The organism is Enterobacter cloacae complex sp. 677-3DZ2D5B (assembly GCF_004136695.1).
Classification (GTDB): domain Bacteria; phylum Pseudomonadota; class Gammaproteobacteria; order Enterobacterales; family Enterobacteriaceae; genus Enterobacter; species Enterobacter hormaechei_C.
The window spans coordinates 1-91,221 of sequence record NZ_QFLS01000013.1 but is presented as its reverse complement, the minus strand read 5'-3'; the positions used below and the strand labels follow the sequence as shown (position 1 = coordinate 91,221).

The 91,221-nt window shown below is 55.3% G+C and carries 85 protein-coding genes, 1 rRNA gene, 2 pseudogenes and 1 other annotated feature; of the genes and pseudogenes, 28 read left to right on the top strand and 60 right to left on the bottom strand.

The annotated features are described in order from the left end of the window. The 10 genes and pseudogenes from DD597_RS19680 to DD597_RS19635 all read right to left on the bottom strand — a co-directional run. Window positions 1-277, bottom strand: a pseudogene (locus DD597_RS19680) (type VI secretion system tip protein VgrG); the annotation flags it as partial. A 150-nt stretch (window positions 278-427) separates the two neighbouring features. Next, window positions 428-1,819: a hexose-6-phosphate:phosphate antiporter gene (gene uhpT, locus DD597_RS19675; RefSeq protein ID WP_023315092.1), complete on the bottom strand. Its 1,392-nt coding sequence runs from the start codon at window positions 1,817-1,819 to the stop codon at window positions 428-430. Window positions 1,820-1,951: 132 nt separating this feature from the next. After that, window positions 1,952-3,262, bottom strand: a complete 1,311-nt coding sequence (locus DD597_RS19670; protein ID WP_129256524.1) for an MFS transporter — start codon at window positions 3,260-3,262, stop codon at window positions 1,952-1,954. Continuing rightward, entirely contained in the window at window positions 3,255-4,760 is a 1,506-nt protein-coding gene (uhpB, locus tag DD597_RS19665; protein ID WP_045336028.1) for a signal transduction histidine-protein kinase/phosphatase UhpB, read from the bottom strand. Before uhpB ends, DD597_RS19670 begins: the two co-directional genes overlap by 8 nt. Next, window positions 4,757-5,350, bottom strand: a complete 594-nt coding sequence (gene uhpA / locus DD597_RS19660; protein WP_003861054.1) for a transcriptional regulator UhpA — start codon at window positions 5,348-5,350, stop codon at window positions 4,757-4,759. The genes uhpB and uhpA overlap by 4 nt, the downstream gene beginning before the upstream one ends. An 82-nt stretch (window positions 5,351-5,432) precedes the next feature. Next, the gene (gene ilvN, locus DD597_RS19655) at window positions 5,433-5,720 is read right to left on the bottom strand and encodes an acetolactate synthase small subunit (protein ID WP_003861055.1); all 288 of its coding nucleotides are present in this window, start codon (window positions 5,718-5,720) and stop codon (window positions 5,433-5,435) included. Between the two features lie 3 nt (window positions 5,721-5,723). Then, window positions 5,724-7,412, bottom strand: coding sequence for an acetolactate synthase large subunit (gene ilvB / locus DD597_RS19650; RefSeq protein ID WP_058658994.1), 1,689 nt, complete (start codon window positions 7,410-7,412; stop codon window positions 5,724-5,726). Between the two features lie 229 nt (window positions 7,413-7,641). Further along, window positions 7,642-7,740, bottom strand: a complete 99-nt coding sequence (gene ivbL / locus DD597_RS19645; RefSeq protein ID WP_057979964.1) for an ilvB operon leader peptide IvbL — start codon at window positions 7,738-7,740, stop codon at window positions 7,642-7,644. Between the two features lie 100 nt (window positions 7,741-7,840). Further along, window positions 7,841-8,284 (bottom strand): type II toxin-antitoxin system HigA family antitoxin, encoded by a 444-nt coding sequence (locus DD597_RS19640; protein ID WP_127350064.1) that lies wholly within the window; start codon window positions 8,282-8,284, stop codon window positions 7,841-7,843. Then, on the bottom strand, window positions 8,281-8,595 hold the full coding sequence (locus DD597_RS19635) for a type II toxin-antitoxin system HigB family toxin (protein ID WP_023302825.1): 315 nt from the start codon (window positions 8,593-8,595) through the stop codon (window positions 8,281-8,283). The genes DD597_RS19640 and DD597_RS19635 overlap by 4 nt, the downstream gene beginning before the upstream one ends. Window positions 8,596-9,081: 486 nt before the next feature. On the opposite strand from DD597_RS19635, the gene tisB reads away from it, so the two are divergent. The 4 genes from tisB (at window position 9,082) to emrD (ending at window position 11,938) form a co-directional block, all read left to right on the top strand. Then, window positions 9,082-9,171, top strand: coding sequence for a type I toxin-antitoxin system toxin TisB (tisB, locus tag DD597_RS19630; protein WP_022646551.1), 90 nt, complete (start codon window positions 9,082-9,084; stop codon window positions 9,169-9,171). A gap of 64 nt (window positions 9,172-9,235) precedes the next feature. Continuing rightward, window positions 9,236-9,682, top strand: a complete 447-nt coding sequence (locus DD597_RS19625) for a GNAT family N-acetyltransferase (RefSeq protein WP_129256523.1) — start codon at window positions 9,236-9,238, stop codon at window positions 9,680-9,682. Between the two features lie 62 nt (window positions 9,683-9,744). Then, complete coding sequence (locus DD597_RS19620) at window positions 9,745-10,578, top strand: DMT family transporter (RefSeq protein WP_023323922.1); 834 nt, start codon at window positions 9,745-9,747, stop codon at window positions 10,576-10,578. A 175-nt stretch (window positions 10,579-10,753) separates the two neighbouring features. Further along, a complete protein-coding gene (gene emrD, locus DD597_RS19615) occupies window positions 10,754-11,938 on the top strand; it encodes a multidrug efflux MFS transporter EmrD (RefSeq protein ID WP_003861070.1) in 1,185 nt (394 codons plus the stop codon). Here the strand turns inward: emrD and DD597_RS19610 are convergent. Continuing rightward, window positions 11,844-12,929: pseudogene (locus tag DD597_RS19610) on the bottom strand (cellulase family glycosylhydrolase); the annotation flags it as partial. The gene emrD and the pseudogene DD597_RS19610 sit on opposite strands and share 95 nt — an antisense overlap. A gap of 84 nt (window positions 12,930-13,013) precedes the next feature. Next, window positions 13,014-13,940 (bottom strand): DNA-binding transcriptional regulator DsdC, encoded by a 927-nt coding sequence (dsdC, locus tag DD597_RS19605; RefSeq protein ID WP_048241919.1) that lies wholly within the window; start codon window positions 13,938-13,940, stop codon window positions 13,014-13,016. Window positions 13,941-14,144: 204 nt separating this feature from the next. On the opposite strand from dsdC, the gene dsdX reads away from it, so the two are divergent. Then, complete coding sequence (gene dsdX, locus DD597_RS19600; protein WP_129256522.1) at window positions 14,145-15,482, top strand: D-serine transporter DsdX; 1,338 nt, start codon at window positions 14,145-14,147, stop codon at window positions 15,480-15,482. 17 nt (window positions 15,483-15,499) lie between these two features. Further along, a complete protein-coding gene (gene dsdA / locus DD597_RS19595) occupies window positions 15,500-16,786 on the top strand; it encodes a D-serine ammonia-lyase (RefSeq protein WP_022650093.1) in 1,287 nt (428 codons plus the stop codon). Window positions 16,787-16,818: 32 nt separating this feature from the next. On the opposite strand, the gene DD597_RS19590 is transcribed toward dsdA, so the two are convergent. From DD597_RS19590 to DD597_RS19575, 4 genes are all read right to left on the bottom strand, one after another. After that, window positions 16,819-17,166, bottom strand: coding sequence for a DUF202 domain-containing protein (locus DD597_RS19590; RefSeq protein WP_003861078.1), 348 nt, complete (start codon window positions 17,164-17,166; stop codon window positions 16,819-16,821). Beyond that, complete coding sequence (locus DD597_RS19585) at window positions 17,156-17,503, bottom strand: YidH family protein (RefSeq protein WP_003861080.1); 348 nt, start codon at window positions 17,501-17,503, stop codon at window positions 17,156-17,158. Before DD597_RS19585 ends, DD597_RS19590 begins: the two co-directional genes overlap by 11 nt. A gap of 92 nt (window positions 17,504-17,595) precedes the next feature. After that, window positions 17,596-18,918: a 6-phospho-alpha-glucosidase gene (locus DD597_RS19580; RefSeq protein ID WP_003861082.1), complete on the bottom strand. Its 1,323-nt coding sequence runs from the start codon at window positions 18,916-18,918 to the stop codon at window positions 17,596-17,598. Continuing rightward, window positions 18,915-20,537, bottom strand: coding sequence for an alpha-glucoside-specific PTS transporter subunit IIBC (locus tag DD597_RS19575; RefSeq protein WP_061856897.1), 1,623 nt, complete (start codon window positions 20,535-20,537; stop codon window positions 18,915-18,917). The genes DD597_RS19580 and DD597_RS19575 overlap by 4 nt, the downstream gene beginning before the upstream one ends. A gap of 222 nt (window positions 20,538-20,759) precedes the next feature. On the opposite strand from DD597_RS19575, the gene DD597_RS19570 reads away from it, so the two are divergent. Then, window positions 20,760-21,494, top strand: coding sequence for a GntR family transcriptional regulator (locus tag DD597_RS19570; RefSeq protein ID WP_003861087.1), 735 nt, complete (start codon window positions 20,760-20,762; stop codon window positions 21,492-21,494). Here DD597_RS19570 and DD597_RS19565 read toward each other — a convergent pair. From DD597_RS19565 to ibpA, 3 genes are all read right to left on the bottom strand, one after another. Next, a complete protein-coding gene (locus DD597_RS19565; protein ID WP_032608144.1) occupies window positions 21,474-23,135 on the bottom strand; it encodes a putative transporter in 1,662 nt (553 codons plus the stop codon). The genes DD597_RS19570 and DD597_RS19565 overlap by 21 nt on opposite strands. Before the next feature lie 189 nt (window positions 23,136-23,324). Beyond that, window positions 23,325-23,753 (bottom strand): small heat shock chaperone IbpB, encoded by a 429-nt coding sequence (gene ibpB, locus DD597_RS19560; RefSeq protein WP_003861091.1) that lies wholly within the window; start codon window positions 23,751-23,753, stop codon window positions 23,325-23,327. Between the two features lie 136 nt (window positions 23,754-23,889). Continuing rightward, window positions 23,890-24,300, bottom strand: a complete 411-nt coding sequence (gene ibpA, locus DD597_RS19555; RefSeq protein ID WP_003861094.1) for a small heat shock chaperone IbpA — start codon at window positions 24,298-24,300, stop codon at window positions 23,890-23,892. Then, window positions 24,294-24,368: a sequence feature (ROSE (Repression Of Heat Shock gene Expression) occurs in the 5'-region of heat shock genes and acts as an RNA thermometer to modulate expression.), on the bottom strand. (Overlaps the previous gene by 7 nt.) A gap of 247 nt (window positions 24,369-24,615) precedes the next feature. On the opposite strand from ibpA, the gene DD597_RS19550 reads away from it, so the two are divergent. Next, on the top strand, window positions 24,616-24,948 hold the full coding sequence (locus tag DD597_RS19550) for a YceK/YidQ family lipoprotein (protein WP_003861096.1): 333 nt from the start codon (window positions 24,616-24,618) through the stop codon (window positions 24,946-24,948). On the opposite strand, the gene DD597_RS19545 is transcribed toward DD597_RS19550, so the two are convergent. The 8 genes from DD597_RS19545 to DD597_RS19510 all read right to left on the bottom strand — a co-directional run bounded on the left by DD597_RS19545 (window position 24,945) and on the right by DD597_RS19510 (window position 33,232). Beyond that, window positions 24,945-26,174: a DUF3748 domain-containing protein gene (locus DD597_RS19545; RefSeq protein WP_181014328.1), complete on the bottom strand. Its 1,230-nt coding sequence runs from the start codon at window positions 26,172-26,174 to the stop codon at window positions 24,945-24,947. The genes DD597_RS19550 and DD597_RS19545 overlap by 4 nt on opposite strands. A 51-nt stretch (window positions 26,175-26,225) precedes the next feature. Next, entirely contained in the window at window positions 26,226-27,563 is a 1,338-nt protein-coding gene (locus DD597_RS19540) for an MFS transporter (RefSeq protein ID WP_015570129.1), read from the bottom strand. Window positions 27,564-27,743: 180 nt separating this feature from the next. Next, window positions 27,744-28,892: a galactonate dehydratase gene (gene dgoD / locus DD597_RS19535; RefSeq protein ID WP_032608143.1), complete on the bottom strand. Its 1,149-nt coding sequence runs from the start codon at window positions 28,890-28,892 to the stop codon at window positions 27,744-27,746. Next, window positions 28,889-29,506, bottom strand: coding sequence for a 2-dehydro-3-deoxy-6-phosphogalactonate aldolase (locus DD597_RS19530; protein WP_003861105.1), 618 nt, complete (start codon window positions 29,504-29,506; stop codon window positions 28,889-28,891). Before DD597_RS19530 ends, dgoD begins: the two co-directional genes overlap by 4 nt. Beyond that, on the bottom strand, window positions 29,490-30,368 hold the full coding sequence (locus DD597_RS19525) for a 2-dehydro-3-deoxygalactonokinase (RefSeq protein ID WP_022650086.1): 879 nt from the start codon (window positions 30,366-30,368) through the stop codon (window positions 29,490-29,492). Before DD597_RS19525 ends, DD597_RS19530 begins: the two co-directional genes overlap by 17 nt. After that, window positions 30,365-31,054, bottom strand: coding sequence for a D-galactonate utilization transcriptional regulator DgoR (gene dgoR, locus DD597_RS19520; RefSeq protein WP_003861109.1), 690 nt, complete (start codon window positions 31,052-31,054; stop codon window positions 30,365-30,367). Before dgoR ends, DD597_RS19525 begins: the two co-directional genes overlap by 4 nt. A gap of 226 nt (window positions 31,055-31,280) precedes the next feature. Further along, on the bottom strand, window positions 31,281-32,093 hold the full coding sequence (yidA, locus tag DD597_RS19515; protein ID WP_023295661.1) for a sugar-phosphatase: 813 nt from the start codon (window positions 32,091-32,093) through the stop codon (window positions 31,281-31,283). Between the two features lie 113 nt (window positions 32,094-32,206). Further along, window positions 32,207-33,232, bottom strand: coding sequence for an NAD(P)-dependent alcohol dehydrogenase (locus DD597_RS19510; RefSeq protein WP_129256520.1), 1,026 nt, complete (start codon window positions 33,230-33,232; stop codon window positions 32,207-32,209). A gap of 113 nt (window positions 33,233-33,345) precedes the next feature. Between DD597_RS19510 and DD597_RS19505 the strand changes: the two genes are divergently transcribed. Next, entirely contained in the window at window positions 33,346-34,281 is a 936-nt protein-coding gene (locus DD597_RS19505; protein ID WP_129256519.1) for a LysR family transcriptional regulator, read from the top strand. Window positions 34,282-34,314: 33 nt separating this feature from the next. Here DD597_RS19505 and gyrB read toward each other — a convergent pair whose 3' ends face one another. The 4 genes from gyrB to dnaA are packed head-to-tail and all read right to left on the bottom strand — an operon-like array spanning window position 34,315 to window position 40,327. Then, entirely contained in the window at window positions 34,315-36,726 is a 2,412-nt protein-coding gene (gene gyrB, locus DD597_RS19500) for a DNA topoisomerase (ATP-hydrolyzing) subunit B (RefSeq protein WP_045336045.1), read from the bottom strand. A gap of 28 nt (window positions 36,727-36,754) precedes the next feature. Continuing rightward, on the bottom strand, window positions 36,755-37,828 hold the full coding sequence (recF, locus tag DD597_RS19495) for a DNA replication/repair protein RecF (RefSeq protein WP_003861121.1): 1,074 nt from the start codon (window positions 37,826-37,828) through the stop codon (window positions 36,755-36,757). Beyond that, entirely contained in the window at window positions 37,828-38,928 is a 1,101-nt protein-coding gene (gene dnaN / locus DD597_RS19490) for a DNA polymerase III subunit beta (protein WP_129256518.1), read from the bottom strand. Before dnaN ends, recF begins: the two co-directional genes overlap by 1 nt. Before the next feature lie 4 nt (window positions 38,929-38,932). Beyond that, window positions 38,933-40,327 (bottom strand): chromosomal replication initiator protein DnaA, encoded by a 1,395-nt coding sequence (gene dnaA / locus DD597_RS19485; protein WP_129256517.1) that lies wholly within the window; start codon window positions 40,325-40,327, stop codon window positions 38,933-38,935. A 637-nt stretch (window positions 40,328-40,964) separates the two neighbouring features. On the opposite strand from dnaA, the gene rpmH reads away from it, so the two are divergent. From rpmH to DD597_RS19440, 9 genes are all read left to right on the top strand, one after another. After that, window positions 40,965-41,105 (top strand): 50S ribosomal protein L34, encoded by a 141-nt coding sequence (gene rpmH, locus DD597_RS19480; protein ID WP_000831330.1) that lies wholly within the window; start codon window positions 40,965-40,967, stop codon window positions 41,103-41,105. Window positions 41,106-41,121: 16 nt separating this feature from the next. Next, window positions 41,122-41,481: a ribonuclease P protein component gene (gene rnpA, locus DD597_RS19475; protein WP_003861126.1), complete on the top strand. Its 360-nt coding sequence runs from the start codon at window positions 41,122-41,124 to the stop codon at window positions 41,479-41,481. Further along, window positions 41,445-41,702: a membrane protein insertion efficiency factor YidD gene (gene yidD / locus DD597_RS19470; RefSeq protein WP_001307474.1), complete on the top strand. Its 258-nt coding sequence runs from the start codon at window positions 41,445-41,447 to the stop codon at window positions 41,700-41,702. The genes rnpA and yidD overlap by 37 nt, the downstream gene beginning before the upstream one ends. Window positions 41,703-41,704: 2 nt before the next feature. Beyond that, window positions 41,705-43,348 (top strand): membrane protein insertase YidC, encoded by a 1,644-nt coding sequence (yidC, locus tag DD597_RS19465; RefSeq protein ID WP_003861138.1) that lies wholly within the window; start codon window positions 41,705-41,707, stop codon window positions 43,346-43,348. 72 nt (window positions 43,349-43,420) lie between these two features. Continuing rightward, complete coding sequence (mnmE, locus tag DD597_RS19460) at window positions 43,421-44,785, top strand: tRNA uridine-5-carboxymethylaminomethyl(34) synthesis GTPase MnmE (protein WP_015570136.1); 1,365 nt, start codon at window positions 43,421-43,423, stop codon at window positions 44,783-44,785. A 111-nt stretch (window positions 44,786-44,896) separates the two neighbouring features. After that, entirely contained in the window at window positions 44,897-46,072 is a 1,176-nt protein-coding gene (locus tag DD597_RS19455; RefSeq protein ID WP_003861141.1) for an MFS transporter, read from the top strand. Further along, window positions 46,041-47,012, top strand: coding sequence for an HTH-type transcriptional regulator YidZ (yidZ, locus tag DD597_RS19450; RefSeq protein WP_022652106.1), 972 nt, complete (start codon window positions 46,041-46,043; stop codon window positions 47,010-47,012). The genes DD597_RS19455 and yidZ overlap by 32 nt, the downstream gene beginning before the upstream one ends. A gap of 122 nt (window positions 47,013-47,134) precedes the next feature. Continuing rightward, window positions 47,135-47,881 carry a 4'-phosphopantetheinyl transferase superfamily protein gene (locus DD597_RS19445; RefSeq protein WP_003861145.1) on the top strand — a complete coding sequence of 249 codons (747 nt, stop codon included), beginning with the start codon at window positions 47,135-47,137 and terminating at the stop codon, window positions 47,879-47,881. Window positions 47,882-47,917: 36 nt separating this feature from the next. Next, complete coding sequence (locus DD597_RS19440; protein ID WP_003861147.1) at window positions 47,918-48,484, top strand: NADPH-dependent FMN reductase; 567 nt, start codon at window positions 47,918-47,920, stop codon at window positions 48,482-48,484. 86 nt (window positions 48,485-48,570) lie between these two features. Here DD597_RS19440 and adeP read toward each other — a convergent pair whose 3' ends face one another. Further along, window positions 48,571-49,908, bottom strand: coding sequence for an adenine permease AdeP (gene adeP / locus DD597_RS19435; RefSeq protein ID WP_003861149.1), 1,338 nt, complete (start codon window positions 49,906-49,908; stop codon window positions 48,571-48,573). A 165-nt stretch (window positions 49,909-50,073) separates the two neighbouring features. Here adeP and yieH point away from each other — a divergent pair, with 165 nt between their 5' ends. Further along, window positions 50,074-50,739 carry a 6-phosphogluconate phosphatase gene (gene yieH / locus DD597_RS19430; RefSeq protein ID WP_003861151.1) on the top strand — a complete coding sequence of 222 codons (666 nt, stop codon included), beginning with the start codon at window positions 50,074-50,076 and terminating at the stop codon, window positions 50,737-50,739. Between the two features lie 94 nt (window positions 50,740-50,833). Here yieH and phoU read toward each other — a convergent pair whose 3' ends face one another. The 24 genes from phoU to asnC all read right to left on the bottom strand — a co-directional run bounded on the left by phoU (window position 50,834) and on the right by asnC (window position 76,122). Beyond that, the gene (gene phoU / locus DD597_RS19425; RefSeq protein ID WP_003861153.1) at window positions 50,834-51,559 is read right to left on the bottom strand and encodes a phosphate signaling complex protein PhoU; all 726 of its coding nucleotides are present in this window, start codon (window positions 51,557-51,559) and stop codon (window positions 50,834-50,836) included. 26 nt (window positions 51,560-51,585) lie between these two features. After that, window positions 51,586-52,359, bottom strand: coding sequence for a phosphate ABC transporter ATP-binding protein PstB (gene pstB, locus DD597_RS19420; protein WP_003861154.1), 774 nt, complete (start codon window positions 52,357-52,359; stop codon window positions 51,586-51,588). Between the two features lie 47 nt (window positions 52,360-52,406). Beyond that, the gene (gene pstA, locus DD597_RS19415; RefSeq protein WP_003861156.1) at window positions 52,407-53,297 is read right to left on the bottom strand and encodes a phosphate ABC transporter permease PstA; all 891 of its coding nucleotides are present in this window, start codon (window positions 53,295-53,297) and stop codon (window positions 52,407-52,409) included. Then, on the bottom strand, window positions 53,297-54,256 hold the full coding sequence (pstC, locus tag DD597_RS19410) for a phosphate ABC transporter permease PstC (protein ID WP_003861158.1): 960 nt from the start codon (window positions 54,254-54,256) through the stop codon (window positions 53,297-53,299). Before pstC ends, pstA begins: the two co-directional genes overlap by 1 nt. 127 nt (window positions 54,257-54,383) lie before the next feature. Then, the gene (gene pstS / locus DD597_RS19405; protein ID WP_022652104.1) at window positions 54,384-55,424 is read right to left on the bottom strand and encodes a phosphate ABC transporter substrate-binding protein PstS; all 1,041 of its coding nucleotides are present in this window, start codon (window positions 55,422-55,424) and stop codon (window positions 54,384-54,386) included. 246 nt (window positions 55,425-55,670) lie between these two features. Then, entirely contained in the window at window positions 55,671-56,714 is a 1,044-nt protein-coding gene (locus tag DD597_RS19400; protein ID WP_129256516.1) for a fimbrial protein, read from the bottom strand. After that, on the bottom strand, window positions 56,711-59,242 hold the full coding sequence (locus DD597_RS19395) for a fimbria/pilus outer membrane usher protein (protein ID WP_050870966.1): 2,532 nt from the start codon (window positions 59,240-59,242) through the stop codon (window positions 56,711-56,713). The genes DD597_RS19400 and DD597_RS19395 overlap by 4 nt, the downstream gene beginning before the upstream one ends. Window positions 59,243-59,263: 21 nt before the next feature. Continuing rightward, window positions 59,264-59,956: a fimbrial chaperone gene (locus DD597_RS19390; RefSeq protein ID WP_044596304.1), complete on the bottom strand. Its 693-nt coding sequence runs from the start codon at window positions 59,954-59,956 to the stop codon at window positions 59,264-59,266. Window positions 59,957-60,037: 81 nt separating this feature from the next. Beyond that, window positions 60,038-60,601 carry a chaperone-usher fimbrial major subunit gene (locus tag DD597_RS19385; RefSeq protein WP_023315071.1) on the bottom strand — a complete coding sequence of 188 codons (564 nt, stop codon included), beginning with the start codon at window positions 60,599-60,601 and terminating at the stop codon, window positions 60,038-60,040. 448 nt (window positions 60,602-61,049) lie between these two features. Beyond that, a complete protein-coding gene (gene glmS / locus DD597_RS19380) occupies window positions 61,050-62,879 on the bottom strand; it encodes a glutamine--fructose-6-phosphate transaminase (isomerizing) (RefSeq protein ID WP_023315070.1) in 1,830 nt (609 codons plus the stop codon). Between the two features lie 240 nt (window positions 62,880-63,119). After that, complete coding sequence (glmU, locus tag DD597_RS19375) at window positions 63,120-64,490, bottom strand: bifunctional UDP-N-acetylglucosamine diphosphorylase/glucosamine-1-phosphate N-acetyltransferase GlmU (protein ID WP_022652099.1); 1,371 nt, start codon at window positions 64,488-64,490, stop codon at window positions 63,120-63,122. Window positions 64,491-64,628: 138 nt separating this feature from the next. Next, window positions 64,629-65,048: a F0F1 ATP synthase subunit epsilon gene (locus DD597_RS19370; RefSeq protein ID WP_003862360.1), complete on the bottom strand. Its 420-nt coding sequence runs from the start codon at window positions 65,046-65,048 to the stop codon at window positions 64,629-64,631. A 20-nt stretch (window positions 65,049-65,068) separates the two neighbouring features. Further along, window positions 65,069-66,451, bottom strand: a complete 1,383-nt coding sequence (gene atpD / locus DD597_RS19365) for a F0F1 ATP synthase subunit beta (protein WP_003862362.1) — start codon at window positions 66,449-66,451, stop codon at window positions 65,069-65,071. 31 nt (window positions 66,452-66,482) lie between these two features. After that, complete coding sequence (atpG, locus tag DD597_RS19360; RefSeq protein WP_003862364.1) at window positions 66,483-67,346, bottom strand: F0F1 ATP synthase subunit gamma; 864 nt, start codon at window positions 67,344-67,346, stop codon at window positions 66,483-66,485. A 51-nt stretch (window positions 67,347-67,397) separates the two neighbouring features. Continuing rightward, window positions 67,398-68,939 (bottom strand): F0F1 ATP synthase subunit alpha, encoded by a 1,542-nt coding sequence (gene atpA, locus DD597_RS19355; protein WP_003862367.1) that lies wholly within the window; start codon window positions 68,937-68,939, stop codon window positions 67,398-67,400. A 12-nt stretch (window positions 68,940-68,951) separates the two neighbouring features. Continuing rightward, window positions 68,952-69,485: a F0F1 ATP synthase subunit delta gene (gene atpH / locus DD597_RS19350; RefSeq protein WP_003862369.1), complete on the bottom strand. Its 534-nt coding sequence runs from the start codon at window positions 69,483-69,485 to the stop codon at window positions 68,952-68,954. Window positions 69,486-69,499: 14 nt separating this feature from the next. Then, on the bottom strand, window positions 69,500-69,970 hold the full coding sequence (gene atpF, locus DD597_RS19345) for a F0F1 ATP synthase subunit B (protein ID WP_003862370.1): 471 nt from the start codon (window positions 69,968-69,970) through the stop codon (window positions 69,500-69,502). Window positions 69,971-70,018: 48 nt separating this feature from the next. Beyond that, complete coding sequence (gene atpE / locus DD597_RS19340; protein WP_000429386.1) at window positions 70,019-70,258, bottom strand: F0F1 ATP synthase subunit C; 240 nt, start codon at window positions 70,256-70,258, stop codon at window positions 70,019-70,021. Between the two features lie 49 nt (window positions 70,259-70,307). Then, window positions 70,308-71,123: a F0F1 ATP synthase subunit A gene (atpB, locus tag DD597_RS19335; RefSeq protein ID WP_003862373.1), complete on the bottom strand. Its 816-nt coding sequence runs from the start codon at window positions 71,121-71,123 to the stop codon at window positions 70,308-70,310. Between the two features lie 8 nt (window positions 71,124-71,131). Continuing rightward, a complete protein-coding gene (gene atpI / locus DD597_RS19330; protein WP_003862375.1) occupies window positions 71,132-71,512 on the bottom strand; it encodes a F0F1 ATP synthase subunit I in 381 nt (126 codons plus the stop codon). A 616-nt stretch (window positions 71,513-72,128) separates the two neighbouring features. Continuing rightward, window positions 72,129-72,752, bottom strand: a complete 624-nt coding sequence (gene rsmG / locus DD597_RS19325) for a 16S rRNA (guanine(527)-N(7))-methyltransferase RsmG (RefSeq protein WP_003862377.1) — start codon at window positions 72,750-72,752, stop codon at window positions 72,129-72,131. A gap of 107 nt (window positions 72,753-72,859) precedes the next feature. Beyond that, complete coding sequence (gene mnmG, locus DD597_RS19320; protein ID WP_048241620.1) at window positions 72,860-74,749, bottom strand: tRNA uridine-5-carboxymethylaminomethyl(34) synthesis enzyme MnmG; 1,890 nt, start codon at window positions 74,747-74,749, stop codon at window positions 72,860-72,862. Between the two features lie 374 nt (window positions 74,750-75,123). Continuing rightward, window positions 75,124-75,573 carry an FMN-binding protein MioC gene (gene mioC / locus DD597_RS19310; protein WP_003862381.1) on the bottom strand — a complete coding sequence of 150 codons (450 nt, stop codon included), beginning with the start codon at window positions 75,571-75,573 and terminating at the stop codon, window positions 75,124-75,126. Window positions 75,574-75,663: 90 nt separating this feature from the next. Further along, window positions 75,664-76,122, bottom strand: coding sequence for a transcriptional regulator AsnC (gene asnC, locus DD597_RS19305; RefSeq protein ID WP_003862383.1), 459 nt, complete (start codon window positions 76,120-76,122; stop codon window positions 75,664-75,666). Window positions 76,123-76,273: 151 nt separating this feature from the next. On the opposite strand from asnC, the gene asnA reads away from it, so the two are divergent. Next, window positions 76,274-77,266, top strand: coding sequence for an aspartate--ammonia ligase (gene asnA, locus DD597_RS19300; protein WP_003862385.1), 993 nt, complete (start codon window positions 76,274-76,276; stop codon window positions 77,264-77,266). Here the strand turns inward: asnA and viaA are convergent, their stop codons facing one another. Then, window positions 77,267-78,718 (bottom strand): ATPase RavA stimulator ViaA, encoded by a 1,452-nt coding sequence (viaA, locus tag DD597_RS19295; RefSeq protein WP_116291047.1) that lies wholly within the window; start codon window positions 78,716-78,718, stop codon window positions 77,267-77,269. Further along, complete coding sequence (gene ravA, locus DD597_RS19290) at window positions 78,712-80,208, bottom strand: ATPase RavA (protein WP_003862389.1); 1,497 nt, start codon at window positions 80,206-80,208, stop codon at window positions 78,712-78,714. The genes viaA and ravA overlap by 7 nt, the downstream gene beginning before the upstream one ends. 222 nt (window positions 80,209-80,430) lie before the next feature. Between ravA and kup the strand changes: the two genes are divergently transcribed. From kup to rbsR, 7 genes are all read left to right on the top strand, one after another. Beyond that, window positions 80,431-82,299, top strand: a complete 1,869-nt coding sequence (gene kup / locus DD597_RS19285; protein WP_003862390.1) for a low affinity potassium transporter Kup — start codon at window positions 80,431-80,433, stop codon at window positions 82,297-82,299. Window positions 82,300-82,524: 225 nt separating this feature from the next. Next, the gene (rbsD, locus tag DD597_RS19280; protein WP_003862392.1) at window positions 82,525-82,944 is read left to right on the top strand and encodes a D-ribose pyranase; all 420 of its coding nucleotides are present in this window, start codon (window positions 82,525-82,527) and stop codon (window positions 82,942-82,944) included. 7 nt (window positions 82,945-82,951) lie between these two features. Further along, window positions 82,952-84,457 carry a ribose ABC transporter ATP-binding protein RbsA gene (gene rbsA, locus DD597_RS19275; RefSeq protein WP_003862393.1) on the top strand — a complete coding sequence of 502 codons (1,506 nt, stop codon included), beginning with the start codon at window positions 82,952-82,954 and terminating at the stop codon, window positions 84,455-84,457. A gap of 4 nt (window positions 84,458-84,461) precedes the next feature. Next, on the top strand, window positions 84,462-85,427 hold the full coding sequence (rbsC, locus tag DD597_RS19270; protein ID WP_023315066.1) for a ribose ABC transporter permease: 966 nt from the start codon (window positions 84,462-84,464) through the stop codon (window positions 85,425-85,427). Between the two features lie 27 nt (window positions 85,428-85,454). Then, entirely contained in the window at window positions 85,455-86,345 is an 891-nt protein-coding gene (rbsB, locus tag DD597_RS19265) for a ribose ABC transporter substrate-binding protein RbsB (RefSeq protein WP_003862397.1), read from the top strand. A 108-nt stretch (window positions 86,346-86,453) separates the two neighbouring features. Further along, entirely contained in the window at window positions 86,454-87,383 is a 930-nt protein-coding gene (gene rbsK / locus DD597_RS19260) for a ribokinase (protein ID WP_129256515.1), read from the top strand. 3 nt (window positions 87,384-87,386) lie between these two features. Next, entirely contained in the window at window positions 87,387-88,379 is a 993-nt protein-coding gene (gene rbsR / locus DD597_RS19255; protein WP_003862402.1) for a ribose operon transcriptional repressor RbsR, read from the top strand. Here the strand turns inward: rbsR and mdtD are convergent. Beyond that, complete coding sequence (mdtD, locus tag DD597_RS19250; protein ID WP_045346083.1) at window positions 88,345-89,778, bottom strand: multidrug transporter subunit MdtD; 1,434 nt, start codon at window positions 89,776-89,778, stop codon at window positions 88,345-88,347. The two genes, rbsR and mdtD, sit on opposite strands and share 35 nt — an antisense overlap. Continuing rightward, window positions 89,775-90,482, bottom strand: coding sequence for a FadR/GntR family transcriptional regulator (locus tag DD597_RS19245; protein WP_003862405.1), 708 nt, complete (start codon window positions 90,480-90,482; stop codon window positions 89,775-89,777). The genes mdtD and DD597_RS19245 overlap by 4 nt, the downstream gene beginning before the upstream one ends. Before the next feature lie 455 nt (window positions 90,483-90,937). On the opposite strand from DD597_RS19245, the gene DD597_RS19240 reads away from it, so the two are divergent. Continuing rightward, window positions 90,938-91,221 (top strand): 16S ribosomal RNA (locus DD597_RS19240); the annotation flags it as partial.

Below are 91,221 nucleotides of genomic sequence, written 5' to 3'. Positions count from 1 at the left end.
GGTAATGCGACTGGTCGGCAGTGGTGAAAAGCCACTCCAGACGGGTGATGATGCCGTGCACTGCCTTCCCGCTGCGCATGCGCAGGGTGGCGTACTTCATCAGTACCTCTTCGGGGGCGAGATTATTCTGCGGGGTGGTGAAGTCGATGGTCCAGCGGAAGGGCTCGCTGAGCGCCTCGCGGCCCTTAAAACGCAGCACGTCGGGCGTGACGCGGGAGTCCGTAATGTCCAGGGTGTAACGGATCTGTCCGTCGAAGAGCGCCAGCCAGTTATCCATAACAAAGACCTTATTTAAAATGTGGTTAAATCAGAATGTTTGCATGTTGAGATAACGGGGTAAATACAAATCTTTGATTCGAATAAGGATGGTCTTTTTTTAAGAAAAAAGCCCGGCATCACACACCGGGCAAAGAAGTTACCTGCACACTCAGGCTACTTTTAATTTCTGCGCACGATTCTCACGGCGAATTTTACGTTCTTCCAGCACCGCTACCATCGCCATCAGGACGATACAGCCGATCGCTGCCGCATCCAGCGCCGCGAAGGTGCCCGCCCAGCCGGTGAGGCCGAAAATCGGCGTGCCGTCAGCGATCATGCCCAAGCCCAGCTTGGCGAAGCTGTCGCCGATCAGGTAGGCGAAGGTGCCCTTAATCCCATCGGCGGCGCCGATCGCTTTTTTCGGGACAAAGCCAACCGCCGCCACGCCGATCAGCAGCTGCGGACCGAACACCAGGAAGCCGAGCGCGAACAGGGACGCCAGGTAAACGTACTGGTTGCTGGCGTGCTGGTAAACGCCGAGCGTGGCGATAATCAGCGCCAGCGCGATGCAGGCCACCAGCGCGCGACGGCCGTTGGCGAGGTCGGAGAGCCAGCCCCACAGCAGCGTGCCGACCAGCGCGCCCACTTCGAACAGGGTGAAGCCCTGAATCGCCACCTCTTTAGAAAGCTTCAGCTCCTGGAAAGCATACACGGTTGACCACTGGTCAATGCCGATACGCACCACGTAGAGGAAGATGTTTGAGAAGCAGAGCAGCCAAATCACTTTGTTTTTCAGCACGTACTCAACAAAGATCTGCCATTTGGTCATCTCGTTCTCTTCGGTCTCTTTGTCCTCTTCGCTGATCTCCTCGCCGAACAGCTCTTCGGCTTTGCCGAGGCCGTACGATTCCGGGGAGTCGCTGCCGTAGCGAAGGCCGATAAAGCCGACGATCAGGGCGATAATCGACGGGAAGATAAACATGCCGATCACATGGCCGTCGAACAGGTAGTTTGCGCCGAACAGCGCTACGCCAGCCGCGCCCGCCCCGCCGAGGTTGTGGGAGATGTTCCACATGCCGAGGTAGGAACCACGCTTGCGGCGCGGGGTCCATTTGGTAATGGTGGAATAGCTGCACGACCCGCCGGTACTCTGGAAGAAACCGCTCAGGGCGTAGAAGGCGATCATCAGGAACAGGCTAACGGAACCCGCGCCCATGCTGGCGCTGAAGCCGAGCATACAGATGGCGGAGAGGATCAGCATAAACGGCAGGAACTGCTTGGTGTTTTTGCCGTCTGCATAGTACGAGACAACGGTTTTCCCCACGCCGTACGTAATGGAGAAGCCCAGGCCAATCATCCCCAGCTGCGTCATGCTCAGCCCGTAGGTCGAGATCATGTCGTTCTGCGCGATGTTAAAGTTTTTGCGGATCAGATACATGGTCAGGTAGCCGATGAAGACCACCAGATAAGACTGCATGAACGGTTTGAACCACATCTTGCGCCGCACGTCGAGCGGCAGATCCAGGGTCGGCTTGCGCACCTGGTTTAAGAAGGCCAGCATGGTTGGTTTACTCCTGAGCTGATTTTTGCAGCATTGTAAAAACCAGCCAGGAGAGATGCCTGAGACAGCGTCCAGGTGAAACCGGGAAAATTTCTTAGTTTTGCGCGTCTCGGCAGCAAAAGGTGAGGCGCGTCACGCTTCGCGCGGCGCCTGCGCGTGCAAAAACGGCAGTAAAAGCAGGGCGGAGATGCCCGCCGCGATGGCGATCACCGCGAAGAACCCGCTCCAGTGCCAGATGTCGATCACCCGCGCCAGCGGCCAGCCGGAGAGCGATGCGCCAAGATAGGCAAACAGCCCGACAAAGCCCGTCGCCGCGCCGGCCGCCTCTTTGTGGGAACACTCCGCCGCCGCCATGCCGATCAGCATCTGCGGGCCAAAGACGAAAAATCCGATGGTGAAGAAGCACGCCGCCTGCATCACGTAGCTGGCGAACGGCATCAACCATAGTGAGCCGACGGAGAGCAAGATCCCGGCGGCAAAAATCAGGTTCATCGGGCCGCGGTTGCCGTTGAACAGCTTGTCCGAGCCCCAGCCCGCCACCAGCGCGCCGATAAACCCGCCCAGTTCAAACATGGTCACCGCCGAGTTGGCGGTCACCAGATCCACGCCGAGCGTCTCGGACATGTACAGATTGCCCCAGTCGTTGATGGCCGCGCGCACCACGTAGACCAGCACGTAGCAGAGCGACAGCAGCCAGATGTAGGGGTTTTTCAGCACGTATTTGGTGAGGATCTCCTGGCGGGACAGCCCGGCCCCTTCCTGCTGCTGGGCGATCTCCATCTCGTCGTGCCGCCAGTCGCCCACCGGTGGAAGGCCGACGGTTTGCGGCCTGTCGCGCAGGCGCCAGCAGAGGAACAGCCCGGCAATAATCGCCAGGCCACCGGCAATCATCATCCCCGCGCGCCAGCCGTAGTGCAGCGCCGCGGCACCCACCACCATCGGGATCAGCGCCCCGCCGACGTTATGCGCGGTGTTCCATATCGCCCACCAGCCGCCACGCTCGTTGCGTGAGTACCAGGCGGTCAGCAGGCGGGCGCAGACCGGCGCGCCCCAGCCCTGGAAAAAGGCGTTCAGCGCCCACAGCAGGGCGAAGGCCCAGAGCGAGGTGGAGAAGCCAAACAGAATATTCACCACGCCGGTGGCAATCAGCCCGACGCCCATAAAATAACGCGCGTTGGAGCGATCGCTGACGATGCCGGAGAAGAACTTCGACAGGCCGTAGGTGATATAAAACAGCGTCGCCAGCAGGCCGATATCGGTGCGGGTCATCACGCCGCTGGCGAGAATTTCAGGCGCGGCGGCGTTGAAGCTTTTGCGGGTAAAGTAGAACAGCGCGTAGCCGAGCCAGATGGTAATCAGGATATGGCGACGCCAGTAGCGGTAGCGGGAGTCGATTTCCGCTTTGTTGCTTAGCGGGGCGACGCTGGCGGGGGTTTTAAACATGATGCGTCCTTAACGGCAAACTGACGCTGACGCGCGTCCCGTGGGTGCAGGAGAGGCTCAGCGTGCCGCCAAGCGCCTTTACGCGCTCGCGCATGCCCGCCAGGCCAAAGCCCTGCTGCCCGGAGCCCGGCGGCAGGCCGCAGCCGTCGTCTTCAATCACCAGCATCAGGCGCTCGTCCTGCTGCCAGCCCTGGATCGTGACCGCGCTGGCACTGGCATGTTTGACGATATTGTTCAGCCCCTCCTGACAGACGCGGAACAGGGTTACGCGCTGGCCTTCGCTCAGCGCAGGTTCGCTAATGCGCCAGTCGAGATGGCTGACAATGCCGCGGCTTTCCAGCTCCATCTCGCGCATCAGAGAGCGTACCGCCTGCTCCAGGGAGAGATCGTCAAGCTGGCGCGGGCGCAGCCGCCCTAACAGGCGACGAACGGAATCATAGACGCCCAGCGAAAGCTGTTCGATATGCGCCCCGCCCTGCTTCACGCCCGCGTTTTCTGCCGCCAGGCGCTGAACAATGCCCGCCTGGGTACGGATGGCGGTGATGGTCTGGCCGATGTCGTCGTGCAGCTCGCGGGCAACCTCTTGCCGCACGCTCTCTTCCGTCTCCAGCAGACGCTCCGCCAGACGGCGGTTGCGCGCCAGCTCGTTTTGCAAGGACTGGTTCAGCTCGCGCAGGCGCTGTATGCCCGCGCCGAGCAGCAACCCGGTCAGGCTCTGGGCCAGCAGGGAAAGCAGTAAATCTACCGGATGATCGTGCCAGGTCTGGCTGGCAATCAGCGCGATGGCGTTCATCAGCGTGGCGATCAATGCGCCCTGCCAGCCGTAGTGCCAGGCAAGGGCGATGATCGGCAGCGCCAGACAAAACGGCGTGAAGCGTGATAATTCAGCGGGGAGACCAAGCTGGAGCCACAGGCTCACCACAAACAGCAGCAGATACCAGATGAGATGCCGGGCGCGCCAGTTCACCGGCTGGGAGACCAGCGCCGGGCCGAGCGGCTGCCAGACAGTGCTTGTAAGATAATGCCAGATCACAAGGCAGGTCGGGGCCAGCGTCAGGCCGCCGGTAAGGGTCAGCAGCAGGGCGTTAAGCACCTCCTTTTCACCCACCCACGGCAGGGACTGCAACAGCGCGGCGGCAATTAGCGCCGCCCCCTGACGCAGCAGCGTGCGCCAGTCGCGCTGGTGACGGTAGCGGGAAATCAGGGCGACCGGGATAAGCGTGAGCAGGCTTCCGGTCATCAATAACGGCAGATGCGCCAGCGCCACTTCCTGCGCCAGCCAGATCAGCATCAGCCACTCTGCGCCCAGCAGCACCGGCCAGTAGCCGCGCGGGCATTGCAGCATCAGCCCCAGACGCAGGCCAAAGGGGAACAGCAGCACCGCCAGCTCCGGGCGTTCCACCAGATGCAGGCTGATACTCCACAGGCAGAACCACGCGGCGGAGAAAATAAAAAAGCTGGCGACAACGGCGATCAGCCGCGAAAAAAGGGAGTTCATTGCCAGCTGTCAAACATACGGCGCGCCAGCTCGACATCGTTACTGACGTTGAGTTTTTCCATCAGGTTGGCGCGATGAACGTGAACGGTCTTTGGCGACAATCCCAGCTCTACGGCAATCTCTTTCACCGACATGCCCTGGGCAAGTTTCTCTGCCACCTGACGCTCGCGTCTGGTGAGTGGATCCTGCCGTCCCGCCGCCAGCTTGATGGCGATATCCGGCGTCAGGTAGCAGCCGCCGGTGGAGACGGTGCGCACGGCGGCGATCAGCTCATCCGGGCTACAGCGTTTTGAGAGGAACCCGCGCGCCCCCGCGTTGAGCGCCTGCTCGACCAGCGCCGGGCTGTCGTGGACCGAGAGCATAATGGTCGCCATTCCTTTCGGCAGCTGGCTTAACAGCTCAAGCCCGGAGAGATCCGGCATTGAGATATCGCAGATACAGACCTGCACCCCGCGCCCCGGCAGGCCCGCCAGCGCCTCGCGACCGGAGCCAAACTCGGCCACGACCTGGAAATCCGGTTCGAGGTTGAGAAGCTGGGCAAAGCCAGAGCGGACGATAAGGTGGTCGTCGATAAGGGCGATGGTGGTCATGTGTGTTCCTGCGGTCTGAAAAAGCCGGATGGCGCTGCGCTTATCCGGCCTACAAGAGCGAAAGACGCTTACCTTAAGCGATCTATTCGAAGAACACCGCAATTTTGTTAAACATGGTGGGATCGGACTGGTTGCGCGCCACGTTGGTGACGTCTTCCAGCTTGTCGATCTGCGCTATCATCTGCTCCAGACGCTGGTCGTCGTTGACCAGTAGCCAGATGCGGCTGTGCTCGCTGCCCTGAATCGGCAGGCAGAGAATGCCTTCCACGTTAAATGCCCGGCGGGCAAACAGCCCGCAGACGTGGGTCATGACGCCAGGGTGGTTGCGGACGGTGAGTTCCAGAATGACGTTATCATGTTGTTTCTGCATGGCTTATTCTCCCACCATCTCAGTATTTGCCGCACCCGGCGGCACCATCGGATACACTTTTTGTTCAGGGTCGATACGCACGTGGATCAACGCCGGGCCAGGGCGAGAAATCGCATCCTGCAACGCCGCGTGGGCATCTTCTTCGGCGTTCAGATCGCAGGTGTGCAGGCCAAAACCAGCGGCAATCTGCATGAAGTTGATCATCCCCGGATAGGTCGCCGCAAACACGCCCTGCTTATAGAACAGGCTCTGCTGCTGGTGTACCAGACCCAGCGCCTCGTTGTTCATCAGAATGATTTTGACGTCTAACTGGTTTTCGGCCGCCGTCGCCATCTCCTGAATATTCATCATCAGGCTGCCGTCACCGGAGAAGCAGATCACCTTACGGTCCGGGTTGGCGAGCGCCGCGCCAACCGCTGCGGGCAGGCCGAAGCCCATGGTGCCAAGGCCGCCGGAGGTCAGCCACTGGCGCGGGCGGTTCAGCGGATACGCCTGGGCAGTCCACATCTGATGCTGGCCGACGTCGGTGGTGATAATCGCGCTGTCATCCACGCAGGCGGCAACAGCGTTGATAAGACCATAGTGGCTCAGCGGGTCGCCCTCGGTTGGGATAGCGCCCGGGAACTCGCGTTGCAGATCGGCCACCAGCTGGCGCCAGTCGGCGCGGTCGGTTGCCACCGTCTGCGGGATCAGCTGCGCCAGCACCTCGGCCACGTCGCCCTGGATCGCCACGTGCGGCTGCTTGATTTTACCCAGCTCGGCGCGGTCGATATCCACGTGAATGATTTTGGCGTTCGGGCAGAACTGCTCGGTTTTGCCAATCGCCCGGTCATCAAAACGCGCCCCCATAACTATCAGCAAATCCGCCTCTTGCAGGATGTAGTTGGTGCTGCGCGCGCCGTGCATGCCCAGCATCCCTAAAGACAATGGATGCGCTTTGGGCAGCATACCCAGCGCCATCAGGGTCATGGTGGTCGGCAGGTTGGCTTTTTCCGCAAACTGGCGGATTTCATCCGCGGCGTTGATCGCCCCGCCGCCCAGATACAGCACCGGGCGTTTGGCGGCGTTGATCATTGCCGCCGCATCGCGCACGCTCTCAGCGCTGAACTCCGGCGCGGAGGCACGCTCGCCCGGCTCCGGCAGAATGTCGATCTCGATCTCTGCGGTCTGGACATCCTTAGGAATGTCTATCCACACCGGGCCCGGGCGGCCAGACTGCGCAATGCGGAACGCATCGCTGATAACCTGAGGCAGCTCGCTGATATCGCGAACTAAATAGTTATGTTTGGTGATGGGGATAGAGATGCCGTAGGTATCGACTTCCTGGAACGCATCGGTGCCGATCATCGAGGACGGCACCTGGCCGGTAATGCAGATCAGCGGAATGGAGTCGAGACGCGCGTCGGCGATGGCGGTCACCAGGTTAGTGGCGCCCGGCCCGCTACAGGCCATACAGACCGCCGGTTTACCCTGGGTACGCGCCATGCCCTGGGCGATAAAGCCTGCGCCCTGCTCGTGGCGCGCCAGCACGTGGCGGATCTGTGTGCTTTGGCTTAACGCATCATACAGCGGCAGCACCGTGCCGCCAGGGATGCCCGCAACCGTGGTGATGCCCTGTCGCTCCAGCAGATGAACGATCAGCTGCGCGCCGGTAAAACGCGTCTTGGTGGATGTTGTGCCCGAACTTGCCATGCTCCAGTCCTTTTCTTCTGAGCCAGCTTTACGCGTCGTAGTTCAGGTTGCAGATGCGTTGGCTGCGTTCCCTCACCCCAGTCACGTACCTATGTACGCTCCTGGGGATTCGCTCACTTGCCGCCTTCCTGCAACCCGAACTACTTAGCGTATCCGGGAGGGGTCCTAAACGAAAAACCCCGCCCGGTTTGCGCCGGCGGGGTTTTGGATTCGTGTGTTGATCCAGTCCCTACGGCGCATTGCCGACGACCACCACCACACGCACGACGACCACTGCGGCAGGTTGCGCAGTTTTTAGTAGGGTCGAAGTGAAGATGGATGAAGTCATTGGGGACCTGTGTTTGGAATCATTGATTGAATTTATACAAACACAGGTTTTCGGATGTGACAATGGAAATATTTTCATCTGCGCAAAAATGCGTCAGGGATCACGTTTCGTTTGTTGGGTGGTGACACTCAATAAATAGCGCAGGTGATACCCCAAATCTGACCGCCAGCTTTTTAATATGGTTCAGGGTAAGCTGTCTCTGACCATTCAGAACCCGTGAAACCATCGATTTACTACCAATTTCATCCTGAAAATCCGATATCGTCAGATTGTATTGATCCATCAATGTTCTTAAAACTGCAATTCCGACAGGAACAGACTCCATCTCCTTGCGTAATGCGACTATCTCTGGCCGATTAGCTTCGTAACGGCTAATTCTGGCGCACACAATATCCAGCAAGGGGCTATTGGGCTCGTTCATAAGGAGATACTCAACCAGCTCAAGCGCATCCTTATAATCTTTCTCGCTCGGCTGTTCACCCAGTAAAGGAACGGCCGCAACAAGGGCGTGCGTAGCTTTCATTGCATCAGCGACGATCATCATTTCTTCCCCTTAGTGCGATGTTTCTCCGTAAAACGGTCATATTCCTTATGAGTAAAAACATGGCGCACATAAAACTTTTGGCTTTCAAAGAAGATGAGAGCCACTACTCTGAGATTGTTATTTGCAATATCAATAACATAATGCTTATCAAGATACTTGAAGTTATCCAGCGTTGGGAAAAGTTTTCTCAGTGCAGCGGGCGTCGGGCAGTGGCTCTTTTCAATAACTCGTCCTAAAAAGAGAAGCTCTTCTCTGTGTTGCGGGAACTGGCTTACCGCATCCAAAATTGCCTTCATTGAGATTAAATGCATCCTGCTTGCCTGCCGCGTCCATTGCCATTATGGCAACGATAACACCTGTTGCCAATAAGTCAACGAAGGGTACTATTTTCACTTCGTCAGAAAACAAAAAACCCCGCCTAAGCGAGGTTTTTATCAGGGTTTTGCGGTTGGTCGCCGCAGAACACACTGTGTTACGTCAACGCGAAAAGTATACGCGATTGAAGACGAACGCGCAATTCCGGCACGGATTTTGACGTTTTTGAGTATGGATCGCCTTCCAAAATTTGTCCATAAAATACTGTTCATGCATACAGTATTTATCTATACTGAGGGTGTTCGCAGTGAGCGAGGGGGCCGCAGTTTACCGGCGCAACGAAGTCCTGGCTGAAACGGGTGGTGCCGTCAGTGCCTTAACCCCTGAAGTGAGCACACTGTGTTACGTCAATCCAGGTGCTGGCCACAGGCGGCGGAAAGGTACGCCAGCATCGTGCTCCTTTTAACCAAAAGGAGACGCGTATGAGCGTCGTGGATATGGTCATACTTGTCCTCAAACTCATTGTTGCTGTATTGCAACTGCTTGATGCTGTCCTGAAATACGTTAAGTGATTCAGGTTCAAGTCGCACCTGAGAGGGGCGGGCAACCGCCCCTCTTTAATAACGAGGGAATGCTATGTCGCGTCTGTTAATTGAGCCTGTTACGCCTGATGAACCGGGCTATATCGCCCTGAAGGCCGAGAGTATCGCGTTGAATTTCAATATGCTGCGCAGGCTGGAAGAGAACTGGCAGCGCGGTGAGAATCGCTTTAACGCGCCGGGTGAAAAGCTGCTGGGGGCGTTTCTTAACGGCAGGCTGGTGGGCGTGTGCGGCCTCAACCGCGATCCGTTCAGCCAGCAGCCGCGCGCCGGACGTATTCGTCATCTCTACGTCAGCGAAAAGTGCCGTGGACAGGGCATTGGCACACAACTTTTGACCGTGGTGATGGCGGATGCCAGCATCTGGTTTGATTTTCTTAATACCCATGCGCCGGAAACCGCGTACGGATTTTACCATCGGGCGGGCTTCAGGCTGGTGTCAGACGAACCCCGGGTGACGCACCGCCTTTTTTGCGCAGTGTAAGCGGCTGGCAGCATCGACGGGTGAATGTTACAGTTGGATGACATTTCACCAACCGATACGCCATGACCATCACCGTTTTCTGCATTTTACTGTTCGCCGCACTGCTGCATGCCAGCTGGAACGCCATCGTTAAAGCCGGAACGGATAAACTCTACTCGGCGATCGGCGTCAGCGGTTCAGCCGCGCTTATTGCCCTGATTTTACTGCCCTTCTCTCCTCAGCCAACTGCCGCAAGCTGGCCATATTTGTTCGTCTCCTGTGCGTTACAGGTGGTGTACACGGTACTGGTGGCAAAAACTTATCAGGTCTCCGACATGAGCCAGACCTACCCCCTTATGCGCGGGACGGCCCCTCTGCTGGTGGCGCTGATCAGCGTAATGGTGCTCGGGGATCATCTCTCCTGGCTTGCGTGGTCCGGCATCGGGGTCATTTGTCTGTCGATTCTGGCGATGGCGATGAACGGCCGCATGCAGTCACGCAAGGGGATCTGGCTGGCGCTGCTGAACGCCTGTTTTATCGCCGGGTATACCCTGGTGGACGGCACCGGTGTGCGACTCTCGGACACTGCGCTGGGCTACACGCTCTGGACCTTCTTCATGAACGGTTTCTGTCTGCTGAGCTGGGCAATGGTGGCGCGGCGTCGCGAAGCGTCCAGCTATCTGCGCCTGCACTGGAAAAAAGGGCTGCTCGGCGGCGTCGGGACGATGGGATCTTACGGTCTGGCACTCTGGGCGATGACCCAGGCACCGCTGGCTGTGGTCGCCGCACTGCGTGAAACCTCTATTCTCTTCGGCGCATTAATCGCATTTGTGCTTTTAAAAGAGAAGGTTGCCGGCCTGCGCATCGCGGCGGCACTGGGTATTGCTGCCGGTGCGATCCTGCTGCGCCTGGCGTAATTCGCTGGCAACATTAGTTGCCGATCTTGTTTACAAATCCTGCCTTCACGTCTTCTTTCATTCATCACAGTAATGCTTAAATTGTCATCTCTCTGTGGTAGATTCCTCGCGCATTTATGGGAATGCATAGTTACTTATTCTTCATTTATCTCTTTTGGCAAAAGTATTCAGCGACATGAAAAAGCAACGGAACGTGAACTTATTGTTGATGCTGGTGTTACTGGTGGCCGTCGGGCAGATGGCGCAAACCATCTACATTCCGGCGATTGCCGATATGGCAAAAGATCTGAGCGTCCGCGAAGGTGCAGTCCAGAGCGTGATGGCAGCCTATCTGCTAACCTATGGCGTTTCACAGCTGGTTTATGGTCCCCTGTCCGATCGCGTCGGGCGTCGTCCGGTCATTCTGGTGGGCATGAGCATTTTCATGGTAGCGACGATGATCGCCATAACCACTCACAGCCTGACCGTCCTGATTGCCGCCAGCGCCCTTCAGGGTGTGGGCACCGGCGTCGGCGGGGTTATGGCGCGTACCCTGCCGCGTGATATGTACCAGGGCACACAGCTTCGCCACGCCAACAGTCTGTTAAATATGGGTATTCTGGTCAGCCCGCTGCTGGCCCCGCTGATTGGGGGTCTGCTGGACACCGTCTGGTCCTGGCGCGCCTGTTATGCCTTCCTGCTGGTGCTGTGCATTATTGTCACCTTCAGCATGGGGCGCTGGATGCCGGAAACCCGCCCAAAAGACGCGCCGCGCACGAAGCTCATCGCCAGCTACAAAACGCTGTTCGGTAATGGGTCCTTTACCTGTTATCTGTTGATGCTAATCGGCGGCCTGGCGGGCATTGCGGTGTTTGAAGCCTGTTCCGGCGTGCTGCTGGGCGCGGGCCTTGGCCTGAGCAGTATGGTGGTGAGTATTCTGTTTATTCTGCCGATCCCGGCGGCGTTCTTCGGCGCATGGTTCGCCGGACGTCCGAACAAGCGTTTCTCCACCCTGATGTGGCAGTCGGTGATCAGCTGTCTGCTGGCCGGGCTGATGATGTGGATCCCGGGGCTGTTTGACGTGATGTCGGTCTGGACGTTGCTCATCCCGGCAGCGCTGTTCTTCTTCGGCGCGGGCATGCTGTTTCCCCTCGCCACCAGCGGCGCGATGGAGCCGTTCCCGTTCCTCGCAGGCACGGCAGGCGCGCTGGTGGGCGGTTTGCAGAACATCGGTTCCGGCGCGCTGGCCTGGCTTTCGGCTATGATGCCGCAGACCGGGCAGGCGAGTTTAGGCTTGCTGATGACCCTGATGGGGCTGCTGATTTTGCTGTGCTGGCTGCCGCTGGCGTCGCGTGTCTCGCATCACGAACAGCCGGTTTAACCGCATGATGGCCCGGCTTCTCGCCGGGCTTTTCACAGACGGGCGCAATCATCGCCTGCAATAGCCGCTCTGGGGCAGGCCGCCACGCCCCCTCTTCCCCGTCATAAAACTGAACATCGGCGTTTATCGCATACGGGATGTTGGCATGTTGCATCTCGCACGCCATAAACGTGGCAAACGCCATCTGCGAGGCAGTTGGCGTCAGGCTTTTCGATTCGCCCACCCCCCAGCCGCCAACCCAGCTCACATGCCCGGTTTTTTGTTGCCAGTGCAGCGCGGCGTTAATTCGGTTACGGATAGCCGCTTTCTCAGCCGCAGTTCCGGACGTCCACGGGTATTTACCGTTCGTTTTCAGCGGACCCCAGGGGAAAATATGCCACTCCGCCAGCAGGTAATTCTGGCTGTGCGCGGGCAGCTTCAGGGTGGATAAATCCTCCGGCGCGGCGCGCAGACGAGGGGCGATAAAAATCATGCGGCTGGCATCAATGGCGTGAATGTCTTTGATCGCTTTCTCATACACCCGGTTGAGCGAAGCAACGTTGTGGTTGAGCTTGTCCGCCGGTTCGTAGATCAGGTCAAAGCCCAGCAACGGCGAGCGCTGACCAAAATAGTGCGCCACGGCAATCCACCAGTTAATCACCTCTTTTTCGGTATCCGCTTTCGGGTCGTTTTTATATTCATCGGCCTGATAAGCGATGATGGGGATGACGCCGTATTGCTCGCATGCCTCCACCAGCTTACGCAGGTGAATCAGCCGCGCTTCCGTCGGTTCGCCCGCCACCCGAATACGTACATGGTGTATGCCTTTCGCCTGAAAATCACGGACCACCAGCGGGTCGAATTCGCGTATGCCGCGCTCGGTGCGTGCCCAGTCCACATCCATCCCGACGCCCAGCATCTGCGCGTAACGGGCAGCCGTCAGCGGCGGCTCAGCGGCAGTCGCCCAGCCGGAAGAGAGTAAGATCGCAGTGGCAATAAAAGGCTTTAACACGGTTTACCCTGGAAAAATCAAAAGCATTACCTGTATTTAGCACGCTTTTTCACATTTGGTGTAGAGCGAAAGCGTAATAATTCTTCAACCCGCCAGCTCTCTTAGCCAGCCGATAAAGGCGTCAATTTTCGGCCACTGACGGCCGGGAAGCGTTGAGACGTAATAATGCTGATGGCACTTGAGGGTTTCCCCATCAAAGGGTGCGATCAACTCCCCCCGTTCGAGACGTTTTTGCACCAGCCGCTTTCTCCCCATCGCCACCCCGACATTACTCATGGCCGCGATAATGGCTAAATCAGAACGATCGAAGCCAATACCCGATGATAACGGCATATTCACCGCGTAATGCTGCGCCCAGCTCAGCCACTCATCCGTACCGGAATCATTGCTCCAGGCCTGACGGTCGTGCAGTAACGTGCAGTGGCTGAGGTTATGGGGGTTTTTCAGCAGTTCATGCTCCCGGGCATACGCTGGCGAGCAGACGGGCAAAATCTCTTCATCCATCAAAAAGTGATGAGAAAGGTGGTTTGGCGGCGTATCGTCGAAATAGAGCGCCAGATCGATGCCGGTTCGCTGCATGTTGACGTAATCATTACCAGTCAGAATAGTAAGTGAAATCGACGGGTAGCGGCGGGTAAAATCCCCCAGCATCGGCACCAGCCAGCACTGGGCGATCGAGGGCCGGGAGTACACCGTTAGCGTACCTGACAGCGCCTGGTTTTTAATGTCCAGGATCTCCTGATTCAGGGTGTCGAGGGACGATTTCAGCGTCCAGTAAACGCGCTTGCCTTCCTGCGTCAGCTCCACTTTACGGTGTGAGCGGACAAACAGCTGAATGCCCAGCTCCTCTTCCAGCAGGTTAATGCGGTGGCTCACCGCGCTGGGGCTGAGCGACAGCTCCGCCGCCGCCAGGGCGAAGGACTCATGCCGGGCAGCCACTTCAAAGGTGTACATTTTCGACAGCTGCCAGCCGTTTAAAAGCCGGTTTCTGCCTTCATTCGCATCGGTCATCACAATTCCCACACGTAATTTCTGCGTTCAGCATACCGCTCAAGAATGAATTTATGTGAACCAGCGGCAAAATAAGTGCGCCTTTTAGAGTCCAGTCACTCAGTTGATCCAATCTGGCTCATCTGAACGCCAATTTATATCGTTTGTCAGCCCACGCCGTTTTTTCGTCCAATACCCCCAGATGACATAAGGGTGAGGTGAGATATGGGATCTCAGGTCTGGGTTGTGGCAACGCTGCTTGTCAGCATCGTGTTGATTGTTTTAACCATCGTAAAACTGAAGTTTCACCCGTTCCTCGCGCTGCTGCTGGCAAGCTTTTTCGTTGGCGCGATGATGGGAATGAGCCCGCTGGATATGGTTAACGCCATTGAGAGCGGGATTGGCGGTACGCTGGGCTTCCTGGCGGCGGTTATCGGTCTTGGCACTATTCTCGGCAAAATGATGGAAGTCTCCGGCGCGGCAGAGCGCATCGGGATTACGTTGCAGCGCTGCCGCTGGCTGTCGGCGGACGTGATTATGGTCCTGGTCGGCCTGATCTGCGGCATTACGCTGTTTGTTGAAGTGGGCGTGGTACTGCTGATCCCGCTGGCGTTTTCCATCGCCAAAAAGACCAACACGTCGCTACTCAAGCTGGCCATTCCGCTCTGTACCGCACTAATGGCAGTGCACTGCGTGGTGCCTCCGCATCCGGCCGCACTATTTGTCACCAACAAATTAGGGGCGGACGTCGGGACGGTGATTGTCTACGGTCTGATGGTGGGCCTGATGGCGTCTCTGGTTGGTGGCCCGCTGTTCCTGAAGCTGCTCGGCAACCATCTGCCCTATAAGCCGGTTCCGGCGGAATTTTCAGACCTGAAGGTGCGGGAAGAGCACACTCTGCCGTCGCTGGGCGCCACGCTGTTCACCGTGCTGCTGCCGATTGCCCTGATGCTGGTGAAAACCATTGCCGAGCTGAACATGGCAAAAGAAGGCTCGCTGTATACCCTGCTGGAGTTTATCGGCAACCCCATCACCGCGATGTTTATCGCCGTGTTTGTCGCCTACTACCTGCTGGGGATCCGCCAGCACATGGGCATGGGCGCAATGCTGATCCATACGGAGCACGGCTTTGGCTCTATCGCCAACATTTTGCTGATTATCGGTGCGGGCGGGGCGTTCAACGCCATCCTTAAAATCAGTGGTCTGGCGGAGACGCTGGCGCATATTCTCTCGAACCTGCATATGCACCCTATCCTTCTCGCCTGGCTGGTGGCACTGGTGCTGCACGCCGCCGTGGGTTCGGCAACGGTAGCGATGATGGGTGCCACGGCGATAGTGGCGCCGATGCTGCCGCTCTACCCGAACGTAAGCCCGGAGATCATCACCATTGCCATCGGGTCCGGCGCTATTGGCTGCACGATCGTGACCGATTCTCTCTTCTGGCTGGTTAAGCAGTACTGCGGCGCGACCCTGAATGAGACCTTCAAATACTATACGACGGCGACGTTTATCGCCTCGGTGCTTGCACCTGGCGGCACATTCCTGCTTTCTTTCATTATCTGAGCGCGAAGAGACGTATTATGGAAAACGCAACTATCACTACTTTAACCGCACAGTTTCCTCTGGTTGAGGATCTGATTGCCCTGAAAGAAACCACCTGGCTTAACCCGCGCACCACGACGCTGGCGGAAGGATTGCCGTATGTCGGGCTGACGAAAGCCGACGTAGACGACGCGCACGCGCGCCTGAAACGCTTCGCGCCGTATCTGGCGAAAGCGTTCCCGGAAACGGCGGCAACGGGCGGGATTATCGAATCCGACCTGGTCGCGATCCCGGCGATGCAGGCGCGGCTGGAGAAAGAATCTGCGAAGCCTGTTACAGGCACGCTGCTGCTGAAAAAAGACAGCCATCTGCCGATTTCCGGCTCGATCAAAGCGCGCGGCGGCATCTATGAGGTGCTGACCCATGCGGAGAAACTGGCGCTGGAAGCCGGGTTGCTGAGCGTTGAAGACGACTACAGCGTTCTGCTGGAGCCGCGCTTTAAGGACTTCTTCAGCCAGTACAGCATCGCGGTGGGCTCAACCGGCAATCTGGGGATGTCCATCGGCATTATGAGCGCACGCATTGGCTTTAAGGTGACGGTGCATATGTCCGCCGACGCCCGCGAGTGGAAGAAAGCCAAACTGCGCAGCCACGGCGTGATCGTCGTGGAATATGAGCAGGATTACGGCGTGGCGGTAGAGCAGGGACGCAAAGCGGCGGAAAGCGATCCGAACTGCTTCTTTATTGACGATGAGAACTCACGCACGCTGTTCCTGGGCTATGCGGTTGCTGGCGAGCGCCTGAAGGCGCAGTTTATCGAACAGGGCCGCGTGGTGGATGCCGATCATCCTCTGTACGTCTACCTGCCGTGCGGCGTCGGCGGTGGTCCCGGCGGCGTGGCGTTTGGCCTGAAGCTGGCCTTTGGCGATAACGTCCACTGCTTCTTTGCGGAGCCAACGCACTCACCGTGCATGCTGCTGGGCGTTTATACCGGGCTGCACGATGAAATCGCCGTGCAGGATCTGGGTATCGACAACGTGACGGCGGCGGACGGTCTGGCGGTAGGACGTGCCTCCGGCTTCGTGGGCCGCGCGATGGAGCGCCTGCTCGACGGGTTCTATACCCTCTCCGATCAAAGCATGTACGACATGCTCGGCTGGCTGGCGCAGGAGGAAAGGATTCGCCTGGAGCCGTCGGCGCTGGCGGGGATGGCCGGGCCGCTGCGCGTCGATGCCGATGAGAACGTTACCCACCTGGTGTGGGCGACCGGCGGCGGCATGGTGCCGGAAGACGAGATGGCGAAATATTTAGCGAAAGGGAAGTAATTATGCCGGGTGGCGGCTGCGCCTTACCCGGCCTACAGGTGCAAAATTTGTTGAATGTGGGTTACCGCAAACAGCAGTGACAACGACAGCACGGCCAGGGCGATGAGGAACTTATCCCGCACCGCTTTCGGCTGCGCAAAGTCGTTCTGCGCCACGTCCATCAGGTTACGGCTGCGGGTGTAGCGCCATAAAATGATGGCTACCAGCGCCAGCACAACAATGGAGATCCAGAATGGCGCCCCCGTGCGGTGCCAGTTGTGCTTAATGGCAAGAGCGATCAGCGCGCCATACCCCAGCAGCGTGCGCAGCCAGGCCAGCGAGGTTCGCTCTGGCTGAAGGCCGGGGTCCGCTTCCCGCCGCGCTTTGCGGCTATCCGGCATACAGCACCAGTAACATCACTACGCCCGCAACCATCAGCAAAATCGTACTGATAATGAGCAAGCCGCGCGTGTAGGGGAGATCCTGCTTCAGACGCATCGCCTTTTCATTTCTCAGCCAGCGCAGATAGCCATAAATCGCCAGCACGCCGGCAATCAGGCACAGCAGCAGGGCCAGCACTTCGCGAATCAACGGGGTGGCAAAATCGGGGGCGAGCTGATCAAGGCCGACGCCTGCGGCCAGAAAGCCCAGGGCGGTGCGGATCCACGCTAAGAACGTGCGTTCGTTAGCCAGTGAGAAGCGGTAGTCCGGTGCTTCACCGAGGCGGGAAATGTTCATGAAAGTTCCTTGTCGTGCTGCATGCAGGCTTCAGCATAGCGTAATTCAGCCACGACAAGGAGACCGGCATCAGGCGATGCCGGTCAGAAAGATTAGTGCAGCTCTGGCCAGTAATCTTTATTCGCTTCAATCAGATCGTCCAGAATCGCCTTCGCCACCGATGCGCTCGGTACGGTTTTCGACAGGGTAATCGCCTGCCAGAGTTTCTGATACGAGCGCTGCTCCCAGGCGTCCACCACCAGTTTTTCCACCGCCACCTGCTGGCTCATGAGTCCTTTCTGGAAGTGCGGAATATCACCCACGGTCAGCGGCTCCGGTCCGTTGTGGCCGACCAGACAAGGGATTTCTACCATCGCGTCAGCATCAAAGTTATGGATAGCCCCATTGTTAGGCACAATCAGCAGCATGCGTTCCTGGGTGTTAAAGGCAATCGCGGTCGCCAGATCGACGATGTACGACGCATGTTCGTCAATTTCCAGTTCACCGGCAGAAGAATGACCGGCTTCGATAATCGCCCGACATGAACTGAATACATGCTTCTCACGGTGATCCATCACTTCATTGGCGCGGGTACGCTCCGGATTGGAATGGGCGACCACATAGTCCGGGAACAGGTAATACTTCAGGTAGGTGTTCGGCATGGTGTCCGGATCCAGCGCCTGTACGTCTTTGGCCTTGGCGAAGGTATCGTTCCAGCTCGCTTCAGTATGCACATCTTCCGAAGGCGGAACATAACCGTTTTTCGCCACGTATTCGCGCAGCTTCGGCATCAGATCGTTGCCGTTCTGATCTTCAATCGACGTCCACCAGCCGAAGTGGTTCAGACCGTAGTAGCGCACGCGCATCTCTTTGCGGTCTTTCAGGCCGACGATTTGCGCCATACGTCCTTCAATGCCGATCGGCATGTCGCAGATGTTGAGAATTTTCGCGTTCGGACGCAGGCGGCGCGTGGCTTCCGCGACAATCGCCGCCGGGTTGGAGTAGTTCAACATCCACGCGTTCGGGGAGTACTGCTCCATGTAATCCACCAGCTCCAGCACGCCGCCGATGGAGCGCATGCCGTAGGAGATGCCGCCCGGCCCGCACGTTTCCTGGCCCAGCACGCCGTGGCGCAGCGGGATTTTTTCATCTTTTTCACGCATGGGATATTTGCCAACGCGAATATGCGCCATCACGAAATCCACATCGGTAAAGGCCGCTTCAGGATCGGTGGTGTAACTAAATTCAATCTCCGGCGCCTGCTCCTTAAGGATGATTTTACACGCCTCGGCGATGATCTCCTGACGTGCTCCGTCATTGTCATAGAACTTCAGCGCACGCAGCGGGAAACGGTCACGGTTGGCTAACAGCATCAGGACGATACCAGGCGTGAATGTACTGCCGCCGCCTGCAATAACAACTGAGAATTTTTTCATGATATAGCCTCTGTCAGAGTGGTTTGTTCGTTTGTTAAAGGGGTTTTCATCAGCGATTCCAGCTGGTCGCGCACCTGAGGAACGTGCAGACCGACAATCACCTGTATGCCGTTGCCGCGCCGCACCACACCGTGTGCGCCCAGGGCTTTGAATACGTCATCGCTTTGGGTTTTCGTCATATCCACCAGGGCGATACGCAGGCGGGTGGCGCAGTTATTGATACTTTCGATATTCGCTGCGCCGCCGAGCGCCTGTAAGAACCCAGCGGCCTGTCCGACCTGCTGGCTGGCTGCCGCCGGGGCGGTGGTTTGCCCACGAGCGGCCTTATAGTCGGCCTTGCTGTAGAGCTTGATTTCGCTCTCTTCCCGGCCCGGCGTTTTGAGATTCAGACGTTCGATAAGCGTTCTGAAGACCACGAAGTAGATCCCGGTGAAGCAGAGGCCGATGCCAATCTGGGTGAATACCGTCGAGGCGTGGTTATGGAACATCGGGATCCAGTTTTGCGGCAGGAACTGGTCCAGCAGACCGCCGCCCATGTTCCCCACCACCCCGAAGATATACATCACCGTCGCCATCGTTGCGGCCAGCACGGCGTGGATGGCAAACAGCAACGGCGAGACAAACAGGAAGGTGAACTCCAGCGGTTCGGTAATGCCCACCAGCACGGCGGTAAGCGTGGCCGGGATCAGCAGACCTGCCACTTTGACGCGGTTCTCCGGTGACGCGGTATACCAGATAGCCAACGCAATACCGACTGAGCCAAACACCTTAGAGTTGCCGTGCAGCGCGAATCCGCCCTCCGGGAACAGCGTTTTAAGCGGCACAGTGCTCTGGCTGAATTCCTGAAGGTGCTGTGCCCAGTAGACCTGAATGCCGCCTTCTACCGCAGCCGGGCCGAAGATAAACGGGCCGTAGACAAAGTGGTGTAATCCGGTTGGGATCAGAATGCGTTCCAGGAAGGTATAAACCCATACGCCCAGCGCGCCAGCGGTACGTAGAAAGGCCTGCAACGACTCAATGCCCATCTGCACTTTCGGCCAGCCCAGCAGCGTCAGCCAGGCGCAGGGGATCATGACGAAGAACGCGAGGATAACGACAAACGAGGTGCCCTGGAAAATCCCCAGAAAGACCGGCAACGGCTTGTCGAAAAATCGGTTGTGGATGGCGGTGACGAGCCCGGAAATGATAATCGCCCCGATGATGCTGGTATCAAGCGTTTTGATTCCGGCAATCATCGCCAGCCCGCTGCCGGCAGTGGGTTCAGCAGAGAAGTCGACGCCAAAGAAGTGACCCCAGGTCATCCCCATCGCATTGATAAAATAGTTCCAGGTCAGGAAGCTAATCAGCACCGCCAGACAGGCGCGGCCCTGCGCCTGCTTTGCCAGGCCAATCGGTAAGCCGACAGCAAAAATCAGCGGCATATTACGGAACACCGCCCAGCCGCCCTCTTCGATGATGTGAACAATTTGCGCGAACAGATTATCAGGCGCGGTTAAGGCCTCACCGACAAACAGCGGATTGCGAAGCATGATGGCGATCCCAACCACGATCCCGGCAAAGGGAAACAGCAAAACCGGGGTGAACATGGCGCCGCCAAAACGTTGTATTTGACTGAGCATTTTTAAATCCTCATGAAACAACCTGTAGGGGATAGAGGCCTTTATGGTTTTTTACTGGCCTGAGGTGAGCATAAGAAGTTACTGATGCGGGAACATGGCGTGCCGCTGCGATTCGTGATCGCATTCATGGTTTTAATTTGACCAATCAGGTCTACTTTTTAAACCAAACATGGACAAGTTAAGACGTATTCCACGCCATGATGTGCGCAGAGAGGTCTACTGGTGATCTACAAATCAATTGCCGATCGGCTACGGCTGCGGCTGAATTCTTCGGACTACAACATTGGCAGTCCGTTACCCGGAGAAAAAGCGCTGGCAAAGGAGTTTGGCGTAGCCCGGATGACCGTCCGCAAAGCGCTGGATCTGCTGGTAAGCTGGGGGCTGGTTGAACGTCGACACGGCAGCGGGACGTTCGTGGCGCGCAAAGACGTTCATCATGAAACGACTAACCTGACTGGGCTGGTGGAGGTATTGCGCCAGCAGGGGAAAGAAGTGCAAAGCAAGGTGTTGCAGTTTGAAGTGATGCCCGCGCCGCCCGCCATCGCCAGCCAGCTGCGGATTCAGGTTGATGAGCGGATCTATTTTTCAAGGCGGGTGCGTTACGTGGACGGAAAACCGCTGATGCTGGAGGACAGCTTTATGCCGGTGAAGCTGTTCCGCAATCTTTCCCTGGCGCATCTCGAAGGGTCTAAGTTTGATTACATCGAGAAGGAGTGTGGGATCACCATCAGCGGCAACTACGAGAGCCTGACGCCGGTGCTGGCTGATAAACAGCTGGCCGGTTATATGAATGTGCCGGAACAGACGCCGCTGCTGCGCATCACCTCCCTTTCCTACAGCGACAGCGGCGAGTTCCTCAATTATTCCGTGATGTTCCGGAACACCAGCGATTACCAGGTGGACTACCATCTGCGGCGCATCCACCCGGAAGACTTATTAGCCCATCCCCCAGAATAGCACCGCCAGTAGCTGCGGGGTGATGATGCGCAGAAACATCACCAGCGGATAAACCGTGGCGTAGGATAACGCCGCCGCGCCGCTGGTGGCGTGCAGGTTATTGGCGAACGCCAGCGCGGGCGGATCGGTCATGGAACCGGCCAGCATGCCGCACAGCGTGAGATAGTTCATTTTAGCGAACATACGCGCCAATAATCCGACAGTTATCAGTGGGATAGCGGTAATAAATATGCCGTATCCTACCCAGCTCATCCCTTCGCCGTTCACCAGAGTATCGACAAAATCACCGCCGGATTTCAGCCCCACCACCGCCAGAAACAGCACGATGCCCAACTCCCGCAGCGCCAGGTTAGCGCTCGGCGGCATAAACCAGTAGAGCTTACCGATGGAGCCGATACGCCCGAGGATCAGCGCCATAATGAGCGGCCCGCCTGCCAGACCCAGCTTCAGTGCTACCGGGAAGCCGGGCACGTACAGGGGGATGGAGCCAAGCATGACGCCAAGCCCGACGCCGATAAAGACCGGCAGCATCTGCACCTGCTGGAGTTTTTGCTGGGCGTTGCCCACCATGTCCGCTACGGCATCAATAGATGAAGGACGCCCGACGAGGTTGAGAATATCACCGAATTGCAGGCTGGCATCCTGGCTGGCCACCAGCTCGACACCGGCGCGGTTAAGCCGGGAGATCACCACGTCATAACGCTCTTTAACCTGCAAATCGCGTATTTTCTTGCCCAGAACCTTCTCATTGGTCACTACCACGCGCTCCACGCGCATGTCCGTTCCACGGGTTGAGAGTGAGGTATCCACCTCCTGACCGATCACCAGCCGGGCATTGTTTAAATCCGCCGGTTGCCCTACCAGATGCAGGAGATCGCCGTGCTGAATAAGGGTATCCGGTGAAGGCACCATCAGCGTGTCATCACGTTTCAGGCGGGAACAGATAATGGTCGCGCTGTTCAGAATGGGAACATCCTGAATCGCCATATTGTTCAGATTAGGGTTTTCGACGCGAATGTTGATGGTTTTAATGAGCGCATGGCCGTTGGTCAGCGTGCTTTCATGCTCCTTCGCCTCCTGTTCAACGTTAACGCGGAACAGCACGCGCACCAGCCACATCGAGAGCAAAATACCGCAAATGCCAAACGGATAGGCCATGGCGTAGCTCATCCCCATCTGATCGACGACATCAGCAGGGATACCCAGATCGCGCAGAATTTGCTGGCCCGCCCCGAGCGCGGGCGTATTCGTGACGGCACCGGAGAAGATGCCCAGCACGACGGGCAGCGGAATAGCGAAGAGTTTATGCAGGATTGCGGTGACCAGCCCACCCATCACAACAATGCCGAAGGCAAAGAGATTAAGGCGTAAACCGGAGACGCGCAGGGAAGCGAAGAAGCCCGGCCCCACCTGAATACCGATGGTATACACAAAGAGGATCAGGCCGAACTCCTGGATGAAATGCAGCATATCGGCGCTGAGCACCCACCCAAGCTGGTCGGCAAAATGGCCGACAAAAATCCCGCCGAACAGCACCCCGCCAATCCCAAACCCGACGCCGCGGATTTTGATATTCCCCAGCCATAGCCCCACTACCGCGACAAGGGCCAACACGCTGACGGTTAACGCGATATCACTCATGTTCCACATCCTGTGTATAACCTTAGTTATGATAAGGATTCTCTCAGAGCTGGCGGCGGTTGTATGGGCGATGGCGCACAAAAAAGCCGAAGGTAAACGCAAAACGGTCACCCGAAGGTGACCGTTTTTAATGTTTGCACCCTCTCCCACAGGGAGAGGGTCGGGGTGAGGGCACCAGCCCGCACACGATTAGCTATTCAACGCCGGGCGTTCGCTAATGGCGATGCGCTGAGGCGCAATGGCTTCCGGCACGTTACGGGTGAGGTCAATGTTCAGCAGCCCGTTAGTGAACGTCGCGCCAGAAACTTCCATATGGTCTGCCAGGGTAAAGCTCAGGCTAAACGGCTGAGTGACAAGCCCCTGATGCAGCCATTTGGTCTCGGTGTCTGGTTTTTCCGGTGACCCTTTCACGGTCAGGCGCGCACCCTCAAGCTGGATGTCGAGATCTTCCTGGCGGAACCCGGCCAGCGCAAGCGTGATGCGGTAGTGGTTATCATCGCTTTTTTCGATGTTGTACGGCGGAAAGGTCTGCTGTTCGGTTGCGCTTTGCAGCGCGTTAGCCAGTTTGTCAAAACCGATCCACTGACGCAGCAGGGGGGAAAAATCATAGTTACGCATACTAAATCTCCTTCTGAGAAGCGAGTTCGGCACAGTTTAATTTTGTGCACAGTTGTACCTGCAAACCCTTGCGGATTCGCATATGCTCCCTTTACGGCAAGCAATTTCAGGTGGGCCGCAGCCGCGACCCGCTTAATTAATTGATTTCGATACGACGCGGTTTTTTCTCTTCCGGAATCACACGTTCCAGTTCGATAAACAGCAGGCCGTTCACCAGGTTCGCGCCCTTGACGTGGATGTTCTCAGCCAGCTGGAACTTGCGTTCAAAGTTACGCTCTGCGATACCCTGGTAGAGGTAGGTTCGTTCTTTCTGCTCGCCCGCATGGGAGCCTTTCACCACCAGCAGATTGTCCTGCGCGGTGATCTCCAGTTCGCTCTCCGCGAAACCGGCAACAGCAATCGCAATGCGATAGTGGTTTTCGTCAACCAGTTCAACGTTGTAAGGAGGATAGCCGTTGCTCTGGCTCTGGTTGTTTTCTAAGTGGTTGAACAGACGATCAAAACCAATGGCAGAACGGTATAGCGGAGAGAGATCGAAATTACGCATAGATAAATGCTCCTGAAATCAGCGAGAAAATGTAGCCTTCCACCATGGACAGGCTTCTGCTTCCCCGAACACCCATCAGGCGTGTCCGTTATCGGGTTACATTCTTAAAATTGGTATGGATACGGCCTTTTCAAGCCTGTTGATGTGAGATTTTTTTGCACTTTGCTGGTTGTCGCATAGACTCAGGGGCACAGCACAAAGGGTTAAATTGCGATGGCGACCACAGTGCGGGAGTTTGGAGCTATCCATTTTGGACGCGCCTCGCTATAACCCTGAGTTGCAGGTCAATGCCGTGCTACTAATGATGACTGAGTGATGATGAGAAATGTTCTGATTAAGCTGGCGACGTTCAGCGGGGTTGTTTTACTTTGCGGGTGTTCGAGCGTGATGTCGCACACCGGCGGTAAAGAAGGAACATATCCGGGGACGCGCGCCAGTGCCGCAATGATCTCTGATGATGAGACAAACTGGGGTACCAAATCTCTGGCGATTCTTGATATGCCGTTTACGGCAGTTGCCGATACGCTTTTGCTGCCGTGGGATATGTTCCGCACCGACAGCTCAGTGCGTTCGCGCGTTGAGAAAAGCGAGCAGGAGACGCTGGCAACCAACTCCGTCATCCCGCCCGCAGCGATGCCTCCACGCTAATTCTGTGCGGTTTCCGTTAGCCACAGCTGGCGGAAACCGTCCTTCTCTTCCATCCATGCAATAAATCGTCCGTCCGGGGAAAACACCACAGCGTCAGCAGACGGCGGATTGCCATGATCGGAGGTCAAAAACGTCACCTCACCGGTCTGCGCATCGCAGCAGGCAATGCGGCTTTCGAGCACAAACCCAAGTGTGCGGCCAGAAGGATGCCAGTTAAAAGCCGACTGGATATCACTTTCACTGTGGGTCAGCTGGCGCGGCTCGCCGCCCTCAGGGGAGATAAGCCACAGCTGCACAACGCCGTTATCGTCCCGCATTAAAAACGCAACCTGCGTCCCCTGTGGATTGCTGCGCACCCAGTGGCGCGGCACGTTCACCAGCCCCGGATACGCCTTCTGATGGGTGAAGGTAAGGCGGCGTTGTATGACGCCCGCAGGCGGCGCGGGCATTGTATCCGGCGTTCCCTGCAACGGCGCATCGCCCGCTCGTTTCCAGCCCTGCTCGTCTTTGGGAAGATCGACAATAAACAGTTCGGGCACTTTCTCGCCTTTCGCAGACACCGTATCGCCGATAAACGCCAGCCTGTCGTTGCCCACCCAGCCCTCTTCATAGGCGCGGTTGATCTCATCGCTGCCCGGTTTCGGGTTCGGCGTTGTCCGGCTTACCAGTACGCTCCAGAAGGTTCCGGCATATTCCCGCGGATGGTTCCCCTGTGGGTTTACCGGACCACAAGGCGCCGCCACCCCGACGTTACGCAAATCCAGCTGCGGATCGCGCGCGTGCAGCACATGGTCGTTATAGGTAAAGCTGACGAACTGCCCGTTCGGGCTAAAAACGTGAACGTGGGTGCCGCCACGCAGCGCACCTGCCGTGTAAGGCGCAGTGATATCCATCGCATCAAGATTGCTCACCTGACCATTGTGCGCAATCACCCCCTGACGATGGTGAAAATCATACTGCCAGTCTGCATCCGGGTTTTTCGGGCCGTGGATAAAAACATATTTGTCCTGCGCCGGATGAACGGTTACCACGCCAACATGCGCGCCGTCAGTCGCACGGTAGATCGCCTCAACCTCGCCCGTACTAACATTGACCCGCTCAATGGTTTCACCGGTAAACGACGCGCCGGACGGGCGGACATCATAGACAAGCCACTGGCTGTCTGGCGTCCAGGTGTTGATGTTGGTGAGCTGGTGGTTGCGGGAAGCGAAGGTGATTTGTTTCATGAAAATACCCTGATGCGCGGTTATCGCATCAGGGTAAAACATCCGAAGGGATTAGCCTACTCGTTTCACGTCGCCGACCAGCAGGATGTAGGAGAGCGCCCCGATCAGCGCCACGGCAGAGATATACACCAGCGCCGGACCAAAGCCGTAGTCCTGCGCCAGGTAACCGATGACCAGCGGCACGGTGATCCCGCCCAGGCCGCCAACGAAGTTAAACACGCCGCCGGTCAGGCCAATCAGACGCATCGGCGCCAGCGACGACACCAGCGACCAGGTGATGGAGGCAAAACCGTTCCCGAAGAACGCTACCGCCATCAAGGTCATGATCCACACCGGATCGTTGGTGTAGTTCGCTCCCATGATGCAGGTAGAGATCAGTAGGCCGCAGATAATAGGCGTTTTACGCGCAACGCCCAGTGAGAAGCCTTTTTTCACCAGTTTGTCCGCCAGCCAGCCCGAGAGCAGGACGCCGAAAAACGCCGCAAGGAAGGGTACGGTGGTCATAAAGCCCGCCTTCAGCGCGGTAATCCCTTTTTCCTGGGTCAGATAGTTCGGGAACCAGGTGAGGAAGAACCACAGCGTGGAAGTCACCGCGAACTGGCCCAGATATACGCCCACCAGCTTACGGTGGAAGACCAGCTTCCAGTCCGCTCTGGTCAGCGGCTGGCGCGCCTCTTTTTTCACGGGCGCATCGCCGTCCACCAGGCCACCGCCGTCGCGGATGTAGTCCAGTTCGGCTTTGGTGATGCTTTTGGTCAGGCGCGGCGGCTGATAGACCTTAAACCAGATTAACGACCAGATAATGCCGATCCCGCCGGTGACGATGAACACCCAGTGCCAGCTCAGTAGCTCCTGGATCCAGATTAACAGCGGCGTCAGAAATGCCAGGCCAACAAACTGCCCGGAGGTGTAAAAACCAACAGCGGAAGCGCGTTCGTGTTCCGGGAACCAGCTGGTCACCATGCGGTTGTTGGTCGGAAACGCGGGCGCTTCAAACACCCCGGTGATGGCGCGCAGGCCAATCAGTGACATCAGCCCGGTGGCGAAGCCCTGGAACAGGGTCGCCACGGACCAGCCAAAAATAGCGATAAAGTAGGTCAGACGCGACCCCACGCGGTCAAGGAACCAGCCACCCGGGATCTGGCAGAGCGTATACAGCCAGGCAAACGCCGAGAAGACGTAGCCCATTTCCGCTTTGGTGATGCCAAACTCTTCCTGAATATGAGCCGATGCCACGGCAAGGTTGGCGCGGTCGACATAACAGATGACCACGGTAATAAAGATCATGATCAGCGTCAGGTAACGACGACGCCCGGTTTTTGCAGCAGTAACTGGAATATCCATCGCAATCTGTCTCCAGATTTTGGGCATAGCGAAGCCGCTCACCATGCCCTGTAATTTACAGAGGGTGTATTTGGTTTTTTTAATTAAAAACGTAAACGGAATGCGCTAAATAATTCGTGCTGGGGGAAGGCGGCAAGTTTTCGCATCCCCGGGAGCATACAAAAGTATGTGACCGGGGTAAGAAAACGCAGCCAACGCATCACCAGCGCGAAGTATGACGCGCATTTACCACTCGGCTACGGAACCGTCTTCATGACGCCACAGTGGGTTACGCCAGTCCGGCGCACATTTACTCAGCTCAATGACTTTGGCTTCGTCGATCTCCACGCCAAGGCCCGGCTTCGTTAACGGTTTAAAGAAACCGCCTTCCATGCTGAAGTCTTCCTTGTTTTTCACAAAGTCGAGCAGCTCCGCGCCCTTGTTATAGTGAATGCCCATGCTTTGTTCCTGGAACACCGCATTGCGCGAGACGAAGTCGACGTGCAGGCAGGCCGCCAGCGCAATTGGCCCAAGCGGACAGTGCGGGGCCAGCGCCACATCGTAGGCTTCTGCCATTCCGGCAATTTTGTAGCATTCGGTGATGCCACCCGCGTGGGAGAGGTCCGGTTGCAGGATCGCAATGCCGCCCGCTTCCAGCACGCGTTTAAACTCGAAGCGCGAGAACATGCGTTCACCCGCCGCGATGGGAATGTGCGTCTGTTCAGCCAGTTTCGGATAGTATTCCGCCTGCTCGGCCAGCACCGGCTCTTCGATAAACAGCGGGCGATACGGCTCCAGCTCTTTAATCAGCACTTTGGCCATTGGCGCGCTGACGCGGCCGTGGAAATCCAGGCCAAACTCAATCTCGTTGCCGAAAGCCTCGCGGATTTGCGCCACGGTGTTCACCGCCCGGTCTACCGCGCGCGAGTTGTCGATAACGCCCATCTCTTCGCAGCCGTTGAGTTTGAAGGTGTCAAAACCGATGTTGCGCAGTTGCCGGATACCGTCGATCACTTCCGCAGGGCGGTCACCGCCCACCCAGCTGTAGGCTTTGATTTTGTCGCGCACCAGGCCGCCCATTAATTGCCAGACCGGGGCATTCAGCACTTTGCCTTTGATATCCCACAGCGCCTGATCAATACCGGCGATGGCGCTCATCAGGATCGGACCGCCACGGTAAAATCCCGCCCGGTACATGACCTGCCACAGGTCGTTGATGCGCGCCGGATCCTGGCCAATCAGGTATTCGCCCAGCTCGTGAACCGCGGCTTCAACGGTGCGCGCACGGCCTTCAATCACCGGCTCGCCCCAGCCAACCACGCCTTCGTCGGTTTCGATTTTCAGGAACATCCAACGCGGGGGTAAACGGTACGTGGTGAGTTTGGTTATTTTCATTGCACTGCCTCTCGATACGCTTTCACAAATGCTGCCGCCTGCTGTGCGGTACGCTCAACGGGCTGTCCGGCACGATAGAGATCGCTGCCCAGCCCGGCGCCCACACAGCCCGCTTTTATCCACTGCACCAGGTTTTCCGGCGTGACGCCGCCCACGGCAAAGACCGGCACGCTGGCGGGTAAGACCGCTTTCAGCGCTTTGATGTAATCCGGACCAAAGGCCGACGACGGGAAAATTTTGAGAGACTGTGCGCCTGCATCGAGGGCGGCAAAGGCTTCTGTAGCCGTGGCGCAACCCGGGCAAACGGTCATGCCGTACTCCACCGCCCGGCGGATCACCTCGGGGTTGATATTCGGTGTGACGATAAGCTTGCAGCCCATCTTCGCCAGTTCATCCACCTGCTCCGGCTGTAATACGGTGCCAGCGCCAATCAGCGCCTTATCACCAAACGCCTTCACAATTGCCGGAATGCTTTTTTCCCACTCCGGGGAGTTGAGCGGGATTTCCACCGCGTCGAACCCGGCGTCGATCACCGCGCCAACGTGCGCTAAGGCCTCACCGGGCGTGATACCGCGCAAAATCGCGATCAGGGGAAGTTCAGTTTGCCACTGCATGAGCGATGCTCCTTATGCCTGCCTGAAATGCCGTGTCGCCTTCCACCGCAGCAACATCCCGTCCGATAGCGTGGAACGCCTGGCGGTAACGAGACGTCAGCGATGAACCCGCGACGAGCGTGATGGCCTGCTGCCCGGCGAACGCGTCGCTCAGGGTGGCGACCTCTGCGCCAATCAGCAGGCCGGACAGAAATTCGCTGACCTGTTCGCGCGGAAGATTTCCCAGCACGTGCGAGGCGCGAACCTCAAAAAGTTGCGGCAAAACGGCAGGGGATGCGATCCCGCGCTCAAGCCCGGCGGCAAACGCTTCCGGCGAAGGGGTCTGCTCCGGCAAACCGGCCCCCACCAGCGAATGCTTAAGCAGCAAGTGGTGCAATTCGCCGGTCATCACGGTGCGAAAGTCATGAATTTGCTCAGCATCCGCCTGGACCCATTTGCAGTGCGTCCCGGGCATGACGTAGACAGAAGAAGGAGAAAGCGTGCGCGCCCCGAGCAGTTGCGTCTCTTCACCGCGCATCACGTTATGGTTATCGTCGCGAGAGACGCATAAACCGGGGATAATCCAGACATTGTCGCCAACGGACGTTAACTGCTCGCCAACGGCAGTGAAATGCACCGGAACCGACAGATAAGGCGCAACCTTCCAGCCTACGTTACTGCCGACCATTCCGGCCATCACCACTGGCGTAGTACCGTCGCGCCAGTTTTGTGTCACCTCTGCTAACACCGCTGCTGGGGATTTACCGTTCAGGCGCGTCACACCTGCTTCTGATTGCCTGCGTTCCAGGCACTGCTCACCCTGGTAGAGCCAGGCGCGCAGATTGGTCGATCCCCAGTCAATTGCGATGTAGCGTGATGTCATGTGATTTCCTTCAACCTTCGTGTCGAGCTGGCGATCATGGTCAGCGCCGCCTGCTCTGCCGCATCGCCGTCCTGATGCCGTATCGCATCGAACAGCGCTTTATGTTCCTGAAGCGTTTTCGGCATGTTGGCCTCATCACCCATCCAGGTACGTTCAAATACTGCTCGCTGTAGCGAGCTGATCGCCACGCTAAGCTGCTGTAACACCGGGTTATGCACCGACTGCAATACCGCCTCGTGGTAGCGAATGTCCGCCTCGTTGAACGCCTCCCGATTCTGGTTATTGGCGATCATGTCGTTTAAAGCCGACTCAATCTGTGCCAGGTCACCTGACGTTGCGCGCTCAGCCGCCCAGCGGGCAATGGCCGGTTCCACCAGATTTCGGACTTCGCTCATCGCGCCGATAAGCCGTGGGTCGTAGTCGTTTTCCAGTACCCATTGCAGAACATCGGTATCGAGGTAGTTCCACTGGTTACGCGGCGCCACAAACGCGCCGCGATAGCGCTTCATTTCAATCAGCCGCTTCGCCATCAGCGAGCGGAACACTTCCCGGATGATGTTGCGCGAGGTTTCAAACTCCTCGCACAGTTCCGCCTCTGCTGGCAGCGGCGAACCGGGAACGTATTTGCCACCCACAATCTGAGTGCCCAGCGTGATGACAATGCGATCGGTTTTATTGAGTGTCATGGAGAGTCCTTGTGCTCTGTAAGTCCATCACTACTTTACCGCGACCGCTGAATTTCGCCTCACTTTTGCAGTACAAACGTGAGGCCTTTCGTCTTTGCCGTGGTGACAATGTAGTACAATCAGTTAATGTTGTACTACAATCCAGATCACAAAAAGAACAATCCGATAAATTCAGGGCCAAAAAAAGCCCCGGTAGATAACCGAGGCTGATGATTACAGACAGCTGCTAGGAGAGGACAAATTTCTCGATCGCCCAGGCAACGCCGTCTTCCAGGTTAGATTTGGTCACGAAGTTCGCCACTTCTTTTACCGACGGGATCGCGTTATCCATCGCCACGCCCATGCCAGCATATTCGATCATCGCAATATCGTTTTCCTGGTCGCCCAGCGCCATGATCTCCTCAGGCTTGATGCCCAGCGCATCGGCAAGCGATTTGACGCCCGTGCCTTTATTGACGCGTTTATCGAGAATTTCGAGGAAGTACGGCGCACTTTTCAGTACGGTGTATTTCTCTTTTACCTCAGCCGGAATGCGTGAAATGGCTTTGTCGAGAACCGCAGGTTCATCAATCATCATCACTTTCAGGAACTGTGTCGCCGGATCCATTTTCTCCGCTTCACAGAACACCAGTGGAATGGTTGCAACGTAGGACTCGTGCACCGTGTAGTAGCTGATATCGCGGTTGGCGGTGTAAAGCGTATTGCGATCGAGCGCGTGGAAGTGAGAGCCCACGTCGCGGGAGAGTTTTTCCAGGAACCGGTAGTCATCATAGCTCAGTGCCGTTTGCGCCACCGTGCTGCCATCGGCTGCCTTTTGCACCAGCGCGCCGTTATAGGTGATGCAGTAATCGCCAGGCTGGTTCATGTGCAGCTCTTTCAGGTAACTGTGCACCCCGGCATACGGGCGTCCGGTGGTGAGCACCACGTTCACGCCTTTTTCGCGTGCGGCGGCGATCGCATTTTTAACGGCAGGAGAGATAGTGTGGTCTGGCAGCAGCAGCGTGCCGTCCATATCGATTGCAATGAGTTTGATGGCCATGGGGTCCCCGGGATAAATGAGTGCTACCTCATGCTAACGCGATTAAGCACACAAAAATAGAGCTACCTTGCGCAACAAAAAGCCCCTTTTACGTTTATTCCGGGAACGGGAACTCACTCGCGGGTGAGAACGATTTTGCCAAACGCACCGCGATCCAGATGCTCAAGCGCCTGTTCCAGCTCGTCAAAGCGGTAGCGATGCTCAATCACCGGTTTTAACTCCGTGACATCAACAGCACGGACAAAATCTTCCAGCGCCCGGCGGTGTCCAACCCCAATCCCCTGAATGACGGGGGATTTCAGCAACAGCTCGCTTGCAGGGAGAGTAATCTCTGTCCCGGCCAGCACGCCAATGACCGATATCCGCCCATGAACGGCAACGGCGCGCAGGGAATGTCTCAGGTTCTCCCCACCCACGGTTTCGATAATATGGTCGATGCCGCGATCCTGCGTCAGTGCCAGCGTATTTTCAGCCCAGTCGCCTTTCAGTCGGTTGATGCCCTGGCTGGCCCCCAGCTTTTTGGCCCGCGCCAGTTTTTCATCACTTCCCGAGGAGACAAACACCTCTGCGCCGTGCGCTTTTGCTATCTGCAAAGCGAATAGCGCCACACCGCCCGTCCCTTGTACCAGCACCGATTGCCCGGCGCGTAAATGACCGCGCTCCACCAGCGCGAACCATGCGGTAAGCCCCGCGCAAGGAAGCGTGCTGGCCTCAGCGTCATCCAGGCTTTCCGGGGACGCCACCAGCGCGTTTTCACTCACAATCACATATTCGGCCAGCATGCCCTGGAAGTATCCACCGGACGTTTTATAAGGCAAATCGCGCGCGTCTGCCTGCGGCTTGCCGTCGATCCATTCCGGGAAGAAGGTTGAGATGACGCGTGCGCCGGGTTTGAAACGCGTAACGCCTTCACCGATGCTGTCCACCACGCCTGCCATGTCAGATGCTGGGGTAAACGGGAAGGAAAGCGGAATCGGCATCGTGCCTTCAATCACCATTTTATCCCGGTAGTTGAGCGCAACGGCATTTACCCGTACGCGGACCTCTCCCGGGCCTGGCTGTGGAACAGGCTCCTGAATGAGCCTGAGGCTTTCACGACCAAGGGCATCCATTGACCAGCGTTGCATTGTTGCTGTCATTTTTTTCTCCTGTCATCAGATGATTTTCAGTTCTGACAGTCTACCGTTGACTCAGCGTCACCAGTGGCGATAAGTTTTCCCTTCATTGATGACCAAATTGATACAATTCATCCATGACCGATACGCTGAAAGATATTCCCGTTTTCGTTGCCTCCGTTGAGGCAGGAAGTTTTGCCCAGGCCGCCGTCCGTCTGCATTTGTCGCGCTCGGCGGTAGGAAAAAGCATTGCTCGTCTTGAAGAGAGGCTGGGGGTTCGTCTGTTTCATCGGACCACCCGCAGCCAGAGGCTGACCGATAACGGCGCGCTTTTTTATGAACGCTGCCTGCGCGCGCTGGAAGAGATCCGTGGCGCTGAATCGCAGCTTGAAACCGGAAAACATCAGGTCAGCGGTCGGCTGCGTGTTGCCATGCCGGTGCTGTTTGGTCGCCAGTGTATCGCCCCGCTGCTAATAGAGCTGGCGCAGGAGCATCCCGGGCTTGAGCTTGAAATGTCCTTTAGCGACCGCATCGTGGATCTTGTGGAAGAAGGGTTTGATATGGCGGTGCGCAATGGCAACCTGGCTGACAGCGCCGTGCTGGTCGCCAGAAGGCTGGGGGTGCACCGAATGGTTCTGTGTGCCGCGCCGGATTATCTGATTAAGAATGGCCAGCCGCAAAGCGTTGATGATTTACGCCAGTATACGGCCATTAACTACACGCGTGCGGGCAGAGTCTTACCCTGGCAGCTGATGGATTACGATGGCACGTCGCGCACGTTTATTCCCCGCTCATCCCTCAATATGGATGATTTGCAGGCGATCTGCGACGCGGCGCTGGCCGGCCACGGTATTGCATGGTTACCCTGCTGGATGGTCATCAAAGAAATTCATCAGGGAAATCTTGTCCCGCTCTTTAAGCAGGCCCCGGATGTACGCTTCGACGTTCATGCCGTCTGGCAGCAGACGCCACACCTGCCGCTAAGGGTAAGAATTGCCATAGATATGCTGGTCAAACGTTTACCGGCAGTGATGTCGCTGGAGTTTCCTGCGTCCATAAAAAAGCCGCGCTAAAGCGCGGCCAGTTATGTTGTCGTAAAGCGACGATTAAATATCGATATTCGCCGCCTTCAGGGCGTTCTCTTCGATGAAGGCGCGACGTGGTTCAACCGCATCGCCCATCAGGGTCGTGAACAGCTGATCCGCTGCGATTGCGTCTTTAACGGTGACGCGCAGCATGCGACGGCTTTCCGGATCCATGGTAGTTTCCCACAGCTGATCCGGGTTCATTTCGCCCAGGCCTTTATAACGCTGAATAGAGAGGCCGCGACGGGACTCTTTCACCAGCCACTCCAGCGCCTGTTCGAAGCTGGCTACCGGCTGACGACGTTCGCCACGTTCGATAAACGCGTCGTCTTCGATCAGACCGCGCAGCTTCTCGCCGAGGGTGCAGATACGGCGGTATTCCGGACCGGTAACAAACTCGTGCTCCAGCGGGTAGTCGGTATCGACGCCGTGGGTACGCACGCGCACGATCGGCTCGAACTGCTGCTCAGCGTTCTGCTGAACGTCGAACTTCCACTGGCTGCCGTGCTGCTCTTTCTCGTTCAGCTCGCTCACCAGGGTGTTCACCCAGCGGGTGACGTTCTGCTCGTTGCTCAAATCGGCTTCGGTCAGGGTCGGCTGATAAATCAGCTCTTTCAGCAGCGCTTTCGGATAGCGACGCTCCATACGGCCAATCATTTTCTGCGTGGCGTTGAACTCGGAAACCAGACGCTCCAGCGGCTCACCGGCCAGCGCTGGCGCGCTGGAGTTTGCGTGCAGGGTCGCACCATCAAGGGCGATCGCGATTTGGTACTGATCCATCGCGTCGTCATCTTTAATGTACTGTTCCTGCTTGCCTTTTTTCACCTTGTACAGCGGTGGCTGCGCAATGTAGACGTGGCCGCGCTCAACGATTTCCGGCATCTGACGATAGAAGAAGGTCAACAGCAGCGTACGGATGTGCGAGCCGTCGACGTCCGCATCGGTCATGATGATGATGCTGTGATAACGCAGTTTGTCCGGGTTGTACTCGTCGCGACCAATGCCGCAGCCGAGCGCGGTGATGAGCGTCGCCACTTCCTGAGAAGAGAGCATCTTGTCGAAGCGCGCTTTCTCAACGTTGAGGATTTTACCCTTCAGCGGCAGAATCGCCTGGTTCTTGCGGTTACGGCCCTGCTTTGCAGAACCGCCCGCGGAGTCCCCTTCCACAAGGTACAGTTCAGACAGCGCCGGGTCGCGTTCCTGACAGTCAGCCAGTTTGCCCGGCAGGCCTGCCAGGTCCAGCGCGCCTTTACGACGGGTCATTTCACGCGCTTTACGCGCCGCTTCACGGGCACGCGCCGCATCGATAATTTTACCCACCACGATTTTCGCGTCGGACGGGTTTTCCAGCAGGTATTCGCTCAGCAGTTCGTTCATCTGCTGTTCAACCGCCGATTTCACCTCAGAAGAGACCAGCTTGTCTTTGGTCTGTGAGGAGAACTTCGGATCCGGCACCTTCACGGAGACCACGGCAATCAGGCCTTCACGGGCATCGTCACCGGTGGCGCTGACTTTCGCTTTTTTACTGTAGCCTTCTTTGTCCATGTAGGCGTTCAGGGTACGGGTCATCGCCGCGCGGAAGCCCGCAAGGTGCGTACCGCCGTCGCGCTGTGGAATGTTGTTGGTGAAGCAGTAAATGTTTTCCTGGAAACCGTCGTTCCACTGCAAGGCCACTTCCACGCCGATACCGTCTTTTTCAGTAGAGAAGTAGAAGATATTCGGGTGAATTGGCGTTTTGTTCTTGTTCAGATACTCAACGAACGCCTTGATACCACCTTCGTAATGGAAGTGGTCTTCTTTGTTGTCGCGTTTGTCGCGCAGACGAATCGACACGCCGGAGTTCAGGAACGACAGTTCACGCAGGCGTTTCGCCAGAATGTCGTACTCGAATTCGGTGACGTTGGTGAAGGTTTCAAGGCTCGGCCAGAAACGCACCATGGTACCGGTTTTCTCGGTATCGCCCGTGACGGCCAGCGGCGCTTCAGGCACGCCGTGCTGGTAGATCTGACGGTGAATTTTGCCTTCGCGCTGGATAACCAGCTCCAGCTTCTGCGACAGGGCGTTTACTACGGATACGCCTACGCCGTGCAGACCGCCGGAAACTTTATAGGAGTTATCATCGAACTTACCGCCTGCGTGCAGAACGGTCATGATCACTTCCGCAGCAGATACGCCCTCTTCCGGGTGAATACCGGTTGGGATGCCACGGCCGTCATCGGTAACGGACACGGAGTTGTCCGCATGGATCGTGACCACGATGTCTTTACAGTGACCCGCGAGCGCTTCGTCGATAGCGTTATCTACCACCTCGAATACCATGTGGTGCAGACCGGTGCCGTCATCCGTGTCGCCGATATACATACCCGGGCGCTTACGCACCGCATCCAGCCCTTTCAGGACTTTGATACTGGAGGAGTCATAAGAATTCGACATCAACGTTTCTCGCTCATTTCAACTTGGGTTAATCCGTTATTTTACCCTTTTCCACGGTAAACATCTTCGAATTTTCGTCCGACATGTCCATAACGTGTTCAGCGCTAATGGCGCTGACGAAAACCTGCGACTGCGTGGCTTTCAGGCGGCTGGCAAGCAGCCCGCGCCGCGCGTCGTCAAGTTCCGAGGCAAAATCATCTATCAGGTACAGGCAGCGTCGCCCACTTTCGCGGGTGAGGAACTCCCCCTGCGCCAGGCGCAGCGCACACATCAGGAGCTTCAGCTGCCCGCGCGACAGCGTGTCTTCCACCGGCGCACCGTCGGCACGAATGCGGAAATCCGCCTTGTGCGGGCCGTGCGCGGTGTAGGTCAACATGCGATCGCGCTCGAAGCTTCTCTCTAACACCTCGGCATAGTCCGTCTCTTTCTCCCAGCCGCGCTGGAAAGAGAAGGTGAGAGAGAACTCGGGTAAAAACTGTTTGCAGGTGTCGGCCATGTCTTCGGCGATACCTGCGCTGTATTCGGCACGCCAGCGGCTGATTTGTTCCGCTAGAGGGATGAGTTCCATGTCCCACGGACGCAGCTGGGCGTAGCGCGTGACCTGGCGCAATGCGGCGTTACGCTGTTTAAGCAGACGCTTCAGGTTGCTCCAGGCGTTAAAGAAACCGGCTTCATTGTGAAAGCATCCCCAGTCGAGGAACGCTCTTCTGTATTTGGGGCCGCCGTTGAGTAAAGTAAACCCCTCGGGCGTAATCAGCTGCATCGGCATCAGCAGCGCCAGCTCCGCCACCTTGTGGCCATCGGTGCCGTCGATACGCACCTTGCTGTCGCCCTGCTTGTCTTTGGTCAGGCCGATGGCTGTCTCCCGCTCCTCTCCCTGCAAACGCCCGTGCAGAACAAAAGAATCCTGCTCGTGGCGAATCACGCGACCAATCTGCAAACTGCGAAACGCCCGGCCGTGGCCGAGCGTATAGATGGCTTCCAGCACGCTGGTTTTGCCGCTGCCGTTCGCGCCAACCAGGAAGTTAAAGCCAGGGGATAAAGCGAGATCCGCGCTTTCGATATTGCGAAAGTCGCGGATCAACAGACGGGTGAGCGACATTACAGTCTCATTGGCATAACAACATAAGCAGCCGACTGTGATGCGGCATCTTCAATCTGTACGCTCGAAACGGAGTCAGTCAGCAGGATGCGAACGTTCTCGCATTTCAGTGCATTCAGCACATCCAGCACGTAGCTGACGTTGAAGCCGATTTCCATCTCAGCCCCGGCGTAGGTGACGTCCAGAATCTCTTCTGCCTCTTCCTGCTCCGGGTTGTTGGCGGTGATTTTGATCTGGTTTTCACTCACGTACAGACGTACGCCGCGGAATTTCTCGTTCGAGAGAATAGCGGCACGCGCAAACGCCTGCTTGAGGATGTCGCAACCCGTCTCCAGCGTTTTGTCCGGATTCTTCGGCAATACGCGGCGATAATCCGGGAAACGACCGTCTACCAGCTTCGATGTGAAGACAAAATCGCCCACGTGGGCACGAATATTGTTGCTGCCAATCTGCACGCGCAGTGGGGTATCGCCGCCGTCGAGCATGCGCATCAGTTCAATTACGCCTTTACGCGGTACGATCACCGAATGGTTTGGCAGTGAATCGCCAATCGGCATGGAACAGACCGCCAGACGGTGACCGTCGGTCGCCACGGTACGCAGCTCTTCACCTTCGGTTTCGAACAGCATGCCGTTTAAATAGTAACGAACGTCCTGATGCGCCATGGAGAACTGCGTGGCTTCAATCAGACGCTTCATCGTCGCCTGCGGCAGGGTAAATTCAACTTCGCTCTGCCAGTCATCCAGGTTCGGGAAGTCCGCAGCGGGCAGCGTGGAGAGGGAGAAACGGCTGCGGCCAGAGCGCACCAGCATGCGGTCGCCCTCCAGCTGCACGGCGATTTCAGCGCCTTCCGGCAGCCCACGGCAAATATCAAAGAATTTACGTGCCGGAACCGTGGTCGCGCCCGCGTCGTGCGGCTGAGTCAGCGTAACGCGCGCGATCATTTCCATTTCCAGATCTGTGCCGGTCAGCGACAGCGTACCGTCCGCGACCTGAAGCAGCAGGTTTCCAAGAATAGGCAGCGTAGGGCGGCCGCCTAATGGGCCACTCACCTGTTGCAGCGGTTTTAATAAATGTTCACGTTCAACGGTAAATTTCATAGCGTCACGATGATAATGTTCTGATTAAATTGGAAAAATCTTCTTTTATGTCGTGGCTTTCTTCGCGTAGCTGCTCGATCTTGCGACAGGCGTGCAGCACGGTCGTATGGTCACGGCCACCAAACGCATCACCGATTTCCGGCAGGCTGTGGTTGGTGAGCTCTTTTGCCAGCGCCATCGCCATCTGACGCGGACGCGCCACCGAGCGGGAACGACGTTTAGACAGTAAATCTGCCACTTTGATCTTGTAGTACTCAGCCACCGTCTTCTGAATATTGTCGATAGTGACCAGTTTTTCCTGCAAAGCCAATAAATCGCGCAGTGCTTCACGCACAAAATCGATGGTGATCGCACGACCGGTGAAGTTGGCGTTAGCGATAACGCGGTTCAGCGCCCCTTCCAGCTCACGCACGTTGGAACGCAAGCGCTTGGCAATAAAGAACGCCACTTCACCCGGCAGGCGAATGTCGTTCTCGTCGGCTTTTTTCATCAGGATCGCGACGCGGGTTTCCAGTTCCGGCGGCTCGATCGCCACGGTCAGGCCCCAGCCGAAGCGGGATTTGAGACGATCTTCAACGCCGTTGATCTCTTTTGGATAACGATCCGAGGTCAGAATGATCTGCTGATTACCTTCCAGCAGGGCGTTAAAGGTATGGAAAAACTCTTCCTGCGATCGTTCTTTATTGGCAAAGAACTGAATGTCATCGATCAGCAGCGCATCAACGGAACGGTAGTAGCGTTTAAACTCTTCGATCGCATTGTTTTGCAGGGCTTTTACCATGTCCTGAACGAAGCGTTCGGAGTGCATATACACTACTTTGGCATTGGGCTTACGCGCCATAATGCCGTTGCCCACCGCATGCAACAGGTGCGTTTTACCGAGACCCGTGCCGCCATACAGGAACAGCGGGTTGTAAGCGCCACCGGGGTTATCGGCAACCTGGCGAGCCGCCGCGCGCGCCAGCTGGTTCGACTTACCTTCAACGAAGTTATCGAACGTGTGTTTCACGTTAACGTTAGAGCGGTAGGTAGGCTCAGCGGGGGCTGGAACGTTATCCCAGACCTGACGAGCCGGTGCAACGCGAGGCGCTGGAGCGGGCGCCGCCTGTGCAGGGGCTGCCACATTGACAACTTCACGAACGGTTTGGGTGACCGGCTTTGTGCCCACTTCAAAACGCAGCTGTGGGGCATCTGACCCGCAGAAATCATTCAGCAGTCCATTGATGTTATTAAGGTATTTATCCCTTACCCAATCGAGCACGAAACGGTTTGGCGCATACAAAGCCAGCGTGTTATCGCTCAGTTCCGCCTGCAACGGGCGGATCCACATACTGAATTCTGTGGCTGGTAACTCATCCTGCAATCGGGCAAGACACTGCTGCCAAAGCGAAAGTGACACGGCGGACTCCACTCGAACAATAAAAGAAAACTATTGAATATTCATGATTGTTGGCGCACATCGACATGACCCCATCAGGGTGATGTGCGAACCGCTATCTGCGGTTATACACGCTATCGTTGATACAGCCTGAACGATGTTGTGTTTATGCCCGACCAGGATCGCTGGATCCCGATCGGGACCGCGGATCATAGCCTAAACTGAGCCAGAGATCTTCTGTTTCTCACAGATTCTTCCCGATTTATCCACAGGAAGATCCGGAATCGGGTAAGTGTAAACGATCCTGACGCGAGTGCCTCGCGATTTAGGCCGCATATTGGAAAATTTAATGAGCACAGACAATTTTTGGCTTAAATGATCTAACGAAGATCCGGGACGATCCTTGCGCTTTGTTGGCGAGCCCGTATAATCCTCGACCCGGCGCGTGATGCTCATCTTCCTGCGTCGTCCGCTGCTCATTTTCCACGCGAAATCGTGCGGAAATACGCGGGAAATAAGGAAAGAGAATTGACTCCGGAGTGTACAATTATTACAATCCGGCCTCTTTAATCACCCACGCTGAGGCGTTAGTCGTTCGAATCTCGTTCGGGTATACGCAAAAGTCAGTGAATTTATTCAAGTTTAGGTAGAAATCGCCATGAAACGCACTTTTCAACCGTCTGTACTGAAGCGCAACCGTTCTCACGGCTTCCGTGCTCGTATGGCTACTAAAAATGGTCGTCAGGTTCTGGCACGTCGTCGTGCTAAAGGCCGCGCTCGTCTGACCGTTTCCAAGTAATAAAGCTAACCCCTGAGTGGTTAAGCTCGCATTTCCCAGGGAGTTACGTTTGTTAACTCCCACTCATTTCACTTTCGTCTTCCAGCAGCCACAACGGGCTGGCACGCCGCAAATCACCATCCTCGGCCGCCAAAATTCGCTGGGGCATCCCCGCATCGGTCTCACAGTCGCCAAGAAAAACGTTAAGCGTGCGCATGAACGCAACCGGATTAAACGTCTGACGCGTGAAAGTTTCCGTTTACGTCAGCACGAACTGCCTTCAATGGATTTCGTGGTGGTGGCGAAAAAAGGGGTTGCCGACCTCGATAACCGTGCTCTCTCGGAAGCGTTGGAAAAATTATGGCGCCGCCACTGTCGCCTGGCTCGCGGGTCCTGATAGCCCTCATTCGGGTCTATCAACGCCTGATTAGTCCGCTACTCGGGCCACACTGCCGTTTCACGCCAACATGCTCAAGCTACGGAATTGAGGCATTGCGCAGGTTTGGAGTGATAAAAGGCAGTTGGTTGACGGTGAAACGCGTATTAAAATGCCACCCTTTACACCCAGGTGGAGACGACCCCGTCCCTCCAGGACCTTTTGATACCAGAGAACACTAACGATGGATTCGCAACGCAATCTTCTTATCATCGCTTTGTTGTTCGTGTCTTTCATGATCTGGCAGGCATGGGAGCAGGATAAAAATCCTCAACCCCAGCAGCAGACCACGCAGACCACGACCACCGCAGCGGGTAGCGCCGCCGACCAGGGCGTACCGGCCAGTGGCCAGGGGAAACAGATTACGGTTAAGACCGATGTGCTTGAGCTGACTATCAACACCCGTGGTGGTGATGTTGAGCAGGCGCTGCTGTTGACCTACCCGAAAGAACTGAAGTCTACCGAACCGTTCCAGTTACTGGAAACCACGCCTGAATTTATCTACCAGGCGCAGAGCGGCCTGACCGGTCGTGATGGCCCGGATAATCCGGCTAACGGTGCGCGTCCACTGTATAACGTCGAGAATGACACGTTTGTACTGGCTGATGGTCAGAACGAACTGGTTATCCCGATGACCTACACCGACGCGGCAGGCAACACCTTCACCAAAACCTTCACCCTGAAACGCGGTGAGTATGCGGTGAACGTGGGCTACAGCGTACAGAACGCCGGTGCGAAACCGCTGGAAATCTCTACCTTTGGTCAGCTGAAGCAGTCCATCAATCTGCCGTCTCACCGTGATACCGGAAGCAGCAACTTTGCGCTGCATACCTTCCGTGGCGCGGCTTACTCCACGCCAGATACCAAGTACGAGAAATACAAATTCGACACCATTGCCGATAACGAAAACCTGAACGTCAGCTCTAAAGGCGGTTGGGTCGCAATGCTGCAACAGTATTTCGCGACGGCGTGGGTACCGAATAACGACGGTACGAACAACTTCTACACCGCGAACCTCGGCAACGGTATTGCAGCCATCGGCTACAAATCTCAGCCGGTTCTGGTGCAGCCGGGTCAAACCGGTAAACTGGCAAGCACCCTGTGGGTCGGCCCGGAAATCCAGGACAAAATGGCTGCCGTTGCGCCGCACCTGGATCTGACCGTGGATTACGGTTGGTTGTGGTTCATCTCTCAGCCGCTGTTTAAGCTGCTGAAGTTCATTCACAGCTTCCTGGGTAACTGGGGCTTCTCCATCATCGTTATCACCTTTATCGTTCGTGGCATCATGTACCCGCTGACTAAAGCGCAGTACACCTCCATGGCGAAGATGCGTATGCTACAGCCGAAGATTCAGGCTATGCGTGAGCGTCTGGGCGATGACAAACAGCGTCAGAGCCAGGAGATGATGGCCCTGTATAAAGCAGAGAAAGTGAACCCACTGGGTGGTTGCTTCCCGCTGCTGATTCAGATGCCAATCTTCCTTGCGCTGTACTACATGCTGATGGGTTCCGTTGAGCTGCGCCACGCGCCGTTCGCCCTGTGGATCCATGACCTGTCCGCACAGGACCCGTACTACATCCTGCCGATCCTGATGGGCGTGACGATGTTCTTCATTCAGAAGATGTCTCCGACCACCGTGACCGACCCGATGCAGCAGAAGATCATGACCTTTATGCCGGTCATCTTCACCGTGTTCTTCCTGTGGTTCCCGTCAGGTCTGGTGCTGTACTATATCGTCAGCAACCTGGTGACCATCATCCAGCAGCAGCTGATTTACCGTGGTCTGGAAAAACGTGGCCTGCATAGCCGCGAAAAGAAAAAGTCCTGATTCGGTAACTTAACGCTAAAATAAGGGCGGTCGATTGACCGCCTTTTTTATTTGTATTGAACGAGAGCAACCATGAGCCATAACGACACTATCGTCGCCCAGGCAACCCCACCGGGACGCGGTGGTGTAGGCATTCTGCGTATCTCCGGCCTGAAGGCGCGTGAGGTGGCCGAAGCGGTGCTGGGTAAACTGCCAAAGCCGCGCTACGCTGATTATCTGCCGTTTAAAGATGCTGACGGCACACCGCTGGACCAGGGCATCGCGCTGTGGTTCCCCGGCCCAAACTCCTTTACCGGCGAAGATGTGCTGGAACTTCAGGGCCACGGCGGCCCGGTGATCCTCGACCTGCTGTTAAAACGTATTCTGACCCTGCCTGGCCTGCGCATTGCGAAGCCGGGTGAGTTCTCCGAGCGTGCTTTCCTCAACGATAAGCTCGACCTGGCGCAGGCCGAGGCGATTGCTGATCTGATCGACGCCAGCTCCGAACAGGCGGCCCGCTCCGCGCTGAACTCGTTGCAGGGCGCGTTTTCCGCACGCGTGAATCACCTTGTGGAAGCACTTACTCACCTGCGAATCTATGTCGAAGCGGCTATCGACTTCCCGGACGAGGAGATCGACTTCCTCTCAGACGGTAAAATTGAAGCTCAGCTCAACCAGGTGATGAACGATCTCGATGCCGTCCGCGCCGAAGCGCGCCAGGGCAGCCTGCTGCGTGAAGGCATGAAGGTGGTCATTGCCGGACGCCCCAACGCCGGGAAATCGAGCCTGCTGAACGCCCTGGCGGGCCGTGAAGCGGCGATCGTCACCGACATAGCCGGCACCACCCGCGACGTGCTGCGCGAGCATATCCACATCGACGGAATGCCGCTGCACATCATCGACACCGCTGGCCTGCGCGATGCGAGCGATGAAGTCGAGCGTATCGGTATCGAACGCGCCTGGCAGGAGATCGAGCAGGCCGACCGCGTGCTGTTTATGGTGGACGGCACCACAACCGACGCCGTTGACCCGGCTGAAATCTGGCCAGACTTTATCGCCCGTCTCCCGGCTAAACTGCCGATCACCGTGGTGCGCAATAAGGCCGACGTGACCGGCGAAACGCTGGGCATCAGCGATGTGAATGGTCACTCACTTATTCGCCTGTCGGCCCGTACCGGTGAAGGCGTGGAAGCCCTGCGTAGCCATCTCAAACAGAGCATGGGGTTCGACACCAGCATGGAGGGTGGCTTCCTGGCGCGTCGTCGTCACTTGCAGGCGCTGGAAGAGGCGGCTCGCCACCTTGAGCAGGGTAAAGCCCAGCTGATCGGCGCGTGGGCCGGTGAACTGCTGGCGGAAGAGCTGCGTCTGGCGCAACAGAATCTGAGCGAGATCACCGGGGAGTTTACGTCGGACGATCTGCTGGGACGGATTTTCTCGAGCTTCTGCATTGGTAAGTAATTCACGTTAATACAGGGTGATTTCCTCCAGGGAAATCACCATTGTCCAAATGGCAACTCGCCTAATCCCCTTTCACCCCCTATCCTGCATGCCTGCATCTATGGGGGGTTTATGGCGCGTTTTCTGTTTTGTAGTTTCGCATTAGTTCTGCTTTATCCGTCCGGCATTGATATGTATCTGGTGGGGCTACCGCATATTGCCCGCGATCTGGGTGCCAGCGAGGCGCAACTGCACATCGCGTTTTCGGCCTACCTCGCGGGAATGGCGTCGTCGATGGTATTTGCCGGGAAAATCGCGGATAAAGCAGGCCGCCAGCCCGTCGCGATTACGGGTGCAGTTATCTTTGCGCTGGCATCAGTACTCTGTTCAGTGGCTCAGGAAAGCACAATGTTCCTGTCAGGACGTTTTATCCAGGGCATTGGCGCAGGCGGCTGTTACGTGGTGGCCTTTGCCATTCTGCGCGATACCTTGAGCGCCCAGCGCCGCGCCAAGGTGCTGTCGATGCTGAACGGCATTACCTGCATCATCCCGGTGCTGGCACCGGTTGTAGGCTACCTGATTATGCTTAAATTTCCGTGGCAGAGTCTTTTCTGGACCATGGCAGCCATGGGCGCCATCGTCTTTATCCTGTCCGTGACGGTGCTGAAAGAGACCCATCCCGGTTCGCAACAGCCATATCACACCGCAACCCTCCATCCGGCTGAAAAGCTGGTGAATCGCTTTTTCCTGAGTCGGCTGGCAATCACCACGCTTAGCGTGGCGGTGATCCTCACCTATGTAAACGTTTCCCCGGTGTTGCTGATGGAGACGATGGGCTTCGATCGCGGTGAGTATTCAACGGTGATGGCGCTAACCGCGATGGTGAGCATGGCGGTTTCATTCTCAACGCCCTTTGCGCTCAACATCTTCCGCCAGCGCACGCTGATGCTCACCTCACAGACGCTGTTTCTCGCCGCAGGCGTGATCCTGGCGACCGCCACCTCACACGCTGTAATGCTGGTGGGCATTACTCTGATCTGCGCCGGATTCTCCGTCGGCTTTGGTGTGGCGATGAGTCAGGCGCTTGGCCCCTTCTCGCTGCGGGCAGGCGTGGCCAGCTCGGTGCTGGGCATTGCGCAGGTCTGCGGTTCTTCGCTATGGATTTGGCTGGCGGCGGTGATCGGCCTTAACGCGCTGAATATGCTGATCGGGGTTCTGATTGGCTGTAGCATACTCTGCATTACCTTACTTATGGTCATCCAGCCCGCGGCGCACTATGAAGAAGCCCATCAGCAGTCTCGATCTTAATCTTTTACTTTGCCTGCAACTTTTGTTGCAGGAGCGCAGCGTCACCAAAGCCGCGAAGCGGATGAACGTGACGCCGTCCGCGGTGAGTAAATCGCTGGCGAAGCTGCGCGACTGGTTCGACGATCCGCTGTTTGTGAAAACGCCTTTAGGGCTACTGCCCACGCCTCTGACGGTGAGTCTGGAACAGGATTTGGCCGACTGGATGCAGATTGGCAATCAGATCCTCGATAAATTCCACCATAGCTCTCCAGGCGGGCTTAAGTTTGTGCTCGCCGCCGAAACACCGCTGATGCTGATCCGCTTTAATACCCTGCTGGAGCAGGTGAACGAGCGCTACCCACAGGCGACGGTGAAGCTGCGGCAATGGGATTACGATTCGCTGGACGCCATTACGCGCGGAGAAGTGGATCTGGGCTTCACCGGGCGTGAAACGCACCCTCGCTCGCGCGAACTGCTAAAGCTGATGCCGTGGTTTATCGACTACGAAATCCTGTTCAGTGACCGTCCGTGCGTGTATTTGCGCGAGGATCATCCCGCGCTCCAGGAAGCGTGGGATCTGGAGACGTTTCTGCGCTACCCGCATATCAGCATCTTCTGGGAACGCAGTGACACCTGGGCGCTCGACGAGGTGCTAAGGGAGATGGGCCGGGAGCGTAACATCGCCATGAGTTTGCCCGGTTTTGAACAGTCGATGTTTATGGCGGCCCAGCCGGATCACAACTACATAGCCACTGCGCCGCACTACTGCCATCACTACAATCAACTCCACCAGCGTAATCTGGTCTGTCTGCCCATTCCCATCGATGAGGCGCAGGCAGAAAAGCTCACCGTACCCTTCACGCTGATCTGGCATAAACGGAACAGCCATAATCCGAAAATCCTCTGGCTGCGTGAGACGATTAAAGCGCTGTATACCGCACCAGATCAGGTTTTTGCCTAAGATAATGTAAAGTTCGGTGCTCAGGCTTCTCTTATTTCCATTTACTGATTAAAACAGAAGCTAAGTTAAGCGATAATCATGTAACCGTTTAACCGACTACGACCATTATCAAGGAGCGAAAAATGGCTACGCACTTTGCACGAGGAACATTAACGGAAGGGCATCTCGTATCGGCCAGACTTTCTTCAGCCTGTCACAGTGAGGCGCTCAAACTACCTGAACACCGCAGGACGCGGTTTTTAGCTTCCAGAGCGCTCCTCGCAGAACTGCTTTTTATGCTCTACGGCACTAGCGAACTACCGGACATACTCACCCAGCCAGAAGGTCGCCCGGTTTTTGCGGACCCGGCACTCCCCCATTTTTCCATTGCGTACACCGGCAACATTGTTGGCGTCGCGCTGACGACTGAAGGTGATTGTGGCCTGGATATGGAGCTGCAACGCGTCACGCGTAGCTTCCATGGTGCTAACGCGCTCGATGAATACCCGCTCTCCAGCAATGAAAAGCTGTGGATACGTAACCAGAACGACCCTGTTGAAGCCAGAGCGCAGCTCATCACCCTTCGCCAGAGCATCCGCAAACTGAACGGCGCGGCGTCAGACGACGCCAGCCTGTTGCAGCTGCTCCCCGGCTCCGGACGCCTGCGCGCGACAAAAGCCTCGCTGGTAGAGGCGCTCAGCGACGCTGAGGACGTACTGATCTGGTCCGTTGCGGTGAGCCCCGCCATCGAACGGCTGAAAATCTGGGAATTTGACAGTATTCGCGGTTGGCGTAGTCTTCCGGATGTCCCTGAGCGCGCCAACGAGCCCGCCGCGCGCCTGATGCGATTAACCAGTTTACCGGCAGAAAAAGCATACACCCATAGCTGATCCGTCCAGGGTCATCATGATGAAACAGGAGTAATCATGTCTGATACGTTGAAAGTTGTTACGTTACTGGGAAGCCTGCGCAAAGGTTCTTTTAACGGGATGGTTGCCCGTACGCTGCCGCAGCTGGCGCCTGCGGGAATGGAGATCAGTGCCCTGCCGTCCATTGGCGACATCCCGCTTTATGATGCTGACGTTCAGCAGGAAGAAGGGTTCCCGCAAAGCGTGGAAGCGATAGCCGAGCAGATCCGTCAGGCTGACGGCGTGGTGATTGTGACGCCTGAGTATAACTACTCGGTGCCGGGTGGTCTGAAGAACGCCATTGACTGGCTGTCCCGTTTACCGGAGCAGCCGCTGTCTGGTAAACCTGTGCTGATCCAGACCAGCTCAATGGGCGCCATTGGCGGCGCGCGCTGCCAGTATCACCTGCGTCAGATCCTGGTGTTCCTGGATGCGATGGTGATGAACAAGCCGGAATTTATGGGCGGCGTGATTCAGAACAAGGTCGACCCGCAGACGGGTGAAGTGGTGGATCAGAGTACGCGTGACCATCTCTCTGGCCAGCTGACCGCGTTTGGGGATTATATTAAGCGGGTGAAGGCGTAAGCCCTCACCCTAACCCTCTCCCACAGGGAGAGGGAACTTTGCCCGTAGGCCAGGTAAGCGAAGCGCCACCTGACACCACCAGCATTTTAGTGTGAATCAATAAACACAATCTTCAGCACAAACAGCAGCGCAACAATAATCACGCACGGGCTGAGTTCGCGGAAGCGGCCGGTACCGATCTTCATCACGCAGTAAGAGATAAAGCCCAGCGCGATACCTTCGGTGATCGAGAAGCTGAACGGCATCATCACCGCGGTAATAAACGCCGGAACGGCTTCCGTCAAATCTTCCCACTTCACGCGCGCCAGGCTTGAGGTCATCAGCACGCCGACGTAAATCAGCGCGCCGGCTGCCGCGTATGGTGGCACCATCCCCGCCAGCGGAGAGAGGAAGATCACTAGCAGGAACAGCAGACCCACAACTACCGCCGTCAGGCCAGTACGACCGCCCACGGACACACCGGAAGAGGATTCAATGTAAGCGGTAACAGACGAGGTGCCGATGAAAGAGCCAGCGACGGACGAGATGCTATCCACATACAGCGCCTGCTTCATGCGCGGGAATTTGCCTTTTTCATCCGCCAGACCCGCTTTGTCGGTCACGCCAATTAGCGTACCGGAGGAGTCAAACAGGTTGACCAGCATGAAGGAGAAAATCACCCCGGCCAGACCCAGGTTCAGCGAGCCCGCCAGATCAACGTGGCCAATCACGGTAGAGACGCTTGGTGGCGCAGAGACGATACCGTTGTAATGTACGTCACCCAGCATCCAGCCCAGCAGCGTGGTCACAATGATAGAGACCAGCACCGCAGCATGGATGTTGCGCGACGCCAGGATCGCGATGATAAAGAAGCCCAGCACGCCCAGCAGCACGCTGTGAGAGGTCAGGTTACCAATGCTCACCAGCGTTTCCGGGTTCGCCACGATAACGCCAGCGTTTTTCAGCCCCATCATGCCGATAAACAGACCGATACCGCTGGTGATACCCACGCGCAGGCTCACGGGAATGTTCGCAATCATCCAGTAGCGCACGCGGAAGATGGTCAGCAGCAGCAGGCCGACCGCGCCCCAGAAAATAGCGCCCATCCCGACCTGCCACGGCAGGCCCATCGCCTGAACCACCACGAACGCAAAGAACGCATTCAGACCCATTGCCGGGGCCAGCGCCACGGGCAGATTAGCGAAAACGCCCATCAGGATGCTGCCAAGCGCCGCGATCAGACAGGTGGTCACGAAGACGGCGCTGGTGTCCATGCCAGCCACGCCCAGAATTTGCGGGTTAACGAAAACGATATAGACCATCGTCAGGAAGGTAGTAAAACCGGCGATCACTTCGGTGCGTGCCGTTGTGCCGTGCTCGCGCAGTTTGAACACGCGCTCAAGCAGCCCCTGACCAGACGTCTGGGTAGTGTGTTGTTGACTCATCATCAATTTCCGAACAAGGAGGGAAAATTCGTCGCTATCCTATACCAAAATGCGACAATAGTGGCGGTTACGGGATACTTTTTTCATTGATTTTGCTTATACGGCAACGATTGCGTCCCGGTGAACTGCCGTACGAAAACGTTAAACTTGTTAAAAGGGAAAGGCATGTCCGGAATTGAAGCGGTATTTTTCGACTGTGACGGTACGCTGGTCGACAGTGAGGTCATTTGTTCCCGCGCGTATGTCGCCATGTTCCAGGAATTTGGTATTACGCTCGATCTCGAAGAGGTGTTTAAACGCTTTAAGGGCGTGAAGCTGTACGAGATCATCGACATCATTAACGAAGAGCACGGGGTGGATCTGGCGAAAGCGGATCTGGAACCGGTGTACCGCGCCGAGGTCGCACGCCTCTTCGACGCCGAGCTGGAAGTTATCGCTGGCGCTAACACGCTGCTGGATGCGATGACGGTGCCGATCTGCGTGGTCTCTAACGGCCCGGTCAGCAAAATGCAGCACTCGCTCGGCAAGCTGAACATGTTGCACCACTTCCCGGAAAAACTGTTCAGTGGCTACGATATCCAGCGCTGGAAGCCGGATCCGGCATTGATGTTCCACGCGGCGAAGGCGATGAACGTCAACGTGGAGAACTGCATCCTGGTGGATGACTCGTCTGCGGGCGCGCAGTCGGGGATTGATGCGGGGATGGAGGTGTTTTACTTCTGCGCCGATCCGCACAACAAGCCGATCGATCATCCAAAAGTGACGACCTTTACCGATCTGGCGCAACTGCCAGCGTTGTGGAAGGCGCGCGGGTGGGATATTACTCGCTGAGTTTTCCCCTCACCCCGGCCCTCTCCCACAGGGAGAGGGAGAAAACCGAATGGTCCCCTCTCCCTGTGGGAGAGGGTTAGGGTGAGGGTAAAAATCACTCTTTCGGATCTTTGCCCGCCAGCAGCTTGTCCAGCTCGTCGCCGCCCACGTGTCGGAAATCCTGCCCCTTCACGAAGTAGAAGATGTATTCGCAAATGTTCTGGCAGCGGTCACCGATACGCTCGATTGAGCGCGCGCAGAACAGCGCGGTGAGTACGCTTGGAATGGTACGGGAATCTTCCATCATGTAGGTCATCAGCTGACGCACTATGCCTTCGTATTCCTGGTCAACTTTCTTGTCTTCACGGTAGATACGGACCGCTTCGTCCAGATCCATGCGCGCGAAAGCGTCCAGCACGTCGTGCAGCATCTGCACGGTGTGGCGACCGAGAGACTCCAGACTCACCAGCAGCGGCTGGTGCTGCTGGGAGAATTTCTCCAGCGCGGTGCGGCAGATTTTATCCGCCACGTCACCGATACGCTCCAGCTCGGCGATGGTTTTGATGATCGCCATCACCAGACGCAGGTCGCTCGCCGTCGGCTGACGCTTCGCAATGATGCGCACGCAGGCTTCGTCGATGGCGACTTCCATCATATTGACGTTGTGGTCGCCTTCAATAACGCGCTTCGCCAGCTCGCTGTCCTGGTTGTGCATCGCCGTGATCGCATCAGAAAGCTGCTGCTCGACCATGCCGCCCATGGTCATCACCTGGGTGCGAATGCTTTCCAGCTCTGCGTTAAACTGGCCGGAAATGTGTTTATTAAGATTGAGGTTGTCCATGGTTTCTCCACATGCACTAAGGCAAATCAACCGTAGCGGCCAGTAATATAATCTTCGGTTTGTTTCTTCGCCGGACGGGTGAACAGCGCATCCGTATCGCTGAACTCAATCAACTCGCCCAGGTACATAAACGCCGTGTGGTCAGAACAACGTGCAGCCTGCTGCATGTTGTGGGTCACGATCACCACGGTGTAATCCTGCTTCAGCTCGGTGATCAGCTCTTCGATACGCCCGGTTGAGATCGGGTCCAGGGCTGAGCACGGCTCATCCAGCAGCAAGACTTCCGGGCGAATGGCGATACCGCGCGCAATGCACAGACGCTGCTGCTGACCACCGGAGAGAGAGTACCCGCTCTGGTGAAGTTTATCTTTGGTTTCGTTCCATAATGCGGCCTTGGTCAATGCCCACTGCACGCGCTCGTCCATATCCGCACGGGAGAGCTTCTCAAACAGACGCACACCAAAGGCGATGTTGTCATAGATCGACATCGGGAACGGCGTGGGTTTCTGGAATACCATCCCCACTTTCGCACGCAGCAGGGCGATATCCTGGGTATTGGTCAGGATGTTGTCACCGTCCAGCAGAATTTCACCTTCTGCGCGCTGCTCCGGATAGAGCGAATACATTTTGTTAAAGGTGCGCAGCAGCGTGGATTTACCACAGCCGGACGGACCGATGAATGCCGTTACCTGGTTCTTCGCGATATCCAGATTGATATTCTTCAGGGCATGGAATTTGCCGTAGTAGAAGTTCAAATCACGAACCTGAATCTTACCCGGGGCAGTATCAACCATACTCATTGACTCATTTCCTCATTCGGCGCCGCGAGCTGCCGCGCCGTAAAAATTTAACCGTGTTTCTTCTTCGCGAAAATGACGCGCGCCAGAATGTTCAGCAACAGTACGCAAAGGGTGATGATCAGCACCCCGGCCCAGGCCAGCTGCTGCCATTCCGCGAATGGGCTCATCGCAAATTTAAAGATCGTCACCGGCAGGTTGGCGATCGGCTGCATCATGTCCGTGCTCCAGAACTGGTTGGAGAGGGCGGTAAACAGCAGCGGTGCGGTTTCACCGGCGATACGGGCGATAGCCAGCAGGATACCGGTCATGATCCCCGAGACGGATGCTTTCAGGGTGATCGCCGAAATCATTTTCCATTTCGGCGTGCCCAGCGCGTAAGCCGCTTCACGCAGGCTGTCCGGCACCAGTTTCAGCATGTTTTCAGTAGTACGAATAACGATAGGCACCTGCAACAGCGCCAGCGCAATCACACCCGCCCAGCCGGAGAAGTGTTCCATTTGCGCCACCACGATGGTGTAAACAAACAGACCCACGACAATCGACGGGGCAGAAAGCAGAATGTCGTTAATAAAGCGGATGACTTCAGCGATCCAGGACTTGCGCCCATACTCCGCCAGATAGATACCCGCCATAATGCCCAACGGTGTACCGAAAACGGTCGCCCACAGGATCAGCAGGCCGCTACCCGCCAGGGCGTTTGCCAGACCACCGCCCGCCGTGTTCGGCGGCGGCGTCATTTCCGTGAACAGCGCCAGGGACATTCCATCGATGCCGCGGGTGATGGTTGACATCAGGATCCAGATCAGCCAGAACAGGCCAAACGCCATCGTCGCCATGGAAAGCGTCAGCGCAATGCGGTTTTTAATCCGGCGCTTTGACTGCATTTTGCGACGGGATTCCGCAAGCTGAGCGGTATTTTGCATATCGAGAGTCGCCATTAGCGTGCCCCCTCGTTTTTAGCCAGACGCATAATCATCAGCTTGGAGATAGCCAGCACAATAAAGGTGATAACAAACAGGATCAGGCCCAGTTCCATCAGCGCCGCGACGTGCAGCCCGGATTCCGCTTCGGCAAATTCGTTCGCCAGCGCAGAAGTAATACTGTTCCCCGGCATATAGAGCGAAGCGCTATCGAGCTGGTAGGTGTTGCCGATGATAAAGGTGACCGCCATGGTTTCACCGAGCGCGCGACCTAAGCCCAGCATAATGCCGCCAATCACTCCATTTTTGGTGAACGGAAGGACGATGCGCCAGATAACCTCCCAGGTGGTGCAGCCGATGCCGTAGGCGGACTCTTTCATCATCACCGGGGTTTGTTCGAAGACATCGCGCATGACCGCCGCAATGTACGGAATAATCATGATGGCGAGGATCACACCCGCCGCCAGAATGCCGATACCGAATGCCGGGCCGGAGAACAGCGCCCCCACAAACGGAACGGCAGAAAGCACGTTACCGACCGGCTCCTGGAAGTACGTTGCAAACAGCGGAGCAAAAATAAACAGGCCCCACATGCCGTAAACGATACTTGGGATGGCCGCCAGCAGTTCAATGGCGATACCCAGCGGACGCCGCAGCCAGCCTGGCGCCAGTTCCGTCAGGAACAAGGCAATACCGAAGCTCACCGGAACCGCAATTAGCAGGGCGATAAAAGAGGTCACCAGCGTGCCGTAAATCGGCACCAGCGCACCGTAAATATCGTTCGGCGCATCCCACTCTTTGGTCCACAGGAAGGCGAAACCAAATTTTTGAATGCTCGGCCAGGAGGAGAAAATCAGGGACACGATAATGCCGCCCAGCAGCAATAGCACAATCAGCGCAGCCAGTTTCACCAGCGCGCTGAAAATCATGTCACCTTTTTTACCCGGAGGGTTAAATGCAGGCTTGGTTGCAGCCATAAATTACTCTTCTTTATGAGACGTCTTACGAATATGCCCGGTGGCGCTGACGCTTACCGGGCCTACAGAGTAAACCGTAGGGCGGGATCGCTGCGCGCCACCCGCCATCTTCGTTAAAAATATCCTGTTAGTACAGCGCTTTACCGCTGCTGTCTTTCACGTTGGTTTTCCATGCAGCACGAATCTGCTCAACCACGCTGTCTGGCAGGCTGGCGTAATCCAGGTCATTAGCCTGTTTGCCGCCGTTTTTGTATGCCCAGTCGAAGAACTTCAGCACTTCTGCGCCCTGCTCTGGTTTCTTCTGCTCTTTGTGAACCAGAATGAAGGTGGTAGAGGTGATTGGCCACGCGTCTTCACCTTTCTGGTTAGTCAGGTCCTGAGCGAAGGATTTGCTCCAGTCAGCGCCTTTGGCGGCGTTGGCGAAGTTCTCTTCGGTCGGGCTAACCGGTTTGCCGTCGGCAGAAACCAGTTTGGTGTAGGCCAGATTGTTCTGCTTAGCGTAGGCGTACTCTACGTAGCCGATAGAGCCAGGCAGACGCTGTACGAAGGCTGCGATACCGTCGTTGCCTTTACCGCCCAGACCGGTTGGCCAGTTAACGGTAGAGCCGGAACCGACTTTAGATTTCCACTCTTCGTTCACTTTCGCCAGGTAGCTGGTGAACACGAAAGAGGTACCAGAGCCGTCAGCACGACGAACCACCGCGATATTCTGCGAAGGCAGCTTAACGCCTGGGTTCAGCTTAGTGATGGCTTCGTCATCCCATTTTTTGATTTTGCCCAGGTAGATGTCACCCAGGGTTTTGCCGTCCAGCACCAGCTCGCCTGATTTCAGGCCAGGGATGTTAACAGCCAGCACAACGCCGCCAATCACGGTCGGGAACTGGAACAGGCCTTCCTGATTCAGTTTCTCATCAGACAGCGGAGCGTCGGATGCGCCGAAATCAACGGTATTCGCGGTAATTTGTTTTACGCCACCGGAGGAGCCGATACCCTGATAGTTGACCTTGTTACCGGTCTCTTTCTGGTAGGTATCCGCCCATTTGGCATACACCGGCGCAGGGAAGGTTGCACCAGCGCCAGTCAGGCTTGCTGCTGCGAAGGCAGAGAAAGCGCTCATCGATAAGGTCGCGGCGACAACAGTTGCGACAGTGGTACGCATAACTTTCATAATGTCTCCTGCAAGGATTTCGTAAATCATTGTTTAAGTGGCTACGATGAGCAAAATAGGACAAACAGGTGACAGATAAATGTACGAAATATGACAGTTTTATGACAATCAAGGCGTTGGATATAAGTCATTGAAAATGATAATTATATATTCAACCCCCTGCCATAAAATTGTCACAATAAGCATGTTTAGTCTGGTTCAAAAAGCGCAATATGACAACGGCTGTCATAAACAGCCGTTGACGAATCAGTTTTTAATTTCCATCGTAATGGTGGCAGTCGCGGTAAACGTTCCTGGCTCAGGCCTGGCTCCCGTCGCGCTCGCCGGCGCAGCAGAAAAATTAAACTCACCCGTCTCCACACCCAGTCGAGAACGGGTTCCCATGTCCGTTTCCATGCGTCCGCCGTTAACATCCACTTCTTGATTAAACTCGTCGTAGACCTTAATACCCACATCCTGGTTTGTTGTCTCAATCATGGTTGAAAACGCGCCTGCCTGGGTGGCATGGAGTGAAACTTCAACATCTTGCCCTGAGCTCATCCCAGTGCATCTTACCGACGCCTTGATGGGTATTTTCTTATCGGAAAGGCCAGTGCCCGCTACAGATGAAAATGAAGACGCAGAGATTTTACCAAAATCCACTTCAATGATTTGACCGCCGTTAACTTCACACTCCTGCGGCGCGGTAATATCCCCTTGAATAAAAACATCAGCCAGTTTATTGCCATAGTCGGTGGCTAATACACTAGAAGTATTAGCATACAGCGAAGCGAGTAACGTCAACGGAATAGTAACGGTGCCGATAAACGGTTCTTTGACATAAAAATAAATGGTTGCGTCGGAACCGCTTGTAAAGGTGGTCGTATTAAGGGAATTAACGCAGTTGTAATAACCACTGGGGTTGTTAGGCCGGTCCTCAAAGGGAACGTTGATATAACCGCGCCCCATGATCATGATCGACAATCCAACATCTAAATACTCATCTAATACATAGTATTGCACTTTATTTCGGCTGACGCTTTTCTGCAAGGCGGGGTTATCTTTGGCTGTAAAGTAAACATAGTTATAATCGCGATTACAGTGGCATACCCCTTCATACTGACCACCGTTATCTACTTGTTTGCTAATTGTCTGGCCAGCTTTATTCTGTGAGGCGCTGAGCGTAGTGCCGGAAAACGAAAGTATGCTGTGGTGTGTACCGCCTTTAGCTTCGCAATATGTATCCGCAGACCATGCGTGCTGGCACACTGTGCAGATGCACAGCACGATGATTAATTTAACGATATTCAATTTGATACTCCGTTATTAGCGCATGTTACCGGCAGTTGTAACAGCCCATTGTCCTTTGGCGCTTCGAGATGATACTCAACCTGGCAGATGGATTGACCAGTAATATTAAAACGGCCAACTAAGGGCATTCCTGAAAGATAAAGCTCGCCGTTATCCCCCACAATCCCGGTTACCGTTCCCGTATCCAGATCGGCCGTCGCCATTGCGCCAAACGGCGCAGGTTTGCCGTTAGCCATAATGACGCTGAATAAAACGCGATAGCCGATGCGAGTTTTAAACGCTGCTTTCACTACCGCGCCGCGGGTAGGTACAAGATTAACAACGGTATTATCCAGTTCGACGTTAGCACGTGAAAAATAGTTGCTGTTAATCGCTATACGGTTTTCTTCGTAAGGATTAAGCTGCGTTTTGACGGTGTATCCACGCCAGTCCGTCGCTACCCCGGTCGTGTTTTCAATCGACAGGCCGCCCGCTCCTGGCGCTTCCACTAGCGCCACCGTTTCACCCAACTCCTGGGAAAAGGTCACGCCGTCGCGGTGAATCAGAATACCGCCACGCGCCCCGTAGTTTATACGCTGCGAATCCTGGCTATAGGCGTAGCTGCCATTTACCGATCCGTAGGTGCCGTCGTAGTTCAGGCTGGCATTGCTGCTATGGGTATTATTCGATGTATTCGTCCAGGACTCCTGCACGCTATACGCCAGATTGTGGCCTTCCAACAGAGTGCCGCCGATCCCGGCCTGCATGCTACTGTCGTTATGATTATTCTGGGTCATGGAGTAGTTAACGTAACTCCCTTCCAACCAGCCAGAGAGCGGCAAAGAAACCGTGAACATAAAAATATGTTCGCTATCGGTGTAGTCGTCGCTGTGGCTGCCGCTGGAATAGCGGTTGATCGAGTCGGTATAATTCCATGTCAGGTTCCATGATATCTGCCGCCAGTTATTGCTGTAACCAAGCTGAAGCAGACGCTCGACCTCATCGGTGTGCCAGTACTGCTGACGGCTCAGCGTCAGGTAGAAATTTCCCCGATCGGGCCCCAACGATTGGGTCCAGGTACCTTCCAGGCGACTACGCCGGTTTCCCATGTTCCAGAAATCAGAAACATCATTCTGGCGAGATGCCCACTCGGTTAGTGAATAAAAGCCTTCTGTAGAGTACCGGTATCCTACGAGACGAAAATTGGTATCTGTATCATCAAATCGTTTGGAATAGAGGAAACGGTATGATTGCCCTTTTTCCTCGTCGCCATTGTCAAAAGACGAGCGAGCCTGGGTTATATCTAGCGACATCGCACCCAGCGCACCCATATCCTTCCCCATCCCTATAGCTGCGGAGGCATAATCTTGCGCAACCTGCGTTCCACCGTAGAGCGTTAATCCCCACGGCATCCCGTGTAATACCTGCGCCTGTAACACATCGGGTGTAAAGCCGCTCTCAGCGCGCATTTCACCGACGCTGACATCAACGTCGGTCTGTCCTTCGCGTTTCAGTATTGCCAGAGAAGCGTAAGGCTGTGTAAAACGCTGCTCGCTGCCGTCTTCCTCTTTGATTGTTACGTCCAGATCGCCGCCACCGCTGGTGGTATTCAGATCGGTGATTTCAAACGCGCCCTGCGGTACCGCCGACTGATAGATCACATAGTTATTCTGGCGGATCGTCACGGTCGCGTTGCTTTTTGCGATACCGCGCACTATCGGCGCAAAGCCATTCTGACTGGACGGTAGCATGTCGTCATCGGTATAGAGTCTGACGCCGCGGATCTGCGTACTGTCAAAGATGTCGCTTGCGGTCCAGGTATCGCCAACCATGATCTGGCTGCGTAGCGCGGCGATATCTCGCTGCACATAGCTGCTGATGGAGTGGTACTCAGCGCTGCCTGCTGTCGAATCCACTGTGCTGTAGTTGCGAAGCCGCCAGGACCCGAGATTAAGACCATTGCGCAAATTCAGGTAGTAGCTGTCATCCTCCTCAGAATCATAATTTGATCGAAGAGTATGCGAACCGGAAAAGTCATAGTTGGTCATCAAGGCGTTAATGCCTTCATCCCATCGCGAGGGACTAATATAATCATACGCCGCTGAATCAAGATAAATTTGTGGAATGGAGATGTTCAACACCAGCTTGTTGCCGTCGAATAGCCAGCGTGATCCCTCCACCAACGGAGCGGGGTTGACGCAGGCGGTGCTATCCACTCCACGCAGCGTTTTCAACGCCTCAACCTTTACGCCGTAAGATATAAGGACATCATTGATAGCGACGTAGCAAGGATGGAGTTCGTCCTCGGGAGCATCCTGCACAAACGTCACTTCCTTACGTTCAAAAAATTTGCCGTTAATGAATACATCAACTTTATAGCTGCCAGGGGGAAGCGCGTTGGAACGGTTAAATTGACGAATATCGACATCGACCGGATGATCGATTTCCAGAAGTTTCGGGTTAAACAGGCTGTCCTGTGCTAATGACTGAACAGGAATGCTCAGACATAACCCCGATATCATGGCAATGCAGTGACGTAAGCCAATCATTAAGACATCCCTATCAGAATATTAAAGCACCTGTTTTACTGGGTTGCTGACGGCGCCGTAATCATTAATAAAACGCCAAACAAGCGTATGGCCTGCACTTCCTGGTGGTAATGTCAGCGAGAGTTTTTCAAAGGGTTTGATCATATTGACTGGTATGTCTTTACCATCAACTGATACATCCATGATATTGATATGGATAGGATTATTATTCTGAACAATAAGTTGCCGACCTTGTTTTGACCATGCGACGTTCGCTACCGCCTTCTCAGGGATTAACGTAATAGCCGCCGGTCGCCAGAACAGTTTGATACGTGTCTTAATCGCAATTTCCAGCGAGCTGGTCTCTTTTTTACTGCTGGATGGCGGAATATTTTTTATGTTCAGCCAAAAAACGGATTCGCGATCGGTAGGCAACGTCCCGGCCATTTTAAGTACGCGTAAGACCTTTTCTTGCATTGGCTCAAGCCTGGAAACGGGTGGTATGACGGTAAAAGGCGGTTTATGTTTATCTTCTTTGTCAAAGGGGTCGACCCAGGTTTGTATCAGGTACGGCAGATCGCTCTCTTTGTTGTAAATCGATATGGTGGCATCAGGACTATCAGCCAAAAAAATGACGCGCGTGCCGCCGACAATGATGCCTGCACAGGCTATTGACGAGCTGAGACACATTGTCGCAGCCATGAATGTTTTAAATAAACGTGTAAAAGCAACCATACAGCCTCTCATTAGTTGACGCCCTTAAAATGTTTATTATTAGCAACGCGAATAAGGGCGTCTTTTAACTAATAAATGTAATTATTTCACATATTCAACGGTGAACTGAGAGTCAGCGTTAGCTGTACCTGGCGTTACGGTCGTAGAGGTTGCAATATAACGTGCAATGAATTTTAAATCGGCCTTAGTATCCACAATATCAGTTGTGGCAGAATCTTTGTATAACTCAACCTGAGAGTTGTCTGCGCGGTTATAGATACGAATCGCTACGCCCGTTGCAGTGACCGCGTCGCCTGTACCCGTAAAGTCGCCTGGCGTGCCTGTTTTTTCCGGGTTACCTATCGCCAGATCGCCATTGCCAGCTTCAGTACCGTCAAATCGAACCGATGCCTTGGTATAGGTTGGCGGGCATTTCTCCAGGCTGATAGTGAATTGCGTTGGTGCGGAGGTGCTGCCTACACCGTTGAATGCCGTTTTACTGACTTTACCTAAATCAACGTTTTGTTCTTTCGTAACGGTGGTAATTTCACAAGCGCTATCAATGATCTCACCACGGAAATGTACAGTACCATCAGATGCCAGAGCAGCACCAGATAATATGGATGAAGACAAGATTATTGCGCTGGCGATAGCATTTAGTTTCATGACAACCCCTATTAATTTTATATCGCTGATATTTTATTTATTAACCAAATAAAATGATTAAATTTGAAGCGGCGTAATATTACGATCCTAAAAACGCCTCTGACAAATAAGTTTTCCAGCTTGTAATATTTTATTTTAAGAAGGATGAATGAAATGTATCAGATTCAATCATGTTATAAATATCAGCCACAAACAATAAATGCGATATCTACTGGCAGGAGGATTATTTTAGGAATATATTAATATCTTAATAATAAACAATTATTATTTGATCGTTTTTGCAACAGCACAAGTCCAAAAAACGGAGAGCGAAAAAAATGTAACCACATGTTTTACATGAAACATTTTACGCCATAGGGTACACAAGAAAGTAAAAATGAGGCGTGTAAAGAAGTAGCAACAAATAAAAAGGCTGCCACGCAAATGGCAGCCTTTTTACAGGAAGTGATTACTCAACGGTAACCGATTTAGCCAGGTTACGTGGCTGGTCTACGTCGGTGCCTTTGATCAGCGCGACGTGATAAGCCAGCAGTTGCAGCGGTACGGTGTAGAAGATCGGCGCAATCACCTCTTCCACATGCGGCATCTCGATGATGTGCATGTTGTCGCTGCTGGCGAAACCGGCATCTTTATCCGCAAAGACGTACAGAACACCACCACGGGCGCGCACTTCTTCGATGTTAGATTTCAGTTTTTCCAGCAGTTCGTTGTTAGGTGCCACCACGATAACTGGCATATCCGCATCGATCAGCGCCAGCGGGCCATGCTTCAGCTCGCCTGCCGCATAGGCTTCAGCGTGAATATAAGAGATCTCTTTGAGCTTCAGTGCGCCTTCCAGCGCAATCGGATACTGATCGCCACGCCCCAGGAACAGGGAGTGATGTTTGTCAGAGAAATCTTCAGCCAGCGCCTCAATGCGTTTGTCCTGAGACAGCATCTGCTCAATACGGCTCGGCAGCGCCTGAAGGCCATGCACGATGTCGTGTTCAACGGAAGCATCTTGGCCTTTCAGACGCGCCAGTTTCGCCACCAGCATCAGCAGAACGGTCAGCTGAGTAGTAAACGCTTTGGTGGAAGCCACGCCGATTTCGGTACCCGCTTTGGTCATCAGCGCCAGATCGGATTCACGTACCAGCGAAGAGCCCGGCACGTTACAAATGGCCAGCGAGCCGAGGTAACCCAGTTCTTTAGACAGACGCAGCGCCGCCAGGGTATCGGCCGTTTCGCCAGACTGAGAAAGGGTGATCATCAGGCTGTTACGACGCACCGCAGATTTGCGATAGCGGAACTCAGAGGCGATTTCCACATCACACGGCACACCCGCCAGGGATTCAAACCAGTAGCGCGAGACCATACCGGAGTTGTAAGAGGTACCGCAGGCCACGATCTGAATGTGCTCGACTTTGCTCAGCAGTTCGTTGGCATTGGCGCCCAGCTCGCTCAGATCCACTTCACCATGGCTGATGCGACCAGTCAGGGTGTTTTTAATGGCGTTTGGCTGTTCGTAGATCTCTTTCTGCATGTAGTGACGGTAAGCGCCTTTGTCGCCCGCGTCGTATTGCAGGTTTGATTCGATCTCCTGACGCTTAACCTGCTCGCCTTTCGTGTCGAATACGGTCACGCTGCGACGTGTCACCTCGGCAATGTCTCCCTCTTCGAGGAAGATAAAGCGACGGGTAACCGGCAGCAGCGCCAGCTGGTCGGAAGCGATAAAGTTTTCACCCATGCCCAGACCAATCACCATCGGACTACCGGAACGCGCGGCCAGCAGCGTGGACGGGTCGCGGGAATCCATGATCACCGTACCGTAAGCACCACGTAGCTGAGGGATAGCGCGCAGCACCGCATCACGCAGTGTACCGCCCTTTGCCAGCTCCCAGTGCACCAGGTGAGCAATCACTTCGGTGTCGGTTTCAGAGACGAAGGTATAGCCGCGCGCTTTCAGTTCTTCACGCAGCGGTTCGTGGTTTTCGATAATGCCGTTATGCACGACCACGATGTGTTCAGACACATGCGGGTGTGCGTTGCCTTCAGATGGCTCACCGTGGGTCGCCCAGCGGGTATGCGCAATACCGGTGCCACCGTGCAGCGGATGTTCTTCCGCAGCCTGGGCCAGCATCTGTACTTTACCGAGACGGCGCAGACGGGTCATATGACCTTCTGCATCAACGACAGCCAGCCCGGCTGAGTCGTAACCACGGTATTCCAGACGACGTAAACCTTCGAGAAGGATTTCAGCAATATCACGCTGCGCAACTGCGCCAACAATTCCACACATAGTTATATTTCCTGATTATGGCGTTATGCCATGCGTTGTCGCTGACCTGTATTTGCCCTTTCCGGGCGCCCCGAGCCTTGTAGAGAGTGGGGTTATTTTTATGGGTACTGCTTGTGGGGGGAGGATTATGTTATCCCCTCACCCCGGCCCTCACCCCAAAGGGGCGAGGGAGAAAAACACCGCACCGAACAATCCCCTCTCCCCTGTGGGGAGAGGGTTAGGGTGAGGGGTATAAATCCGTTACTTCTGCTTCACCGGGCGTTTCCAGCCCTGCTTGCTGACCTGCGGAACGCGGCTTAACACTAGCTCGTTCTCGGCCACATCGCGCGTAACGGTTGTCCCGGCGGCAATGGTCACGCCTTTGCCCACGGTAACAGGCGCCACCAGCTGGGTATCGGAGCCTACAAACACGTCATCACCAATGATGGTTTTAAACTTATTGGCGCCGTCATAGTTACAGGTAATCGTCCCTGCACCAATGTTTACGTTGTCGCCAATTTCCGCATCGCCCAGATAGGTCAGATGACCCGCTTTAGAGCCCTTACCCAGACGCGCTTTTTTCATTTCCACGAAGTTACCTACGTGAGCACCTTCCAGCAGCTCAGCGCCCGGGCGCAGACGCGCAAATGGGCCAATCGTACAGGCCGCCTCAAGATGGGCATCTTCCACCACGCTGTACGGGCTGATTTCGCAGTCATCACCGATCGCGCTGTTTTTAATCACACAGCCGGTGCCGATTTTGACGCGGTTGCCCAGCGTGACGTTACCTTCCAGGATAACGTTAGTATCTATTTCAACGTCGCGCCCGTGGGTCAGCGTGCCACGCAGATCGAAACGCGCCGGATCGCGCAGCATAACGCCCGCGAGCAACAGCTTTTCTGCCTGCTCGGACTGGTAAATACGCTCAAGACGGGAAAGCTGGAGACGGTTGTTTACCCCGTCCGTTTCGCTGATACGCGCCGGATGAACGGCAGCAATCTCACGCCCTTCCTGGTAAGCCATCGCAATGATGTCGGTGATGTAGTATTCACCCTGCGCGTTGTTATTGTTGAGTCTGGACAGCCAGCGCTTCATATCCGCACCGTTCGCAATCAGGATGCCGGTGTTGATCTCCTGAATCTGGCGCTGTTCGTCAGTGGCATCTTTATGCTCAACAATCCCCGTCACGTTGCCGTTTTCACGCGTAATGCGGCCATAGCCGGTTGGATCGTCCAGCACGACGGTCAACAAACCGATGCCACCCTGCGGTTTGGCTTCACGCAGGCGGGTGAGGGTTTCAACGGAGATCAGCGGGACGTCGCCGTAGAGCATCAGGATATCTTCATCATCAGCGAAGAAGGGTGCAGCCTGCTGCATTGCATGACCCGTACCCAGCTGTTCTGCCTGAAGCACCCAGTTGAGATTGTCGTCACGCAGCGTTTTTTTCAGCAGATTGCCGCCATGTCCATAAACCAGATGCACCTGGCTGGCGCCTAATTCATTCGCTGCATCAATAACATGCTGAACCATTGGCTTTCCTGCCAGCGTGTGGAGCACCTTAGGCAGATCGGAATACATGCGGGTACCTTTGCCTGCGGCAAGGATCACCACGCTCATCGCACTGTTTAACATACGCATCCTGACGGTAGTTTGTGTGAGAAGTAAAAACGTTTGATGCTTAAAATTCTACATCTTTTTCATCATGAATTAAGGCCGAAAAAAAAAGCCAGCCTGGGATCCAGACTGGCTTTTGTGCTTTTCAAGCCGGTGTTACATCGCTTTTTTGGTCAACTCGATAACGCGCAGTTTCGCGATCGCTTTGGCCAGCTCCGCAGACGCCTGAGCGTAATCCACGTCACCATGAGAGCTGTTAATGTGCTCTTCAGCCTTACGCTTCGATTCCAGGGCTCGCGCTTCGTCGAGATCCTGGCCACGAATAGCGGTATCGGCCAGAACGGTCACACTGCCTGGCTGCACTTCAAGAATGCCGCCGGACAGATAGATAAACTCTTCATGACCGAACTGTTTAACGATGCGGATCATACCAGGCTTAATGGCGGTGAGCAGCGGTGCGTGACCCGGGAAAATACCCAGTTCACCTTCACTACCCGTTACCTGGATTTTCTCGACCAGACCAGAGAACATTTGTTGCTCTGCGCTGACGACGTCCAGGTGGTAAGTCATTGCCATATCACCCTCCGATTAAGGCGTTAAAGTTTTTTGGCTTTTTCCACGGCTTCTTCGATGGAACCAACCATGTAGAACGCCTGCTCTGGCAGGTGATCGTATTCGCCTTCCATGATGCCTTTAAAGCCACGGATGGTGTCTTTCAGGGAAACGTATTTACCTGGAGAACCGGTGAATACTTCCGCAACGAAGAACGGCTGGGACAGGAAGCGCTGGATCTTACGCGCACGTGCTACCACCAGTTTGTCTTCTTCAGACAGTTCATCCATACCCAGGATGGCGATGATGTCTTTCAGTTCCTGATAACGTTGCAGCAGGGACTGTACGCCACGCGCGGTGTCGTAGTGCTCCTGGCCAACAACCAGTGGATCCAGCTGACGGCTGGTGGAGTCCAGCGGGTCAACGGCCGGGTAGATACCCAGAGACGCGATCTGACGGCTCAGTACCACGGTTGCATCTAAGTGAGCAAAGGTGGTGGCTGGAGATGGGTCAGTCAAGTCATCCGCAGGTACGTATACCGCCTGAACGGAGGTGATAGAACCAGTTTTGGTAGAGGTGATACGTTCCTGAAGAACACCCATCTCTTCCGCAAGCGTAGGCTGATAACCTACCGCTGAAGGCATACGACCCAGCAGTGCAGATACTTCAGTACCGGCCAGGGTGTAACGGTAGATGTTATCAACGAACAGCAGAACGTCACGGCCTTCGTCACGGAACTTCTCAGCCATCGTCAGGCCAGTCAGCGCAACGCGCAGACGGTTTCCTGGTGGCTCGTTCATCTGGCCGTAAACCAGGGATACTTTATCCAGAACGTTGGAGTCGGTCATTTCGTGGTAGAAGTCGTTACCCTCACGAGTACGTTCACCTACGCCCGCAAACACGGAGTAACCGGAGTGCTCGATCGCGATGTTACGGATCAGCTCCATCATGTTTACGGTTTTACCTACACCCGCACCACCGAACAGACCGACTTTACCGCCCTTCGCGAACGGACACATCAGGTCGATAACTTTGATGCCGGTTTCCAGCAGTTCCTGAGAGCTGGACAGCTCTTCGTAGGAAGGTGCCGCGCGGTGGATAGCCCAACGCTCTTCTTCACCGATGTCGCCTTTCATGTCGATTGGTTGACCCAATACGTTCATGATACGACCCAGTGTTGCTTTACCTACCGGGACTTCGATCGGGTGCTCAAGGTCTTTTACTTCCAGACCACGACGCAGACCGTCGGAAGAACCCATGGCGATGGTACGCACGATACCGCCGCCGAGCTGCTGCTGAACTTCCAGCACCAGGCTCTCGTTACCATTCTGTACCTCAAGCGCGTCGTACACGCGTGGTACGGCGTCCTGAGGGAACTCGACGTCCACCACGGCGCCGATTACCTGGACAATCTTTCCAGTAGCCATCTTGAATCCTCTACGTAATTCGTAAACCTGGTTAAACCGCGGCGGCCCCCGAGACGATCTCGGTGAGTTCCTGAGTAATGCTGGCCTGACGAGCTTTGTTGTAAACCAACTGCAGCTCTTTAATCAGGCTGCCGCCATTATCGGTCGCGGCTTTCATCGCCACCATTCGTGCGGCCTGCTCGCTGGCCAGGTTTTCTACAACGCCCTGATAAACCTGAGATTCAACGTAACGACGCAGCAGGGTATCCAGCAGCGGTTTCGGATCGGGTTCATACAGGTAATCCCAGGCTTTCTGTTTCAGCTCGTCATCTTCTGATGCCGGTAACGGCAGCATCTGAGTGAGCGTAGGCACCTGAGACATGGTGTTAATAAATTTGTTGCTGACAACGTACAGTCTGTCCAGACGGCCTTCATCGTAGGCCTGCAACATCACTTTAACCGGGCCGATCAGTTCGGACAGGGACGGGTTATCACCCATACCGGTCACCTGAGCGACAATGTTGCCACCAACGGAGTTAAAGAAAGAGACGCCTTTAGAGCCAATCAGTGCCAGATCGCACTGAACGCCTTTATCGGACCAGCCTTTCATATCCGCCAGCAGTTTTTTGAACAGGTTAATGTTCAAGCCGCCACACAGACCACGGTCAGTCGACACCACCAGGTAGCCCACGCGCTTAACGTCGCGTTCTTCCAGGTAAGGGTGCTTATATTCCAGATTACCGTTTGCAAGGTGACCAATCACTTTGCGCATGGTCTCTGCATAAGGACGGCTGGCCGCCATGCGATCCTGCGATTTACGCATTTTGGAAGCGGCGACCATCTCCATCGCTTTAGTGATCTTTTGCGTGTTCTGGACGCTTGCGATCTTACTACGTATCTCTTTTGCGCCGGCCATGAGCTTCTCCTCAATGCCAGACGGCTTGTCCTGAGACAAGCCGCCGGACGATTACCAGGATTGGGTTGCTTTGAAGGAATCGAGGATAGCTTTCAGCTTGCCTTCGATTTCGTCGTTATAGCCACCGGTCTGGTTGATCTCTTGCATCAGCGGAGCGTGATCACGGTCGACGTAAGCCAGCAGAGCGGCTTCGAAGCTACCGATTTTCGCCAGTTCCACATCTTCGAGGTAACCGCGTTCAGCCGCGAACAGTACCAGGCCCTGCTGAGCAACAGACATTGGCGCGTACTGTTTCTGCTTCAGCAGCTCGGTCACTTTCTGACCGTGGCTCAGCTGTTTACGGGTTGCTTCGTCCAGATCGGATGCGAACTGAGAGAACGCAGCCAGTTCACGATACTGTGCCAGCGCGGTACGGATACCACCGGACAGTTTCTTGATGATTTTGGTCTGAGCAGCACCACCCACACGGGATACGGAGATACCCGGGTTAACCGCCGGACGAATACCGGAGTTAAACAGGTTGGTTTCCAAGAAGATCTGACCATCGGTAATGGAGATTACGTTGGTCGGAACGAACGCAGAAACGTCACCCGCCTGGGTTTCAATGATCGGCAGAGCGGTCAGAGAACCTGTTTTACCCTTCACTTCACCTTTGGTGAAGTTCTCGACGTATTCCGCGTTAACGCGGGAAGCACGCTCCAGCAGACGAGAGTGGAGGTAGAATACGTCGCCCGGGAATGCTTCACGTCCTGGTGGACGACGGAGCAGCAGGGAAACCTGACGATAAGCAACAGCCTGTTTAGACAGGTCATCGTATACGATCAGCGCATCTTCACCGCGGTCACGGAAGTATTCGCCCATTGCGCAACCGGCGTATGGTGCCAGGTATTGCAGTGCAGCAGATTCAGACGCGGTTGCTACCACAACGATGGTGTTAGACAGTGCGCCGTGCTCTTCCAGTTTACGAACCACGTTGGAAATGGTGGACGCTTTCTGGCCGATAGCCACGTACACACATTTGATGCCGGAATCACGCTGGTTGATGATGGCGTCGATTGCCATCGCGGTTTTACCGGTCTGACGGTCACCGATGATCAGTTCACGCTGACCACGACCGATTGGGATCATGGCATCAACGGACTTATAACCCGTCTGTACTGGCTGATCAACTGACTGACGGTCGATAACGCCTGGTGCGATAACTTCGATTGGGGAGAAGCCATCGTGCTCAACCGGACCTTTACCGTCGATTGGCGCACCCAGGGTGTTAACAACGCGACCCAGCAGGCCACGGCCAACCGGCACTTCCAGAATACGGCCAGTACACTTAACCTTCATGCCTTCGGCGAGGTCAGCGTATGGACCCATCACAACGGCACCTACGGAGTCGCGCTCCAGGTTCAGTGCGATAGCGTAACGGTTACCCGGCAGGGAAATCATCTCACCCTGCATACAATCGGCCAGGCCGTGGATGCGGATAACACCGTCACTTACAGAAACAATAGTACCTTCGTTGTGAGCTTCACTCACAACATTGAACTGAGCAATGCGCTGCTTGATCAGTTCGCTGATTTCGGTGGAATTCAGTTGCATGCTCCAGTCCCCTTAAGACTGCAAGACGTCTGCAAGGCGCTCAAGACGGCCGCGTACGCTGCCATCAATGACCATATCACCCGAGCGGATGATTACGCCTGCCATTACAGACTTATCGATTTTGCAATTCAGCTTAACTTTGCGTGACAGACGTTTTTCCATCGCGGCGGTGATTTTCGCAAGCTGTTCGTCACTCAGTTCAGTCGCGGAAGTTACTTCAACTTCAGCGGTAGCTTCACTAAGGGCACGTAAGTGCTCAAACTGCTCGAGAACATCCGGGAGCACACGGAGACGACCATTTTCCGCCATCACCTTAATCAGGTTCTGGCCGTTGGCATCCAGTTGCTCTCCGCACACGGCGATAAACGACGCGGCGAGGGTTTCAGGCGCTAACGCACCAGAAAGCAACTCGGCCATTTGTTCGTTTTTCGTCACCTCAGCGGCAAACGCCAGCATATTCTGCCAGCGATCGACATTTTGGTGTTCGACAGCAAAGTCAAAAGCTGCTTTGGCGTAGGGGCGAGCTACCGTAACAAATTCAGACATCAGCCCCTCCCTCCTTACAGTTCAGCGACAAGTTTGTCCACGATGTCGCTGTTAGCAGCTTCATCCACGGAACGTTCGATGATCTTCTCGGCGCCAGCAACAGCCAGAATCGCAACCTGCTTACGCAGTTCTTCACGAGCACGTTTACGCTCAGCTTCAATTTCAGCCTGAGCCTGTGTCACGATCTTAGTACGTTCCTGTTCTGCTTCAGCTTTGGCTTCGTCCAGGATCTGAGAACGGCGTTTGTTAGCCTGTTCAATGATTACCTGAGCTTCAGCTTTCGCTTTTTTCAGCTGGTCTGTCGCGTTGGCCTGTGCAAGGTCCAAATCTTTCTTAGCGCGTTCTGCGGAAGCCAGACCGTCAGCAATTTCTTTCTGACGTTTTTCGATGGCAGCCATTAAAGGCGGCCATACATACTTCATGCAGAACCAGACAAAGAGAATAAACGCGATGGCCTGGCCGAGGATTGTTGCGTTCATGTTCACAGCACAATACCTCTTAAATTTCTGTGGCTTGGGGTTTTAAAACAACTACTACGCGACAGCAAACATCACGTACAGACCCAGACCTACAGCGATCATTGGGATTGCATCCACCAGACCCATAACGATAAAGAACTGAGTACGCAGCAGAGGAATCAGATCAGGTTGACGCGCTGCGCCTTCCAGGAATTTGCCCCCGAGGATGCCGATACCGATCGCAGCACCGATAGCCGCCAGACCCATCATCACAGCGGCAGCCATGTACAGCAGATCCATATTCAGGTTTTCCATGACAGTCTCCAGTTTGTTTCAATTAAAACGTAGTAGTGTTGGTAAAAAATCAGTGCTCTTCAGACGCCATCGACAGATAGACGATCGTCAGAACCATGAAGATAAAGGCTTGCAGCGTAATGATCAGGATGTGGAAAATGGCCCATGGCACATTCAGAATCCACTGTGACCACCACGGCAGAAGACCCGCGATCAGAATGAAAATCAGCTCACCCGCATACATGTTGCCGAACAGTCGCAGACCCAGTGAAACAGGTTTGGACAGCAGGCTAACGCCTTCCAGGATCAGGTTGACCGGAATAAACGCCCAGTGGTTGAACGGCTGCAAGGTAAGCTCTTTCACAAAGCCGCTTACGCCTTTCATTTTGATGCTGTAGAACAGAATGAGGATAAATACGCCCAGCGCCATCGACAGGGTGATGTTCACGTCGGCAGACGGAACCACGCGCAGTGCAGGCAGGCCGAGTACGTGCTCACCGATCCAAGGTAAGAAATCGATAGGCAGGAGGTCCATCAGGTTCATCAGGAAGACCCAAACGAACACGGTCAGGGCCAGCGGAGCAATCAGTTTGCTCTTACCATGGTACATGTCTTTCACGCTGCCATGGACGAAGCCGATGATCATCTCGATGAACGTCTGGAATTTCCCTGGAACACCGCTGGTCGCCTTTTTAGCAACGCTACGGAACATGGCCAGGAACAGAAGACCCAAAACCACCGAGAAGAACATGGAGTCGATGTTGATCGTCCAGAAGGTGGCCGGGGGGTTATGTGGATCCACCAGCGAGAATGTACGCAGGTCCAGCTGAAGGTTATTCAGATGGTGACCTATGTAATCCTGCGGCGTCATATTTTCTGAAGCCATGATGCCTTTTACCCTTTGTTATTGATTACAGCTGGAGCCAGAACTTGTACCACCAGCACCAAAACCCACGTTGCTATCAGCGGCATGAATACCACTTTCAAAACCGCCAGCGCCATCACCAGTAGAGCAAAGGTCAGCAACACCTTACACACTTCGCCGAGAGCGAAGGACCAGGCCACGCGGCCTTTGGCAGGTGTATGCGCCTGATGACGCCAGGCAAAAATCATAAACAACACGTTTGGCAGAACCACCGCCAAACCTCCGCACGCGGCGGAGATGCCCCAGAAGGGGTCTTTGAGGCTAAACAGCAGTCCACTTGCTATCACAGCCAGAAACTGAATGAACAGAAGCTTACGAGCAACGTTTCTACTCAAGAGCGACACAGACATCACGTTTTTACTCCTGCTCCCTTCGAGGTATGCCGCGTGTCGTATAAAACGTCCTTTAAGGCTCAGAGTCAAGCATCAAAAAGCGGTCAAATTATACGGTGCGTACCCGTGATTTCAAACATTAAGTAGCGAAAAGGTGAATAAATGTTTAAATATTTTTCCCCAGTCCTATTTTTCAACTTTTGACCCAAGCGTTGACCTTCAGGCAAAACTGCAAACAGCGCGGAAACGTTGGTGATAAAGCGTGCACGAGATCACAAAATACACATTTGCGATAAAATGGTATTTATCAAAGACGTAAAACGATTAATTTCATCTGCATGAAATTAAAGCAAAAAAACCGCAACTATTTTTAAAACAGAGCCGTATACAACAAAAACCTTTTATTGACATTCTTAATAAATATTTAACATTCCATTCTTGTTGCTTTTACCCACTTTTAGCAGACTGATAATTTCATGGTTGACTATCCTCTGAGTGAACGAATCACGTCAGGTTAACCATAAGAAAATCCATGGTAACAACAAGGTTAAATTAACGACGACCAAATCAGACTGGATGTGCTGCTTTTTAACACGATCAGAACAGCACAAATTCCACATTTTTTATTAATTTTTTAAAAAGTGTTTGGCTTAATTATCACCAGATGACGCTCACCTTCGAGCTGAGGGATCTGGAGTTTCTCAATGGATTCGACAACAAAACCGTCCGGAAGCTGCTCGATTTCGTCCCCCGGAAGTTGCCCTTTCAGCGCATAAAAACGCCCCTTCTCCGCTGGCAGGTGTTTGCACCAGCTCACCATGTCATTGAGTGAGGCAAACGCGCGGCTGATAACACCGTCAAACGGTGGCTCTGCCGGGAACTCCTCTACCCTGCTCTGTACGGGCGTAATGTTTTCCAGCTTCAGCTCATGCTGAACCTGGCGTAAAAAGCGTACGCGCTTGCCCAGGCTGTCCAGCAGCGTGAAATGACTCTCCGGTCGAACAATAGACAACGGAACGCCCGGCAAGCCCGGACCGGTGCCCACATCGATAAAACGTTCACCGTTCAGATACGGCGCCACGACGATGCTATCGAGAATATGGCGAATCAGCATCTCGTTGGGATCGCGTACGGAGGTGAGGTTGTACGCTTTATTCCATTTGTTCAGCATATCGACATAGGCCACCAGCTGATTTTTCTGGTGATCGGTGAGCGAAATACCTGCCTGTTCCAGCAGACGAGAGAGTTTATTGAGCACGGTGGATACCTGTTGAGAAACTTAAGTGGCGGGTGGCGCTTCGCTAACCCGCCCTACGGGTTCAGTAGGCCCGGTAAGCGCAGCGCCACCGGGCTATTTACAGAGCATTACGCGCTACGGCGCAGCATGCCCTGCTTTTTCAGCCACACCAGCAGAATCGAAATCGCGGCAGGTGTGACGCCAGAGATACGTGAGGCCTGGCCAATCGATACAGGTTTGTGATCGTTCAGCTTAGCGATCACTTCGTTGGAAAGGCCCGTCACCTGACGGTAGTCCAGCATTTCCGGCAGCAGCGTGTTTTCGTTGCGCTGCTGTTTTTCGATCTCATCCTGCTGACGCGCGATGTAGCCTTCGTACTTCACCTGAATTTCGACCTGCTCGGCCGCTTCAGCGTCTTCAAGGCCCGGTGCGAACGCCGTCAGTTTGACCAGATTCTCGTAGGTGACTTCAGGACGGCGCAGCAGATCTTCCCCACTGGCTTCGCGCGACAGCGGTGCTGTTAAGTGAGCATTCACTTCAGCAGCAGTTTCCGCCTGCGGATTCACCCAGGTGGTTTTCAGGCGCTGACGTTCCTGTTCAATGCGTTCCAGCTTCTCGTTGAAGCGCGCCCAGCGCTCGTCATCCACCAGACCCAGCTCGCGGCCCACCTCGGTCAGACGCAGATCGGCATTGTCTTCGCGCAGCATCAGGCGATATTCCGCACGAGAAGTAAACATGCGGTACGGTTCTTTGGTCCCCAGCGTGCAGAGATCGTCGACCAGAACGCCCAGGTAAGCCTGAGAACGCGCCGGTGCCCAGCCCTCTTTCTCGGCAGAGAAGCGAGCGGCGTTCAGACCGGCCAGCAGCCCTTGCGCGGCAGCTTCTTCGTACCCGGTGGTGCCGTTAATCTGGCCTGCGAAGAACAGACCCTGGATGAATTTGCTTTCCAGCGTCGGCTTCAGGTCACGCGGATCGAAGAAATCGTACTCAATAGCGTAGCCAGGACGAACGATCTTCGCGTTTTCCATGCCCTGCATTGAACGCACAATCTGCATCTGCACGTCGAACGGCAGGCTGGTGGAGATGCCGTTCGGGTAAATTTCGTTAGATGTCAGCCCTTCCGGTTCGAGGAAGATCTGGTGCTGATTACGATCGGCAAAGCGCATCACTTTGTCTTCGATAGACGGGCAATAACGCGGGCCGATCCCTTCGATCACACCAGCATACATTGGGCTGCGATCGAGATTATTGCGGATCACGTCATGGGTTTTTTCATTGGTGTGCGTGATGTAGCACGGCACCTGCTGCGGATGTTGCCCCGCATTGCCCATGAACGAGAACACCGGCATCGGGTTATCGCCGTGCTGCTGTGCCAGCACGCTGAAATCAATGGTGCGCGCATCAATACGCGGTGGCGTGCCGGTTTTCAGGCGGCTTACGCGCAGCGGCAGCTCACGCAGACGACGAGATAACGGAATTGACGGCGGATCGCCAGCACGACCACCGCTGTAATTGTCCAGACCAATATGGATTTTACCGTCCAGGAATGTCCCGACCGTCAGCACCACCGCTTTTGCGCGGAATTTGAGACCCATTTGGGTCACGGCGCCAACAACACGATCGTTCTCCACGATAAGATCTTCTACCGCCTGCTGGAAGATCATCAGGTTCGGTTGGTTTTCCAGCGCGGTGCGCACAGCCTGACGGTAAAGCACACGGTCTGCCTGTGCACGGGTGGCGCGAACAGCCGGACCTTTACTCGCGTTTAGTATCCTAAACTGGATGCCTGCATGATCGATCGCTTTCGCCATCAGGCCGCCAAGTGCATCCACTTCTTTTACCAGGTGTCCTTTCCCAATGCCGCCAATCGCCGGATTACAGGACATTTGTCCCAGCGTGTCGATATTGTGTGTCAAAAGCAGGGTCTGCTGACCCATTCGCGCTGCGGCCATTGCGGCCTCAGTGCCTGCGTGACCCCCGCCAATGATGATGACGTCAAAAGGATCCTGATAAAACATGGTGGTCTGCCTCGCGTAAAGCGGTATGAAAATGGATTGAAGCCCGGGCCGTGGATTCTACTCAACTTTAGTCTTTCGAGAAAGCATTGGGATCCTGGGCTATTAAAAAGAAGATCTTTTTATTTAGAGATCTGTTCTATTGTGATCTCTTATTAGGATCGCAGACCTTTGTGGATAAGTCCGATCCCATAAATAAGATCATGCAGTTAGGAAGGATCGTTTGCTGTGAATGATCGGTGATCCTGGACCGTATAAGCTGGGATCAGATCGCCACTTTATACACAGGTCAAAAACTAAACCAACGTTGTTATTTGGATAACTACGGCTTAATACGAGCTTTTAACCAGAGTTATCCACATCTGTTCGCACGATCTTTAATCGTTTTTGAGTAAATTTTTCCATTCCGCGAGCCAGATCTCGGCTGGATCTTCGGGAATATCATGATCGAGGATGTTGATCTTCAGCGTTTCACCCAGCTGTTTTGCTCCGCAGGCGGTCACCGCAGCTTCTACTTTCTCTATGGCGCCACAGAAAGTGTCATATTCACGGCTGCCGATCCCCACAGCGCCAAACCGGACGTTTGACAGATCGGGCTGTTGTTCCAGCAGTTCGTCATATAAAGGTTGCAGGTTATCTGGCAGATCGCCCGCGCCGTGCGTGGAGGTGATCAGCAGCCAGACCCCGTCAGTCGGGAGATCTTCCAGCAGCGGTCCGTGCAGCGTTTGTGTAGAAAAGCCCGCGTCTTCCAGCTTCTCAGCCAGATGTTCCGCTACATATTCCGCACCGCCCAGGGTGCTGCCGCTGATAAGAGTAATGTCCGCCATTGATCGCTCGCTCAGATAAAGAGGCGGCCATTGTACGCTGTGAACGAGCTGGGATCTACCTGTGGAAAATGTGGGAATGAAATTGCCCGATCACGGGCGGATAGTACGCATGATCGGGTTTTGCAGGGAGATCAGGGTTTCAGTGGACTGAATTTCATCGATTGTTTGGATCTTGTTGATAAGTACCTGCTGGAGGGCGTCAATGGATCGGCACATGACCTTTATAAAGATGCTGTAGTGCCCGGTGGTGTAGTACGCTTCAGTGACTTCATCCAGCGCGTTCAGTTTCTCCAGCGCGGAGGGGTAATCTTTGGCGCTTTTCAAAATAATGCCAATGAAGCAGCAGACGTCGTAGCCGAGTTGCTTCGGGCTGACATCAATGCGTGCGCCGGTGATGATCCCGGCCTGCTTCATTTTCTCTACGCGAACGTGAATGGTCCCCGGGCTGACGCCAAATTGTTTCGCCAGTTCGGCATACGCGGTGCGTGCGTTGGCCATGAGCGCTTCCAGAATGCCGCGGTCCAGATTGTCGATCTGATAATTTTCCATAGGTTTTTCTTATGAAGATTAATGATTCCTTCTATTCTAGCGTCTTATTTTAACGAATCAAAAGTGAAGGAGGCTTTTTGTTGATGAGTTATTGAATTAAGCGCCTGTTCTGTTGCTTAATCAGTATCAACAGGACGCAGGAGTATAAATAATGAAAACCGCTTACATCGCAAAACAACGCCAGATCAGTTTCGTTAAATCCCATTTTTCCCGCCAGCTGGAAGAGAAGCTTGGCCTTATTGAAGTTCAGGCGCCGATTCTGAGCCGCGTGGGTGACGGGACGCAGGATAACTTGTCTGGTTGCGAAAAAGCGGTACAGGTAAAAGTGAAAACACTGCCAGACGCCCAGTTCGAAGTGGTTCATTCCCTGGCGAAGTGGAAGCGTCAAACCCTGGGACAACACGACTTCAGCGCGGGCGAAGGGCTTTACACGCACATGAAAGCCCTTCGCCCCGATGAAGACCGTCTCTCCCCCATTCACTCTGTCTACGTTGACCAGTGGGACTGGGAGCGCGTAATGGGTGACGGCGAGCGCCACGTTGGCACGCTGAAGTCTACCGTTGAGGCGATCTACGCCGGGATCAAAGCGACCGAAGCGGCCGTGAGCAAAGAGTTTGGTCTGGCACCGTTCCTGCCGGAAACGATCCACTTTGTTCACAGTCAGGAATTGCTGAGCCGTTTCCCGGATCTGGATGCCAAAGGCCGTGAACGCGCGATTGCCAAAGAGCTTGGCGCGGTATTCCTGATCGGCATTGGCGGAAAATTGTCTGATGGTAAACGTCACGACGTCCGTGCGCCGGATTACGATGACTGGAGCACAGTGGGCGAAAGCGAATATGCTGGTCTGAACGGCGATATTCTGGTCTGGAACCCGGTTCTGGAAGATGCGTTTGAACTCTCTTCAATGGGGATCCGCGTGGATGCTGAAGCACTGAAGCGTCAGCTGGCCGTGACCGGTGATGAGGATCGTCTGCAACTGGAATGGCACCAGGCGCTGCTGCGCGGTGAAATGCCGCAGACCATCGGCGGTGGTATTGGCCAGTCTCGTCTGACCATGCTGCTGTTGCAACTGTCCCATATCGGTCAGGTGCAGTGTGGGGTCTGGCCGCAGCAGGTACGTGAGAGCGTCGGTTCTCTTCTTTAATTAACGTCGCCAGCGTCTGAGCAGGCGGCTACGCAACCCGGTATCAAAGCGCCAGATATGATCGAAGATGCGCATGATGCCGGGTTTTCCATGTGCAGACATCGCCACGGCATGGAAACGGTGCTGGTGCACGCGCTGCATCTCCTTCACTTTATTCACGACGTCGTCCGGCAGCCGCTGGGCAATAAAATCGGAAATCACCACCGCATCCGCGTCGTACCAGTCACCGCCCTGCATGCGCTCAATGATACTGCGAAAACAGCTGGCCAGATCGGTGCCGCCGCGAAAGCGCCGGCTTAAAAAGCGGATCGCCTGCTCCAGCCCCTGTGGGCTGGTCAGTTCATACCCCACCACTTCGCTGGAAAAGAGCATGATGTAGCAGCGACGACGATCGGCGAGCGCCACGCGCATCAGGGCCAGGCAGAACGCTTTTGCGCACTGTTCATTAAAGCCCCCCATCGATCCGGACGTATCGACGCAAACAATGAATGGGCCGCGCGGTTGCTCATCAAAATCCTGGTGCACCACCGGACGCTGGCTGATCTTCTCGCGCCAGGCTTCGCCATGCAGTCGATAGGTAATGAGCTGTTTTTCCACCAGCCGACGATAAAACTCATACTCCAGTTCGGTCATTCCCAGCGTGCTGAGTTCCGTTGGCAGCAGGCGCAGGATGTCATCGCTTTGCTGTAACCCGTCCACCTGCTCCGGTACGGTGGAGGGCTCGCGTACCAGCGTTCGGAAGGTCTCCATCGGCGCATCTTTCTTTGGGACCGACCGGGCCTCCCGGGAGCGGCCGAGCTGTTCTGCGAGCTTCATCAGCTCCGGCTGTTGCGCCAGAAAGTCGCCGTACTTCACGATCAGCTGATAATCGCCCCGCTTTAACTGGCCGGCACTCATATCCCAGAGTCGACCAGCGGCGTTTTCATTCTCCACCAGCACCTGTTCTAACTGGCCGCTCAGGGTCATTCGCTCCTGGACCTCACTGAGCAACTGTTCGCGCTCTTCGTCCAGCAACTGCTGATTGAGGGCCGTGGCCTGGACCACAAGGCTCAGTCGCCAGCGCTGTAAAAACAGCGTATGCAGGGCGGAAGTGAAGCTGGGGTTGTCCGTGACCAGCGCTCTGGCCTGGCTGGCAAACGGGGAGTGAACGTTATCAAGCAGCGTCAGAGTTTGCTGTAGCTGGGCAATAAACTGCGGCGTTGAAAGCCGCTGGCACTGCTGGTAACCAGCCACTTCCTCTGTCAGTTCCGGCGGGACTTCCGTCTCCTTAAACCGCTGGCGCAGGTTATCGCGCCAGCGGGGAAGATCGTCCGTCATTGCTTTTCGAAGCTTCGGGAATTTTTCAAAGAAGGCCGCCAGCTGCGGTGAAGCGAGCAGGGTAATGACGACCTCTTCGATCAACCCTTCCTCGCTAACCGCCAGCATGACGTTAAGCGTGTCCAGCGTTAGCATTGACGCGCCTGTTTAATCTGCGCGCTGACATCCTGCAAGCTGGCTTCAATGCGACCTAACCAGTCGCTATGGATAAAGAGGCATTTCTGCTGCTCGCTGAAGCGGGTGTGCTGCTGATGCCATTCGTTATCCAGCGCGTCGAGCTGCTGTTTGATCTCCTCCGGCACAGTGTCGGAGGCCGTGCCCGGCAGAGCCAGGCGCGATCCCTGAAGGCTGACGTCGCGGATCACAAGGTGCTGGCTGCTGTCGACTTCCATTGACAACGGCTGTGCAAAGCCGATACCGTTGAGTTTACCGCGGATCTCACCGCCCTTATCCAGCCACTGAACCAGCGCAACGCGTTCGATAGTCACATGCACAACCTGCATATCATGAAGCTTCAGCGGCTGCTGAAGAAGAAGCGTTAGCGAGGCGTCAGTCAGCCCGGCTGGCAGTTCGTAGTGCGGTTTACGGGCAAACATCCCGCCAAGACGGTTCACCTTCAGCGCGGTTTTGTCACTTTGCTGCTGCTGGAGCTGAAGGCGACGTTGAGCAATCGCCCCCAGTTGATTAAGCATGGATTGCTGACCCCACGCGTGTCCGGTCATCAAAACGTCCAGCTGCTGCTGCATCAGATTCATCCCTTCTGCGTCGTGCCACAGGCAGTCTTTCAGCAGGATCAGATCGATGGGAGCGACAGCATCGCGGCCGCTAAACAGCGCGCTTGCCTGGAGCAGACGAATGGCTTTTTTCCAGCGACGATCGGAGACGTACGGCGCGGAGGGCAGTAAATCAAGCTGCTGGCGCAGCATGAAGATCAGCTCAAAAACGGGATCGGGCAGTTTTATCTTGCCGATCTCCTCCTGCCACTGGTGGTATTCCTCGTCCGTGACCTGCAATGACGCTGCCACCGGATTTTCGTTTTCATCCTGCTGGCTTACCAGCATAGAACGGAAGTTTGATTTATCCTGGACTTTATCCAGCCACAGGCGGATCAACATACGGTCATACAGCGCTTCCAGGCTGCTGTCGGCTTCGGGCAGTTCGTTTGACGCGGCCACCAGCAGGCGCATGGGGATCTTCTCTTCGCTGGCGCCGTTGCGGAATCGGCGTTCGTTAATTGCCGTCAGCAGGGTATTCAGAATGGCCGGGCCGGCTTTCCAGATCTCATCAAGAAAGACGATTTCCGCTTCCGGGAGATAGCCCGCCGTCAGACGTTCATAGCGTCCCTCATCTTTTAGCGCCTGAATGGAGAGTGGGCCGAAAACTTCTTCCGGCGTGGAGAAGCGCGTCATCAAATACTCGAATGCGCGCGCGTTCTGGAAAGCGAATTTGAGGCGGCGTGCGATCAGACTTTTGGCAATGCCCGGCGGCCCCAGCAGAAACACGCTTTCCCCGCTCAGCGCCGCCAGTAAACAGAGGCGAATGGCGTGGCTACGCTCGTAAAGGCCTTTTTCCAGCGCACTGCTGAGACGGGAAATTCTTTCTGCTAATAAATGTGAGTGAGCCATAATAGTTTTGCATCCTTTCGCCGTTGTGGCGGCTAATTGAAGCGAGTATAGACGTTTCGGTCTGGCCTGGTAATAGGCTGAAGTGCGGCGCTATTTTCTTTGCGCTACATTAATGTGGCTGCATTTAGGGGTACGATTTTGCATTGAATCGTGCATACTGTGCGCTTTTTGTGGGCCAAGGGACTAAGCACACATTTGTTATTCAAACGAAAAGACTAGTCTATGAGCACTGATAATAAGCAATCATTACCCGCAGTAACGCTTGCGGCGATCGGGGTTGTCTACGGTGATATCGGCACCAGCCCGCTTTATACGCTTCGTGAATGTCTGTCCGGTCAGTTTGGTTTTGGTGTAGAGCGTGACGCCGTATTTGGTTTCCTCTCGCTCATCTTCTGGCTGCTGATCCTGGTGGTCTCCCTTAAATATCTCTCTTTCGTTATGCGGGCTGATAACGCGGGCGAGGGCGGTATTCTGACCCTGATGTCCCTTGCCGGGCGCAATACGTCTGCAAGAATGACCTCCGTGCTGGTCATCATTGGCCTGATTGGCGGCAGCTTCTTCTATGGAGAAGTCGTGATTACGCCGGCGATTTCGGTAATGTCGGCCATAGAGGGGCTGGAGATTGTCGCGCCACAGCTTGATACTTGGGTGGTGCCACTCGCTATTATCGTGCTGACGTTGCTGTTTGCTATACAAAAACACGGTACCGGGCTGGTGGGTAAGCTGTTCGCGCCTATTATGCTGGCCTGGTTCCTGATCCTGGCGGCGCTGGGCTTACGCAGTATTATCGCCAACCCGGATGTCCTGCACGCGCTGAACCCATTGTGGGCGGTGCATTTCTTCCTGGAATATAAAGTGGTGTCGTTTGTGGCGCTGGGCGCGGTGGTACTTTCCATTACCGGTGTTGAAGCGCTGTATGCGGATATGGGCCACTTCGGGAAACTCCCTATTCGCGTCGCATGGTTTAGCGTGGTCTTGCCTTCACTGGTGCTGAATTACTTCGGTCAGGGCGCGCTGCTGCTTGCACACCCTGAAGCGATTAAAAACCCGTTCTTCCTGCTGGCGCCGGACTGGGCGCTGGTTCCGATGCTGATCCTGGCGACGCTGGCGACGGTCATTGCCTCTCAGGCTGTCATTTCCGGCGTATTCTCCCTGACGCGTCAGGCCGTGCGGTTGGGTTATCTCTCCCCAATGCGCATTATCCATACCTCAGAGATGGAGTCTGGCCAGATCTACATTCCGTTCGTCAACTGGCTGCTCTACTTCGCGGTGGTGATTGTCATCGTCAGCTTTGAGCACTCCAGTAATCTGGCGGCGGCGTACGGTATCGCGGTAACCGGAACGATGGTGTTGACCTCTATTCTCTCCACCACCGTGGCGTACCGTAACTGGCACTGGAATAAGTTCCTCGTGGGGCTGATCCTGGTTGGCTTCCTCTGTATCGACGTGCCGCTGTTCTCTGCGAATCTCGACAAGATTGTCTCCGGTGGCTGGCTGCCGCTGACGCTGGGTCTGGTGATGTTTATTGTGATGACGACGTGGAAGAGCGAACGTTTCCGCCTGCTGCGTCGTATGCATGAGCACGGTAACTCTCTGGAGGCGATGATTGCCTCGCTGGAGAAATCCCCACCGGTGCGCGTGCCGGGCACGGCGGTGTATATGTCTCGCGCGCTGAACGTAATCCCGTTTGCGCTGATGCATAACCTCAAGCACAACAAAGTGCTGCACGAGCGCGTGATCCTGCTGACGCTGCGTACTGAAGATGCGCCGTACGTTCACAACGTGCGTCGCGTACAGATTGAACAGCTGTCGCCAACCTTCTGGCGCGTGGTGGCAAGCTACGGCTGGCGCGAAACGCCGAACGTGGAAGAGGTGTTCCACCGCTGCGGTCTGGAAGGCCTGAGTTGCCGCATGATGGAGACGTCGTTCTTTATGTCCCACGAGTCGCTGATCATCGGCAAGCGCCCATGGTATTTGCGCCTGCGCGGCAAGCTGTATCTCATTCTGCAACGTAACGCCCTGCGTGCGCCTGACCAGTTTGAGATCCCGCCTAATCGCGTGATTGAGCTGGGGACGCAGGTCGAGATTTAAGACTCCGTGCGGGCTGATGCCCTCACCCCGACCCTCTCCCACAGGGAGAGGGTGCAACCATAAAAAACGGTAACCTGACGGTTACCGTTTTGCATTTACCTCCTCTGCATTTCACTTAGCGAAACGTTTCGACGTTGATCACAAATCCGTTACGTCATGATGGTTTTCTGAACACTTCTGCGGCTACACTGTTTTTAGCGAAACGTTTCGCTAGTGGAGCAAAAAATGAAGAAAGGCACAGTACTCAACTCAGAAATCTCATCGGTGATTTCCCGTCTTGGGCATACCGATACGCTGGTGGTTTGCGATGCAGGCTTACCGGTTCCGCGCAGCACAACCCGTATCGATATGGCGTTAACGCAGGGCGTGCCCTCGTTCATGCAGGTACTGGAAGTGGTCACCGCGGAGATGCAGGTTGAGGCGGCCATTCTCGCGGCGGAAATCAAACAACATAATCCGCAACTCCACGAAACGTTGCTCAGCCACATTGAGCAACTGCAACAGCACCAGGGAAACACCATAGAAATTCGTTACACAACGCACGAGCAGTTCAAACAACAAACCGCAGACAGTCAGGCGGTGATTCGCAGCGGGGAGTGTTCCCCGTATGCGAATATCATTCTCTGTGCTGGCGTCACCTTCTGAGGCCATCATGGACGCATTACTGCAACTCAAAGGGATCGATAAATCGTTCCCGGGCGTAAAAGCCCTCTCCGGCGCGGCGCTGAACGTCTATTCCGGGCGCGTCATGGCGCTGGTGGGCGAAAACGGCGCCGGCAAATCCACCATGATGAAAGTGCTGACCGGTATCTACCAACGCGATGCCGGTTCGCTGCTGTGGCTGGGTAAAGAGACCACCTTCAACGGCCCGAAATCCTCTCAGGAAGCGGGCATCGGCATCATCCACCAGGAGCTGAACCTGATCCCGCAGCTCACCATTGCGGAGAACATCTTCCTCGGCCGTGAGTTCGTGAACCGGTTTGGCAAAATCGACTGGAAAACCATGTATGCCGAAGCGGACAAACTGCTGGCGAAGCTGAATCTGCGCTTTAAGAGCGACCGACTGGTGGGCGACCTTTCCATCGGCGATCAGCAGATGGTGGAAATCGCGAAGGTGCTGAGCTTCGAGTCGAAGGTCATCATTATGGATGAACCGACCGACGCCCTGACCGATACCGAAACCGAATCCTTGTTCCGCGTGATCCGTGAGCTGAAATCCCAGGGCCGCGGCATTGTCTATATCTCACACCGCATGAAAGAGATCTTCGAAATCTGCGACGACGTCACCGTCTTTCGCGACGGGCAGTTTATTGCCGAGCGCGAAGTAGCAACCCTGACCGAAGATTCGCTGATCGAAATGATGGTGGGACGTAAGCTCGAAGATCAGTATCCACATCTGGAGAAAGCGCCGGGTGAGATCCGCCTGAAGGTGGATAACCTCTGCGGACCGGGCGTGAATGACGTCTCCTTTACCCTGCGCAAGGGCGAGATCCTTGGCGTCGCGGGCCTGATGGGGGCGGGGCGTACTGAACTGATGAAAGTGCTCTATGGCGCACTGCCGCGCACCAGCGGCTACGTTACCCTTGACGGTCATGAAGTGGTCACCCGCTCGCCGCAGGACGGGCTGGCGAATGGCATCGTCTATATCTCTGAAGACCGTAAGCGCGACGGCTTAGTGCTGGGCATGTCGGTAAAAGAGAACATGTCCCTGACTGCGCTAGGCTATTTCAGCCGCAGCGGCGGCAGCCTGAAACACAAAGATGAGCAGCAGGCGGTCAGCGATTTTATCCGTCTCTTTAACGTTAAAACCCCATCGATGGAGCAGGCGATTGGCCTGTTGTCCGGCGGTAATCAGCAGAAAGTGGCGATTGCCCGCGGGTTGATGACGCGCCCGAAAGTACTGATCCTCGATGAGCCCACCCGCGGCGTGGACGTGGGCGCGAAAAAAGAGATCTATCAGCTGATTAACCAGTTCAAGGCCGACGGTCTGAGCATCATTCTGGTCTCTTCCGAGATGCCAGAAGTATTAGGCATGAGCGATCGCATTATCGTCATGCATGAAGGGCATCTCGGTGGTGAATTCACTCGCGAGCAGGCCACCCAGGAAGTTCTGATGGCTGCCGCTGTGGGCAAGCTTAATCGCGTGAATCAGGAGTAAGAAGATGACTACCCAGGCTGTTTCTGGTCGCCGCTATTTCACAAAGACGTGGCTGATGGAACAAAAATCGCTGATTGCCCTGCTGGTGCTGATCGCGATTGTCTCGACCATGAGCCCGAACTTTTTTACCGTCAATAACCTGTTCAACATTCTTCAGCAGACCTCTGTCAACGCCATTATGGCGGTGGGGATGACGCTGGTGATTTTGACCTCGGGTATCGATCTGTCCGTCGGTTCCCTGCTGGCCCTCACCGGCGCGATCGCCGCGTCGATTGTCGGTATTGAGGTCAACGCGCTGGTGGCCGTTGCCGCTGCGCTGGCGGCAGGTGCGGCAATTGGCGCCGTAACCGGCGTAATTGTGGCGAAAGGTCGCGTTCAGGCGTTCATCGCCACGCTGGTGATGATGCTGCTGCTGCGCGGTGTGACCATGGTGTACACCAACGGCAGCCCGATTAATACCGGCTTTACCGATAACGCCGATCTGTTTGGCTGGTTCGGTATCGGTCGCCCGCTGGGTGTCCCGACCCCGGTCTGGATCATGGCTATCGTTTTCCTGGCGGCGTGGTACATGCTGCACCATACCCGTCTGGGTCGTTATATATATGCGCTGGGCGGTAACGAAGCGGCAACGCGCCTGTCCGGTATCAGCGTTAATAAAGTCAAAATTATCGTTTACTCCCTGTGCGGCCTGCTGGCGTCTCTGGCGGGCATCATCGAAGTGGCGCGCCTCTCTTCCGCACAGCCAACGGCGGGTACGGGCTATGAGCTGGATGCCATCGCGGCAGTGGTTCTGGGCGGTACGAGCCTTGCGGGCGGTAAAGGTCGCATTGTTGGGACATTGATCGGCGCACTGATCCTCGGTTTCCTGAATAATGGTTTGAATTTGTTAGGTGTTTCCTCCTATTACCAGATGATCGTTAAGGCAGTGGTGATTTTGCTGGCGGTACTGGTAGACAACAAAAAACAGTAACTGACGACACTACAGGACATCTTAGATATGAACATGAAAAAACTGGCTACCCTGGTTTCTGCTGTCGCGCTGAGCGCAACCGTAAGTGCTAACGCCATGGCGAAGGACACCATCGCGCTGGTTGTCTCTACCCTGAACAACCCGTTCTTCGTCTCCCTGAAGGATGGCGCGCAGAAAGAAGCAGATAAACTGGGCTACAACCTGGTGGTGCTGGATTCTCAGAACAACCCGGCGAAAGAGCTGGCTAACGTTCAGGACTTAACCGTTCGTGGCACCAAAATCCTGCTGATCAACCCAACCGATTCCGACGCGGTCGGTAATGCCGTGAAGATGGCAAACCAGGCGAAGATCCCGGTAATCACCCTTGACCGTCAGGCAACGAAAGGGGATGTGGTCAGCCACATTGCGTCTGATAACGTACTGGGCGGAAAAATCGCCGGCGACTACATCGCGAAGAAAGCCGGTGAAGGCGCGAAAGTGATTGAGTTGCAGGGTATCGCCGGGACTTCCGCGGCCCGTGAACGTGGTGAAGGTTTCCAGCAGGCTGTAGCGGCGCACAAATTCAACGTGCTGGCGAGCCAGCCGGCAGACTTCGACCGTACAAAGGGTCTGAACGTCATGCAGAACCTGCTGACCGCGCATCCTGATGTGCAGGCGGTATTCGCACAGAACGACGAAATGGCGCTCGGTGCGCTGCGTGCGCTCCAGACTGCGGGTAAATCAGATGTGATGGTTGTCGGATTTGACGGCACGCCGGATGGTGAAAAAGCAGTAAATGATGGCAAACTGGCTGCGACCATCGCTCAGCTGCCTGAGCAGATTGGCGCGACTGGCGTGCAAACTGCCGATAAAGTGCTGAAGGGCGAAAAAGTTCAGGCCAAATATCCTGTTGACCTGAAACTGGTCATTAAGCAGTAAAGGCGATTCAGGCAGTCGCTGGCTGCCTGAGGGACACCAAATAAAAGAAAAGTGTGGCATACGCCACCGGGTAATACCGGTGGCGCTCTCAGATGGACACCTCAATACATGAAAACCGCAGGCAACCTCGTGGTCCTTGGCAGTATCAATGCCGATCACATTCTTAACCTTGAAACGTTCCCCACTCCGGGCGAAACCGTCACCGGCAATCAGTATCAGGTGGCGTTCGGCGGTAAGGGCGCAAACCAGGCGGTTGCCTCCGGACGCAGCGGGGCGAATATCGCGTTTATCGCCTGTACGGGTGATGACGATACCGGCGAGCGCGTACGCAAACAGCTCGCAAGCGACAACATCGACATCGCACCCGTCAGCGTGGTTGCAGGGGAATCTACCGGCGTGGCGCTGATTTTCGTCAATGCGGAAGGTGAGAATGTCATCGGTATTCATGCGGGGGCTAATGCCGCGTTAACGACTGAACGCGTCGAAGCGCAGCGTGGAATCATCGCCGGAGCGGAAGCCCTGCTGATGCAGCTGGAGTCACCGGTTGAAAGCGTGCTGGCCGCTGCGAAAATTGCGCATGAAAATCATACCTCTGTCGTACTTAACCCGGCACCTGCCCGTGTATTATCAGACGAGCTGCTGGCGCTGGTGGATATTATCACCCCGAACGAAACCGAAGCGGAAAAGCTGACGGGTATCCGTGTCGAAAATGATGACGATGCAGCGCGTGCCGCGCTTGCGCTGCATGATAAAGGCATCGGCACCGTGATCATCACCCTCGGCAGCCGTGGGGTGTGGGCTAGCGTCAATGGCGAAGGTCGTCGCGTGCCGGGCTTTAAGGTCAAAGCCATTGATACCATCGCCGCAGGAGACACCTTCAACGGTGCGCTGGTAACGGCGCTGCTGGAAGGAAAAGCAATGGATGACGCGATCCGCTTCGCGCATGCCGCCGCTGCGATCGCGGTGACGCGTAAAGGCGCTCAGCCTTCTGTTCCATGGCGTAAAGAGATTGATGAATTCTTAAGTCAGCAGGGGTAACGCTTGGCCACAATGAAAGATGTCGCCCGTATGGCGGGCGTTTCTACCTCGACTGTTTCCCACGTTATCAATAACGATCGCTTCGTCAGCGAGGCGATTCGGGAGAAAGTTGACGCTGCAATTAAAGAACTCAACTATGCGCCGTCTGCGCTGGCCCGCAGCCTGAAGCTCAACCAGACGCGCACCATCGGCATGCTGATCACGGCCAGTACCAACCCTTTTTATTCTGAACTGGTGCGCGGCGTGGAGCGCAGCTGCTTCGAGCGCGGCTACAGCCTGGTGCTGTGTAATACCGAAGGCGATGAGCAGCGCATGAACCGTAACCTGGAAACGCTGATGCAAAAACGCGTCGACGGGCTGCTGCTGCTCTGTACCGAAACGCATCAACCTTCGAAAGAGATCATCCAGCGCTACCCTTCTATTCCCACGGTGATGATGGACTGGGCGCCGTTCGACGGCACCAGCGATCTGATCCAGGATAACTCGCTGCTGGGCGGCGATATGGCGACTCAGCATCTGATCGATAAAGGTCATACCCGCATTGCCTGTATTACCGGCCCGCTGGATAAAACCCCGGCGCGCCTGCGTCTGGAAGGCTATCTTTCGGCCATGGAACGTGCGGGGCTTGCCATTCCTGATGGCTATCGCATCACCGGCGATTTCGAATTTAACGGTGGATTTGAAGCAATGCAGAAACTGCTGGCGCAAGAGCCGCGCCCGCAGGCGGTGTTTATCGGTAATGATGCGATGGCATTCGGAGCTTATCAGGCGCTTTATCAGGCGGGATTACGTGTCCCGGACGACATGGCGATCGTCGGTTACGATGATATCGAACTGGCGCGCTACATGACGCCGCCGCTGACCACCATCCATCAGCCGAAAGATGAACTGGGCGAGCTGGCCATCGATGTGTTGATCCACCGCATGGCCCAGCCCACGCTGCAACAGCAACGTTTGCAGCTTACTCCTGTTCTGATGGAACGCGGTTCGGTTTAGCCTTCTCTTTGTGACGCTCTTTAATCAGGTTCCGGCCGTCTTTTGGTTTTAACAACATAAAGACCACCGCTGATACCACGGTAAGCGCGCCCATGGTGATAAAGGTATAGTGGAACTGCTCAACGGTATTTGTACCGTCAACCCCTTCATAAAACCGCAGTACCGCCGCGCTTACGGCAACCCCGAGGCTGATCGACAGCTGTTGAGTGACCGCCAGTACGCTGTTGCCGCTGCTGGCATTCTCGTCGGTGAGGTCCGCAAGGGTGATGGTGTTCATCGACGTAAACTGCGTCGACATGGCCATACCCAGCACAAACAGCGGCAGGATCAGCATCCAGATTGGTAACGCCGCAGATTGCAGAGAGAACTGCGCAATCATCAATCCGATAAAGATCGTCACGCCAACCAGCGTCTTACGATAGCCAAACCAGCGCAGCACCTGCGTGACCGTCGATTTTGCCAGAATCGAGCCCATCGCCGTGGGCGCCATCATGCAGCCAGCAATCAGGGCCGGATAGCCGAAACCGACCTGGAGCATCAGCGGCATCAGGAACGGTACGCAGCCCGTGCCCAGACGTGAGGCAATGTTGCCCGCAATCCCGACGGAGAACGTTCGGGTGTTAAACAGAGATAAAGAGATAAGCGGTGTCGGATGGCGACGCGCATGACGTATATATAGAAGGAACAGCAGAATCCCGCTAAGGATGACGGCCAGCGCCAGCCACGTCGCTACGATTTTCTCGCCAAACAGCTCCATCCCGCTGGAGAACAGGACCAGGCTCAGGCCAAACAGGAAGAAGCCGCCCATATCGAAGCTGCGTCTTGGCGTGGTGAAGTTCGGCATATATTTACGGGCATAAATCAGCCCTGCCACACCAATCGGAATATTAATAAGGAAGATCCAGTGCCAGCTTGCCCAGGTCACCAGTACGCCACCGAGAACCGGGCCAAGTATCGGGCCGACCAGCCCCGGCATAGTCACAAAGTTGAGCACCGGGAGCAGTTCGCTGCGCGGATAGGCGCGCAATAACGCCAGACGCGCGACGGGCATCATCATCGCGCCGCCTATCCCCTGTAGAACGCGGAAGATAACCAGTTCCGTCAGAGAGGTGGAGAGGGCGCAAGCCAGAGAACCGAGGGTGAACAACGTCACCGCCAGCATGAATACTTTACGCGTGCCGAAACGATCGGCCAGCCAGCCGCTGACCGGAATAAGCATCGCCACCGTCAGGGTGTAGCTGATGATGGCGGATTGCATCGCCAGCGGGGAGCGGTTAAGGCTTTGTGCTATGGCGGGAAGGGCGGTATTGAGGATAGTGGCATCAAGTGCCTGCATAAAGAACGCCATGGCTGCAATCCACGGCAATCCGGCCATACTGCGTGCTTTTTTCTCTGTCATTTATTTACCTGCTGGTGGGTTGGCGCGGCCAGCAACGCCTGGCACGCACTCAGGGCTCGCTGCCCGTCGCTCTCCTGAATGGCATCGACTATCGCCTGATGCAGATCCAGCTTCACCACCTCATCCTGTGTGATAGAGGTAAAGTAAGTGTGGTACACAGAATGGAATAAAGAAGCAAAGGAGGTCAGGAAAGGATTTCCGCTCATATTATAGATATGTTCATGCCAGGCCATATCGACCGCTATCCAGCGCTCGCGGTTAAAGTGCTTTTTCAGATCCACCATCTCTTCCATCAAAGTATTGAGCTGCGCTTTTTGCTCTGCTGTGCCGAGCGTGGCGGCAAGCAGACAGGCCTGAGGTTCAAGACTGCTGCGCATGACCAGAAAGTGATCGACGACCTGATTAAAGTTATCTTCGGTCATCCACCAGGTGAGCAACTCCTGATCGAGAAAGTTCCAGTTTCCCTGAGGCATAACGCGGGTGCCAATGCGCGGGCGTGGAAGCACCATCCCTTTCGCCGTTAATGTTTTTACCGCTTCGCGAACGGCTGTACGGCTAACGCCAAACTGATCTCCCAGCTCCATCTCGCTGGGCAGGATGCTACCTGGAGCATATTTACCCGCTAAGATCAGCTGCGCCAGTTTCTCTGCCAGCACATAGGACAGGTTTTTTTGAGCTGCCAGCTGTTGTGCGCTTAATGGCATCGCTTTTATTCCTTAGATATTGATGCGGCTAATTATGCCATCTCAGGTGTGATTGTGGTTGCAGATACATCAAATAGAACAATTTGTAGCTGGATCTCATCGCTTTTGGTGAAAAAAAACACGGTCAGAAATTTTTTTTAAATTTCCTCTTGTCACTTCAGAAGAACTCCCTATAATGCGCCTCCACTGACACGGAACAACGGCACGCAAGCCGCCGGGTCAGCAGAGAAAAGCAAAACAAACGCTTGACTCTGAAGCGGGAAAGCGTAATATGCACACCCCGCGCCGCAGCGAAAACGAAGCGGCACTGCTCTTTAACAATTTATCAGACAATCTGTGTGGGCACTCAAAGTGACATGGATTCTTAACGTCCTCGGACGATAAATGAATACCAAGTCTCAACGAGTGAACACGTAATTCATTACGAAGTTTAATTCATTGAGCATCAAACTTTTAAATTGAAGAGTTTGATCATGGCTCAGATTGAACGCTGGCGGCAGGCCTAACACATGCAAGTCGAACGGTAACAGGAAGCAGCTTGCTGCTTTGCTGACGAGTGGCGGACGGGTGAGTAATGTCTGGGAAACTGCCTGATGGAGGGGGATAACTACTGGAAACGGTAGCTAATACCGCATAACGTCGCAAGACCAAAGAGGGGGACCTTCGGGCCTCTTGCCATCGGATGTGCCCAGATGGGATTAGCTAGTAGGTGGGGTAACGGCTCACCTAGGCGACGGTC

What these genes read in the sequence shown, in the direction of transcription:
- yidC (WP_003861138.1), top strand. Translation starts at nt 41,705, where the DNA reads ATGGATTCGCAACGCAATCTTCTTATCATCGCTTTGTTGTTCGTGTCT.
- DD597_RS19545 (WP_181014328.1), bottom strand. Translation starts at nt 26,174, where the DNA reads ATGAAACAAATCACCTTCGCTTCCCGCAACCACCAGCTCACCAACATC.
- DD597_RS19625 (WP_129256523.1), top strand. Translation starts at nt 9,236, where the DNA reads ATGTCGCGTCTGTTAATTGAGCCTGTTACGCCTGATGAACCGGGCTAT.
- ibpA (WP_003861094.1), bottom strand. Translation starts at nt 24,300, where the DNA reads ATGCGTAATTTCGATCTCTCTCCGCTATACCGTTCTGCCATTGGTTTT.
- ilvN (WP_003861055.1), bottom strand. Translation starts at nt 5,720, where the DNA reads ATGCAGAAACAACATGATAACGTCATTCTGGAACTCACCGTCCGCAAC.
- asnA (WP_003862385.1), top strand. Translation starts at nt 76,274, where the DNA reads ATGAAAACCGCTTACATCGCAAAACAACGCCAGATCAGTTTCGTTAAA.
- rpmH (WP_000831330.1), top strand. Translation starts at nt 40,965, where the DNA reads ATGAAACGCACTTTTCAACCGTCTGTACTGAAGCGCAACCGTTCTCAC.
- DD597_RS19550 (WP_003861096.1), top strand. Translation starts at nt 24,616, where the DNA reads ATGATGAGAAATGTTCTGATTAAGCTGGCGACGTTCAGCGGGGTTGTT.
- DD597_RS19585 (WP_003861080.1), bottom strand. Translation starts at nt 17,503, where the DNA reads ATGAACATTTCCCGCCTCGGTGAAGCACCGGACTACCGCTTCTCACTG.
- DD597_RS19245 (WP_003862405.1), bottom strand. Translation starts at nt 90,482, where the DNA reads ATGCCATTAAGCGCACAACAGCTGGCAGCTCAAAAAAACCTGTCCTAT.
- yidA (WP_023295661.1), bottom strand. Translation starts at nt 32,093, where the DNA reads ATGGCCATCAAACTCATTGCAATCGATATGGACGGCACGCTGCTGCTG.
- DD597_RS19670 (WP_129256524.1), bottom strand. Translation starts at nt 3,262, where the DNA reads ATGTTTAAAACCCCCGCCAGCGTCGCCCCGCTAAGCAACAAAGCGGAA.
- DD597_RS19580 (WP_003861082.1), bottom strand. Translation starts at nt 18,918, where the DNA reads ATGAAAAAATTCTCAGTTGTTATTGCAGGCGGCGGCAGTACATTCACG.
- mnmG (WP_048241620.1), bottom strand. Translation starts at nt 74,749, where the DNA reads ATGTTTTATCAGGATCCTTTTGACGTCATCATCATTGGCGGGGGTCAC.
- ravA (WP_003862389.1), bottom strand. Translation starts at nt 80,208, where the DNA reads ATGGCTCACTCACATTTATTAGCAGAAAGAATTTCCCGTCTCAGCAGT.
- rbsD (WP_003862392.1), top strand. Translation starts at nt 82,525, where the DNA reads ATGAAGAAAGGCACAGTACTCAACTCAGAAATCTCATCGGTGATTTCC.
- atpB (WP_003862373.1), bottom strand. Translation starts at nt 71,123, where the DNA reads ATGGCTTCAGAAAATATGACGCCGCAGGATTACATAGGTCACCATCTG.
- DD597_RS19455 (WP_003861141.1), top strand. Translation starts at nt 44,897, where the DNA reads ATGGCGCGTTTTCTGTTTTGTAGTTTCGCATTAGTTCTGCTTTATCCG.
- DD597_RS19440 (WP_003861147.1), top strand. Translation starts at nt 47,918, where the DNA reads ATGTCTGATACGTTGAAAGTTGTTACGTTACTGGGAAGCCTGCGCAAA.
- DD597_RS19370 (WP_003862360.1), bottom strand. Translation starts at nt 65,048, where the DNA reads ATGGCAATGACTTACCACCTGGACGTCGTCAGCGCAGAGCAACAAATG.
- DD597_RS19565 (WP_032608144.1), bottom strand. Translation starts at nt 23,135, where the DNA reads ATGAGTGATATCGCGTTAACCGTCAGCGTGTTGGCCCTTGTCGCGGTA.
- glmU (WP_022652099.1), bottom strand. Translation starts at nt 64,490, where the DNA reads ATGTTAAACAGTGCGATGAGCGTGGTGATCCTTGCCGCAGGCAAAGGT.
- glmS (WP_023315070.1), bottom strand. Translation starts at nt 62,879, where the DNA reads ATGTGTGGAATTGTTGGCGCAGTTGCGCAGCGTGATATTGCTGAAATC.
- mdtD (WP_045346083.1), bottom strand. Translation starts at nt 89,778, where the DNA reads ATGACAGAGAAAAAAGCACGCAGTATGGCCGGATTGCCGTGGATTGCA.
- yieH (WP_003861151.1), top strand. Translation starts at nt 50,074, where the DNA reads ATGTCCGGAATTGAAGCGGTATTTTTCGACTGTGACGGTACGCTGGTC.
- DD597_RS19390 (WP_044596304.1), bottom strand. Translation starts at nt 59,956, where the DNA reads ATGGTTGCTTTTACACGTTTATTTAAAACATTCATGGCTGCGACAATG.
- DD597_RS19530 (WP_003861105.1), bottom strand. Translation starts at nt 29,506, where the DNA reads ATGCAGTGGCAAACTGAACTTCCCCTGATCGCGATTTTGCGCGGTATC.
- pstB (WP_003861154.1), bottom strand. Translation starts at nt 52,359, where the DNA reads ATGAGTATGGTTGATACTGCCCCGGGTAAGATTCAGGTTCGTGATTTG.
- DD597_RS19395 (WP_050870966.1), bottom strand. Translation starts at nt 59,242, where the DNA reads ATGATTGGCTTACGTCACTGCATTGCCATGATATCGGGGTTATGTCTG.
- dsdA (WP_022650093.1), top strand. Translation starts at nt 15,500, where the DNA reads ATGGAAAACGCAACTATCACTACTTTAACCGCACAGTTTCCTCTGGTT.
- dgoD (WP_032608143.1), bottom strand. Translation starts at nt 28,892, where the DNA reads ATGAAAATAACCAAACTCACCACGTACCGTTTACCCCCGCGTTGGATG.
- ivbL (WP_057979964.1), bottom strand. Translation starts at nt 7,740, where the DNA reads ATGACTTCATCCATCTTCACTTCGACCCTACTAAAAACTGCGCAACCT.
- emrD (WP_003861070.1), top strand. Translation starts at nt 10,754, where the DNA reads ATGAAAAAGCAACGGAACGTGAACTTATTGTTGATGCTGGTGTTACTG.
- atpI (WP_003862375.1), bottom strand. Translation starts at nt 71,512, where the DNA reads ATGTCTGTGTCGCTCTTGAGTAGAAACGTTGCTCGTAAGCTTCTGTTC.
- DD597_RS19385 (WP_023315071.1), bottom strand. Translation starts at nt 60,601, where the DNA reads ATGAAACTAAATGCTATCGCCAGCGCAATAATCTTGTCTTCATCCATA.
- dsdC (WP_048241919.1), bottom strand. Translation starts at nt 13,940, where the DNA reads ATGACCGATGCGAATGAAGGCAGAAACCGGCTTTTAAACGGCTGGCAG.
- DD597_RS19635 (WP_023302825.1), bottom strand. Translation starts at nt 8,595, where the DNA reads ATGCATTTAATCTCAATGAAGGCAATTTTGGATGCGGTAAGCCAGTTC.
- rbsB (WP_003862397.1), top strand. Translation starts at nt 85,455, where the DNA reads ATGAACATGAAAAAACTGGCTACCCTGGTTTCTGCTGTCGCGCTGAGC.
- mioC (WP_003862381.1), bottom strand. Translation starts at nt 75,573, where the DNA reads ATGGCGGACATTACTCTTATCAGCGGCAGCACCCTGGGCGGTGCGGAA.
- rbsA (WP_003862393.1), top strand. Translation starts at nt 82,952, where the DNA reads ATGGACGCATTACTGCAACTCAAAGGGATCGATAAATCGTTCCCGGGC.
- atpE (WP_000429386.1), bottom strand. Translation starts at nt 70,258, where the DNA reads ATGGAAAACCTGAATATGGATCTGCTGTACATGGCTGCCGCTGTGATG.
- dsdX (WP_129256522.1), top strand. Translation starts at nt 14,145, where the DNA reads ATGGGATCTCAGGTCTGGGTTGTGGCAACGCTGCTTGTCAGCATCGTG.
- yidD (WP_001307474.1), top strand. Translation starts at nt 41,445, where the DNA reads ATGGCGCCGCCACTGTCGCCTGGCTCGCGGGTCCTGATAGCCCTCATT.
- DD597_RS19510 (WP_129256520.1), bottom strand. Translation starts at nt 33,232, where the DNA reads ATGACAGCAACAATGCAACGCTGGTCAATGGATGCCCTTGGTCGTGAA.
- DD597_RS19540 (WP_015570129.1), bottom strand. Translation starts at nt 27,563, where the DNA reads ATGGTGAGCGGCTTCGCTATGCCCAAAATCTGGAGACAGATTGCGATG.
- atpD (WP_003862362.1), bottom strand. Translation starts at nt 66,451, where the DNA reads ATGGCTACTGGAAAGATTGTCCAGGTAATCGGCGCCGTGGTGGACGTC.
- recF (WP_003861121.1), bottom strand. Translation starts at nt 37,828, where the DNA reads ATGTCGCTCACCCGTCTGTTGATCCGCGACTTTCGCAATATCGAAAGC.
- dnaN (WP_129256518.1), bottom strand. Translation starts at nt 38,928, where the DNA reads ATGAAATTTACCGTTGAACGTGAACATTTATTAAAACCGCTGCAACAG.
- phoU (WP_003861153.1), bottom strand. Translation starts at nt 51,559, where the DNA reads ATGGACAACCTCAATCTTAATAAACACATTTCCGGCCAGTTTAACGCA.
- pstC (WP_003861158.1), bottom strand. Translation starts at nt 54,256, where the DNA reads ATGGCTGCAACCAAGCCTGCATTTAACCCTCCGGGTAAAAAAGGTGAC.
- DD597_RS19505 (WP_129256519.1), top strand. Translation starts at nt 33,346, where the DNA reads ATGACCGATACGCTGAAAGATATTCCCGTTTTCGTTGCCTCCGTTGAG.
- rbsC (WP_023315066.1), top strand. Translation starts at nt 84,462, where the DNA reads ATGACTACCCAGGCTGTTTCTGGTCGCCGCTATTTCACAAAGACGTGG.
- DD597_RS19620 (WP_023323922.1), top strand. Translation starts at nt 9,745, where the DNA reads ATGACCATCACCGTTTTCTGCATTTTACTGTTCGCCGCACTGCTGCAT.
- pstA (WP_003861156.1), bottom strand. Translation starts at nt 53,297, where the DNA reads ATGGCGACTCTCGATATGCAAAATACCGCTCAGCTTGCGGAATCCCGT.
- kup (WP_003862390.1), top strand. Translation starts at nt 80,431, where the DNA reads ATGAGCACTGATAATAAGCAATCATTACCCGCAGTAACGCTTGCGGCG.
- yidZ (WP_022652106.1), top strand. Translation starts at nt 46,041, where the DNA reads ATGAAGAAGCCCATCAGCAGTCTCGATCTTAATCTTTTACTTTGCCTG.
- asnC (WP_003862383.1), bottom strand. Translation starts at nt 76,122, where the DNA reads ATGGAAAATTATCAGATCGACAATCTGGACCGCGGCATTCTGGAAGCG.
- uhpB (WP_045336028.1), bottom strand. Translation starts at nt 4,760, where the DNA reads ATGAACTCCCTTTTTTCGCGGCTGATCGCCGTTGTCGCCAGCTTTTTT.
- tisB (WP_022646551.1), top strand. Translation starts at nt 9,082, where the DNA reads ATGAGCGTCGTGGATATGGTCATACTTGTCCTCAAACTCATTGTTGCT.
- mnmE (WP_015570136.1), top strand. Translation starts at nt 43,421, where the DNA reads ATGAGCCATAACGACACTATCGTCGCCCAGGCAACCCCACCGGGACGC.
- DD597_RS19525 (WP_022650086.1), bottom strand. Translation starts at nt 30,368, where the DNA reads ATGACATCACGCTACATCGCAATTGACTGGGGATCGACCAATCTGCGC.
- atpH (WP_003862369.1), bottom strand. Translation starts at nt 69,485, where the DNA reads ATGTCTGAATTTGTTACGGTAGCTCGCCCCTACGCCAAAGCAGCTTTT.
- pstS (WP_022652104.1), bottom strand. Translation starts at nt 55,424, where the DNA reads ATGAAAGTTATGCGTACCACTGTCGCAACTGTTGTCGCCGCGACCTTA.
- ibpB (WP_003861091.1), bottom strand. Translation starts at nt 23,753, where the DNA reads ATGCGTAACTATGATTTTTCCCCCCTGCTGCGTCAGTGGATCGGTTTT.
- uhpA (WP_003861054.1), bottom strand. Translation starts at nt 5,350, where the DNA reads ATGACCACCATCGCCCTTATCGACGACCACCTTATCGTCCGCTCTGGC.
- atpA (WP_003862367.1), bottom strand. Translation starts at nt 68,939, where the DNA reads ATGCAACTGAATTCCACCGAAATCAGCGAACTGATCAAGCAGCGCATT.
- DD597_RS19640 (WP_127350064.1), bottom strand. Translation starts at nt 8,284, where the DNA reads ATGATGATCGTCGCTGATGCAATGAAAGCTACGCACGCCCTTGTTGCG.
- atpG (WP_003862364.1), bottom strand. Translation starts at nt 67,346, where the DNA reads ATGGCCGGCGCAAAAGAGATACGTAGTAAGATCGCAAGCGTCCAGAAC.
- rbsK (WP_129256515.1), top strand. Translation starts at nt 86,454, where the DNA reads ATGAAAACCGCAGGCAACCTCGTGGTCCTTGGCAGTATCAATGCCGAT.
- DD597_RS19445 (WP_003861145.1), top strand. Translation starts at nt 47,135, where the DNA reads ATGGCTACGCACTTTGCACGAGGAACATTAACGGAAGGGCATCTCGTA.
- ilvB (WP_058658994.1), bottom strand. Translation starts at nt 7,412, where the DNA reads ATGGCAAGTTCGGGCACAACATCCACCAAGACGCGTTTTACCGGCGCG.
- gyrB (WP_045336045.1), bottom strand. Translation starts at nt 36,726, where the DNA reads ATGTCGAATTCTTATGACTCCTCCAGTATCAAAGTCCTGAAAGGGCTG.
- dgoR (WP_003861109.1), bottom strand. Translation starts at nt 31,054, where the DNA reads ATGACACTCAATAAAACCGATCGCATTGTCATCACGCTGGGCACTCAG.
- DD597_RS19590 (WP_003861078.1), bottom strand. Translation starts at nt 17,166, where the DNA reads ATGCCGGATAGCCGCAAAGCGCGGCGGGAAGCGGACCCCGGCCTTCAG.
- adeP (WP_003861149.1), bottom strand. Translation starts at nt 49,908, where the DNA reads ATGAGTCAACAACACACTACCCAGACGTCTGGTCAGGGGCTGCTTGAG.
- DD597_RS19575 (WP_061856897.1), bottom strand. Translation starts at nt 20,537, where the DNA reads ATGCTCAGTCAAATACAACGTTTTGGCGGCGCCATGTTCACCCCGGTT.
- uhpT (WP_023315092.1), bottom strand. Translation starts at nt 1,819, where the DNA reads ATGCTGGCCTTCTTAAACCAGGTGCGCAAGCCGACCCTGGATCTGCCG.
- viaA (WP_116291047.1), bottom strand. Translation starts at nt 78,718, where the DNA reads ATGCTAACGCTGGACACGCTTAACGTCATGCTGGCGGTTAGCGAGGAA.